The sequence below is a fragment of the Streptomyces sp. NPDC001393 genome (assembly GCF_053597455.1).
The window spans coordinates 1-114802 of the sequence record NZ_JBSFIH010000002.1; the positions used below are offsets into that span (position 1 = coordinate 1).

General features: G+C 71.2%; 101 protein-coding genes, 2 tRNA genes and 1 pseudogene. 42 read left to right on the top strand and 62 right to left on the bottom strand.

The window, feature by feature from the left end; translation table 11 throughout:
• Window positions 1–179: pseudogene (locus ACWC2T_RS03000) on the bottom strand (esterase); the annotation flags it as partial.
• Between the two features lie 226 nt (window positions 180–405).
• Here ACWC2T_RS03000 and ACWC2T_RS03005 point away from each other — a divergent pair.
• The 6 genes from ACWC2T_RS03005 to ACWC2T_RS03030 all read left to right on the top strand — a co-directional run bounded on the left by ACWC2T_RS03005 (window position 406) and on the right by ACWC2T_RS03030 (window position 5811).
• Window positions 406–2220 (top strand): phosphatidylglycerol lysyltransferase domain-containing protein, encoded by a 1815-nt coding sequence (locus ACWC2T_RS03005; protein ID WP_450668720.1) that lies wholly within the window; start codon window positions 406–408, stop codon window positions 2218–2220.
• 228 nt (window positions 2221–2448) lie between these two features.
• Window positions 2449–3495, top strand: a complete 1047-nt coding sequence (gene folP, locus ACWC2T_RS03010) for a dihydropteroate synthase (protein WP_450668721.1) — start codon at window positions 2449–2451, stop codon at window positions 3493–3495.
• Entirely contained in the window at window positions 3492–4025 is a 534-nt protein-coding gene (locus ACWC2T_RS03015; protein WP_388767251.1) for a nuclear transport factor 2 family protein, read from the top strand. Before folP ends, ACWC2T_RS03015 begins: the two co-directional genes overlap by 4 nt.
• Before the next feature lie 249 nt (window positions 4026–4274).
• A complete protein-coding gene (gene folB, locus ACWC2T_RS03020) occupies window positions 4275–4634 on the top strand; it encodes a dihydroneopterin aldolase (protein ID WP_450668722.1) in 360 nt (119 codons plus the stop codon).
• The gene (gene folK / locus ACWC2T_RS03025) at window positions 4631–5242 is read left to right on the top strand and encodes a 2-amino-4-hydroxy-6-hydroxymethyldihydropteridine diphosphokinase (RefSeq protein ID WP_450668723.1); all 612 of its coding nucleotides are present in this window, start codon (window positions 4631–4633) and stop codon (window positions 5240–5242) included. Before folB ends, folK begins: the two co-directional genes overlap by 4 nt.
• 80 nt (window positions 5243–5322) lie before the next feature.
• Complete coding sequence (locus tag ACWC2T_RS03030; RefSeq protein ID WP_450668724.1) at window positions 5323–5811, top strand: DUF3180 domain-containing protein; 489 nt, start codon at window positions 5323–5325, stop codon at window positions 5809–5811.
• A gap of 34 nt (window positions 5812–5845) precedes the next feature.
• Here the strand turns inward: ACWC2T_RS03030 and folE are convergent, their stop codons facing one another.
• The 6 genes from folE to dacB form a co-directional block, all read right to left on the bottom strand.
• Complete coding sequence (gene folE, locus ACWC2T_RS03035) at window positions 5846–6451, bottom strand: GTP cyclohydrolase I FolE (protein ID WP_450668725.1); 606 nt, start codon at window positions 6449–6451, stop codon at window positions 5846–5848.
• A 112-nt stretch (window positions 6452–6563) separates the two neighbouring features.
• Window positions 6564–8603, bottom strand: coding sequence for an ATP-dependent zinc metalloprotease FtsH (gene ftsH, locus ACWC2T_RS03040; protein ID WP_351210201.1), 2040 nt, complete (start codon window positions 8601–8603; stop codon window positions 6564–6566).
• Window positions 8604–8820: 217 nt separating this feature from the next.
• Window positions 8821–9381: a hypoxanthine phosphoribosyltransferase gene (hpt, locus tag ACWC2T_RS03045; RefSeq protein WP_031165039.1), complete on the bottom strand. Its 561-nt coding sequence runs from the start codon at window positions 9379–9381 to the stop codon at window positions 8821–8823.
• Window positions 9382–9429: 48 nt separating this feature from the next.
• Window positions 9430–10509, bottom strand: coding sequence for a tRNA lysidine(34) synthetase TilS (gene tilS, locus ACWC2T_RS03050; protein ID WP_450668726.1), 1080 nt, complete (start codon window positions 10507–10509; stop codon window positions 9430–9432).
• Between the two features lie 191 nt (window positions 10510–10700).
• Window positions 10701–11834 (bottom strand): zinc-dependent metalloprotease, encoded by a 1134-nt coding sequence (locus ACWC2T_RS03055; RefSeq protein WP_450668727.1) that lies wholly within the window; start codon window positions 11832–11834, stop codon window positions 10701–10703.
• Window positions 11835–11969: 135 nt separating this feature from the next.
• On the bottom strand, window positions 11970–13553 hold the full coding sequence (gene dacB, locus ACWC2T_RS03060; protein ID WP_450668728.1) for a D-alanyl-D-alanine carboxypeptidase/D-alanyl-D-alanine endopeptidase: 1584 nt from the start codon (window positions 13551–13553) through the stop codon (window positions 11970–11972).
• A gap of 79 nt (window positions 13554–13632) precedes the next feature.
• On the opposite strand from dacB, the gene ACWC2T_RS03065 reads away from it, so the two are divergent.
• Together ACWC2T_RS03065 and ACWC2T_RS03070 are read left to right on the top strand one after the other, a co-directional pair.
• Window positions 13633–14124, top strand: coding sequence for an inorganic diphosphatase (locus ACWC2T_RS03065; RefSeq protein WP_055708033.1), 492 nt, complete (start codon window positions 13633–13635; stop codon window positions 14122–14124).
• A 197-nt stretch (window positions 14125–14321) separates the two neighbouring features.
• A complete protein-coding gene (locus tag ACWC2T_RS03070) occupies window positions 14322–15977 on the top strand; it encodes a threonine/serine ThrE exporter family protein (RefSeq protein ID WP_450668729.1) in 1656 nt (551 codons plus the stop codon).
• 29 nt (window positions 15978–16006) lie between these two features.
• On the opposite strand, the gene ACWC2T_RS03075 is transcribed toward ACWC2T_RS03070, so the two are convergent.
• On the bottom strand, window positions 16007–16924 hold the full coding sequence (locus ACWC2T_RS03075) for a DedA family protein (protein WP_450669054.1): 918 nt from the start codon (window positions 16922–16924) through the stop codon (window positions 16007–16009).
• Window positions 16925–17093: 169 nt separating this feature from the next.
• Between ACWC2T_RS03075 and ACWC2T_RS03080 the strand changes: the two genes are divergently transcribed.
• On the top strand, window positions 17094–17459 hold the full coding sequence (locus ACWC2T_RS03080; RefSeq protein WP_351210213.1) for a YbjQ family protein: 366 nt from the start codon (window positions 17094–17096) through the stop codon (window positions 17457–17459).
• A 28-nt stretch (window positions 17460–17487) separates the two neighbouring features.
• Here ACWC2T_RS03080 and ACWC2T_RS03085 read toward each other — a convergent pair whose 3' ends face one another.
• On the bottom strand, window positions 17488–18267 hold the full coding sequence (locus tag ACWC2T_RS03085; protein ID WP_450668730.1) for a MerR family transcriptional regulator: 780 nt from the start codon (window positions 18265–18267) through the stop codon (window positions 17488–17490).
• 134 nt (window positions 18268–18401) lie between these two features.
• Here ACWC2T_RS03085 and ACWC2T_RS03090 point away from each other — a divergent pair, with 134 nt between their 5' ends.
• Together ACWC2T_RS03090 and ACWC2T_RS03095 are read left to right on the top strand one after the other, a co-directional pair.
• Window positions 18402–19691 (top strand): ion channel protein, encoded by a 1290-nt coding sequence (locus tag ACWC2T_RS03090; protein ID WP_450668731.1) that lies wholly within the window; start codon window positions 18402–18404, stop codon window positions 19689–19691.
• 42 nt (window positions 19692–19733) lie between these two features.
• Window positions 19734–21140 (top strand): glutamate decarboxylase, encoded by a 1407-nt coding sequence (locus tag ACWC2T_RS03095; RefSeq protein WP_450668732.1) that lies wholly within the window; start codon window positions 19734–19736, stop codon window positions 21138–21140.
• Between the two features lie 168 nt (window positions 21141–21308).
• Here the strand turns inward: ACWC2T_RS03095 and ACWC2T_RS03100 are convergent, their stop codons facing one another.
• The 4 genes from ACWC2T_RS03100 to ACWC2T_RS03115 all read right to left on the bottom strand — a co-directional run bounded on the left by ACWC2T_RS03100 (window position 21309) and on the right by ACWC2T_RS03115 (window position 25061).
• Entirely contained in the window at window positions 21309–21950 is a 642-nt protein-coding gene (locus ACWC2T_RS03100) for a PadR family transcriptional regulator (protein ID WP_450668733.1), read from the bottom strand.
• A gap of 39 nt (window positions 21951–21989) precedes the next feature.
• Window positions 21990–22538, bottom strand: coding sequence for a DinB family protein (locus tag ACWC2T_RS03105; RefSeq protein WP_450668734.1), 549 nt, complete (start codon window positions 22536–22538; stop codon window positions 21990–21992).
• A 146-nt stretch (window positions 22539–22684) separates the two neighbouring features.
• The gene (locus ACWC2T_RS03110) at window positions 22685–24145 is read right to left on the bottom strand and encodes an aldehyde dehydrogenase family protein (protein ID WP_450668735.1); all 1461 of its coding nucleotides are present in this window, start codon (window positions 24143–24145) and stop codon (window positions 22685–22687) included.
• 91 nt (window positions 24146–24236) lie between these two features.
• Window positions 24237–25061 carry a helix-turn-helix domain-containing protein gene (locus ACWC2T_RS03115; protein ID WP_450669055.1) on the bottom strand — a complete coding sequence of 275 codons (825 nt, stop codon included), beginning with the start codon at window positions 25059–25061 and terminating at the stop codon, window positions 24237–24239.
• Window positions 25062–25427: 366 nt separating this feature from the next.
• Here ACWC2T_RS03115 and ACWC2T_RS03120 point away from each other — a divergent pair, with 366 nt between their 5' ends.
• Window positions 25428–25901: an ATP-binding protein gene (locus ACWC2T_RS03120; RefSeq protein WP_450668736.1), complete on the top strand. Its 474-nt coding sequence runs from the start codon at window positions 25428–25430 to the stop codon at window positions 25899–25901.
• 89 nt (window positions 25902–25990) lie between these two features.
• Here ACWC2T_RS03120 and ACWC2T_RS03125 read toward each other — a convergent pair whose 3' ends face one another.
• The 4 genes from ACWC2T_RS03125 to ACWC2T_RS03140 all read right to left on the bottom strand — a co-directional run bounded on the left by ACWC2T_RS03125 (window position 25991) and on the right by ACWC2T_RS03140 (window position 27626).
• On the bottom strand, window positions 25991–26260 hold the full coding sequence (locus ACWC2T_RS03125; protein ID WP_450668737.1) for a DUF397 domain-containing protein: 270 nt from the start codon (window positions 26258–26260) through the stop codon (window positions 25991–25993).
• Between the two features lie 169 nt (window positions 26261–26429).
• A complete protein-coding gene (locus ACWC2T_RS03130; protein ID WP_450668738.1) occupies window positions 26430–26894 on the bottom strand; it encodes an SRPBCC family protein in 465 nt (154 codons plus the stop codon).
• The gene (locus ACWC2T_RS03135) at window positions 26891–27244 is read right to left on the bottom strand and encodes an ArsR/SmtB family transcription factor (protein WP_450668739.1); all 354 of its coding nucleotides are present in this window, start codon (window positions 27242–27244) and stop codon (window positions 26891–26893) included. The genes ACWC2T_RS03130 and ACWC2T_RS03135 overlap by 4 nt, the downstream gene beginning before the upstream one ends.
• Window positions 27245–27251: 7 nt before the next feature.
• Window positions 27252–27626 (bottom strand): VOC family protein, encoded by a 375-nt coding sequence (locus ACWC2T_RS03140; protein WP_450669056.1) that lies wholly within the window; start codon window positions 27624–27626, stop codon window positions 27252–27254.
• 283 nt (window positions 27627–27909) lie between these two features.
• On the opposite strand from ACWC2T_RS03140, the gene ACWC2T_RS03145 reads away from it, so the two are divergent.
• Entirely contained in the window at window positions 27910–28380 is a 471-nt protein-coding gene (locus ACWC2T_RS03145; RefSeq protein ID WP_450668740.1) for a hypothetical protein, read from the top strand.
• A gap of 148 nt (window positions 28381–28528) precedes the next feature.
• Window positions 28529–29044 carry a DUF4232 domain-containing protein gene (locus tag ACWC2T_RS03150; RefSeq protein ID WP_450669057.1) on the top strand — a complete coding sequence of 172 codons (516 nt, stop codon included), beginning with the start codon at window positions 28529–28531 and terminating at the stop codon, window positions 29042–29044.
• Window positions 29045–29778: 734 nt separating this feature from the next.
• Here ACWC2T_RS03150 and ACWC2T_RS03155 read toward each other — a convergent pair.
• Window positions 29779–30885: a DUF2786 domain-containing protein gene (locus ACWC2T_RS03155; RefSeq protein WP_450668741.1), complete on the bottom strand. Its 1107-nt coding sequence runs from the start codon at window positions 30883–30885 to the stop codon at window positions 29779–29781.
• Between the two features lie 258 nt (window positions 30886–31143).
• Here ACWC2T_RS03155 and ACWC2T_RS03160 point away from each other — a divergent pair, with 258 nt between their 5' ends.
• The 3 genes from ACWC2T_RS03160 to ACWC2T_RS03170 are packed head-to-tail and all read left to right on the top strand — an operon-like array spanning window position 31144 to window position 34265.
• Window positions 31144–31704 (top strand): LysE family translocator, encoded by a 561-nt coding sequence (locus ACWC2T_RS03160; RefSeq protein ID WP_450668742.1) that lies wholly within the window; start codon window positions 31144–31146, stop codon window positions 31702–31704.
• Between the two features lie 32 nt (window positions 31705–31736).
• Window positions 31737–32516, top strand: coding sequence for a Clp protease N-terminal domain-containing protein (locus tag ACWC2T_RS03165; RefSeq protein WP_450668743.1), 780 nt, complete (start codon window positions 31737–31739; stop codon window positions 32514–32516).
• Window positions 32517–32564: 48 nt separating this feature from the next.
• Window positions 32565–34265, top strand: a complete 1701-nt coding sequence (locus ACWC2T_RS03170; RefSeq protein WP_450668744.1) for a bifunctional 3'-5' exonuclease/DNA polymerase — start codon at window positions 32565–32567, stop codon at window positions 34263–34265.
• 476 nt (window positions 34266–34741) lie between these two features.
• On the opposite strand, the gene ACWC2T_RS03175 is transcribed toward ACWC2T_RS03170, so the two are convergent.
• The 13 genes from ACWC2T_RS03175 to bldG all read right to left on the bottom strand — a co-directional run bounded on the left by ACWC2T_RS03175 (window position 34742) and on the right by bldG (window position 56494).
• A complete protein-coding gene (locus tag ACWC2T_RS03175) occupies window positions 34742–37930 on the bottom strand; it encodes a BTAD domain-containing putative transcriptional regulator (protein ID WP_450668745.1) in 3189 nt (1062 codons plus the stop codon).
• Window positions 37931–38655: 725 nt separating this feature from the next.
• Window positions 38656–39549 (bottom strand): glycosyltransferase family 2 protein, encoded by an 894-nt coding sequence (locus ACWC2T_RS03180; RefSeq protein ID WP_450668746.1) that lies wholly within the window; start codon window positions 39547–39549, stop codon window positions 38656–38658.
• Between the two features lie 247 nt (window positions 39550–39796).
• A tRNA-Thr gene (locus tag ACWC2T_RS03185) sits at window positions 39797–39873 on the bottom strand.
• Window positions 39874–39991: 118 nt separating this feature from the next.
• The gene (locus ACWC2T_RS03190; RefSeq protein ID WP_450668747.1) at window positions 39992–41593 is read right to left on the bottom strand and encodes an alpha/beta hydrolase; all 1602 of its coding nucleotides are present in this window, start codon (window positions 41591–41593) and stop codon (window positions 39992–39994) included.
• A 142-nt stretch (window positions 41594–41735) separates the two neighbouring features.
• Entirely contained in the window at window positions 41736–42941 is a 1206-nt protein-coding gene (locus ACWC2T_RS03195) for a DNA polymerase III subunit delta' (protein WP_450668748.1), read from the bottom strand.
• 198 nt (window positions 42942–43139) lie between these two features.
• On the bottom strand, window positions 43140–46442 hold the full coding sequence (gene tmk, locus ACWC2T_RS03200) for a dTMP kinase (protein ID WP_450668749.1): 3303 nt from the start codon (window positions 46440–46442) through the stop codon (window positions 43140–43142).
• Window positions 46443–46626: 184 nt separating this feature from the next.
• Window positions 46627–49440: a type I DNA topoisomerase gene (gene topA, locus ACWC2T_RS03205; protein ID WP_450668750.1), complete on the bottom strand. Its 2814-nt coding sequence runs from the start codon at window positions 49438–49440 to the stop codon at window positions 46627–46629.
• 265 nt (window positions 49441–49705) lie between these two features.
• Entirely contained in the window at window positions 49706–49903 is a 198-nt protein-coding gene (locus tag ACWC2T_RS03210; protein ID WP_450668751.1) for a hypothetical protein, read from the bottom strand.
• Between the two features lie 393 nt (window positions 49904–50296).
• On the bottom strand, window positions 50297–51817 hold the full coding sequence (locus tag ACWC2T_RS03215; RefSeq protein WP_450668752.1) for a DUF7059 domain-containing protein: 1521 nt from the start codon (window positions 51815–51817) through the stop codon (window positions 50297–50299).
• 152 nt (window positions 51818–51969) lie between these two features.
• Window positions 51970–52599 carry a small secreted protein gene (locus ACWC2T_RS03220; RefSeq protein WP_450668753.1) on the bottom strand — a complete coding sequence of 210 codons (630 nt, stop codon included), beginning with the start codon at window positions 52597–52599 and terminating at the stop codon, window positions 51970–51972.
• A gap of 242 nt (window positions 52600–52841) precedes the next feature.
• Window positions 52842–55244, bottom strand: coding sequence for a sodium-translocating pyrophosphatase (locus ACWC2T_RS03225; protein WP_450668754.1), 2403 nt, complete (start codon window positions 55242–55244; stop codon window positions 52842–52844).
• Between the two features lie 272 nt (window positions 55245–55516).
• Window positions 55517–55948: an ATP-binding protein gene (locus ACWC2T_RS03230; protein WP_450668755.1), complete on the bottom strand. Its 432-nt coding sequence runs from the start codon at window positions 55946–55948 to the stop codon at window positions 55517–55519.
• A 204-nt stretch (window positions 55949–56152) separates the two neighbouring features.
• The gene (gene bldG, locus ACWC2T_RS03235; RefSeq protein WP_010986038.1) at window positions 56153–56494 is read right to left on the bottom strand and encodes an anti-sigma factor antagonist BldG; all 342 of its coding nucleotides are present in this window, start codon (window positions 56492–56494) and stop codon (window positions 56153–56155) included.
• Window positions 56495–56577: 83 nt separating this feature from the next.
• Here bldG and ACWC2T_RS03240 point away from each other — a divergent pair, with 83 nt between their 5' ends.
• Window positions 56578–59169: a DEAD/DEAH box helicase gene (locus ACWC2T_RS03240; protein WP_450668756.1), complete on the top strand. Its 2592-nt coding sequence runs from the start codon at window positions 56578–56580 to the stop codon at window positions 59167–59169.
• 58 nt (window positions 59170–59227) lie between these two features.
• Here the strand turns inward: ACWC2T_RS03240 and ACWC2T_RS03245 are convergent, their stop codons facing one another.
• The 7 genes from ACWC2T_RS03245 to ssd form a co-directional block, all read right to left on the bottom strand.
• Entirely contained in the window at window positions 59228–59767 is a 540-nt protein-coding gene (locus tag ACWC2T_RS03245) for an Rv3654c family TadE-like protein (RefSeq protein WP_450668757.1), read from the bottom strand.
• 50 nt (window positions 59768–59817) lie between these two features.
• A complete protein-coding gene (locus ACWC2T_RS03250) occupies window positions 59818–60192 on the bottom strand; it encodes a TadE family type IV pilus minor pilin (RefSeq protein WP_450668758.1) in 375 nt (124 codons plus the stop codon).
• 22 nt (window positions 60193–60214) lie between these two features.
• Window positions 60215–60421: a DUF4244 domain-containing protein gene (locus ACWC2T_RS03255; protein WP_450668759.1), complete on the bottom strand. Its 207-nt coding sequence runs from the start codon at window positions 60419–60421 to the stop codon at window positions 60215–60217.
• Between the two features lie 107 nt (window positions 60422–60528).
• Window positions 60529–61308, bottom strand: a complete 780-nt coding sequence (locus tag ACWC2T_RS03260) for a type II secretion system F family protein (protein WP_450668760.1) — start codon at window positions 61306–61308, stop codon at window positions 60529–60531.
• Complete coding sequence (locus ACWC2T_RS03265) at window positions 61305–62150, bottom strand: type II secretion system F family protein (RefSeq protein WP_450669058.1); 846 nt, start codon at window positions 62148–62150, stop codon at window positions 61305–61307. The genes ACWC2T_RS03260 and ACWC2T_RS03265 overlap by 4 nt, the downstream gene beginning before the upstream one ends.
• A gap of 14 nt (window positions 62151–62164) precedes the next feature.
• Window positions 62165–63373 carry a TadA family conjugal transfer-associated ATPase gene (locus ACWC2T_RS03270; RefSeq protein ID WP_450668761.1) on the bottom strand — a complete coding sequence of 403 codons (1209 nt, stop codon included), beginning with the start codon at window positions 63371–63373 and terminating at the stop codon, window positions 62165–62167.
• Entirely contained in the window at window positions 63370–64476 is a 1107-nt protein-coding gene (gene ssd / locus ACWC2T_RS03275; RefSeq protein WP_450668762.1) for a septum site-determining protein Ssd, read from the bottom strand. Before ssd ends, ACWC2T_RS03270 begins: the two co-directional genes overlap by 4 nt.
• A gap of 593 nt (window positions 64477–65069) precedes the next feature.
• Here ssd and ACWC2T_RS03280 point away from each other — a divergent pair.
• Entirely contained in the window at window positions 65070–65900 is an 831-nt protein-coding gene (locus tag ACWC2T_RS03280) for an HAD family hydrolase (protein ID WP_450668763.1), read from the top strand.
• A gap of 375 nt (window positions 65901–66275) precedes the next feature.
• Here ACWC2T_RS03280 and ACWC2T_RS03285 read toward each other — a convergent pair whose 3' ends face one another.
• Window positions 66276–67100 (bottom strand): oxidoreductase, encoded by an 825-nt coding sequence (locus tag ACWC2T_RS03285; RefSeq protein ID WP_450668764.1) that lies wholly within the window; start codon window positions 67098–67100, stop codon window positions 66276–66278.
• Window positions 67101–67201: 101 nt separating this feature from the next.
• Here ACWC2T_RS03285 and ACWC2T_RS03290 point away from each other — a divergent pair, with 101 nt between their 5' ends.
• Window positions 67202–68194, top strand: coding sequence for an ATP-binding protein (locus tag ACWC2T_RS03290; protein ID WP_450668765.1), 993 nt, complete (start codon window positions 67202–67204; stop codon window positions 68192–68194).
• Window positions 68195–68236: 42 nt separating this feature from the next.
• Here ACWC2T_RS03290 and ACWC2T_RS03295 read toward each other — a convergent pair whose 3' ends face one another.
• Complete coding sequence (locus ACWC2T_RS03295) at window positions 68237–69511, bottom strand: hypothetical protein (protein WP_450668766.1); 1275 nt, start codon at window positions 69509–69511, stop codon at window positions 68237–68239.
• 263 nt (window positions 69512–69774) lie between these two features.
• Between ACWC2T_RS03295 and ACWC2T_RS03300 the strand changes: the two genes are divergently transcribed.
• The 6 genes from ACWC2T_RS03300 to ACWC2T_RS03325 all read left to right on the top strand — a co-directional run bounded on the left by ACWC2T_RS03300 (window position 69775) and on the right by ACWC2T_RS03325 (window position 78090).
• Window positions 69775–72471, top strand: coding sequence for a SulP family inorganic anion transporter (locus ACWC2T_RS03300; protein ID WP_450668767.1), 2697 nt, complete (start codon window positions 69775–69777; stop codon window positions 72469–72471).
• 104 nt (window positions 72472–72575) lie between these two features.
• Window positions 72576–74531, top strand: a complete 1956-nt coding sequence (gene acs / locus ACWC2T_RS03305; RefSeq protein WP_450668768.1) for an acetate--CoA ligase — start codon at window positions 72576–72578, stop codon at window positions 74529–74531.
• A 188-nt stretch (window positions 74532–74719) separates the two neighbouring features.
• Window positions 74720–76162, top strand: a complete 1443-nt coding sequence (gene nhaA, locus ACWC2T_RS03310; RefSeq protein ID WP_450668769.1) for a Na+/H+ antiporter NhaA — start codon at window positions 74720–74722, stop codon at window positions 76160–76162.
• A 139-nt stretch (window positions 76163–76301) separates the two neighbouring features.
• On the top strand, window positions 76302–76790 hold the full coding sequence (locus tag ACWC2T_RS03315) for a phage holin family protein (protein ID WP_450668770.1): 489 nt from the start codon (window positions 76302–76304) through the stop codon (window positions 76788–76790).
• Window positions 76787–77707 carry an alpha/beta fold hydrolase gene (locus ACWC2T_RS03320; protein WP_450668771.1) on the top strand — a complete coding sequence of 307 codons (921 nt, stop codon included), beginning with the start codon at window positions 76787–76789 and terminating at the stop codon, window positions 77705–77707. Before ACWC2T_RS03315 ends, ACWC2T_RS03320 begins: the two co-directional genes overlap by 4 nt.
• 203 nt (window positions 77708–77910) lie before the next feature.
• The gene (locus ACWC2T_RS03325; protein WP_351210331.1) at window positions 77911–78090 is read left to right on the top strand and encodes a hypothetical protein; all 180 of its coding nucleotides are present in this window, start codon (window positions 77911–77913) and stop codon (window positions 78088–78090) included.
• Window positions 78091–78114: 24 nt separating this feature from the next.
• On the opposite strand, the gene ACWC2T_RS03330 is transcribed toward ACWC2T_RS03325, so the two are convergent.
• The 3 genes from ACWC2T_RS03330 to nth are packed head-to-tail and all read right to left on the bottom strand — an operon-like array spanning window position 78115 to window position 81228.
• Window positions 78115–79314, bottom strand: coding sequence for a MarP family serine protease (locus ACWC2T_RS03330; RefSeq protein WP_450668772.1), 1200 nt, complete (start codon window positions 79312–79314; stop codon window positions 78115–78117).
• Between the two features lie 12 nt (window positions 79315–79326).
• Window positions 79327–80022 (bottom strand): NUDIX hydrolase, encoded by a 696-nt coding sequence (locus ACWC2T_RS03335; protein ID WP_450668773.1) that lies wholly within the window; start codon window positions 80020–80022, stop codon window positions 79327–79329.
• 54 nt (window positions 80023–80076) lie between these two features.
• Entirely contained in the window at window positions 80077–81228 is a 1152-nt protein-coding gene (gene nth, locus ACWC2T_RS03340) for an endonuclease III (RefSeq protein WP_450668774.1), read from the bottom strand.
• A 276-nt stretch (window positions 81229–81504) separates the two neighbouring features.
• On the opposite strand from nth, the gene ACWC2T_RS03345 reads away from it, so the two are divergent.
• Window positions 81505–82179, top strand: a complete 675-nt coding sequence (locus tag ACWC2T_RS03345) for a Crp/Fnr family transcriptional regulator (RefSeq protein WP_014674022.1) — start codon at window positions 81505–81507, stop codon at window positions 82177–82179.
• 93 nt (window positions 82180–82272) lie between these two features.
• Window positions 82273–83094, top strand: coding sequence for a nucleotidyltransferase domain-containing protein (locus ACWC2T_RS03350; protein WP_450668775.1), 822 nt, complete (start codon window positions 82273–82275; stop codon window positions 83092–83094).
• A gap of 13 nt (window positions 83095–83107) precedes the next feature.
• Here ACWC2T_RS03350 and ACWC2T_RS03355 read toward each other — a convergent pair whose 3' ends face one another.
• The 4 genes from ACWC2T_RS03355 to ACWC2T_RS03370 all read right to left on the bottom strand — a co-directional run bounded on the left by ACWC2T_RS03355 (window position 83108) and on the right by ACWC2T_RS03370 (window position 85554).
• Entirely contained in the window at window positions 83108–83938 is an 831-nt protein-coding gene (locus ACWC2T_RS03355) for an MBL fold metallo-hydrolase (RefSeq protein WP_450668776.1), read from the bottom strand.
• Window positions 83935–84828 (bottom strand): NUDIX hydrolase, encoded by an 894-nt coding sequence (locus ACWC2T_RS03360; protein ID WP_450668777.1) that lies wholly within the window; start codon window positions 84826–84828, stop codon window positions 83935–83937. Before ACWC2T_RS03360 ends, ACWC2T_RS03355 begins: the two co-directional genes overlap by 4 nt.
• Before the next feature lie 100 nt (window positions 84829–84928).
• Entirely contained in the window at window positions 84929–85393 is a 465-nt protein-coding gene (locus ACWC2T_RS03365; RefSeq protein WP_450668778.1) for a RidA family protein, read from the bottom strand.
• Window positions 85390–85554: a DUF4177 domain-containing protein gene (locus tag ACWC2T_RS03370; RefSeq protein WP_136744038.1), complete on the bottom strand. Its 165-nt coding sequence runs from the start codon at window positions 85552–85554 to the stop codon at window positions 85390–85392. The genes ACWC2T_RS03365 and ACWC2T_RS03370 overlap by 4 nt, the downstream gene beginning before the upstream one ends.
• Before the next feature lie 142 nt (window positions 85555–85696).
• Between ACWC2T_RS03370 and ACWC2T_RS03375 the strand changes: the two genes are divergently transcribed.
• Both ACWC2T_RS03375 and ACWC2T_RS03380 read left to right on the top strand, forming a co-directional pair.
• On the top strand, window positions 85697–86674 hold the full coding sequence (locus tag ACWC2T_RS03375; protein ID WP_450668779.1) for an ArsA family ATPase: 978 nt from the start codon (window positions 85697–85699) through the stop codon (window positions 86672–86674).
• Window positions 86671–88005 (top strand): ArsA family ATPase, encoded by a 1335-nt coding sequence (locus tag ACWC2T_RS03380; protein ID WP_450668780.1) that lies wholly within the window; start codon window positions 86671–86673, stop codon window positions 88003–88005. The genes ACWC2T_RS03375 and ACWC2T_RS03380 overlap by 4 nt, the downstream gene beginning before the upstream one ends.
• A gap of 537 nt (window positions 88006–88542) precedes the next feature.
• On the opposite strand, the gene wblA is transcribed toward ACWC2T_RS03380, so the two are convergent.
• Entirely contained in the window at window positions 88543–88881 is a 339-nt protein-coding gene (gene wblA, locus ACWC2T_RS03385) for a transcriptional regulator WblA (RefSeq protein ID WP_063777071.1), read from the bottom strand.
• Between the two features lie 495 nt (window positions 88882–89376).
• Between wblA and ACWC2T_RS03390 the strand changes: the two genes are divergently transcribed.
• Window positions 89377–91698, top strand: a complete 2322-nt coding sequence (locus tag ACWC2T_RS03390) for a transglycosylase domain-containing protein (RefSeq protein ID WP_450668781.1) — start codon at window positions 89377–89379, stop codon at window positions 91696–91698.
• A 95-nt stretch (window positions 91699–91793) separates the two neighbouring features.
• Here the strand turns inward: ACWC2T_RS03390 and ACWC2T_RS03395 are convergent, their stop codons facing one another.
• Window positions 91794–92261: a GatB/YqeY domain-containing protein gene (locus ACWC2T_RS03395; RefSeq protein ID WP_450668782.1), complete on the bottom strand. Its 468-nt coding sequence runs from the start codon at window positions 92259–92261 to the stop codon at window positions 91794–91796.
• A gap of 115 nt (window positions 92262–92376) precedes the next feature.
• Between ACWC2T_RS03395 and ACWC2T_RS03400 the strand changes: the two genes are divergently transcribed.
• From ACWC2T_RS03400 to ACWC2T_RS03410, 3 genes are all read left to right on the top strand, one after another.
• Window positions 92377–93300, top strand: coding sequence for a metallophosphoesterase (locus tag ACWC2T_RS03400; protein WP_450668783.1), 924 nt, complete (start codon window positions 92377–92379; stop codon window positions 93298–93300).
• A 203-nt stretch (window positions 93301–93503) separates the two neighbouring features.
• Window positions 93504–94262, top strand: a complete 759-nt coding sequence (locus tag ACWC2T_RS03405; protein WP_450668784.1) for a Pr6Pr family membrane protein — start codon at window positions 93504–93506, stop codon at window positions 94260–94262.
• Between the two features lie 65 nt (window positions 94263–94327).
• Window positions 94328–94401 (top strand) — tRNA-Pro (locus ACWC2T_RS03410).
• A 166-nt stretch (window positions 94402–94567) separates the two neighbouring features.
• On the opposite strand, the gene ACWC2T_RS03415 is transcribed toward ACWC2T_RS03410, so the two are convergent.
• From ACWC2T_RS03415 to ACWC2T_RS03425, 3 genes are read right to left on the bottom strand one after another with little or no spacing between them, the layout of a single operon-like run.
• Complete coding sequence (locus tag ACWC2T_RS03415; protein WP_384201948.1) at window positions 94568–95005, bottom strand: hypothetical protein; 438 nt, start codon at window positions 95003–95005, stop codon at window positions 94568–94570.
• Window positions 94977–96113: a cyclic GMP-AMP synthase DncV-like nucleotidyltransferase gene (locus tag ACWC2T_RS03420; RefSeq protein ID WP_392857659.1), complete on the bottom strand. Its 1137-nt coding sequence runs from the start codon at window positions 96111–96113 to the stop codon at window positions 94977–94979. The genes ACWC2T_RS03415 and ACWC2T_RS03420 overlap by 29 nt, the downstream gene beginning before the upstream one ends.
• A 1-nt stretch (window position 96114) precedes the next feature.
• Complete coding sequence (locus tag ACWC2T_RS03425; RefSeq protein ID WP_450409545.1) at window positions 96115–97122, bottom strand: CBASS cGAMP-activated phospholipase; 1008 nt, start codon at window positions 97120–97122, stop codon at window positions 96115–96117.
• 158 nt (window positions 97123–97280) lie between these two features.
• Here ACWC2T_RS03425 and ACWC2T_RS03430 point away from each other — a divergent pair, with 158 nt between their 5' ends.
• A complete protein-coding gene (locus ACWC2T_RS03430) occupies window positions 97281–98306 on the top strand; it encodes a helix-turn-helix domain-containing protein (RefSeq protein WP_384201939.1) in 1026 nt (341 codons plus the stop codon).
• Window positions 98307–98391: 85 nt separating this feature from the next.
• On the opposite strand, the gene ACWC2T_RS03435 is transcribed toward ACWC2T_RS03430, so the two are convergent.
• From ACWC2T_RS03435 to ACWC2T_RS03445, 3 genes are read right to left on the bottom strand one after another with little or no spacing between them, the layout of a single operon-like run.
• Window positions 98392–99909, bottom strand: a complete 1518-nt coding sequence (locus tag ACWC2T_RS03435; protein WP_392241780.1) for a LacI family DNA-binding transcriptional regulator — start codon at window positions 99907–99909, stop codon at window positions 98392–98394.
• Window positions 99910–99959: 50 nt separating this feature from the next.
• On the bottom strand, window positions 99960–100340 hold the full coding sequence (locus ACWC2T_RS03440; RefSeq protein ID WP_221334639.1) for a helix-turn-helix domain-containing protein: 381 nt from the start codon (window positions 100338–100340) through the stop codon (window positions 99960–99962).
• Window positions 100341–100386: 46 nt separating this feature from the next.
• Complete coding sequence (locus tag ACWC2T_RS03445; RefSeq protein WP_450668785.1) at window positions 100387–100644, bottom strand: helix-turn-helix domain-containing protein; 258 nt, start codon at window positions 100642–100644, stop codon at window positions 100387–100389.
• A 509-nt stretch (window positions 100645–101153) separates the two neighbouring features.
• Between ACWC2T_RS03445 and ACWC2T_RS03450 the strand changes: the two genes are divergently transcribed.
• The 6 genes from ACWC2T_RS03450 to ACWC2T_RS03475 all read left to right on the top strand — a co-directional run bounded on the left by ACWC2T_RS03450 (window position 101154) and on the right by ACWC2T_RS03475 (window position 107237).
• A complete protein-coding gene (locus tag ACWC2T_RS03450) occupies window positions 101154–102086 on the top strand; it encodes a hypothetical protein (protein WP_450668786.1) in 933 nt (310 codons plus the stop codon).
• A gap of 60 nt (window positions 102087–102146) precedes the next feature.
• Window positions 102147–102785, top strand: a complete 639-nt coding sequence (locus ACWC2T_RS03455) for an ATP-binding protein (protein WP_450669059.1) — start codon at window positions 102147–102149, stop codon at window positions 102783–102785.
• 232 nt (window positions 102786–103017) lie between these two features.
• Window positions 103018–104304: a hypothetical protein gene (locus ACWC2T_RS03460; protein WP_450668787.1), complete on the top strand. Its 1287-nt coding sequence runs from the start codon at window positions 103018–103020 to the stop codon at window positions 104302–104304.
• Between the two features lie 357 nt (window positions 104305–104661).
• Window positions 104662–105015 (top strand): plasmid mobilization protein, encoded by a 354-nt coding sequence (locus ACWC2T_RS03465; protein WP_234357596.1) that lies wholly within the window; start codon window positions 104662–104664, stop codon window positions 105013–105015.
• The gene (locus tag ACWC2T_RS03470; protein ID WP_450668788.1) at window positions 105012–106748 is read left to right on the top strand and encodes a relaxase/mobilization nuclease domain-containing protein; all 1737 of its coding nucleotides are present in this window, start codon (window positions 105012–105014) and stop codon (window positions 106746–106748) included. The genes ACWC2T_RS03465 and ACWC2T_RS03470 overlap by 4 nt, the downstream gene beginning before the upstream one ends.
• A gap of 108 nt (window positions 106749–106856) precedes the next feature.
• Window positions 106857–107237 carry a hypothetical protein gene (locus ACWC2T_RS03475; protein ID WP_055704513.1) on the top strand — a complete coding sequence of 127 codons (381 nt, stop codon included), beginning with the start codon at window positions 106857–106859 and terminating at the stop codon, window positions 107235–107237.
• Between the two features lie 169 nt (window positions 107238–107406).
• Here the strand turns inward: ACWC2T_RS03475 and ACWC2T_RS03480 are convergent, their stop codons facing one another.
• Together ACWC2T_RS03480 and ACWC2T_RS03485 are read right to left on the bottom strand one after the other, a co-directional pair.
• Complete coding sequence (locus tag ACWC2T_RS03480; RefSeq protein ID WP_055704514.1) at window positions 107407–108228, bottom strand: DUF317 domain-containing protein; 822 nt, start codon at window positions 108226–108228, stop codon at window positions 107407–107409.
• A 165-nt stretch (window positions 108229–108393) separates the two neighbouring features.
• Complete coding sequence (locus tag ACWC2T_RS03485; protein ID WP_399011516.1) at window positions 108394–108747, bottom strand: DUF317 domain-containing protein; 354 nt, start codon at window positions 108745–108747, stop codon at window positions 108394–108396.
• Between the two features lie 192 nt (window positions 108748–108939).
• Here ACWC2T_RS03485 and ACWC2T_RS03490 point away from each other — a divergent pair, with 192 nt between their 5' ends.
• Window positions 108940–109644: a nucleotidyltransferase domain-containing protein gene (locus tag ACWC2T_RS03490; protein ID WP_399773361.1), complete on the top strand. Its 705-nt coding sequence runs from the start codon at window positions 108940–108942 to the stop codon at window positions 109642–109644.
• 48 nt (window positions 109645–109692) lie between these two features.
• On the opposite strand, the gene ACWC2T_RS03495 is transcribed toward ACWC2T_RS03490, so the two are convergent.
• From ACWC2T_RS03495 to ACWC2T_RS03515, 5 genes are all read right to left on the bottom strand, one after another.
• Window positions 109693–110646: an FAD-dependent oxidoreductase gene (locus ACWC2T_RS03495; RefSeq protein WP_450668789.1), complete on the bottom strand. Its 954-nt coding sequence runs from the start codon at window positions 110644–110646 to the stop codon at window positions 109693–109695.
• 108 nt (window positions 110647–110754) lie between these two features.
• The gene (locus ACWC2T_RS03500; protein WP_450668790.1) at window positions 110755–110970 is read right to left on the bottom strand and encodes a hypothetical protein; all 216 of its coding nucleotides are present in this window, start codon (window positions 110968–110970) and stop codon (window positions 110755–110757) included.
• A 216-nt stretch (window positions 110971–111186) separates the two neighbouring features.
• Window positions 111187–111882: a restriction endonuclease gene (locus ACWC2T_RS03505; protein ID WP_450668791.1), complete on the bottom strand. Its 696-nt coding sequence runs from the start codon at window positions 111880–111882 to the stop codon at window positions 111187–111189.
• A gap of 322 nt (window positions 111883–112204) precedes the next feature.
• A complete protein-coding gene (locus ACWC2T_RS03510; RefSeq protein ID WP_450668792.1) occupies window positions 112205–113731 on the bottom strand; it encodes an amino acid permease in 1527 nt (508 codons plus the stop codon).
• 42 nt (window positions 113732–113773) lie between these two features.
• Complete coding sequence (locus ACWC2T_RS03515; RefSeq protein ID WP_450668793.1) at window positions 113774–114640, bottom strand: hypothetical protein; 867 nt, start codon at window positions 114638–114640, stop codon at window positions 113774–113776.
• Window positions 114641–114802: the final 162 nt, after the last annotated feature.

Below are 114802 nucleotides of genomic sequence, written 5' to 3' on the forward strand. Positions count from 1 at the left end.
GCGGCGAGGCCCACCGAGGCGAAGAGTGCCAGCTGGGTGGTGAGCAGCAGGCCGACCCGCCCGCTGACGGCCCGCCAGCTCTGCCTGGCCAGCCGTGGCCACCACCACACCGTGCAGACGAACAGCAGCACGGCGAGGACGATCGCCAGCATCAGCACTTTGTTGCTCGTGAGTCCCATGGGCTGTTTCCTGCCTGCACTTTCCGCCCGGCGCCGCCCACGCTGCGTTGCGAAGGCTTGCCCGGGGCTTTCCTTGGCCTTTGACCCGACTTTCCGGTGGGGAGTGAACCTCTCCCCCCGAGACACCGTCCTAGAGGGCGCAATGTCGCCGGATGCCCGATCGGGCCCGGGTTCAAGGTCTCTCGCAGAACTACGGGATGCGATGTCTGTCAGGATAGATGGGGAAATGTCGGGCGAGGTTCCGAGCCGATCAGGCCGGGCGCGGCGCATACTGCGCGGCCCGCGCCCCGAGGCCGTCCCCGTTCTCGTCGGCAGGGCGGCCACCCTCGTGGGCGTCCTGGACATTGCGGCGGGCGTGTTCCCGCGCTTCCGTCACAGCCGTATGCACGCCATCGCGGAGGTGCTGCCGGGCTCGTTCGGACCCTTCGCGGCCGCCCTCTCGCTGAGCTCCGGCGTGCTGTTGCTGCTGCTCGCGCACGGGCTCAAACGGCGCAAGCGCCGGGCGTGGCGGGCCGCGGTCGCGCTGCTGCCGGCCGGCGCGGTGGCGCAGTTCGCGTACCGGCACTCGGTCGTCGGCGCGCTCATCGCGGTGGCCCTGCTCGTGCCGCTTCTGCTCCATCGTGACCAGTTCGCGGCCCTGCCGGACCCGCGCAGCAGGTGGCGGGCTCTTACCAACTTCGTACTCATGAGCGCCGGTTCCCTCGTCCTCGGACTCATCATCGTCAGCGTCCACCCGCACCGGACGATCGGCGATCCGAGCCTGGCCGACCGGCTGACGCACGTCGTCTACGGCCTGTTCGGCTTCGAGGGCCCGGTCGACTACCAGGGCAACACGTCCTGGACCGTCGCCTTCTCCCTCGGCGCCCTCGGCTGGATCACCGCCGCCACCACCATCTACCTGGCCTTCCGCCCCGAGCACCCGGCCGCCCGCCTCACCGAGGAGGACGAGTCCCGCCTGCGGGCCCTGCTGGAGAAGCATGGCGGACGCGACTCGCTCGGCCACTTCGCGCTGCGCCGCGACAAGGCGGTCGTCTTCTCGCCCAGCGGCAAGGCGGCGGTCACCTACCGCGTCGTCTCCGGCGTGATGCTCGCCAGCGGCGACCCGATCGGCGACGTCGAGGCCTGGCCGGGCGCCATCGAGCGCTTCATGGACGAGGCCACGGCGCACTCCTGGACACCCGCCGTCATGGGCTGCTCGGAGACGGGTGGCGAGGTGTGGACCCGTGAGACCGGCCTGGACGCCCTCGAGCTGGGCGACGAGGCGGTGGTGGACGTCGCGGATTTCTCGCTCGCCGGACGCGCGATGCGCAACGTACGCCAAATGGTCAAGCGCATCGAGCGAGCCGGCTACGAAACCCGAGTACGGCGCATCCGTGACCTCGGCGACGCCGAACTGGAGCGCATCCGCCGGGCGGCGGAGGACTGGCGCGGCACCGACACCGAGCGCGGCTTCTCCATGGCGCTCGGCCGCGTCGGCGACCCCGCCGACGGCGACTGCCTGATCGCCACCGCCCACAAGCAGGACGACGAGCCCGGCGAGTACGGCGACCTGAAGGCGGTTCTGCACTTCGTCCCCTGGGGCACGGACGGCGCCTCGCTGGACCTGATGCGCCGCGACCGCAGCGCGGACCCCGGCATGAACGAGCTGCTGATCGTCGCCGCCCTCCAGGCCGCCCCGAAGTTCGGCATCGCCCGCGTCTCGCTGAACTTCGCGATGTTCCGCTCCGCCCTCGCGCGCGGCGAGAAGATCGGTGCCGGCCCGGTGCTGCGCGCCTGGCGCGGGCTGCTGGTGTTCCTCTCGCGCTGGTTCCAGATCGAGTCGCTGTACAAGTTCAACGCCAAGTTCCAGCCGCGCTGGGAACCCCGCTTCGTGGTCTACCGCAACAGCGCCGACCTGCCCCGCATCGGCTTCGCCGCCATGCAGGCGGAGGGCTTCGTCAACCTCGCCCTGCCGCTCCCGCGCTTCCTGCGCCGGCGCAGGGCGGCCGCCGAGCGCCCCTGCGCGCACGCCATGGCGGAACGGGACGTCCGCGCGGCCTGAGCACCTGGCCTGAGCACCACGGGTCCGTGCGGCCCGAGCGCCGGACGTCCGTACGGCCCGCGCGCCACACGTCCGTACGGCCCGCGCGCCGCGGGACGGCGTGAGGGCCGCGGGACCGAGCGGTGCGGCCGAGGACGGGCCCGGGCGGGAGCCCCGCCCCCTCCAGCACGGGGCTCCCGCCCGGGCCGCCGCACCTGCCCGGCGTCCTCCGGGGCCTACGCTGAACGTATGAACAACCTCAGCGGGCGCGGCCGGGTCGCCGGCCTTCCGGTATGGGACCGGTGCGCGGTCATGGGTGTCGTCAACGTGACCCCCGATTCCTTCTCCGACGGCGGCCGCTGGTTCGACACGACCGCCGCCGTCAAGCACGGCCTGGACCTCGTCGCCGAGGGCGCGGACCTGGTCGACGTCGGCGGCGAGTCCACCCGCCCCGGCGCCACACGCGTGGACGAGGCCGAGGAACTGCGGCGGGTCATCCCGGTCGTCCGAGGCCTCGCCTCCGAAGGCGTCGTCGTCTCCGTCGACACCATGCGCGCCTCCGTCGCCGAACAGTCCCTCGCGGCCGGCGCCGCCCTCGTCAACGACGTCAGCGGCGGCCTCGCCGACCCCGCGATGATCCCGGTGGTCGCCGACGCGGGCGCCCCGTTCGTCGTCATGCACTGGCGCGGCTTCCTCCAGGGCGCCGGCGTCAGGGGCGTCTACGAGGACGTCGTGACCGAGGTCGTGGATGAACTGCACGCGCGCGTGGAGGCCGTTCTGGCCGGCGGCATCGCCCCCGACCGGATCGTCGTCGACCCCGGCCTCGGCTTCTCCAAGGAGGCCGAGCACGACCTCGTCCTCCTCGCCCACCTCGACCGCCTGCGCGCCCTCGGCCACCCGCTGCTCGTGGCCGCCTCCCGCAAGCGGTTCCTCGGCCGGGTCCTCGCGGGGCCGGAGGGCGCGCCCCCGCCGGCCCGGGAGCGCGACGCCGCCACGGCCGCCGTCTCCGCACTCGCGGCGCACTCCGGCGCGTGGGCGGTGCGCGTGCACGAGGTACGCGCCACCGCGGATGCGGTGCGGGTCGCACGGGCCGTGGAGGGGGCGCGTACGGCAGGCTCAGCGCCGGAGGCGGGAAGCGAACGTGGGGCGCGTGCGACGGTCGTGCCCGGCGCGGAGGGCGAGCACGCGGCGCGTGACGCGGACAACACGCCGAGCGCCGTGGGCGAGCCCGGGGCGTGCGGCAGTGGGCGCGCGGCCGGCGCCAGTGGCTGGCGAGGGGCGGAAGGAGCCCGGTGAGCGCCCCTCATACCGATGTCGAGCAGGTGGAGGCCGCCAACACCGCCTTCTACGAGGCGATGGAACGCGGTGACTTCGAGGAGCTGTCCTCCCTCTGGCTCACCCCCGCCGACCTGGGCGTGGACGAGGAGTACCACGACCCGGCGGACACCGGCGTGATCTCCTGCGTGCACCCCGGCTGGCCGGTGCTCACCGGCCGCGGCGAGGTCCTCAGGTCGTACGCCCTGATCATGGCCAACACCGACTACATCCAGTTCTTCCTCACCGACGTGCACGTCTCCGTCACCGGCGACACCGCACTCGTCACCTGCACCGAGAACATCCTCAGCGGCGGCCCCGCGCCCGAGGACGGCGCGGAACTGGGACCACTGGTCGGCCAGCTCGTCGTCGCCACGAACGTGTTCCGGCGCACACCGGCGGGCTGGAAGCTCTGGTCGCACCACGCCTCCCCCGTGCTGGCGGAGAGTGACGAGGAGGACGGCGAGCCCGGCGTCGACGGCGTGAATCCGGACGACGGACCCCTCGCGTGAGCGGGCGGACGCCTCCACCGGAGCAAGAAGTGGTTGGAATCACCTACCCCGGGGTAGGAGCCGCTACCACCCCATGACAGCGCCGGGTTTTCCCGGGGAAACGCGAGATGAACCCTCGTGGTACCGGCCCGGGGCCACGGCCCCGCAACCCGGCTTTGTCAGTGGCCGCAGGTAGATTCGTCAGTGGCCGGTGTGCCGCCCGCACGTGGTACGGACCGGTCCTTCCCGACGATTGCAGGAGTGATTCGCGTGGATCGTGTCGCGCTGCGCGGCCTCAAGGCCCGCGGGCACCACGGTGTGTTCCCCAAGGAGCGCGAGGAGGGCCAGACCTTCATCGTGGACCTCGTCCTGGGGCTGGACACCCGGCCGGCGGCGGCAGACGACGACCTGGCGAAGACCGTCCACTACGGCATCGTGGCCGAGGAGGTCGCGGCCGTGGTCGAGGGTGAGCCGGTGGATCTCATCGAGACCCTCGCCGAGCGGATCGCCCAGACCTGCCTGAAGCACGAAGGGGTCCAGGAGGTCGAGGTCTGCGTCCACAAGCCGGACGCACCGATCACCGTCCCCTTCGACGACGTGACCGTCACCATCACCCGGAGCCGAGTATGACCCGACCGTTCCTCCAGGGTCACAGCGACCCGACCGTCCAGCCGGTGCCCGCCTCCGTCGTCGAGAAGGTCGACGCCGCCGACACGACCCTGCAGAACCCCAAGTGGGCCGTCATCTCCATCGGCGCCAACCTCGGCAACCGCCTGGAGACCCTCCAGGGCGCCGTCGACGCGCTGGAGGACACCCCCGGCGTCCGCGTGAAGGCCGTCTCCCCGGTGTACGAGACCGAGCCCTGGGGCGTGGCACCCGGCAGCCAGCCGTCGTACTTCAACGCGGTCGTGCTCCTCAAGACGACCCTGCCCCCGGCCTCCCTCCTGGAGCGGGCCCACGCCATCGAGGAGGCGTACAAACGCGTCCGCGACGAGCACTGGGGCCCACGCACCCTGGACGTCGACATCGTCGCCTACGCCGACATCACCTCCGACGACCCCCAGCTCACCCTGCCCCACCCGCGCGCGCATGAGCGCGCCTTCGTGCTCGCGCCCTGGCACGACGTGGACCCGCAGGCCCAGCTGCCCGGCCGCGGCAGGGTGGCCGAACTGCTGTCGGCCGTCACCCGTACGGGCGTCGAACCCCGCGAGGACCTGGAACTCCGACTGCCCGAGTAGTCGTTAAGGTCAAGACGTCTCCACCGACAAGGCCGAGACGACCGCAGTCCGGACCGGTCCGGGGGAGCTGAAGGGACACCGTGAGAGAGCTGCGCATCAGGGTGCTGGCGGGCGTGTTCGTCGTGGCCGGGATCCTGTCCTGGGCGGGCGCCCGCCTCTGGAACTCGATCGGGACCCTCCCCAGCGTCCCCCTGGCCGCCCCCATCGTGCTCGCCCTGATCGCAGGAGTCCTGCTCGCCACGGCGCTCTCGCTGCGGGCCCGTCTCAAGGCCCAGCGCGAGCGCCGGCCCGGCGCGAAGGGCGTCGACCCCCTGATGGCCGCCCGCGCGGTGGTCTTCGGCCAGGCGAGCGCCCTGGTCGCCGCCCTCGTCGCCGGCATGTACGGCGGCACGGGCGTCTTTCTGCTGGAACTCCTCGACATCCCCGCCCGCCGCGACCAGGCCTTCTACGCCGGTTTCTCGGTCCTGGCCGGCATCGGTGTCATAGCGGCGGCCCTGTTCCTGGAGCGGGTGTGCAAGCTCCCGGAGGACGAGGACCAGAAGCCCCCGGGAGCAGAACCGGCGGCATGACCGCCGGTTTCAGTCACCGACGAGGCCGACGAGGTCACTTCGCCAGTATCAGACTCATCGCCTCGGCGCGGGTCGTGGCATCGCGGAGCTGACCGCGGACCGCCGACGTGGTGGTCTTGGCGCCGGGCTTGCGGATGCCCCGCACGGACATGCACATGTGCTCGGCCTCGATGACCACGATCGCGCCCCTCGCCTCGAGGATCCGCATGAGGGAATCCGCGATCTGGGTGGTGAGTCGTTCCTGCACCTGCGGGCGACGCGCGAAGACCTCGACCAGGCGCGCGAGCTTCGAAAGGCCGGTAATTTTGCCTGTTTCAGCCGGAATATAACCAACGTGAGCTACGCCATGAAATGGCAGCAAATGATGCTCGCAGAGCGACACGATCTCGATGTCCCTCACCAGGACCATCTCATCGTGCCCGAGATCGAACGTCGTCGTCAGAACGTCCTCGGGCTCCTGCCACAGCCCCGCCAGCAGTTCCCGGTACGCCCGCGCCACTCGAGCCGGCGTTTCCCTGAGCCCCTCCCGATCGGGGTCCTCACCGACCGCGATCAGGAGTTCGCGAACGGCGTTCTCGGCGCGCTTCTCGTCGAACTCGCCGATCAAGCCTTCACCGGCCAGCGTCACGGGGTCGGTCATCTGTTGCCTCGTTCCTCTACGTCCTGCCCGCGGGCATACGAAAATGCCGCGCCCCCCAGGCTAAAACCTGGGGGGCGCGGCATTCATTCCGGCCGGGTTGGCCGAAACCCGATCAGTTCTCCGGGCGGTCCTCCGGGGTCTGGTCCGTCACCGGGGTCGGCTCGGCGGCGGTGGACTTGGCCGTGCTGATCGCGGCCGTCGCGCCGTTCGCGCCGTTCGTCAGTGCGAGCTCCTTCGGGGAGAGCACCGGCGGGCGGGTGGACGGGGTGCGGCGGGAGGAGCCGGTCCAGGCGGGCCGCGGCGGGCGCTTGACGATCGGGGCGAAGATCTCGGCGATCTCCTCCTTGCCCAGGGTCTCCTTCTCCAGCAGGTGAAGGACGAGCTGATCGAGCACGTCGCGGTTCTCGACCAGGATCTCCCAGGCCTCGTTGTGCGCGGTCTCGATGAGCTTCTTGACCTCTTCGTCGACCAGCGCGGCGACCTCTTCCGAGTAGTCGCGCTGGTGAGCCATCTCACGTCCGAGGAAGGGCTCGCTGTTGTCGCCGCCGAACTTGATGGCGCCGAGCCGCTCGGTCATGCCGTACTGCGTGACCATCGCACGGGCCAGGTTGGTGGCCTTCTCGATGTCGTTCGCGGCGCCGGTGGTCGGGTCGTGGAAGACCAGTTCCTCGGCGGCGCGACCACCCAGCATGTAGGCAAGCTGGTCGAGCATCTCGTTGCGCGTGGTCGAGTACTTGTCCTCGTCGGGCAGGACCATCGTGTAGCCGAGGGCACGGCCGCGGGACAGGATCGTGATCTTGTGGACCGGGTCGGAGTTCGGCGAGGCCGCCGCGACCAGGGCGTGACCGCCCTCGTGGTACGCGGTGATCTTCTTCTCCTTGTCCGACATGATCCGGGTCCGCTTCTGCGGGCCCGCGACCACGCGGTCGATCGCCTCGTCCAGCGCCCTGTTGTCGATCAGCTTCTGGTCGCCGCGGGCGGTCAGCAGCGCCGCCTCGTTGAGGACGTTCGCCAGGTCGGCACCGGTCATGCCGGGAGTGCGGCGGGCGACGGCGGACAGGTCGACGTCGGGCGCGACCGGCTTGCCCTTCTGGTGGACCTTGAGGATCTCCAGACGGCCCTGCAGGTCCGGCGGGTCGACCGCGATCTGGCGGTCGAAGCGACCGGGGCGCAGCAGCGCCGGGTCGAGGATGTCCGGGCGGTTCGTGGCGGCGATGAGGATCACGCCGCCCTTGACGTCGAAGCCGTCCATCTCGACGAGCAGCTGGTTCAGGGTCTGCTCGCGCTCGTCGTGACCACCGCCGAGGCCGGCGCCGCGGTGACGGCCGACCGCGTCGATCTCGTCGACGAAGACGATCGCCGGAGCGTTCGCCTTGGCCTGCTCGAACAGGTCACGGACTCGGGAGGCGCCGACACCGACGAACATCTCGACGAAGTCGGAGCCGGAGATCGAGTAGAAGGGCACCCCTGCCTCGCCCGCGACGGCACGCGCGAGCAGGGTCTTACCGGTACCCGGACGGCCGTAGAGCAGCACGCCCTTGGGGATCTTGGCGCCGACGGCCTGGAACTTGGCCGGCTCCTGCAGGAACTCCTTGATCTCGTGGAGCTCCTCGACGGCCTCGTCGCAGCCGGCGACGTCGGCGAAGGTCGTCTTCGGGGTGTCCTTGGTGATGAGCTTGGCCTTGGACTTGCCGAAGTTCATCACCCGGGAGCCGCCGCCCTGCATCTGGTTCATCAGGAACAGGAACACGACCACGATGAGAACGAAGGGAAGCAGGGAGAGCAGGACGCCGACGAACGGGTTCTGCTTGGACGGCGAGACCGTGTAGCCGTCCGGGATCCGCTTCTGCTCGTACTTGGTCTGCAGCGAGCTGGCGATGGTCACGCCCTGGTCGCCGATGTAGCTCGCCTGGATCTTCGAGCTGCCGTCGACCTTCTGGCCGTCCTTGAGGGTGACCTTGATGGTCTGCTCGTCGCCGGTGGTGAGCTTGGCCGACTGGACCCTGTTGTCATTGATCGCCGCGACGACCTGGCCGGTGTCCACCGTCTTGTAGCCGCCGGACGAGCCGACGACCTGCATCAACACGACCACGGCAAGGACGGCCAGCACGATCCACATGACCGGCCCACGGAAGTATCGCTTCACGTCCATCCATACGGAGCGGTGCCGCCCCGTCCCTCCTGCCATAGTGAGTTTGATAAGACAGTTCTTCTGACGGTACCCCAGCGCGGTGGTCCGAAGCCGCACGAAGCCTGCTTCGAGGGGCTGGGAAACCCGTCTTTGCATGCTTCAACGGCGCGGAACCCGCCGGGGTTCCCGATCGTCCTACAAGGCTTGGGCCGAGTGGCTCACACCACCTCGGTCCGGCTCAGCCGCCGTAGACGTGGGGCGCGAGCGTACCGACGAACGGCAGGTTCCGGTACTTCTCGGCGTAGTCGAGGCCGTAGCCGACGACGAACTCGTTCGGGATGTCGAAGCCGACCCACTCGACGTCGATGGCGACCTTCGCGGCGTCCGGCTTGCGCAGCAGCGTGCACACCTTCAGGGACGCGGGCTCGCGGGAGCCGAGGTTGTTGATCAGCCAGGACAGGGTCAGGCCGGAGTCGATGATGTCCTCGACGATCAGGACGTGCTTGCCCTTGATGTCGGTGTCGAGGTCCTTGAGGATCCGCACGACACCGGAGGACTGGGTGCCCGCGCCGTAGGAGGACACGGCCATCCAGTCCATGGTGACGGGGGTGGACAGCGCCCGGGCGAGGTCCGCCATGACCATCACGGCACCCTTGAGGACGCCCACGATGAGCAGGTCCTTGCCCGCGTACTCCGCGTCGATCTTCGCGGCCAGCTCGGCCAGCTTCGCGTCGATCTCTTCCTTGGTGATGAGCACCTGCTGGAGGTCGGCACCCATGTCTTTCGCGTCCACCCGCATCACTTTCGGTCGTCCCACCGGCCGCTCACCCCTCGTGGGGGTGAGGATTCAGCCTTGCCGAATCACCAGTCTGCCACCCTGCCGCTGGGCGACGACTTTGCCCGGGAGATTGATGGCTCCCTGACCGCGCCAGCCGGTGATCAGGCGGTCGACTTCCTCGATGTGACGGGCGAACAGCGAACCGGCCGGGGCGCCGGCCTCGATGGCGGCGCGGCGCAGGATGCGGCGGCGGACGGCGGGCGGGAGGACGCAGAGCTTGGTGCACTCCAGCTGACCTGCGGCATCGCGCACAGAGGCCTCGGCCTGGCTGGCCCAGGCGTCGAGGGCGTCGGCGTCGTCGCGGGAGAGCTGGGCGGTGCGGGCGAGCGCCTCCACGACTCCTTTGCCGAGGGCCTTCTCCAGGGCGGGCAAGCCCTCGTGCCGCAGCCGGGAGCGGGTGTAGGCGGGGTCGGCGTTGTGAGGATCGTCCCAGACGGGGAGGGACTGGACCATGCAGGCCTTGCGGGCGGTCTGCCGGTCGAGTGCCAGGAAGGGGCGGCGGTAACGGCCGCCGGCCCCCGAGACCGCGGCCATGCCGGACAGGGAGCGGATGCCGGAGCCGCGGGCGAGGCCGAGCAGGACGGTTTCGGCCTGGTCGTCGCGGGTGTGGCCGAGCAGGACCGCGGTGGCGCCGTGGCGTTCGGCGAGGGCGTCGAGGGCGGCGTAGCGGGCGTCGCGGGCGGCGGCTTCGGGTCCGCCGTCGCGGCCGACACTCACGGCGACGGACTCGACCGGGTCGAGGCCGAGTTCGCGCAGGCGCAGGACGACCTCGTCGGCGCGGAGGTCGGAGCCGGGCTGGAGGCCGTGGTCGACGGTGACGCCTCCGGCGCGGATGCCGAGCTTGGGCGCTTCGAAGGCGAGGGCGGAGGCGAGGGCCATGGAGTCGGCGCCGCCGGAGCACGCGACGAGCACGAGCGGGGAGGGGAGCCGCTCGGCCGTCCGGTCCGGGTGCGCGCCGAAGGCCTGCCGGCCGGGCTCGCCCGAGGCCTGTCGGCCGGGGCCGCTGGAGGCGCGGTGGTCGTTGAGGATGTCGTTCAGGACGCGGCGGACCGCCAGGCGTATCGCCGCGACCGCAGGATGGGGACCCATGTCCGGTTCCCTTCATGAAGTTTTCGGGGGGTGAGCCCGAGCCGGTCACTCAGAGTGTGTAGATGGTGACAGAAGCGGGCGGTTCCCCGAGCATTGCACGCCTACGCATGACCCACGGTCCCTCGGACGGGTGATTGGAGGGGCGTTCGCCTGCCGTCGGCCGGATTCGATTCACGACGTGTCCATGCCGTTCACGACTCGGCCTTGCGGTGCACCCGCGCGACCCAGTCCGCCGGTTTGGCGATCTCCGCCTTGGTGGGCAGGGTGTTGGGCGAGGTCCACACGCGGTTGAAGCCGTCGGTGCCGACCTGCTCGACGACGGCCCGTACGAACCGTTCGCCGTCCCGGTACTGCCTCAGTTTGGCATCCAGACCCAGCAGCTTGCGCAGTGCGAGGTCGAGGCGGGAGGCGCCCTTGGCGCGGCGCTGCTGGAACTTCTCGCGGATCTCCGCCACGGTCGGTACGACGCTGGGGCCGACGCCGTCCATGACGTAGTCGGCGTGGCCCTCCAGCAGGGACATCACGGCGGTGAGGCGGGCCAGGATCTCGCGCTGGGCGGGGGTCTGCACCAGCTCCACGAAGGAGCGGCCGCCGTCCTCCTCCTCACCCTCGGGGCGGCCTCCGGCGAGGGACTGGGCGGCTTCCCTGATGCGCTCCAGGAAGGTCATCGGGTCGACGTCGGTCTCGGCCAAGAACGACTGGATTTCGCCCTCCAGATGGTCGCGCAGCCAGGGCACGGCCGTGAACTGGGTGCGGTGGGTCTCCTCGTGCAGGCACACCCACAGGCGGAAGTCGTGCGGCTCGACGTCGAGTTCGCGCTCGACGTGGACGATGTTCGGCGCGACGAGCAGGAGCCGACCGCCGCCGTTCTCCCCGGCGGGCAGGTCACGGGTGGCCGGGGCGAAGGTCTCGTACTGGCCGAGGACACGGGAGGACAAAAACGACAGCAGCATGCCGAGTTCCACGCCTGTGACCTTGCCGCCGACGGTGCCGAGGACCGCGCTGCCCGGGCTGCCGGCGCGCCGTTCCTGCATCTTCTCCAGGAGCGGCCGGAGGATCTCCCGGAAACCGGCGACGTTGGCCCGTACCCAGCCGGGGCGGTCGACCACCAGGACGGGGGTGCCGTGGAGGTCGTCGGTGCCCATACGAGTGAAGCCCCGGACGTGTTCCTCCGAGGCTTTCGCGTGCCGGCGCAGCTCCGCGACGACGGCGCGTGCCTCGTCGCGGCTGACGTCGGGGCCCGGCCGTACGAGCCGTGTCGCGGTCGCCACCGCGAGGTTCCAGTCGACCATCCCGGGAGATGTGGTGCCACCGAAGCCAGTCATGTCGTCAACCGTACGGGACCGCTCCCGCTCGGGGCAGGCCATGAGGATCGGGAGGGGCCGGGGCGTCGGGTGGGCACCCGGTGCCGTCGGCCGTGCCCGCCGCCTGCGCCCTGTGGGGCGCAGGCGCGCGGCGGTTCAGCTGCAGCCGCACCCCGCCAGCGCCGTGGCCGTCTTGTCCAGAGCCGACTCGGCCTGAAGAGGGTCCGTCGTGCCGGAGGCCATGAAGGCGAAGGCCAGGAGACGGCCGTCGGCGTCGACGACCGTGCCGGCGAGGGTGTTCACACCGGTCAGGGTTCCGGTCTTGGCGCGTACGACGCCTGCCGCGCTGTCGGTGTAGCGGTCGGCCAGGGTGCCGGTGAAGCCGGCCACGGGCAGGCCGGTGAGGACGGGGCGCAGGCCGGGGCGGCCGGGGTCGCCGGCCGTGACCAGGAGGGCGGTGAGGAGGTCCGGGGTGAGCCGGTCGTCGCGGTCGAGGCCGCTGCCGTCGTGGAAGGAGGCTCCGGACATCGGCAGGCCCAGCTTGGTCAGCCGGGCGGAGATCGCCTGGGCACCGCCGTCGAAGCTGCCGGGTTCGCCGCTGGTGAGGGCCGTCTGGCGGGCCAGGGCCTCGGCGATGTCGTTGTCGCTGTTGGTCAGCATGCGCTCGACCACGTCGGACAACGGAGGCGAGGAGACCGTGGCGAGGGTCTGCGCGCGCGTGCTGGCCTTGGAGGGGCCGGGCGGTGTGCTGGTGATGCCCGCGTCCTTCAGGAAGCCCGCGAACTTGGTCGCCGCGTCCTTCGCGGGGTCGCTCACGCGGGGCGCCGGACCGCTGCTGGAGCCGTCGGTGCGGCCCTCGTCGGCGATCAGGGCGCTGACCGGCGCGAGGTTGTCGTTGACGCCGATGGGGTGCAGGGCGGGGCCGGAGTACAGGGTCGTGTCGTAGGAGAGCGTGACCTTGCGGATGCCGCGCTTGTGGAGCGCCTGCGCGGTGTTCGCCGCCAGGTCCCGCAGGCCTGCCCAGCCGTCGGTGTTCCTGCGGGCGGTGAGGGTGGGGTCGCCGCCGCCGACCAGGACGAGTTCGCCGGTGTCGGGTTCGAGGGCGGCGCGGGTGGTGAAGCGGTGGTCGGGGCCCAGGGCGGACAGCGCGGCGACGGCGGTGGCGATCTTGGTGGTGGAGGCGGGGGTGAGGGCCTTGCCGGCGTCGGTGCCGTACAGGCGCTTGCCGCTGGCCACGTCGACGACGGCGGCCGCGTGGGTGCCACCCAGCGCGGAGACGCCCAGGAGGGGCGCCAGGACGTCGGAGAGGGGCTTGCCGCGCGGTGGGGCCTCCTTGGTGCCGACGGCGCCCGTCCGGCCGTCCAGGCCCACCAGGACCGGTCCGGCGCTCGGCGCGGGCCGGGGCTCGCCCGCGGTCGCGGACCGGCCGTGATCTGCGCCACCTGTCCGCTCCAGGGCGGCGGCCCGGTCCCGCTCGGCCGTACGCTGGCCGTCGGCGTCCCAGGGACCGGCGGCGGTCACCACACCGGCGGCCAGCGCCAGTCCGGCGGTGGCGGCGCCCGCGGTGTACTGCCAGGTCTTCACGGCCCGTGGCCGCGGCAGGTGCAGGGCCCGCGTCAACCGCGCGATCCGCGGCCTCGCGGCCGCCCCGGCCCGCGCCAGACGCGGTCGTACGGCGTTCGCGATCCGCTCCACCCGCGGTCTCGCGGCCCGCCAAGGCCTCAGCTCTGGCACGACCACCAGCCCCTTTCGCGATCACACACCTGCGTGAGGGACACTTAATCACCAGAACTATGTGCTGATCATGGAGGAGCCACCGGTGGAGTTCGACGTCACGATCGAGATCCCGAAGGGTTCGCGCAACAAGTACGAGGTGGACCACGAGACCGGTCGGATCCGCCTGGACCGTCGCCTCTTCACCTCGACCGCCTACCCGACCGACTACGGCTTCGTCGAGAACACCCTCGGCGAGGACGGCGACCCGCTGGACGCGCTGGTCATCCTGGACGAGCCGACCTTCCCGGGCTGCCTGATCAAGTGCCGTGCGATCGGCATGTTCCGCATGACGGACGAGGCGGGCGGCGACGACAAGCTGCTGTGCGTTCCGGCCACCGACCCGCGCGTGGAGCACCTGCGCGACATCCACCACGTGTCGGAGTTCGACCGCCTGGAGATCCAGCACTTCTTCGAGGTGTACAAGGACCTGGAGCCCGGCAAGTCGGTCGAGGGCGCCAACTGGGTGGGCCGCACCGACGCCGAGGCGGAGATCGAGCGGTCGTACAAGCGCTTCGAGGAGCAGGGCGGCCACTGAGCGCCTCTCTTTGCGCCTAAACCGGCGCCGCTCTCGCGGACCTGGTTGCTCACCGTCGTGGTTGCGCAATTGATGGTTGCGGTGCGTGCGCCGAAAGTGATCGGCCGCGCGGTCTCATATAGGAGACCGGGCGGCCGTTCGCGTGTTTGTGCGCATACTGAGGCCAGCGAAAGGTGACGTTCAGGGAGCGGTGCGAGGTGACGGAGGCGGAGGACCGCAAGCCCCGGTCGGACGAGGCGCGGTACGACCCGGAGATCACGTCCGAGTTCGCCATTCCCGCGGGCATCGAGGTCCCCGAGGGCGGTGGTGAGCCGGAGACCACCTCGGAGTTCGCCCTGCCGGAGGGTCTCCAGACGCCTCAGCCGCCGAGTGCCGAGCCGGAGGGGTCGGCGTTCAGCCCGCCGCGCACCTACAGTGCCAAGGACGCCCCGACGGCCTTCACCCCGGCCGCCGGCGTTCCGCTGGTCAGCCTGGTCAAGGACGCGCCCTGGCAGGACCGGATGCGCACGATGCTGCGCATGCCGGTCGCCGAGCGGCCCGCGCCGGAGCCGGTGCAGCGGGTGGAGGAGGAGGGCCCGGCCGTCCCGCGCGTGCTCGACCTGACCCTGCGTATCGGGGAGCTGCTGCTGGCCGGCGGTGAGGGCGCCGAGGACGTGGAGGCCGCGATGTTCGCGGTGTGCCGCTCCTACGGACTGGACCGCTGCGAGCCGAACGTCACCTTCACGCTGCTGTCGATCTCGCACCAGCCGTCGCTGGTGGAGGACCCGGTGACGGCCTCGCGGACGGTACGGCGGCGGGGCACCGACTACACCCGGCTCGCGGCGGTGTTCCGGCTGGTGGACGACCTGACCGACCCGGAGACCCATGTCTCCCTGGAGGAGGCCTACCGCCGGCTGGCGGAGATCCGCCGCAACCGGCACCCCTACCCCGGCTGGGCGCTGACCCTGGCCAGCGGGCTGCTGGCGGGTGCGGCCTCCACCCTGGTCGGCGGCGACCTGATCGTGTTCGTCGCGGCCGCGCTGGGCGCGATGCTCGGCGACCGGCTGGCCTGGCTGTGCGCGGGGCGCGGACTGCCGGAGTTCTACCAGTTCACGGTCGCCGCGATGCCGCCCGCGGCGATCGGGGTGGCGTTCGCGCTGGCGCACGTCGATGTGAAGGCCTCCGCCGTCGTCACCGGTGGACTGTTCGCGCTGCTGCCCGGGCGGGCACTGGTGGCGGGCGTGCAGGACGGCCTGACCGGCTTCTACATCACCGCGTCGGCCCGTCTGCTGGAGGTCCTGTACTTCTTCGTGGGCATCGTCACCGGCGTGCTGGTCGTCCTGTACTTCGGGGTGAAGGTGGGCGGCAAGCTCAACCCGGACGCGGCGCTCGTCATCAACGAGCGGCCGCTGATCCAGATCGCGGCCTCCATGGTGCTGTCGCTGACCTTCGCGGTGCTGCTCCAGCAGGAGCGGTCGACCGTGCTGTGGGTGACCCTCAACGGGGGCGTGGCCTGGACGGTGTACGGCGCGATGCACAACGTCGGCGCCATCTCGCCGGTGGCGTCCACCGCCGTGGCCGCGGGGCTGGTCGGTCTGTTCGGGCAGCTGCTGTCGCGGTACCGGTTCGCGTCGGCGCTGCCCTACACGACGGCGGCGATCGGGCCGCTGCTGCCCGGCTCCGCCACGTATTTCGGGCTGCTGAACATGGCCCAGAACCAGGTGGACAAGGGGCTGGTGTCGCTGGCCAACGCGGCGTCGCTGGCCATGGCCATCGCGATCGGGGTCAACCTGGGGTCGGAGGTCTTCCGGCTGTTCCTGAGGGTCGGGTCTGCGGGGAAGCGCCGAGCCGCCAAGCGAACGCGAGGTTTCTAGCGCCGCCCGGCTCGGGAGTTCCCCGCCCCCTACGGGGCGCGGTAACCGCCCTGTTCGTAGTCGTACGGGTACGGGTTCTGGTCGTACTGGTGGTGGCCGTACTGCTGCTGCGGGAACGGCTGCTGCGGGAACGGCTGCTGCGGGAACGGCTGCTGGTGGTGCTGGTGGTCGTAGTACTGCTGCTGGTCGTACCCCTGGTTCCAGTACTGCTGGTCCTGCTCCTCGTACGGCTGGTCCGGCTCGATGCGGCGCAGTTGGGTGGTCGCGGTGTCCATGACCGGGGTCTGCTGGTGCCGGGGCTGAGGTGCCGGGGCGGACCGTGCTGCCTTCTTCTCCTTGCTCCGTGCCCGGAGGAACTCGATCGCGATCGGGATCACGGAGACGAGGACGATCAGGATGAGGATCGCCTCGATGTTGTTCTTGACGAAGCCGATGTTGCCGAGCCAGGAGCCGAGCAGGGTGACGCCCGCACCCCACAGGGCGCCGCCTATGACGTTGAAGGTCAGGAACGAGCGGTACTTCATGCCGCTGACACCGGCGATGATCGGCGTGAACGTGCGCACCACGGGCACGAAGCGGGCCAGGACCAGGGACTTCGGGCCGTACTTCTCGAAGAACTCGTGCGCCTTGGTGACGTTCTCCTGCTTGAACAGGCGGGAGTCCGGGCGGTTGAACAGGGAAGGGCCGACCTTCTTGCCGAACATGTAGCCCGCCTGGTCGCCGAGGATCGCGGCGAGGCAGATCAGGCCGATCGCACCCCACAGCGGGAAGTGCATCTGGTGGGAGGTGATCAGCAGGCCGCAGGTGAACAGCAGCGAGTCACCCGGCAGGAAGAAGCCGATGAGCAGGCCGGACTCGGCGAAGACCACGAGGAGCAGGCCCCAGATCCCGAACGAGTTGAGGAGGTGGTTCGGATCCAGCCAGCTCGGGCCGAGGGCGAGTGTCATCACGGGTCCGGGCTCCTGAGGGGTGAAGGCGACTACGGCGGCTGGTCTTCGACGAAGGGCCGCACAAAGCTATCAACGTGATGTGACCGCCCCAGGTTCCACCGGTGTCTCCAGGATGCACTGTGGGATGAGGATGCACTGTGGGATGACTGGGAGAAAGCTGTGACTCATGGGACTCGATGACTACGGCGGCGGCCAGGGGCCCCAGCCGGACGTGCTGGTCGTGACGACGAACGACGTGCCCGGACACCGGGTGCAGCAGGTGATCGGCGAGGTCTTCGGGCTCACCGTGCGGTCACGGCACCTCGGCAGCCAGATCGGCGCCGGCCTGAAGTCGATGATCGGCGGCGAGCTGAAGGGGCTGACCAAGACCCTCGTGCAGACCCGCAACCAGGCCATGGAGCGCCTGGTGGAGCAGGCACGCGCGCGTGGCGCGAACGGGGTGCTGGCGTTCCGGTTCGACGTGACGGAGGCCGCCGACGTGGGCACCGAGGTGTGCGCCTACGGCACGGCGGTGGTCCTGGCCCGGGAGTGACCCCCGTGCGCACCCGGGCCAGGACCGGTCAGGAGGTGTGGCGGTCGGCGTTGGCGAGGATCGCGTCGCGCAGGTGCTCGGCGAGCTGGGGGTGCATGGCGTCGTAGAACGCCTTGAAGCGCTCGTCGGAGACGTACATCTGCGCGAAGCACCGGTGCAGCTCGTACGGGACCTCGAAGTAGTACCTGCTGATGTGCTGCCGGTGTTCCTCGGCCAGGTCCATGGCCGCCTCGCCGGTCGGCCGCTCGCCGGCGGCGACCAGGGCGGCGTACCGCTGGCCCCAGTCGTCGACCTCGGCCTGGATGCGCTTCCAGTCCTCCTTGGTGTAGGTGGCGGCGCGGCGCTGGGACTCGGCCCAGGCCTCGGTGTTGCCCCAGCGCTGCTCCGCCTCCTCGGCGTACTGCTCGGGGTCCTTGTCCCCGAACACCTCGAACCGCTCTTCCGGGGTGAGGTTGATACCCATCGTGCGTGCCTCCATGGCGTGCTCCACGGCCGCGGCCATCTTCTGGAGCTTGTCGATCCGGGCGGTCAGCAGTTCGTGCTGGCGGCGCAGGTGCGCGCGCGGGTCCGCGTCCGGGTCGTCGAGCAGGACCGCGACCTCCTCGAGCGGGAAGCCGAGCTCCCGGTAGAACAGGATCTGCTGGAGCCGGTCGAGGTCGGCGTCGGTGTAGCGCCGGTGCCCGGCGTGGGTGCGCTCGCCGGGCACGAGCAGGCCGATCTCGTCGTAGTGGTGCAGGGTGCGCACCGTGACCCCGGCGAACCCGGCGACCTCTCCCACGGAGTAGACCCGTTCCACGGAGTAGCTCACTTTCCGCTCCTTCGGTCGGTACGTCCTCCACGCTGAGGCCTCACGTCACGTGAGGTGCAAGCCGGTTTCCCTTCGGGATGTTCGGGCGTGATGTTCGGGATGTTGCGGGCATTTTGTCCGCTTATGGTGAGCCCGTGGCCCAGGAAACCGACGCGCCGCAGGCGCTCCCCACCGCACCTACGGCTCCGGCACGGGCCCTGCTGCCGTTCATCCTGCCCGCCGTGTCCGTCGGCGTGCTCGCGAGCCTGGTCTACCTCGGGATCAGCACTGCGGCGGAGCAGCTCCTGCACGTGCTGTGGGGGCCGCTGCCGGACGCGCTCGGGGTGGGCCGCTACTCGGTGGCGTGGATGTTCGTGATGCTGACCGCCACGGGCCTCGGGGTCGGGCTGGTGGTGTGGAAGGTGCCCGGGCACGCCGGGCCCGACCCGGCCACCCTCGGCCTGACCGCCCCGGTGATGCCGCCGGTCGTGCTGCCGGGGCTGGTGCTGGCGACCGGGCTGATGCTGGCCGGCGGCCCGAGCCTCGGCCCGGAGAACCCGGTCATCGCGGTGAACGTGGGCCTCGCGGTCTGGCTCGGCGTGCGCCTGATGCCCCGGGCGCCGGGCACGCTGTGGCCGGTGCTGGCGGAGTCGGCGACGATCGGCGCGCTGTTCGGCACGCCGGTCGCGGCGGCGCTGGTCATCTCCGAGGCGCTGGCCGGGCGCCCGATGCGCGGCCGGCTGTGGGACAACCTGTTCGCGCCGCTGACCGCCGGCGCGTGTGGGGCCATCACCACCACCCTGGTGGCGCATCCGACCTTCGACCTGGGGCTGCCGCCCATGGGTCACCCGCATCCGAGGGACGTCCTGGCCGCCCTCGTGATCGCCCCGGCGGCCGCGCTGCTCGGCATGGGCGCCGTGTACGCCTTCCCGCTCGTCCACGCGGCCTTCCGGCGGCTGCGGCACCCGATGCTGACGCTTCCGGCCGGCGGGGTCGTACTGGGCGCTCTGGGAGCCCTCGGCGGCCATCTGACGCTCTTCAAGGGACTGTCGGAGGTCGGCGAGCTGGCCCGGCACCCGGACGGCTGGTCGGCGGGGCAGTTCGCCGGGATGGCGGTGGTGAAGCTGGCCGCGCTGCTCGTCGCCGCGTCCTGCGGCTTCCGTGGCGGGCGTATCTTCCCGTCCGTCTTCGTCGGCTCGGCCCTGGGGCTGTCCGCGCACGCGCTCGTTCCGGCCGTGCCTGCGGCGCTGGGCGTGGCCACGGGCGTCCTGGGCATGCTCCTGGCCATCACCCGGCAGGGCTGGGTGAGCCTGTTCACCGCCGCCGTGCTGGTCGCCTCGCCCGCCATCATCGCCGTGCTGTGCATCGCGTCGCTGCCGGCCTGGCTGCTGGTGACGGGGCGCCCTCAGATGCAGTTGAACAGGGACGGCACCCCGATCCACTGAAAACCTTTCCCCGGCAACCCTGGCAACCCTGGAGGCACGTTCATGGCCCTGCACAAAGGTCCCGAGAAACACGAAGAGCGGACGATTGCCGTCAACCCGTTCTACGGGGAGGCCAATCCGGTCGGCGGCATGACCGAGGCCCCGCCCACGCACCGGCTCCCGGACGCGCCGCTCGCCCCGTCCACGGCGTACCAGCTGGTGCACGACGAGCTGATGCTGGACGGCAACTCCCGGCTGAACCTCGCCACGTTCGTCACCACCTGGATGGAGCCGCAGGCCGGGGTGCTGATGGCGGAGTGCCGGGACAAGAACATGATCGACAAGGACGAGTACCCGCGCACGGCCGAGCTGGAGCGGCGCTGTGTGGCGATGCTCGCCGACCTGTGGAACGCGCCGGATCCGGCGGCGGCGGTGGGCTGTTCGACGACCGGGTCGAGCGAGGCGTGCATGCTCGCCGGGATGGCCCTCAAGCGGCGGTGGGCCACGCGCAACGCCGACCGTTACCCGGGCGCCCGCCCCAACCTGGTCATGGGCATCAACGTCCAGGTCTGCTGGGAGAAGTTCTGCAACTTCTGGGAGGTGGAGGCCCGGCTGGTGCCCATGGAGGGCGACCGCTTCCACCTGGATCCGCAGGCGGCGGCCGAGCTGTGCGACGAGAACACCATCGGGGTCGTCGGCATCCTCGGCTCGACCTTCGACGGCTCCTACGAGCCGATCGCCGACCTGTGCGCCGCCCTGGACGCCCTCCAGGAGCGCACCGGGCTGGACGTCCCGGTACACGTGGACGGCGCGTCCGGCGGCATGGTGGCGCCCTTCCTGGACCCGGACCTCGTGTGGGACTTCCGGCTGCCGCGCGTGGCCTCCATCAACACCTCGGGGCACAAGTACGGGCTGGTGTATCCGGGCGTCGGCTGGGCGCTGTGGCGGGACAAGGAAGCGCTGCCCGAGGAGCTGGTCTTCCGGGTCAACTACCTGGGCGGCGACATGCCGACCTTCGCGCTCAACTTCTCCCGGCCCGGCGCCCAGGTGGTCGCGCAGTACTACAGCTTCCTGCGCCTCGGCCGCGCGGGATACCGCGCGGTGCAGCAGTCGACGCGGGACGTGGCGACCTCGCTCGCCCGACGGATCGCGGAGCTGGGCGACTTCCGGCTGCTGACGCACGGGGACGAGCTGCCCGTGTTCGCGTTCACCACGACCCCCGACGTGACGTCGTACGACGTCTTCGACGTCTCCCGGCGGCTGCGCGAGAGCGGCTGGCTGGTGCCCGCGTACACCTTCCCGGCGAACCGGGAGGACCTCTCCGTGCTGCGGGTCGTGTGCCGCAACGGCTTCTCCCACGACCTGGCCGACCTGTTCCTGGCCGACCTGACCCGCCTGCTGCCCGAACTGCGCCGGCAGCCGCATCCGCTGACCCGGGACAAGGAGGCGGCGACCGGCTTCCACCACTGACACTGAGCCGGCGGGTCCCTCCTCGGTCCTGTCGTCACATTCCCGACATTCCCGTCGTCCGTCCGGAGGGCGTGCACGGTGCCGCGCGTGACCTGCAGGTCGAGTCCGTCCAAGGCGTGTGTGGTGCCGTAGGTCTTGCGTGCGTCCTCGACGGTGATCACGCGATGATCAGCGGTCGTCCTCCGGGTGCCGCTCCCCCGTCGCGTACGGGTTCTCCTCGTCCTCGGCGAGCACGCCGACGAACGGGTCCCCCTCGCCCGCGAACGTGTCGGCCCCGCTCTCCAGGCGCCCCACGAGGCCATGGGTCCACTCGGCCTCGGAGTCGGCCGTGTGGACCCACATGTTCATGATCTCGCCCATGTGCCCGAGCTGCCCGGCCCCCTCCTCCGGCACATAGTGCTCGGTGACCGAGGAGCGCCACGCCTCGATGCGGCGCGTGCGCTCCTTCAGCAGCGCCACCGCCTCGGCCCTCGGCAGGTCGACCATGAAACCGATGGCCGCCGTCTTCACGTCGACGCGCTGGTCGTAGGTGACCAGCGCGTCGCGCAGCAGGGCGAAGTACTCCTCGGTGCCCTTCGCGGTCAGCTCGTACTCGGTGCGCGGCGGGCCGCCTGCCGTCGACGGCGCGATCTCGTGCGCGTGCAGCAGCCCCTGCTTGGCCATCTGCTTCAGGGCGTGGTAGATCGAGCCCGGCTTGGCGTTGGACCACTCGTGCGCGCCCCAGTACTCCAGGTCGCCCCGCACCTGGTAGCCGTGGGCCCGCCCGTGCCGGCGGACCGCGCCCAGCACGAGGAGACGGATCGCTGACATGCGGTCCAGGCTATTGCCGTACGGCCGCCCGCCCCTCGGTCACCCCCAGGAGCCGCCCTGCTCCTGGGCCACCAGCTCGAAGGCCGTCTTCCCGTCCAGGGACTCGCGGATGATGTCGGCGTGGCCGGCGTGCCGGGCCGTCTCGCGGATCAGGTGCAGACACAGCCAGCGCAGCGAGACCCGGCCCTGCGGCGGGAACCAGGGGTCCGGCGGCAGCGGGAAGGTGTCGTCCAGACTCGGCGCGGAGCGGATGAACTTCTCCGTCTCGGCGGCGACCTGCTCCCAGTACGCCAGCTGCGAGGCGACCGTCTCCTCGCCGACCAGTTGGAAGCTCTCGTGCCAGTTGGACTCGTCGCGCCTGACCGCCGGCGGCTCCTGCCTGGCCCGGGCGATCCAGATCTGCTCGACCTCGGCGACGTGCTTGAGCAGGCCGCCGAGCGACAGCTCGCTGGCGCTGGGGCGGGAGCGGGCCTGCTCCTCGGTCAGTCCGAGCAGGGCCCGGCGGATCCCGCCGCGCTGCTCCTCGATGAAGGCGAGCAGCGCCCCGCGCTCGTCGCCCTGTGCCTCCGCTGGTACGTGCTTGACCATGGCCGGCCGCCTTTCCGTCCGCCTTCGCCGGGGCCTGTGCCCCCTGACACCGACGACGCTACGGGCCATTGAGGTCAGATTCTGTCCGCAATGGCCCGCGACTTTTGGGCCGACGACTTTCTGGCCCGCGACTTTCTGGGCAGCGGTCAGAACGGGAACCCGCTGCGGCCGTGCTGGACCGAGATCCACTTGACGGTGGTGAAGGCCTCCAGCGTCGTCTCGCCGTTCAGGCGGCCGATGCCGGAGTGCTTCTCGCCGCCGAACGGCACGATCGGCTCGTCGTGGACGGTGCCGTCGTTCACATGGAACATGCCGGTGTCGATCTGCTTGGCGAAGGCGACGCCCCGCTCGATGTCACTCGTGTGCACGGCGCCGCTGAGGCCGTACGGCGTGTCGTTGACGAGGCGCAGCGCCTCCTCCTCCCCCTCGAAGGGGATGAGGAACACGACCGGGCCGAACACCTCCTGCCGGAGCAACGCGGAGTCGGCGGGTACGCCGGTGAGCACGCTGGGCGCCACCAGGTTGCCCTCCGTGGCACCCCGGACGAGGGCCGTGGCGCCCTCGGCGACAGCCTGCTCGACGGTGCCGGAGACGGCGTTCGCCTGCTGGGAGTTGATCACCGGGCCGATGACGGTCTGCGGGTCGCGCGGGTCGCCCACCTTCAGCGACTTCACCTTGGCGACGAACTTCTCGGTGAACTCCTCGGCGACGGACGCGTCCACGAGGACGCGGTTGGCGGCCATGCAGACCTGGCCCTGGTGGACGAACCGGCTGAAGACCGCCGCGTCCACGGCGTAGTCGATGTCGGCGTCGTCCAGGACCACCAGCGCGCTGTTGCCGCCCAGTTCGAGCACCGAGCGCTTGAAGTTCGCGGCGCAGACGGTGGCCACGTGCCGGCCGACCTTGTCGGAACCGGTGAAGGAGATGACCTTCGGGACCGGGTGCTCGAGGAACGCGTCGCCGATCTCGGCGATGTCGGTGACGACGACGTTGAGCAGGCCGCCGGGCAGCCCGGCCTCCTCGAAGAGCTTCGCGATCAGGGTACCGCCGGCGATCGGGGTGTTCTGGTGCGGCTTGAGGACGACGGCGTTGCCGAGCGCGAGGGCCGGGGCGACCGACTTGATCGACAGCAGGAAGGGGAAGTTGAAGGGGCTGATCACGCCCACCACGCCGACCGGCACCCGGTAGACCCGGTTCTCCTTGCCGTCGACCGGGGAGGGCAGGATCCTGCCCTCGGGGCGCAGCGCCAGGTGGATCGACTCGCGCAGGAACTCCTTGGCGAGGTGCAGCTCGAAACCGGCCTTCACGCGCGTGCCGCCCAGTTCCGCGATGATCAGGTCGGCTATCTCCTGCTCACGGTCCTCTATGAGACGCAGCGCCCGCTCGAACACCGCGCGGCGGGCGTAGGGGTTGGTCTCGGCCCACTTCTTCTGGGCACGGGCGGCCGCCCTGTAGGCCTGGTCCACCTCGTCGACCGTGGCCACGGTGATCGAGGCCAGCTTCTCGTCGTCGTAGGGGTTGAAGTCGATGACGTCCCAGGAGCCGGTGCCCGGTCGCCATTCTCCGTCGATGTACTGCTGGGCCAGGTCGCTGAAGTAGGACGACATGTGATCCCTCAATCACTAGCGGAGACAGATCCTGGTCGCGGTCTGATCGCACGTCATCGTACTTGTGTTTAAAGCGAGTTGGAGGGAGTCCTCAGGACAGCTGCAGGAGCCCCCGGAGGAGGTCCCGGCTCTCGTCGGGACCCGGGCTGTCCTGCTGGAGCTCCTTCAGGGCCTGCTCGTACTGGGCGACGTCCTCGCGCTTGTCCAGGTAGAGGGCGCTGGTCAGCTGTTCCATGTAGACGACGTCGGACAGGTCGGCGTCGGGGAAGCTGAGGATGGTGAAGGCGCCGCTCTCGCCGGAGTGTCCGCCGAAGCCGAACGGCATGATCTGCAGCCGTACGTTGGGCCGCTCGGAGACGTCGATGAGGTGCTGGAGCTGGCCGCGCATCACCTCGCGATCGCCGTAGGGGCGGCGCAGGGCGGCCTCGTCGAGGACGAAGTGGAACTCGGGGGCGCTGTGCGCGAACAGGTGCTTCTGCCGCTCCAGGCGCAGGGCGACCCGGCGTTCGACGTCGGCCGCGCTCGCGCCCTTCATGCCGCGCCGGACCACCGCGCGGGCGTAGTCCTCCGTCTGCAGCAGGCCGTGCACGAACTGCACCTCGTAGACGCGGATCAGGGACGCGGCGCCCTCCAGGCCCACATAGGTGGGGAACCAGCTGGGCAGGACGTCGGTGTAACTGTGCCACCAACCGGCCACGTTGGCCTCCCGGGCGAGGGACAGCAGCGACTCGCGCTCCGTGTCGTCCGTGATGCCGTACAGCGTCAGCAGGTCCTCTACATCCCTGGTCTTGAAGCTCACCCGGCCCAGCTCCATCCGGCTGATCTTCGACTCGGAGGCGCGGATGGAGTACCCCGCCGCCTCGCGCGTGATCCCCCGCGCCTCACGCAGTCGCCTCAGTTGCGAGCCGAGCAGCATCCGCCGCACCACCGATCCGGGCTCTCCCGCGCTCACGTTCGCCAGCCTCCCCAACCGTCTTCAGGGCCCGCAGTCTGCCACCAAAACACTCCGAGCAGTACTCGTCCGGTTACGGAAACGGAAAGAGGTGAGCCGTTTCTGCCTGCGCGTTGTCGGGAAGAGGTCAGGACCTCTGGCGGCAACCGCGGAGAAGATGGCGGAAAAAATGGCCAAGAAGCGGTACGGGCGGTGCCATTTCGGTCGCGTGCACGTGCATCTGCCCTTGCATCTGCTCCGCGCATCCGAAACCATGGTGCCGCGCCACCGCTGCATCGCAACGACCGCGAATTCCCGGGAGTGCCTCGCATGGGAACGAATGGATCGACCATGCTCAAGCCGTTACGGCAGGGCCTTCCGCCGCTGGATCCCGCGGCCGTGTCCGATGCCGCCTCCTGTGCCCTGCCCGCCCGCTACGAAGCGGTGCGCGAGGCCCGGCGCTTCACCCGCGGCACCCTCGACCAGTGGGACGTCGGCGACCGCTTCGACGACATATGTCTCGTCGTCTCCGAACTCGTCACCAACGCCCTGCGTCACGCGCTGCCCTCCGACACGGTGTGCCTTGAGCACCAACCCTCGGTACGCCTGCACCTGATGCGCTGGACCGAGCGGCTGGTGTGCGCGGTGCGCGACCCGAGCCACGAGACGCCGGCGCCGCGCGACTCGGACGACTTCTCCGCCGAGTCCGGCCGCGGGCTGTTCCTGGTCGACTCCTTCGCCGACAGCTGGGGCTGGCACCCGCTCGCGGGCACCCTCGACGGCAAGGTGGTCTGGGCCATGTTCCGGCTCCAGTCGGCCGACTGACGCGGTACGGCACCTACGGACGCCCGAGTTCTACGCGCGTACACCCCGACATCGTTGCCACGCACGGGCGCAGGGGCGGGCCACAGGCGTCAGCTCACTATCAGGTGGTCGAACTCGCCGTCCTTGATGCCGAGAAGCATGGCCTCGATCTCCGCACGCGTGTAGACGAGCGCCGGGCCGTCCGGGAAACGCGAGTTGCGTACGGCGACGTCGCCGCCGGGCAGTCGCGCGAACTCTACGCAGGAACCCTGCGAGTTGCTGTGCCTGCTCTTCTGCCAGGCCACTCCGACCAGCTGCGCGGCAGCCATGCCGTTGTACACGTCGTACCCCCCGTACACGCCGTCAACGTCGCGGTCCACAGGTCGCTCCCCAGTGGTGCACTGGCTGGTGTGGCCATAGATGCTGTGGTCAACTGACCCGGATCATAACCTTGTTCACGTGCAGATGCATGAGCAAATGCACGTGCACGTGCGGTGCTCCCACGGTTACAGCTTTGACGTCCGCTTTACCGTCCGGGAGACCCCTGCGTCAGCGAAGCTGCTCCAGCGTCTGCCCCAGAGCGGGCAGGACATGCCCCCGCCACCCCCCGTCCATGATCTTCCGCGCCATCAGCTGAGCCGGGTCGTCCGGATCGAAACCTTCGTGCACCAGGAAAAGACGCGTACCGCGCCCTTCCTGTTCCAGGGTCCAGGTGATGGTCCAGTCCGCGGGGTTGGCCGGATCGGCGTCGGCCCAGCGGACGGACAGCATCCGCTCGATGTCGTAGGCCAGCACCCGCACCTCCACGACCCCGGAGAAACGGGCGTTCGGACGCGGGACGGAGGTCATCCGGTACCGGTGGCCGACCTCCAGCCGGAAGTCCTCGGCACCGGGCATCTGCCACTGGGTGAGCAGCGCGGGGTCGGTCAGGGCGCGCCAGACCTTGGCGGGCGGGTGCGGGAAGAACTGGTCGACGCGGATGGTGGTCAGGTCGTCATCGGGTTGTGGGTTCATGGCTGGTCATCGTCGGGCAGACGGTCGAGCAGGTCGCCGAGGCCCTTCAGCCGGTCGCGCCAGAACCGCTCGTACGGGTGGAGCCAGTCCTGCACCTCGGCGAGGGGGGCGGCCTCGAGGCGGTAGATGCGCTGCCGTCCGGAGCGCTGTTCGGAGACGAGGCCGGCCTCCCGGAGCACCTTGAGGTGTTCCGAGAGGCTCGGGCGGCGCATGTCGAAGTGGTCGGCGAGGGCCTGGACGGGCTGCGGTCCGCGCTCGCGCAGCAGCCGCAGCACCTCGCGACGGGTGGCGTTGGCGAGCGCGGCGAAGACGCGGTCCTCGGCGGCAGCCGTCCCGGCCCCAGTAGTCATGGCGGGTTCAGAAGCCTTCCTTCTCCGTCAGCAGCATCAGACCGTTGCCGTCGGGGTCCGTGAAGGAGGCCATGCGCCCCCACGGGTACTCCTCCGGGCCCTGCACCTCGGTGCCCGCCTCGGCGAGCCGCGCGCAGTCGGCGTCGACATCGGTCGTCACCAACATGATCCCCCGTGCGGAGCCGGGCTCGAAACCGCCCATGTCCGGCCCGGAGAGCGTGAAGACGGTCTGCGCGCCCTTCGGCGCGACCTGGAGCCAGCGCCCGGGCGGCATCTGCAGATCGGCGGTGACCTGGAAGCCGAGCACGTCCCGGTAGAAGCGCAGGGCGCGGTCCTGGTCGGCGACGGGGAGGGTGACGAAGGAGGCGTGGGTGATGTTCATGGGCGCGCTCATGGGGTTCATGGGCACGAGAATAGGTAGGGGATTCCCTACTGGTCAAGCGTAGGGATTTTCCTACGCGTGGGGTGGGCAGCTTCCCGACCTGGAGGCGGTGGGTGGCTTCTCAACGGATTCCTGCCCGGCATCCGATAGTCCTCCTGGTCGCTGCTGGTAGCTTGCTGCGGGCCGTCCGGCCGAGGACGGCCGGCCGCTACAGCTTGGGAGCTTTCCGGTGACTACTGCGACTGGTGCGACTGCTGCGACTGCCAGGGTGCGGACCGCGACCGTGGCAGCAGGCCTGGTCGGCGCGCTCGCCGCGCTGACCGCGTGCAGCGGGGGCGGGGGTGGCGGGGGCGCGAAGACCACCGCCCCGACGACGCCGAGCGCGACCGCGTCGGCCTCCGCCTCGCGCTCGGCCTCGGGAGCGGTGGCCGGGGCCTCCGGCAAGCTCCAGGGCAGCTGGATCACCACGAGCGGCGGCAAGATCGTGGCCCTGGTGATCACCGGCAAGAAGGCCGGGCTCTTCGTGACGGGCCGGAAGGCCTGGTGCCAGGGCACCGCGCGCGAGGAGTCCGGGATGCAGATGATCCACCTGTCCTGCCCAGACGGCAACAAGGACCGGGCCACCGGCATGGTGGACTCGGTGAACACCAAGGGCATGACGGTGAGTTGGTCGGGCAAGACCGGCAAGGAGACGTACACCAAGGCGGAGGGCGGCACGCTGCCTTCGGCGCTGCCGACCAAGGTGAAGAAGTGAGTTGAAGCCGCGGCACGGGTGGATCCGGTGTGGATCCGGTGCGGAGTGACGCCACCTGAAGTGGTGATTCCGCCGGGGGTGGGCGCACCGGCCCGGCGCGCAGGCGCCATGATGCAGGGGCACCGTCACGACCTCGATGGGACTGCTCATGCGCGCCATTCCGCTCACCGTCACGGCCCTCGCCGCCGCCCTGCTGCTCACCGCCTGCGACGACGGCGGGAGCAAGAGCGGCAGCAAGAACGGCTCGGCCTGCGAGATCGGCGGGGTCTCCGTGCAGATCGGGTCCGCGAGCGTGGCCCCGAAGGCCGGTGACACGGGTGAGATTCCGGTCAGCATCACCAACCAGAGCAAGCCCTGCACCCTGGACCACTTCGCGGACGTCGTCCTGAGCGCCGGCAACACCGAGGCCAAGGTGCCGGCGCTCAAGGGCGCCAAGGCCCAGAAGCTGAAGCTCGCCAAGGGCGACTCGGCGTCCTTCACCATCGCCTACGTGCGCGGCAAGGCGGGCGACAAGGCCGCGCTGGACGCCAAGACCGTGAAGATCACCCTGCCGGGCACCACCGCGTCCCGAAGCTTCCCCTGGTCGTACGGCACCGTCGCCACCCAGACCGGCGGCACCGGCCCGAACGCCTCCGTGACCGCCTTCCAGCAGGTCGGCGACTGACCACCCCGGCAGCCCGCGCACGCTGACACCGACTTCGGGCGGGCGGCTCCAGCCTGGGCGGGGTCACTTCAGCTGGGGGCTGACGTCGGATTGGGACGGGATCGCTCCGGCCCGGCTGAGCTGACGCCGGATTCGGGCGGGGCCACACCGGCCCGGAGTGCGCTGAGTACAGCCGGGCGCGGGCCGACTCCAGCTCCGTACGGGTCGCCGCCGGATTCGGGCGGGCTGGTTCGGGCCGGGCGGGGTCCCTCCGGGCTGAGGGCTGACGCCGGATTGAGACGGGATCGCTCCGGCCCGGCTGAGCTGACGCCGGATTCGGGCGGGGCCACACCGGCCCGGAGTGCGCTGAGTACAGCCGGGCGCGGACCGACTCCAGCTCCGTGCGCGTCGCCGCGGGATTCGGGCGGGGCCACTCCCGCCTGGACTGGGCTGAGTACAGCCAGGCGCGGACCGACTCCAGCTCCGTACGGGTCACCGCCGGATTAGGGCGGGCCGACTTCGGGCCTGGAGTGGACTGAGTTCAACCGGGCGCGGGCCGACTCCAACTCCGTGCGCGTCGCCGCCGGACTCGGGCGGGTCGGCTCGGGCCGGGCGCGCTGAGAGCGGCTTCGGGTGCTCTGCCTTCTGCCCGGGCTGGGCTCGCTCCAGGTTCCGGGCGCTGGCCGCGGCACCTATGCGCCGGCCACCCGGGCTCACTTCAGGTCCCCGCGGACCGACAGCTGCTCGAGGTGGGTTCAGCGCAGTCCGCGGCGGGCTCTGACCTGTGCCTGGTCCGCCGCGCGGGCGCCCTCCGTCCAGCCTGCCGCGTCGGTCACCCCACGCAGCCGGGTGGTGGTGGTCTCGGGGAACATGCGCTCCAGCCGGTCGGTGACGGCCATCTCCCTGGTGGCGAGGACCGGCAGCAGGTCCTGGCTGACCTGGGCCTCGACGGCGGCCGTGAGCCGGTCGCCGACCCGGTGGGCGTAGGCGGCCAGGAAGGACTGCCGGAAGGTCTTGGTCCGCTTCCGTCCGCCGGCTCTCTGAGCGGCCTCCGCCCTGGTCATCGCGTGCGTCGCCTGCACCAGCAGCGAGGTGTAGAGCAACTCGACCGCCTCCAGGTCCGCCTCGAAACCGACGACCGTGGAGAAGCCGAACGGTTCGTGCCACACCGCGCGGCAGTTGTTCGCGCCGGCCACGGCGTCGAGCAGGACCGCCTTGACCTGTTCGTACGGCGGCTCGACCCCGATCCGGCAGGCCCCGGGCGCGTCCGGCGCGGGCGCCCCGGCGGCGAGCAGCGCCTCATCGACACTGTGCCGCGCCATCAGCTCCTGCGCCTTGGCGCTGAGCGCCTCCGCCTCCTCCGGATACCCGGTCGCCTCGGCCTTGGCGAGCAGCGCGCGAATCCGGGCGAGCATGCGGGAGGCGGCCGGGCCGGGGGTGTGCCGGGGCTCCTCCAGTGGCTCCAGGGCGGGCAGGCGCAGCAGCAGGCGGTACAGCTCCAGCACGGCCGTGGCCTGCGAGAAGCGGTCCGCCTCGCGGGCGGGATCCGCCGGCAGCTCCGCCAGCTGGGCGGCCCAGCGGCGCCCGCGGGGGCGGTCCTGACCAGCCTGGGCGCGGATCAGCGCGGCGGCTCGGCGCACATGCACATCCTCCAGCTCGCGCCGCACCAGCCGTACGACATCGGCGGGCTGCCAGCCGCGCCGCCAGGCCGTCTCCATGAACTCCTCGCCCCGCCGGGCGAGTTCGGCATCCGCGGCGGGGTCGGCGGCGAGCAGGGAGGCGCCGGTGTCGAGGCCGGTGTCGGTGTCGTCGTAGAGGGCGACCCTGAAGGCCCTCTCGACCGTGCTGGCAGTGCTGGTCACACCGTCGATCGTGCCACGCCCCACCGACAGCGGACCGAACTTTGTCCACAGGCTGTGGATGAAGGAGCGGGGTGGGGGCGGGGGCGGGGAGTACACCCCGGGGCACGGGCACGGGTTCGGGGCGGGATCGAGGTCGGGGTCGGGATCGGCCGAGGTCGCCGGATGAGCCGGGGGAGGTGCGGAGCTGCGGAGCTGCGGTGGTCGAGACCAACGTAGTGGCCATCGGTTCGCCCTCAACACCGCCACCCAGTGGACTGCTTGGCCCTGACGGGTGTGGCGGCCGCCCTCGGAGTCGCCTGCGCCATGCTCGTGCACACGGTCGCCGCGGCGCTCGGCCTGTCGGCGCTGTTCCTGCCCCTGCCGACGCTCTACGAGGCGCTGCACTGGGCGGGCGCGGCCTATCTGCTGTTCCTCGCAGTCAGGGCGTTCCGGGGCGACGGCGGACCGGTCGAGACCGAGTTGGCGCCGGGCAACGGGCGCCGACGGGCGTTCTGGCGGGGCGCCGTCACCAACCTCCTCAACCCGAAGGTGATCCTCTTCAACGTCTCCTTCCTGCCGCAGTTCGTGGACCCCGCCCTGGGGCACGTGCGTGAGCAGTTCCTCGTGCCGGGATTCACGATCACGGCGATGGGCGTGGTGGTGGACGGCCCGGTCGGCCTGCTCACCGGGAAGCTCGCCGCACTGCTGCGGCGCAGTCGGCGCCTCGCGCGGGGCCTGGACTACTTCAGCGGGACGGTGTTCGCCGGGCTCGCGGTGCGTCTGGCGGTCGTACCGAGTGACCGGCACGCCACACCGAAGAGACTGTCAACTATCGGTTGACAGTCACTGAGAGTGCAACCTACGGTTGACACATGGCGACCAACCCGAACATCACGGCATCCGTACGCCTCGACGACCTCATCGTGGCCATCAAGAAGGCCCACAACGAGCCCCTCGAACAACTCCAGGACGCGGTGATCGCCGCCGATCACCTCGGTGATGTGGCGGACCATCTGATCGGCCACTTCGTCGATCAGGCCCGGCGCTCGGGTGCGTCCTGGACGGAGATCGGCCGGAGCATGGGCGTCACCCGGCAGGCGGCGCAGAAGCGGTTCGTACCGAAGGAGTCCGCCGACCTCGACGCCGGCGACTTCAGCCGCTACACCCCGCGCGCGCGGAACGTGGTCATCGCCGCGCACAACGAGGCGGTGGCCGCCCGCACCCCGGAGGGCCGACCCGAGCACCTGGTCCTCGGACTGCTGGCCGAGCCCGAGGGCATCGGGGCGAAGGCGATCACCGAGCAGGGCGTCCTCCTGGACACCGTACGGCAGGCCGCGACCGCCGCGCTGCCGCCCGCCGCGGACGAGGTCCCGGACCTCATCCCTTACGGCCCCGACGCCAAGAAGGCCCTGGAACTCACCTTCCGCGAGGCCCTCCGGCTCGGCCACAACTACATCGGCACCGAGCACATCCTGCTCGCACTCCTGGAGCAGGAGAACGGCCGGGGTGTCCTCAGCGACCTCGGCATCACCAAGGCCGCGACCGAGGCGTACATCGCCAAGGTGCTGTCGCTGCTGACGGAGCAGACGAAGGCGGCGGCCGCGGAGGCAGCCGGCGCGAAAGCGGCCGACCCCCGCCCGAGCGAGGACTGAAACCGCAGGTCAGAGCGATTGTCAGAGCCGGCTGCCACACTCGCAGTCATGACCGACCGGTGGGCGCTCGCACCGGCCGAGGACTCCGGCGTGGACGTCGCCCCCCTCGGCCCGGACGGCCTGCCCGCCGGGCCGGTGCGGCGGGAGAGCGATCTCGCCCAGGCGGTGCGGAGCCGCCCGGAGGTGACGCGCTGGGTGTGGCGGTCCACCCCCGAGGTCTACCCGCGTCTGCTCGCCACGGGGGTGCGAGTGGAGCGGTGCTACGACATCGAGGACGCCGAGACACTCCTGCTGGGCCACGAGGGCCGGTACGGCGAGCCACGCTCGGCCGCCGCCGCCCTGGCCCGCCTCCGGGGCGGCCCCGTACCGCCCGACCCGCCCCAGCGCTCGGCCGCACCGGGCGCCCAGTCCCCGCTGTTCGAGGCCACCGGCACCCGCCTGCCCCTGACCGACCTCCTCGCGGTCTACGCCGAGCAGCTGCGGCGGCACGAGCGGACCGCCCACCCCGACCGGATGCGGCTCCTGACGGCCGCCGAGTCGGCCGGCATGCTGGTGGCCGCCGAGATGAACCACGCGGGCCTGCCGTGGAGCGCCGAGGTCCACCGCCGCCTGCTGCACGACCTGCTGGGCGAGCGGTACGCGGGCGGCGGCGAGCCGCGCCGCCTCGCCGAGCTGGCCGACGAGATCTCCGCCGCCTTCGGCCGCCGGGTCCGCCCCGATCTTCCCGCCGACGTGATCAAGGCCTTCGCCCAGGCCGGGATCAAGGTGAAGTCCACCCGCCGCTGGGAGATCCGGTCCGTCGACCACCCGGCCGTCGAGCCCCTGCTGGAGTACAAGAAGCTGTACCGCATCTGGGTGGCCCACGGCTGGTCCTGGCTGCAGGACTGGGTGCGCGACGGCCGCTTCCGCCCCGAGTTCCTCGCCGGCGGCACGGTGACCGGACGCTGGGTGACCAACGGCGGGGGTGCACTGCAGATCCCCAAGGTGATCCGCCGGGCCGTGGTCGCCGACCCCGGCTGGCGGCTGGTCGTGGCCGACGCCGACCAGATGGAGCCGCGCGTGCTCGCCGCGATCTCCCGCGACCCCGGGCTGATGGAGGTGGCCGGCCGCGCGAGCGACCTCTACCAGTCCGTGTCCGACCGCGCCTTCTCCGGCGACCGTGACCAGGCCAAGGTCGCTGTGCTCGGCGCGATCTACGGCCAGACCTCGGGCGACGGCCTGAAGAACCTGGCCGCGCTGCGCCGCCGCTTCCCGAAGGCCGTCGCCTACGTCGACGAGGCGGCCCGCGCGGGCGAGGAGGGCCGGCTGGTGCGCACCTGGCTGGGCCGCACCTGCCCGCCGGCCGCCGGAGCAGGCGAGGACACGGCGGGAGAGGCGGGCATCCCGATCGCCGACGACGACACCGAGACGCAGGCCGACGGCCAAACCGCCTGGGTCCCCGGCTACGCCTCCACCAACTCCCGGGCGCGGGGCCGCTTCGCGCGGAACTTCGTCGTCCAGGGCAGCGCCGCCGACTGGGCCCTGCTGATGCTCGCCGGGCTCCGCCGGGCCTGCGCGGACCTCAAGGCGGAACTGGTCTTCTTCCAGCACGACGAGGTGATCGTGCACTGCCCAGCCGAGGAGGCCGACACGGTCGTCCACGCCATCCACGCCTCCGCCGACCTCGCCGGCCGGCTGACCTTCGGCGAGACCCCGGTGCGGTTCCCGTTCACGGCAGCGGTGGTGGAGTGCTATGCCGACGCCAAGTGAGCGCTGCCCCAGCGCATTTCCGCCGCTCCACGCAAGCCGTTCGCACGCCCCGCGGTCACTCTTCGAGAACCGCACACAAGCACCCCGACCACACTGCACGCGCTACTCGCCAACCCGTTGGCCACTCCACGAGGCCGGCCCGCAGACCCGTCGCTCACTCCACGCATCCCGCCCCAAAAACCTCGCTCACCCCACGCGCCGCAACAGCTCGGCGCTCGTCCCACGCAGCCGCCCGCACATCCGTCGGCCACACCGCGCGAGCCACTCGCAAAGCCGACGCTCATCCCCCGCGACCCGCCCGCGCATCCACCGGCCGCGCCACGCGCCCCACCCCAAAACCCGCGCTCATCCCCCGCGCCCGCCCGCAAAGCCGGCGCTCGTCACACACATCCCGCTCGCACATCTGTCGGCCACGCCGCGAGGTCTGACCGCAAGCGCTTCGGGTATTCGGCGCGAGGTGTCCCGAAGCGTCTGGGTCACTGCGCGAGAAGTTCCCGCAGCTCTGTCACGACCGCCTGCTCGTCGGTGCCGTCCAGTGCCGCGAGTGCCGCGCGCCAGGCGTCGTACGCCTCCGTCCGCCGCCCCCGCGCGCTCAGCAGCAGCCCGTGCTGGTGCCGGGCCAGGGCCCCCATGTAGCGGTCGGCGCGGGCGTCGGCCCGGCGCAGCAACTCGGCGCACTCACGGCCCGCCCGTTCGGTGTCGCCCAGCTGCCGCAGCGCGCGGACCAGGCCGAGCCGGGTCTGGGACTCGCCGTGCCAGTCGCCGTGGCCGCCGAGGATGCGCAGGCTCTCCTCGAAGTGCCCGGCAGCGGCGGCCGGTTCGCCGAGGGTGAGATGGGCGTAGCCGATGTTGCAGTGCGCCGAGTGCTGCACGATGACCGCGCCGATCGCGTCCCCGATCGCCAGCGAGCGCCGGTGCTGCTCGATCGCGGCACGCGGGTCGGTGTGCTCGTAGAGGTTGCCGAGATGGCTGCGGGTGACGGCCTCGCCGTAGGGGTCGTTCAACTGGCGCGAGTACGCGAGGCTCTGCCGCAGCGCCTCCCCGGACTCCGCGAACCGCCCGAGCCCCTCCAGCAGCAGGCCGCGGTTGTTCAGACAGCGCCGGATCCTGGAGACGACACCGAGCCGCCGCCAGATCTCCAGGGCCTCGTCGGTGAGCGCGAGGGCGTCCTTCTGGCGGCCGGTCAGGAAGTGCAGGCCCGCCAGGTCACCGAGGGCGTACGCCTCGGCCGGCGCGTCCCCGAGCAGCCGCGCCGCCCCGAGCGCGGCCCGCCCCAGCACCTCCATCTCGGCGACCCGGCCACCACGCTGGACGTAGGGGAAGAGCAGCCGCGCGAGCGTCGAGAGGTGCGCGGCCCGGCACGGGTCGGACGTGTCCGCGTTGCGTGACACCAGGGCGACGACGTTCTCCAGCTCCACCTCTCCCCAGCCGAAGGCCTGCTCGGCGGACTCGAAGGACGCCAGCGCGGCCACGTCGGCCCCGTGCTCCGGCGGCTGCGCGGAGGTCGGCCGACGCCGGTCCTCCTGATCGATCCCGGGCTCCACGACCGCCTCCAGCAGCCGTTCGGCCACGGCGGCGTACCAGCGCAGGGCGATCAGATCGGGGGCGGGCGCGGCGGCGGGGTCGGTCCGGTGGCCTGCCTCCCCCTGCACGCCCGGGCTCTGCTCGCCGTCCGGAAGGGCGCTCGGCGCGTGCGTGCCGGTGCCCTTCCCCGTGTCCGCCAGTTCGCGGGCGAAGTCGCGGACCAGGTCGTGCGGGGCGTAACGGCCGTAGGCGGTCTCCTCCAGGAGGGCGACGTCGACCAGACGGTCCAGGGCCGCCTCGGCACGCCGCGCGTCGGTGCCGGTGAGGCGGGCGATCAGCGGGGCGCCGTAGGTCGGCAGGTCCAGTGCGCCGATGCGGCGCAGCGCGAGCGCCGCGTCCCGGTCCGCCTCGCGCCCGGCTGCGGCGAGCGCGTCATGGGCGACGGCCAGGGAACGCCGGACGCTCAGGTCGTCGTACTCGAGATGACGCAATCTGCCACCGGTCTGGGCGAGTTGACTCGCCAGCACATCCGGGGTGAGGGCGCGGCGGGCGGCGAGCCGGGCGGCCACGACGCGCAGCGCCAGCGGGAGCCGGCCGGTCAGCTCGACCAGCGGGTGACCGGCGTCCAGCCGCTCCCGTCCGCTCACCGCGCGCAGCAGTGCCGCGCTGTCCTCGCCGGTCAGCGGGGCGAGCGGGAAGCGCCGGGCGCCGTCGAGGGCGGTCAGGGGCGAGCGGCTGGTGACGATCACCGCGCAACCGGGTCCGGCCGGCAGCAGGGGCCGTACCTGGGCCGCGTTCGCCGCGTCGTCGAGTACCAGCAGGATGCGGGCCGGGGCGAGCAGCGAACGGAGCAACGCGGCTGCCGCGTCCGGGTGTTCGGGGATGCTGCGGGGCTCGGCGCCCAGGTCCCGCAGCAGCGCGGCGAGCGCCTGGGCGGAGCCGAGCGGGGTCATGCCGGGGGTGGCGCCGTGCAGGTTGACGTACAGCTGCCCATCGGGGAAACGTTCCCGCAGCTCATGTGCGACAGCCAGGGCGAGGGCGCTCTTGCCGACGCCCGCCATACCGCTGAGCACGGCGATGGCCGGAGCCGGTACGGGCGGCTCGGTGAGCGCGCGCCGCAGTTCACGCCGGACATCGACGCGACCGGTGAAGTGTGCCGGGGGCGGCGGGAGTTGTGCCGGTCGTGGGGCCTGACGTGCATCGGCTGGGACACCGCCCGCGCGCGAAGCCGGAGTTTCGGCCTCCCCCTCGGCAGCACCGTCCACATGGCCAGTGGACCCGGACGGTTGCCGACGGCCACCCTCGGCACCCCGCCGACCGCCGTCGCGCTCCCCCTCGCCCCCCTGCCGTTCCTCGCCGCTCCCCCGCAGCACCTCGACATGGGCCTCGCGCACGGCCGGGCCGGGTTCGATGCCGAGTTCCTCGACCAGGCGGGCGCGCAGATCACGGTGGACGGCCAGCGCCTCGGCCTGACGGCCGGTGCGGTGCAGGGCCAGCATGAGCTGACGGTGATACGCCTCGCGCAGCGGATACTCGGCGACCAGCGCCGCGAGCTCCGGGACGATTCCGGCCAATCGTGCCCCGCCCAGGGCGAGTTCGGCGTCGTAGCGCCACTCCAGCAGGAGCAGCCGGGCCTCCTCCAGGCGCTGCACCAGGGCGTAACCGCCGAGGTCGGCGGGGAGCCCGCTGAGCGGGGTGCCGCGCCAGAGCGCGAGCGCGGCCGTACAGGCCCGTACGACGCCCGGCCAGTCCCGCCGGGCATGCGCGGCCCGTGCCTCGGCGACCCGGGTGTCGAAGACGTGCACGTCCAACTCGCCGTGGTCGACGCGCAGTACGTATCCCGGCGGTACGGCCCTGAGCCGGTCGGGGCCGTCCAAAAGCCGGCGCAGCCGGGTGACGTGGTTGTGCAGGGACGCCTGCGCCGAGACGGGCGGAGCCCCGCCCCACAGGGCGTCCTTCAGCGCCTCCACCGAGACGACCCGGCCCGGCTCCAGCAGCAGCGCGGCCAGCAGTGCACGCACCTTGGGGCTGCCGATGGCGCGGACGCCGCCGTCGAGGGATTCGTCCGAGATCCTGAACGCCTGTCGGTCGTACAGGACGGGTGGTCCCAGCAGTCCGAACCGCAGCCCGCACCGCCGCATCACGCCGCTCCACGTCTTCCTGCACGGTCGGGTAGACCGCGCTCCGCGACGAGCCTGTGCCCGCCGTTGTCTGGCGGAATTCCGCCCCGTCCTGGACGGTTTCCCGCCACCGTCCGCCGGCCGCACGGGCCCCGGATCGGCCCGACCGAGGGCCCGTTCGGGATTCCGTCGGCGAATTCCGGCCAACGGGTCCGCCATCGGCCGACGAACCGTTGGCCACATGTTAGCGATCCGTTGGTGAATCCTGATGTGATCATTCCATCGGATCTGGCCCGACGGCGCGCGCGTATGTCGCGTAACTCGGGGGAGTGTCGCCGTAGGCCGGGTCCGGGGACGCAAGGGGCCCCGGTCGGCGGAGGTGAACGCCCGGGGCCCCGTCCCGTTCCGTTCTCAACGCCCCGTTTCGCGCCGGTCGGGCGATCGGCGATTGGCTCCGTGTGCGCCGGTCGGACGATCGGCGATCCGACCTGTGCGCGCCGGTCGGGCGACCGGCGGAGCATCCGCGCCCCGGATCGGCACCGGCACCGGCACCGGCATCACGGACGGAAGCCCGGCGGCCGAGACCTCCCGCCCCAAGTCACCGGCGAAAACCGAGCCCGGCCAACCCACAGACACCCTGCAGACGCCCGCCGCCTCGGCCCACCGGAAGATGCCCCACGCCCCCGCACCCCGGCAGGCACCCCGGCCTCCCGTCCCCGTCGCCGCCCCCGCAGCCGCCCCGCGTCTCAGATCACCGGTGGGCGTCCCAGTCGGGTGAGCCTCCACGCCGTCCGCCAGCGCATGGGCCGGCGCTCGCCGGCAGGCTTCCGCAGGCCTTCCACGAACCCGCCGAACCACGCCTTCAGCCCCGCCGGGGAGCGCGTGCGGGCGAGGGTGAGCAGCGTCCACACCCCGAGGTGCACGGGGATGAGCGGCAACGGCAGCCGGCGCCGGACGAGCCAGACACGGTTGCGGGCGTTGACGCGGTAGTAGATGGCGTGCCGGGCCGGCGAGGTCTTGGGGTGCTGGAGCAGCAGCTCGGGGGCGTAGAGGATCTTCCAGCCGGCGTCGGCGGCGCGCCAGGCGAGGTCGGTCTCCTCGTGCGCGAAGAAGAACTCGGCCGGCCAGTCCCCGATCTCGGCCAGCATCGCCATGCGCAGGGCGTGCCCGCCGCCGAGGAAGCCGGTGACATAGCCCCCGCGCATCGGATCCGACCTGCCCACGCGCGGCACATGCCGTTGCTGGGTCTCGCCGTGCTCGTCGGCGATGCGGAAACCGACGATGCCGAGGCGCGGGTCGGCGGCGTACAGGTCCCGTACGCGCCGCAGCACATCGGCGTCGACCAGCAGGCCGTCGTCGTCCAGTTCCACGACGACGTCGACGTCGTCGTACTCCCGCAGGCGGGCGAGGGCGACGTTCCGGCCGCCCGGGCAGCCGAGGTTCTCCTCCACGTCGATGGTGGTGACCTCGCCGGGCAGGGAGAGCCGGTGGGCGAACTCGGGCAGCCGGCAGCCGTTGCCGACGATCACGATGCGGGTGGGGGCGAGGTCCTGCTTGGCCACGGACTCCAGCAGGGCGTCGACCTCGGCGGGCCGGTTGCCCATGGTCACCACGGCTACGGCGATCCTCGGCTCCACCACGTCCCTCACCCCATCCGGCCGACGGCGGCACCGCACCCTGACCGCGCGGCGCCCATCGTTCACCAAGATGTTGCCTCAGATCCGCGGGTTCACCGGACCCTGATTCACTTTGCGGGCCCTTTGCCGGACTTGGTCCGGGCAGGCGTTGCCGTCGTCGCCGGCTGAAGCCTCGACCGGCACACCGGTCTCGTCGTCCGTCGAACACAAGAAAACCCCAGGCCAGCGAATACCTGACCCGGGGTCCCAGTGGAGCCGCCTTCGGGATTCGAACCCGAGACCTACGCATTACGAGTGCGTTGCTCTGGCCATCTGAGCTAAGGCGGCGCGCCGTCCGCACTATGGTGCGATCGGCAACGTCGGTAAGTCTACACAGTTTCTGAGGGTGCTCCGACCACGCCCCGGGAGGGAGGAGGCCGGGGCGGGCGGCAGGGGCGTGGCAGGGCTATGAGCAGCGTTTTCCTGTGGTGGGTGGGGTGCCGCTGAGCAGGTAGGTGTTGATCGCCGTGTCGATGCAGGTGCTGCCACGGCCGTAGGCGGTGTGGCCGTCGCCGACGTACGTCAGGAGGCGGCCCGAGGCGAGCTGGTGGGCCAGGGCCTGGGCCCAGTGGTAGGGGGTCGCGGGGTCGCGGGTGGTGCCGACCACCACGATCGGCGCCGCGCCCTTCGCCTCGATACGGTGCGGCACACCGGTGGCCTTCACCGGCCAGTACGCACAGTTCAGCGAGGCCCAGGCCAGGCCCTCGCCGAAGACCGGGGACGCCTTCTCGAAGTCGGGCAGCGCCTTCTCGACCTGCTCGGGGCCGGTGAAGGCCGATGGCAGGTCCAGGCAGTTCACGGCCGCGTTGGCCATCATCAGGTTGCTGTAGTGACCGCCGGAGTCTCGTTCGTAGTAGGTGTCGGAGAGTGCGAGCAGACCCGCGCCGTCGTTCTCCTTCATCGCCGAGGTCAGCGCCTCGCGCAGTTGCTCCCAGGTGCCCTGGTCGTACATCGCCGCGATCACCCCGGTCGTGGCTAGCGCCTCGCCCAGCTTGCGGCCGGCCGCGTCGCCCGTCGGGATGGGGCGGGCGTCCAGCTTCCGGAAGAACGCCTTGAGGTGGTCGCCGACCTGGGCCGGCGTCGTGCCCCTGCTGCCGAGCGAGCAGTCGGAGTGCCGCACGCAGTCCTTCGCGAACGCCTGGAACGCCGTCTCGAAGCCGGCCGTCTGGTCCAGGTTCATCTGCCGCGCGTCCAGAGCCGGGTCCATCGCGCCGTCCAGGACCATCCGGCCGACCCGGTCGGGGAACAGGCCCGCGTACGTCGCCCCGAGGAACGTGCCGTACGACGCCCCCACGTAGTTCAGTTTCGGATCACCCAGCGCCGCCCGCAGGATGTCCATGTCGCGCGCCGCCTCGACGGTGGAGACGTGCCGCAGCAGCCGCGCCGAGTGCGCTCCGCAGCTCTCCGCGAACCCCTTGTCCGCCGTGACCAGCGCGTTCTCCTCCCGCTGGTCGTCGGGCGTCAGGTCCGTCTGTGTGTACGCGTCCATCTGGCGGCCGTCGAGGCACTCCACGGGCTCGCTGCGGCCCACACCCCGCGGGTCCACCGCGACCATGTCGTAGCGGGCGCGGACGTCGGCCGGGTAGCCGATGCCCGCGTAACTCTGGAGGTAGCCCACCGCCGAGCCGCCGGGGCCGCCCGGGTTGACCAGCAGCGAGCCGAGCGGCCTTCCCTTGCCGGTGGCGAGCTTGCGGGCGACGGCCAGCCGGACGTCGCCCGCGCCGGGCTCGGCGTAGTCCAGCGGGGCCTTCATCGTCGCGCACTGGAAACCGGGGACACCGCAGCTGCGCCAGCGCAGCTTCTGGGAGTAGTACGACGACAACACCGACGGCGTCGCACGCGGCAGCGCGGCCAGCACCGTGTCCGCACCGCCCGCCGACGTGGTCGAGCTCCCGGAGGAACAAGCGGACACGAGGAGGGCGGCGGCCGTGAACAGGGCGGCCGTGAGGCGAGCCGTCGTCCGGGGGCGGACGCCCCGGGTCCGGCGGAGGGATGGCCTGGTGTGCATCTGGCGAGCGTAACGCTGTGCGATGCTCCCGATGCGGTGCGTGCGGATTGTGGCCTCGTACGAGGGACAACGCCGGCGGTTTCTCACCCGTGACATCGTCGGTCGGCCTCCCGGCTTCGCTGCTCAGCCCGCGCGCAACCCTTCAGCCCGCCCGCAGCGCCATCGTCATCGCCTCCACCGCCAGCAGCGGGGCCACATTGCGGTCGAGGGCCTCGCGGCACGCCGCGATCGCCTCGATGCGGCGGAGTGTGGATTCCGGGGTGCTGCCGCGCGCCAGCCGCTGCAGGGCGTCCTCGGCGTCGCCGTTGGCGATCGCCACGCGGGAGCCGAGCTGGAGGGCGAGGACATCGCGGTAGAAGGCCGTGAGGTCGCCGAGGGCGATGTCGAGGCTGTCGCGCTGCGTGCGGGTTCTGCGGCGCTTCTGCATGTCCTCGAGGTCCTTCATCACGCCCGCCGTGCCCCGCGGCAGCCGGCCGCCCTGGGCCGCGCCCAGCGCCGCCTTCAGCTCCTCGGCCTCCTTGCCGTCCATCTCCTCGGCGAGCTGCTTGGCGTCCTCGGCGGCCGCGTCGACCAGCTCCTGGGCGGCCTTGAGGCAGGCGCCGACCTCGTCGAGGCGCAGCGGCAGTTTGAGGACGGCCGCGCGGCGGTCGCGGGCCGCCGGGTCGGTGGCCAGGCGCCGGGCGCGGTCGACGTGCCCCTGCGTGGCGCGGGCGGCGGCCGCCGCGACCTCGGGTTCGATGCCGTCGCGCCGTACGAGCATGTCGGCGACCGCGTCCACGGACGGCGTGCGCAGGTTCAGGTGGCGGCAGCGGGAGCGGATCGTCGGCAGGACGTCCTCGATGGAGGGGGCGCACAGCAGCCAGACCGTGCGGGGGGCGGGCTCCTCCACGGCCTTGAGGACGGCGTTGGCCGACTTCTCGTTCAGCCGCTCGGCGTCCTCGACCAGGATGATCTGCCAGCGGCCGTTCGCCGGGGCGGTGAACGACTTGCGGACCGTGTCCCGCATGTCCTTCACCAGGATCTCCGAGCCCACGGCGGCCACCGTGGTGACGTCCGCGTGGGTGCCGAGCAGCGCGGTGTGGCAGCCGTCGCAGAAGCCGCAGCCGGGGGCTCCGCCGAGGGCGCGGTCGGGGCTGACGCACTGCAGGGCCGCGGCGAAGGCCCTGGCCGCCTGGTTCCGGCCTGCTCCGGGGGGGCCCGTGAACAGCCATGCGTGCGTCATCTTCGACGCCTCGGGCAGCGGCTCGTCGGCCGCGGCGGCCGTGACGAGGGCGTCGGCGTCCCGCGCGGCCGCGTCGAGCACCGCGCTCACCTTCTCCTGCCCGACGAGGTCGTCCCACACGGTCATGGGTCACGCCGCCTTTCGTCACACTCCGCGTTCCTGCCCTCCATTGTGCGGGCGGGCACTGACAACGCGGTCCGGCGGACGCTGCGGTGAGCGTGGTGAAACGTTGCGGTGCGGGTGGTGAGAGCGAGGGCGGCGCCGATCGATGGCCCGATCGGCGCCGCCCTGTGCCCGCCTGTGCCCTGTGCCCGCAGGCTGTCGTCAGCCGCGCCGGCCCCGGCCCCTGCGGCCGGGCTCCTCGTCGTGGTCGCCGTACTCCCGCTCGTCGTGCGATCCCAGCAGCTCGTCCGCCAGCGACGGCAGGTCGTCCAGCGGGGTCTCCTCGGCCCAGTCGGGACGCGGCCGACGACGAGGGGTGCCGTCGGCGTCGATCTGCGGCATCTCGCGCGTACGGTCCTCGGAGCCGTCGGGGCCCGCGGCGGGCCGCTCGTCCCGGAAGAAGCCGGGCGGCACCCGGTTCGCCGGGTCGTCACCCCGTACGGGCGGCAGTACGGCCGTCTCGTCGGCCGCCCCCGGAACCGGCGGCAGCACCGCCGTCTCGTCCGACGCATCCGGAACCGGCGGCAATACCGCCGTCTCGTCCGACGCGCCGTTGACCGGCGGCTGCGGCAGCTCGGCGGTCACCTCGGCGTCGGAGCCGGGCTCGGTGGCCGCGGTCGTCTGCGGCTCCTCGCCGGCCCGGCCACGGTCGTGCTGTTCGTCGCGCACTGGACGCAGCACCGTCGTCTCGTCGGTGCCCGGCTCTCCCCGCCCCGGCGGGGCCACCGGGGTCGGGACCGTCTCCTCGGGGCCGCGCGCGTCCGGCGCCACCACCGGGGTGGGAACCGTCGCCGCGTCCGGGGCCGGGCCCGGCGCGGCCGGCAGGGGCGTGCCGGACCGGCGGGCCGCCGTGTCGGCCGCCGCCGCTGCCTCGGCCGCCTGCCGACGGGCCTCCTCGGCGCGCAGCAGCGCCTCCTCGGCCTTGCGCTGCTTCTCCAGGCGGCGCGCTTCTTCTTCCGCGCGCAGTCGGGCCTCCTCCTCGGCCTGCCTGCGACGCCGCTCCTCCTCGGCCCTGCGGCGGGCCTCCTCCTCGGCGCGGGCCTTCTCCTCGGCGAGCAGCCGCTGCCGCTCCTCCTCCGCGCGCCGGGCCGCTTCCGCCGCCCGCTGCCGGGCCTCCTCCGCCTGCCGTTCGGCCTCGCGGCGCTGCGCCTCCTCCAGCTCGCGGCGCTTGCGCTCCTCCTCCTCGGCGCGCAGCCGGGCCAGCTCCTCCTGGCGCTCGCGCTCCAGGCGCTCCTCCTCTGCCTTGCGCGCGGCCTCTTCCTCGGCCTTGCGGCGGGCCTCCTCCTCGGCCTTCTTCCGGGCCTCCTCCTGGGCCTTGATCTCGGCCTCGGACAGCGGCAGCACGGTGTCGAGCCGGTGCCGGATCACCGTGGTGACGGCCTCGGGCTCCTGACCGGCGTCCACCACCAGGTAGCGGCCGGGGTCGGCGGCGGCCAGCGTGAGGAAACCGGCCCGCACGCGCGCGTGGAACTCCGCGGGCTCCGACTCCAGCCGGTCCGGCGCCTCGGTGAACCGCTCGCGGGCGGTCTCCGGGGAGACGTCCAGCAGGACGGTCAGGTGCGGGACGAGCCCGTTGGTCGCCCAGCGGTTGATGCGGGCGATCTCGGTCGGGGACAGATCGCGGCCGGCGCCCTGGTAGGCGACCGACGAGTCGATGTAGCGGTCGGAGATCACGACCGCGCCGCGCTCCAGGGCGGGCCGTACGACGGTGTCGACGTGCTCGGCGCGGTCGGCGGCGTACAGCAGCGCCTCCGCGCGGTGCGACAGACCCGCCGAGGACACGTCGAGCAGGATCGAGCGCAGCCGCTTGCCGACGGGGGTGGCGCCCGGCTCGCGGGTGAGCACAACCTCGTGGCCCTTGGCGCGGATCCACTCCGCGAGGGCCTCGGCCTGGGTCGACTTGCCGGCGCCGTCGCCACCCTCCAGGGCGATGAAGAAGCCGTTCGTCGCCGGTGCCTCGACCGGGTCGTCGCCGCCGAGCAGCGCGTCCTTGAGGTCCTGGCGCAGCGGGATGCCGGAACGGTCGTCGACCTTGGCGAGCACCAGGGCGGCCACCGGCAGCAGCAGCGCGCCGACCAGCATCAGCGTGAAGGAGGCGCCGCCGTGTGCGAAGACGAACTTGCCGTTCTCCAGCCGGTGCCGGCCGATGAGCCCGGCGACCACGGGCGCGGTCAGGGCGCCGAGCGCTATGAAGACCCGGACGACCGCGTGCAGGTGCTCGGTGACGCGCGCCCGGCGGTAGTCCTCGGTCTCCTGGTCGAGCAGGGCGTGCCCGGTGTTCGCGGCCACGCCGGCGGTGACACCGGCGAGGGTGACGATCAGCAGCACCGTGGTGACGTCCGGGACGAGCCCGGCGGCCAGCAGGGCGATACCGGTGAAGGCGATCGCGAGGGCGAGCAGCCGGCGGCGCGAGAGCGAGGGCAGCAGCGAGGGCGCCGTACGGATGCCGACGGCGACACCGCCGGTCAGGCCCAGCACCAGCAGGCCGTACAGAACCGGGCCGCCGCCCAGGTCGGTGGCGTGCAGCACGCACACCGAGACGGCCGCCGCGATGGACCCGGCCACCGCGGCACAGGCCGGGACGAGCAGCGGGATCGCGCCCGTACGGCCCTTGTCGACGCCGGTGCCGGTACGCGGGCGGCGCAGGCCCTCCAGCGGGGACCGCGGGCGCGGAGTGCGGGTGTCGGGCAGCTCCAGGAAGGTCAGCACGGATAGGGAGGCGGCGAACAGGCCGGCCGCCACATACGACGCGAGGGCCGCATGGTGCTGGTCGAACCAGGCCACGCCGGTACCCAGCAGGTTGTTCAGCAGACCGGCGACGACCAGCGCGGCGGCAGCCAGCGGGACGGCGAGGAAGCTCGTGCGCAGCGAGAGGCGGCGCAGGGCGTCCATGTGGTCCGGCAGCGGCCGCACGGTGGCGCCCTCCGGGGGCGGGCCGGGCAGCAGGGCCGGGGCCGCACTCTCCCGGCACACCGTCCACAGGCGCTCGGCGACGCCGGTGACGAAGGCGGTGACCAGCAGGACGGCCAGCGCGTTGTCCGGGGTCCAGTCGATCCACAGGGGCGCGACGATCAGCAGCGCGGTGCGCACGCCGTCGGCGCCGACCATGGTCCAGCGGCGGTCGAGGGGGCCTTCCTGGGCGGTGAGCGTGGTCAGCGGGCCGAGGAGGACCGCGCCGAACAGCAGGGCGGCGAGGACGCGCGTCGCGAAGACCGTCGCCACTGCGAACGCGACCCCTCGGTATCCACCGCCGAACGCGCCCTGGGCGATCGCCGCCTGGAGGGCGAGGACAACCAGGACGAGGAGTGCGAGGGTGTCGCCGACACCGCTCACCAGCTGTGCGCTCCACAGGCGCCGCAACTCGGGTCGGCGCAGCAGGGAACGGACGGCGCGCTCGCGGGAGTCCGCGACCAGGGCGTCGTCCGGGGCTGTGGTGGGGGCCGTTGGCTGCTCGGCTCGCGTCATGCGTTCAGCCTATCCGCAGCCACCGACACCACACCCCGCCTCTCCTGGCATGGGCACGCCCCGACATCAAAGTGATGCCGGGGCGTACCGAAGTGATACAGAGGCGAAGCCTTCGCGAAGTCGAACAGCAGTGCGGAGGCTGATCAGTCCTCGGCGCTCGGTCTCCGCACTCAGTCCTCGGCGGTCAGTCCTCCACGCCCGAAGCCGTCGCCTTGGAAGCCGTGGCCTTCTTGGTGGTCGTCTTCTTCGCCGTGGTCTTCTTCGCGGCCGCGGTCGTCTTCTTCGCCACCGTCTTCTTGGCGGCGGTCTTCTTCGCCGGGGCCTTCTTCGCGGTCTTCTTGGCGGGCGCCTTCGCGCGCTTCTCGGCGAGCAGTTCGAAGCCGCGCTCCGGGGTGATCGCCTCGACGCTGTCGCCGGAGCGCAGGGTCGCGTTGGTCTCGCCGTCGGTGACGTACGGCCCGAAGCGGCCGTCCTTGACCACGACCGGCTTGCCGGAGACCGGGTCCTCGCCCAGCTCCTTCAGCGGCGGCTTGGCGGCGGCCCGGCCACGCTGCTTCGGCTGGGCATAGATCGCCTGCGCCTCTTCCAGCGTGATCGTGAAGAGCTGGTCCTCGGACTGCAGGGAGCGCGAGTCCGTGCCCTTCTTCAGGTACGGGCCGTAGCGGCCGTTCTGCGCGGTGATCTCCTGGCCGTCGGCGTCCGTGCCGACGATCCGCGGCAGCGACATCAGCTTCAGGGCGTCGTCGAGCGTCACCGTGTCGAGCGACATCGACTTGAACAGCGAGGCCGTGCGCGGCTTGACCGCGTTCTTGCCGGTCTTCGGGGTGCCTTCAGGGAGGACCTCAGTGACGTACGGGCCGTAGCGGCCGGCCTTGGCGACGATCTGGTGGCCGGTCGCCGGGTCGGTGCCCAGCTCGACATCGCCGCTGGGCTTGGCCAGCAGCTCCTCGGCCAGCTCGACACTCAGCTCGTCCGGCGCCAGGTCGTCCGGGATGTCGGCGCGCTGGTGCTGCTCGGTGTCCTTCTCGCCGCGCTCGATGTACGGGCCGTAGCGGCCGACGCGGAGCACGATGTCGTTGCCCACCGGGAACGACGACACCTCGCGCGCGTCGATCGCGCCCAGGTCGGTCACCAGCTCCTTGAGGCCGCCGAGGTGGTCCCCGTCGCCGTTGCCCGCCTCGGCCGCGCCACCGTGGCCGGTGCCCTCACCGAAGTAGAAACGCTTCAGCCACGGCACGGCCTTGGCCTCACCGGCCGCGATGCGGTCGAGGTCGTCCTCCATCTTGGCGGTGAAGTCGTAGTCGACGAGCCGGCCGAAGTGCTTCTCCAGCAGGTTGACGACGGCGAAGGAGAGGAAGGACGGGACGAGGGCCGTGCCCTTCTTGAAGACATAGCCGCGGTCGAGGATCGTGCCGATGATCGACGCGTACGTCGACGGGCGGCCGATCTCGCGCTCTTCCAGCTCCTTGACCAGGGAGGCCTCGGTGTAGCGGGCCGGGGGCTTGGTGGCGTGGCCGTCGACCGTGATCTCCTCGGCGGACAGCGCGTCGCCCTCGGCGACCTGCGGCAGCCGGCGCTCACGGTCGTCCAGCTCGGCGTTCGGGTCGTCGGCACCCTCGACGTAGGCCTTCAGGAAGCCGTGGAAGGTGATCGTCTTGCCGGAGGCGCTGAACTCCACGTCCCGGCCGTCGGCGGCGGCACCGCCGATCTTCACGGTCACGCTGTTCCCGGTCGCGTCCTTCATCTGGGAGGCGACGGTCCGCTTCCAGATCAGCTCGTAGAGCTTGAACTGGTCGCCGGTCAGGCCGGTCTCGGCAGGAGTGCGGAAACGATCACCCGAGGGGCGGATCGCCTCGTGGGCCTCCTGCGCGTTCTTGACCTTGGCGGCGTACGTACGCGGCTGCGGCGGCAGGTAGTCGGCGCCGTACAGCTGCGTGACCTGGGCGCGGGCTGCCGTGATCGCCGTGTCGCTCAGCGTCGTGGAGTCCGTACGCATGTACGTGATGTAGCCGTTCTCGTACAGCTTCTGGGCGATCTGCATGGTCGCCTTGGCGCCGAAGCCGAGCTTACGGCTGGCCTCCTGCTGCAGCGTCGTCGTACGGAACGGGGCGTACGGCGAGCGGCGGTACGGCTTGGACTCGACGGAGCGCACGGAGAAGCGGGTGTTCTCCAGGGCGGCGGCGAGGGCGCGGGCGGTCGCCTCGTCGAGGTGGAGGGTGTTCTCGCTCTTGAGCTGTCCCAGGGAGTCGAAGTCGCGGCCCTGCGCGATCCGCCTGCCGTCGACGGTCTGCAGGCGGGCGACCAGCGACGACGGGTCCGACGGATCCCCCGCACGGCCGGTCGCGAAGGTGCCCGTCAGGTCCCAGTACTCGGCAGAACGAAACGCGATGCGGTCGCGTTCCCGCTCCACCACGAGCCGCGTGGCGACGGACTGGACACGGCCGGCCGACAGGCGCGGCATGACCTTCTTCCACAGGACCGGCGAGACCTCGTAGCCGTAGAGGCGGTCGAGGATGCGGCGGGTCTCCTGGGCGTCGACCAGCTTCTGGTTGAGCTGGCGCGGGTTGGCGACGGCCTCGCGGATCGCGTCCTTGGTGATCTCGTGGAAGACCATCCGCTTGACCGGGATCTTCGGCTTGAGGACCTCCTGGAGGTGCCAGGCGATCGCCTCGCCCTCCCGGTCCTCATCGGTGGCGAGGAAGAGCTCGTCGGAATCCTTCAGCAGGTCCTTGAGCTTCTTGACCTGCGCCTTCTTGTCAGCGTTGATCACATAGATCGGCTGGAAGTCATGGTCTACGTCCACACCGAGGCGGCGGACCTCACCGGTGTACTTCTCGGGCACCTCCGCGGCGCCGTTGGGGAGGTCGCGGATGTGCCCGACGCTCGCTTCGACGACGTAGCCGGGGCCGAGATAGCCCTTGATCGTCTTCGCCTTGGCAGGCGACTCGACGATGACGAGTCGGCGGCCGCCCTGTGCGGTCTCGCTGGTCGGGGACAACTTCGCTCTTCTCTCCGGTCGACGCTGGGGCCTCCCCAGGGCTTCCTCCCGGGGTCGCGGCGTGCTGGCACGTGTGACGCTGCGGAGTGTGACGGTACATCCCGCCCCCGTGTCAAACGGGAAAAGCCCACAACGGCCACTCGAACGGTAACCCGACTACCGCCATTCCTGCCGCCCGGACTACCGGGTACCCACCTGAGGCATGTCCGGAGCGTGACGCTCCCCTTGCACTGACGGCATGCTCCCCGCCGGGCCCCCGCCGATGTCAGAGGCGGGTCAGGCAGTAAACGCCGAGGGCCAGCGCGACCGTCCCGGCCACGCTCGCGAGGGCCGCCGATGCGACCTGGTTCACACCGTGGGCCACCGGCTCGCGACACCTGAGGCGGGTGCCGGTCCAGGCCAGAAGGGCGCCCCCGAACAGCGCGAACACCACTCCCGCGAAGATCGCCGGCCCGCTCTCCATCCCCCGCCCACCCCTTCCGTGCCGTCCGGCTCTGCCCGCGCCGGGAGACTGGCACCCGCGGGAGACGGGCGGGGGGCGGGAGGGCGACATCGAGGTGAACGAGGGGCCGACGTGACATCGAACACAAAATCGAATAACGCCAGGATGATCACGGCAGCCATATTTTTCCGGCCGTTTTCCCGGCATCGGCGCGTCACTGCGGCCGCCACCGCTCCATGCCTGCCCGTGCCTGCCCGCGCCCCCGGCATACGACGATGATCCGGACGCGGCCACCCAGGCATCGGGGCACGGCTACGACCGCACCGGTACCCGGCCTACCGCACCCGACCCAAGCCGCCGTAGCCCCGCCCTGCCGCCCCGCCCGGCCCGCTCAGCCCGCTCAGCGCGGCCCGCTCAGCGCGCCGGTTCGAGGAAGCCCTGTTCCACCAGCACACGGATCTGCGCGGGCGTCCGGTCCCGGAGCACCACCGGGTCCTCGTCCATGAGCTGGGCGATGGCGTCGAGGATGCGGCCCGCGCTCAGCGTGCCGTCGCAGACGCCCGCGAACCCGGCGCCGACCGTGTCCACCTTCGTGGCCCGGCGCATCCCGCGGTGCTGGCGCAGCACCACATGCTCCGGGTCCTCGGCGCCGGGCAGCCCGACCTGTTCCTGGACCACCTCGGCGGCGAGCTTGAAGTGACTGTGGAGCAGCGCCGCGTCGTCGTGCTCGCGGAGATAGTCGAGACGCTCGAAGTGCGCCCGGATCGTGTCTCCCAGGGGCTGCTCGACCGGGTGCGGCCACTCCTCCACCGTGACGACGGGCTCGGCGGAACCCGTCCGGCGCAGGGTGATCCAGCCGAAACCGACCGCCTTGACCTTGCGCGCCTCGAACTCGTCGAGCCAGGCGTCGTAGCGAGCCTGGTACTCCGCCGGATCCCCGCGGTGGTCACCGGCGTCCCTCAGCCACAGCTCGGCGTACTGCGTGATGTCCTGTACCTCGCGCTGCACGATCCAGGCATCGCACCCGCGCGGCACCCACGACCTGAGTCTGTCCTGCCAGTCCTCCCCCGCTACGTGCTGCCAGTTGGCGAGGAACTGCGCGAACCCGCCCTCGTTCAGCCGTTCCCCCGCCTGCTGAACGAGCGAGCGGCACAGATCGTCCCCGCCCATGCCGCCGTCCCGGTACGTGAGGCGAGCGCCGGGCGAGATGACGAAGGGCGGGTTGGAGACGATGAGGTCGAAGGTCTCGTCGGCCCGGACCGGCTCGAACAGCGAACCCTCGCGCAGGTCGGCGGCGGGCGCGCCGGAGAGCGCGAGAGTGAGCGCGGTGATGTGCAGGGCGCGCGGGTTGAGGTCGGTCGCCGTCACGCGCGTGGCGTGCTGGACGGCGTGCAGCGCCTGGATGCCGGAGCCCGTGCCGAGGTCCAGGGCGGACGCGACCGGCGTACGGACGGTGATGCCGGCGAGGGTGGTGGAGGCGCCGCCGACACCGAGTACGACGCCCTCGTCGCGCTGTCCGATACCACCCGCACCGCCGACCGCGCAGCCCAGGTCGGAGACGATGAACCAGTCCTCGCCGCCGGGGCCGCCGTAGGGCCGTACGTCCACGGTGGCGGCCACCTCGTCGCCGCCCACGCGCGTGAGCCACCCGGCCTCCAGCGCCTCCTCGGCCGGCAGAACGGCCGCCACGCGCGCGTGCGGCACCGGCTGCTGGAGCAGGAACAGCCGGACGAGTGTCTCCAGCGGCGTGTCGCCACGGGTCGCCCGCAGGGCGGGCACGGTCTCGCTGCGGGCCAGCGCCGCGTACGCGGGGGCGCCGAGCAGCTCCAGCAGTCCGTCGGCGGTGAAGGATGCGGCCAGCAGCGCGTCACGCAGACGCGCGGCGATGTCGGGCCGGTCGGAAGCGGGCAGGGAAGCGAGTCCGGAGTCAGTCACGCCCCCATTGTGGCCCGCGGCACGTGCCACACGCGGCCTCAGCACGCCTCACCGATGCCGCTCGGCACACGTCACCGACGTGGGTTGCCGGCGGTGCGTCGCGGCCCCGAGGGCCGTACGTGAGCCGTCGGCCGACAGTCGGGAGCGTCCCGTCAGCCCGCCGACGGCGACGACGAGGAGGAGGAGGCCGTGGCCGCGACCTTCTTGCAGCTGGCCTGCTGGGCGATGGCGTTCTTGACGTCACCCTGCTGCAGCTTCTCCAGCGCGTCGGTACCGCTCTTGTGCTGCTTCTCCAGGTCCGTCATCTGCACCGCGATGTCGTGCAGGCCCGAGGCGAACTTGGCCTGGTCCTTGGTGTTCAGCGCGTCGACCTGCTTCTTCAGGCCGGCGTAGGAGGCGGAGAGACCGTCGAAACTCTTCACGACGTCCTGGAGCCGCTGGGCGCCGTCCTGGACACCGGGAGGCGCGCCCGCGTTGCTGACGGCGGCCGCGATCGCCTTGTAGCCGTCGGCCATGTCCTGGAAGGCCTGTGAGTCCGTCTTCTGGAGGGTCTCGGGCTTGGCGGTGTCGGCGGCCGTCGTGCTGATGGCCGCGTTCGCCGCCTTGATCTTCGCGTCCTGCGCGGGCACCGCGTCGCACACCGACTTGGCCCAGGCGACCAGCTTGGGGTCGGGTCCCTTGTCGCCGCCGCTGCTGCTGCATCCAGACAGCGCCACCACCAGTACCGCACCGCCGGACAGTGCGGCCGCGAGCTTCTTGTTCACCGGATTGGTCCCTTCCATGGCTCTCGGCCCACGGACCCTACACGGCGGACCCACACCCTCCACTCCCCGAACGCCCCCTAAGGCACCCTTTGCAACCCTTTGCACCATGAGAGAGAAGGCTCACCACGTGGGCGAGCCCACAGACGCGTCCATAGACGCGCCCACAGAGCGCCCCCAGACGGAAGCGGGCGGGCGGCACGCCAACACGCGCCGCCCGCCCACCCGTTGAGCAGGGCCTCTCGAACAGACCGAAAGTGCCGCTACGAAACCACCGCCGTGTTGGCCGAGTTGGCGACCCGCTCGGTGCTCTCCTCGTCGCCGACGGCGATACCGCGCCGCTTGGAGACGTACACGGCGACGACGATCACCACAAGCGCGAGGATCGCGACGCCGATCCGCACGCCCAGGTTCTTGTCGCTGCCGTAGGAGAACTTGATCACCGCGGGCGCGATGAGCAGCGAGACCAGGTTCATGACCTTCAGCAGCGGGTTGATCGCCGGTCCGGCGGTGTCCTTGAAGGGGTCGCCGACGGTGTCGCCGATCACCGTGGCCGCATGGGCCTCGCTGCCCTTGCCGCCGTGGTGGCCGTCCTCCACCAGCTTCTTGGCGTTGTCCCAGGCGCCGCCGGAGTTGGCGAGGAACACCGCCATAAGCGTGCCCGCACCGATCGCACCGGCCAGGTAGGAGCCGAGCGAGCCGACGCCGAGCGTGAACCCGACGAAGATCGGCGCCATGACGGCGAGCAGACCCGGCGTGGCCAGCTCCCGCAGGGCGTCCTTGGTGCAGATGTCGACGACCTTGCCATACTCGGGTTTCTCGGTGAAGTCCATGATCCCGGGCTTCTCGCGGAACTGCCGCCGCACCTCGAACACCACCGAACCCGCCGAACGCGACACGGCGTTGATGGCCAGTCCGGAGAAGAGGAAGACGACCGCCGCGCCCGCGATGAGGCCGACGAGGTTGCTGGGCTGGGAGATGTCCAGGGACAGGCTCAACGGCGCGCCCGGCCCGGTGAGTTTCGCCCCGACCTCCTGCACGTTGGTGGTGATCGCGTCGCGGTACGACCCGAACAGCGCCGACGCGGCGAGGACGGCGGTGGCGATGGCGATGCCCTTGGTGATGGCCTTGGTGGTGTTGCCGACCGCGTCCAGGTTGGTGAGCACCTGTGCGCCCGCGCCCTCGACGTCGCCGGACATCTCGGCGATGCCCTGCGCGTTGTCGGAGACCGGCCCGAAGGTGTCCATGGCGACGATCACGCCGACCGTGGTCAACAGGCCGGTGCCGGCCAGCGCGACCGCGAACAGCGCGAGCATGATCGACGTACCGCCGAGCAGGAACGCGCCGTACACGCCGAGCCCGATGAGCAGCGCGGTGTAGACGGCGGACTCCAGGCCGACCGAGATGCCGGACAGGACGACGGTGGCCGGTCCGGTGAGGGAGGTCTTGCCGATGTCCCTGACCGGGCGGCGGTTGGTCTCGGTGAAGTAGCCGGTCAGCTGCTGGATGACGGCGGCCAGCAGGATGCCGATCGCCACCGCGACCAGGGCGAGGATCCGCGGGTCGCCGTCCTTGCCCCTGATCGCCGCGTCCGTCACGCCGTGCAGAGCGGAGTACTTCGAGGGCAGGTAGACGAAGACCGCGACGCCGACCAGCACGAGGGAGATCACCGCGGAGATGAAGAAACCGCGGTTGATCGCCGTCATGCCGCTGCGGTCGGCGCGCCGCGGGGCGACCGCGAAGATGCCGATCATCGCGGTGATGACGCCGATCGCGGGCACGAGCAGCGGGAAGGCGAGTCCCGAGTTGCCGAAGGCGACCTTGCCGAGGATCAGGGCGGCCACCAGGGTCACGGCGTACGACTCGAAGAGGTCGGCCGCCATGCCCGCGCAGTCGCCGACGTTGTCGCCCACGTTGTCGGCGATGGTCGCGGCATTGCGCGGATCGTCCTCCGGAATGCCCTGCTCGACCTTGCCGACCAGGTCGGCGCCGACGTCGGCGGCCTTGGTGAAGATGCCGCCGCCCACACGCATGAACATGGCGATCAGGGCGGCGCCGAGGCCGAAGCCCTCCAGCACCTTCGGAGCGTCGGCCGCGTACACCAGCACCACGCAGGAGGCGCCCAGCAGGCCGAGCCCCACCGTGAACATGCCGACGACGCCGCCCGTGCGAAATGCGATCTTCATCGCGGTGTGCGAGACGGTGGTGAGATCCTTTTGCGGTTCGCCCGGTCCGGGGGTGGCTTCCCGGGCCGCCGCGGCGACCCGCACATTGCTGCGCACGGCAAGCCACATGCCGATATAGCCGGTGGCCGCCGAGAACGCCGCTCCGATCAGGAAGAACACCGATCGTCCGGCACGCTGATTCCAGTCGTCCGCGGGCAGCAGCATGAGCAGGAAGAAGACGACGACGGCGAATACGCCGAGCGTGCGCAACTGCCGGGCGAGATACGCCTTCGCGCCTTCCTGGACCGCCTCGGCGATCCGCTTCATGCTGTCGGTGCCCTCGCCCGCGGCCAGCACCTGGCGCACCAGGATCCCCGCGACCACCAGTGCGGCGAGGGCGACTGCCGCGATGACGGCCACGATGATCCGGTTGTCGCCGGTCAGGACTGCGGCTGCAAGGGATGTGGGATGACCCGATTGAGGGGTAGAAAGCCCCGCCATTCGTCCTCCTTGACGCTTGGGCTGAGCTCAAGATGTGGGGATTCTAGGTACCTCAGTGTGATCTAAACAGGGCGCGGTAAACGGAATTCGCCTCCACCGACCCATCAGCAAATGATCGAGATCCCACCCGACCACCCGAATGGAGTAACGCCCCCAGGGCATTTTTAATGATCGTGAATTTCTTCACGAATTCGGGTGAGCGCACGTTTGTGCTGGAAAAACACCAAGGGCCCTGCTCGGCAGGGCCCTCGTGACGTGGGGTGGGGCGACGCTCAGACCAGCGCCGTGGCCGGCGGTGTGGTCGGCCAGGTCATGCGGATCAGGCCGCCGTCGTGCCCTGTGGTGACCTGGACGTCGTCGACGAGGCCGCTGATGACCGCGAGGCCCATCTCGTCCTCCTCGACCTCCGCCTCGCCGTCCTGCGCGGCGCCGGGCGTGTCGCCCGGGACGGCGTGCGGCGCCTCGTCGCCGACCTCGATGGAGAACTGTTTCTCCTCTTCGATCAGCGCCACCTTCACGGGCGCGCTGATGCCGCTGCTCTGGTGCAGTCCGACGGCACGGGAGCAGGCCTCGCCGACGGCGAGCCGGACCTCGTCGAGGACGGCCTCGTCCACTCCGGCCCTGCGTGCCACCGCGGCCGCCACCAGTCGGGCGGTCCGGACGTGCTCGGGCAGCGCGCTGAAGCGGAGTTCGACGGTGGCCATGCATCCCCCTCGCGACTAACGGGCGTGCGGTCGGGGGCGGGGCCGCCGAGCGCCCGCACCCCCTGCTGTGCTTCTGTGCCCCGGGCCACTTCCGGGCCTGGGGAAAGAACCGGTCGACCCACCGGCCCGGAACACGGCAGGCCGGACCCGACCGGCCGGCGTCCGGGCTCAGAGGAGAGCCCGGCGCCGGTGACCGGTCCGGAGTCAGTCGGTGGCCGCCACCGCTTCCTCGACCGAGGTGTGGATCGGGAACACCTTGGTGAGGCCGGTGATACGGAAGATCTTGAGAATGCGCTCCTGGTTGCACACCAGGCGCAGCGAGCCCTCGTGGGCACGCACCCGCTTCAGGCCGCCGACCAGCACGCCGAGCCCGGTGGAGTCGAGGAAATCCACGCCCTCCATGTCGACGACGAGGTGGAAATTCCCGTCGTTCACCAGCTCGACCAGCTGCTCGCGCAGCTTGGGCGCGGTGTATACATCGATTTCGCCACCGACCTCGACGACCGTACGATCGCCGACGGTACGGGTCGACAGGGACAGGTCCACGGATCCTCCAGCACCTTGCTATCGAGCGGTCGCCCCAAAAGGACACCTCGGCTTGCGGCCCCCGGGACGCATCGCCAGCCGCGATGGCATTCAATCACTTACCGGCAGGCGTGCACGACGCCTTGGCTCCATTGTCCGTCACGCCAGTGACACACTCGGTGCCGATGGCCAAGAATCACCGATCCGATCGATCCCCGGCGAACCCGGCATCCCGCCCGTCTCCGGGCGCGGTCCTGGACCGGCTCGCCTCCGGGCCGAGCCGGTCTGCGCGCATCACTCATACGGAGCACTTGCCCCCGCGCGCGGGCCGCCATGCCGTCTGGCCTGACCGAATCCGCTCCGAGGTGATCGCGGCCGTCCAGGCGTGCGGCATCGAACACCCCTGGGCACACCAGGCGCTGGCCGCCGAGCACGCCCTGGACGGCGATTCGGTGGTCGTCGCCACCGGCACCGCCTCCGGCAAGTCCCTCGCGTATCTGGTGCCCGTACTGTCCACCCTTATGGACGGCGCCGAGGCTCCGAACGGCCGAGGGGCCACCGCCCTCTACCTCGCGCCCACCAAGGCGCTCGCGGCGGATCAGTGCCGGTCGGTGAAGGAACTTTCACAACCGCTCGGCACCTCGGTGCGCCCTGCCGTGTACGACGGCGACACCCCGTTCGAGGAACGGGAGTGGATCCGCCAGTACGCCAACTACGTCCTCACCAACCCCGACATGCTGCACCGCGGGATACTCCCCTCCCACCCCCGCTGGTCCTCCTTCCTGAAGTCCCTCAAGTACGTCGTCATCGACGAGTGCCACACCTACCGTGGCGTCTTCGGCTCGCACGTCGCCCAGGTACTGCGCCGGTTGCGCCGCCTGTGCGCCCGCTACGGCGCCTCGCCCGTCTTCCTGCTGGCCTCGGCGACCGCCGCCGAGCCGGCCGTCGCCGCCCGCCGGCTGACCGGCCTGCCGGTGACCGAGGTCGCCGACGACGCCTCCCCGCGCGGGGAGCTGGTCTTCGCCCTGTGGGAGCCCCCGCTCACCGAGCTGCACGGCGAGCGGGGTGCCCCCGTACGGCGGACGGCCACCGCCGAGACCGCTGACCTGCTGACCGACCTGACCGTGCAGGGCGTGCGCTCGGTCGCCTTCGTACGGTCCCGGCGCGGCGCCGAGCTGATCTCGGTGATCGCCCAGGAGAAGCTGGCCGAGGTCGACCGCGGCCTGGTCCGGCGTGTCGCGGCCTACCGCGGCGGCTACCTCCCCGAGGAGCGCCGCGCCCTGGAACGCGCCCTGCACTCCGGCGAACTCCTCGGCCTCGCCGCCACGACGGCCCTGGAGCTGGGCGTGGACGTCTCCGGCCTGGACGCGGTGGTGATCGCCGGATATCCGGGCACGCGCGCCTCCCTGTGGCAGCAGGCGGGCCGCGCGGGCCGATCCGGCCAGGGCGCCCTCGCGGTCCTCGTCGCCCGCGACGACCCGCTGGACACCTTCCTGGTCCACCACCCCGAGGCCCTGTTCAACCAACCGGTCGAATCCACCGTCCTGGACCCCGACAACCCCTACGTCCTCGCCCCGCACCTGTGCGCCGCCGCCGCGGAACTCCCGCTGACCGAGGAGGACCTGGACCTCTTCGGCCCCGCCTGCCCGGACGTGCTGCCGCAGCTGGAGGCCGCGAAGCTGCTCCGCCGGCGGACGAAGGCCTGGCACTGGACGCGCCGCGAGCGGGCCGCCGACCTGACCGACATCCGCGGCGCGGGCGGGCGTCCGGTGCAGGTCGTCGAGTCCGGCACCGGGCGCCTGCTCGGCACGGTCGACGCGGGTGCCGCGCACTCCACGGTCCACGAGGGCGCGGTCCACCTCCATCAGGGCCGTACCTACCTGGTCCGTCACCTGGACCTGGAGGACTCGGTCGCCCTGGTCGAGCAGGCCGACCCGCCGTACTCCACGGTCGCCCGCGACACCACCTCCATCGCCATCCTGGAGACCGACACCGAGATCCCCTGGGGCGCCGGCCGCCTCTGCTACGGCTCGGTCGAGGTCACCAACCAGGTCGTCTCCTACCTCCGCAGACGCCTCATCACCGGTGAAGTGCTCGGTGAGACCAAGCTCGACCTCCCTCCTCGTACGCTGCGCACCCGCGCGGTGTGGTGGACGGTCACCGACGACCAGCTCGACGAGGCCCGGATCACCCCGGAGATCCTCGGCGGCTCCCTGCACGCCGCCGAACACGCCTCCATCGGCCTGCTCCCGCTCTTCGCGACCTGCGACCGCTGGGACATCGGGGGCGTCTCGGTCCCGCTGCACCCGGACACCCTGCTGCCGACGGTCTTCGTGTACGACGGCCACCCCGGCGGCGCGGGCTTCGCCGAGCGTGCCTTCCACACCGCCCGCACCTGGCTCGCCGCCACCCGCGAGGCCATCGCCTCCTGCGAGTGCGACGCCGGCTGCCCGTCCTGCATCCAGTCCCCCAAGTGCGGCAACGGCAACGACCCGCTCCACAAGAGGGGCGCGGTACGGCTCCTCACAGTGCTGCTGCGCGGGGCGCCGGAGGTAAAGCCGGAGGAGAAGCCAGGGCAGGAGCCGGGGGACGAGCCGCTGGAGGAGCCGACCCCGGTGGAATGGCCGGCCGAGGACCCGGCCCCGGTGCAACGGCCGACCGAAGACCCGGCCCCGGACCAGGCACCGCGCGCTTGATCGTGCGCGGCACGGCGCTTCCGGCACGGGGGCTTGCGGCATGGGGTCGGCGCAGGGGCTACGGCGCTGAGGCTCCGGGGATGGTCCCCCCGGCACGGGGGCATCCCGAACTGGTCCGCGCGGCACAGGGGCGGCCTCCCACGCGTCCTCCCGGCGCGGGGGCATCCGGCGCCGACGCCCCCGGCACGGATGCGCCCGGCACGGATCCATTCGCGACCGGTCCCGCCGGCCCCGCTCTGGCCCTGGCCTCCGCCGCGAACAGCCCCCTTCCCGAGGCTGCCGTCACGTCCGAGGTCTCGCCGACGATCACGCACCGCACCAGCCGTACGCCCTGCGCCGCCGCCACCCGCTCGGCCCGCGCGCAGGCCGCCGCGCCGCCCTCTTCCCAGTGGGCCGCCGCCGCGAGCGCCGCCAGGTCCGCGCCGCCGGCCGCCCGGTGCCGGACGACGACGGCCTGCCCCAGTGCGAGCACGGTGCCGAACACCGCGCACAGCACGGCCATCGCCCCCAGGCTCCACACGGTGGCGGATCCCCGGTCGGACCGCCGCCGACGCCACACGGCACCAGACCCCGGATCCGAGCGCCACCGACGCCGCACAGCACCAGACCCCCGGACCGAGCGCCACCAGCGCCTCGCCCCGCCTCGCCTCACGGCTCCGCCTCCCCGGTCGCAGCGGTCTCCCCGGTCGCCGCGGTCTCCCCGGCCGGTGTGGTCTCCTCGGAAGGCGCGACGGCCTGTTCCCGCACCTCGAACGGCAGTCCGCTCAGCACCGGCGGTCTGGCCACCACCGTCACCCGGACCTGGTCGCCCTCGCGCCCGACCGTCACCCGGGCGCCGCGCGGCGCGGCCTCCCGGGTCACCGTCACCACAGCGTCGACCGGGTCCTCACGGGCGGCGGCCCGGGCGCCGATGCGGGCGGCGTCCACGCACCGGATCTGTGCGGCCACCACCAGCAGCCCCCAGACCAGCGCCATCGTGAACGCCACCAGCACGCACAGCACCACGGCCGCCTCCGCGGTCACGAATCCACGGTCCGCCCCTCGCTCACATCCGCGCACTGAGGGCCTTCTTCACGATGTCCTGCAGCTCCGCCCGGACCTGGCCGCTGGTGACGACCTCGTAGAGCAGCAGGGCGAACCCGACGGCCGCGATGATCCCCATCGCGTACTCGGACGTCACCATTCCGGCGTCCCTGGCGCTCATCCTCCGCAGCCGTACCAACGCCGCCGCTTCCTTGATCTTCCTGTGCATTCCAACCCCCGTGGGATTCATGGTTTTTGTGTTTCTCCGCGACTGCTCAGCTCGTCGATCGCCTGGGCCCGTTCGCTCTCGTTCGCTCTCGTTCGGCCTCGTACGCCTCACCTGCCTCCCATCACGCCGCCCGCGAGTCCGATCACCACGGGCAGCACACCGACCGCGATGAAGGCGGGCAGAAAGCACAGGCCCACGGGTGCGGAGATCAGTACGGCCGCGCGCCGCGCCCGGGCTGTCGCGGCACGGGCCCACTGCGCGCGTGCGTCGGCGGCGAGGCGGGCGGCCGGGCCGGCGGCCGGAAGCCCGGACTCGTCGGCCCGCTCCAGCAGCCGCGCCAGCGGTGCGGCGCCGGGCAGCCCGGCCAACCGCCGCCAGGCGTCCGTTGGTTCACCGCCGAGGCGCACCTCGGCCGCACCCCGCGCCAGCGCCTGTCCGACCGGCCCGTCGAGCGCCTCCCCGACCGCCTGTGCGGCGATCACCGGTCCGGCGCCGGCCGCGACGCAGGCGGCCAGCAGGTCGGCGGCCAGCGGGAGTTGGCGTGTGGCGGCGGCCGCGTCGACCGGTTCCGCCCGGCTCGCGGCCAACTCCCGGCCCCGCCACCACCGCAGCACGGCCCCGGCCCCCAGCCCCAGCACGACCCCGGTCGCCCCACCGACCAGGATCCAGGCGCCGCACACCGCGCCGGCCAACGGCAGCCACCGCCGTACCGCGCCCGCCGACGCGAACCGCCGCCTGGACACCGGAACTTCCGGACCGAGCAGCTCGGCCACCCGTCGCCGTGCCCGACGTCGCCTCCGGGCCAGGTCCAACCGCCGAACAGCCCAGCCGAGGACCAGCACAACGCCTCCGGCCGTCCCCAGACTGTGGACAACTTCCCCGCTCACACCGCCCCCGCTCCCCGCACGATCCGCACGGCCCACCACATCCCGGCCGCTTCGAAGGCGGATCCGATCGCCAGGCAGCCGAGCCCTGCGCCCGTGTGGAGCAGAACGTGGAGCGGGGCCGCGCCCATGGCCGCGCCGAGGAGCAGGCCGAGGGCGGGGAGCACGGCGAGCAGCACGGTGGTCGCCCGGGCGCCCGCCAACTGGGCGCGCAGGTCGGCGCGCTGGTCCCGCTCGGCGCGCAGGGCCGCGTCCAGCCGGTCCAGGCCCGCCGCGAGCCCGGCCCCCTGGTCCACGGCCACCCGCCAGCACGCGGCCAGCCCGAGCAGGCCCTCGGCGCCCGGCTGCCGGGCCGCCACGGTCAGCGCCCCCGGCACGTCGCCACCGAACCGCGCCGCCGCGACCACGGCGGCCTGAGCCTCGCCGAGCCCGCCGGAGTCCCGCGCCGCCCGCAGCAGCGCCTCGCCCGGCTGTCGTCCCGCGCGCACCTCCCCGGCGAGAGCCCCGCACAGGGCGATCACCGCGTCCGCCCGCCGCTCCCGGGCCCGCCGGGCCTGCCCGGCCTGCCGCACGCGTCGCAGCACCGGCACCCCGGCCGCCCCCGCGACGACCGGGATCACCGAGGTCCCCAGCAGTCCGAGGAGCAGGCCGGCCCCGAGTGCCCACCACTCGGCCCCCAACCGGCCACGGAGCCGACGAAGTTCGGCGAGTGCCTGGTCCCAGGAGTGCGGCCCCGTCGCCACCACTCCACCGCCCGCCAGCAGCAGCCGCGCCCGCCGCATCCCGTAGTGCCGCTCGCTCAGCAGCCAGACCAGCGCGCCGAGACAGATCAGCGCCGCGCCCATGGACGTCTCACCGATCACTTCCCGCAACCCCTTTCCCTCGGTTCCCAGTCCGCTCCGGTGTCCAGGAGCCGCTCCAGCCGCTCCCAGCCGCGCTCCCGTACGAAGGCCCTCTCGCCCCGGCGCAGGGCCGGTACCGTCCGGACCAGCCCCGTGGCGTCCCGTTCCAACACGTGCACCTCGGCGATCCGGCGCCGCCCGGACCGGTCCCGTACGAGGTGCAGGACCACGGAGAGCGCGGCGGCGAGCTGGCTGTGCAGCGCGGCCCGGTCCAGTCCGGCGGCGGTGGCCAGCGCCTCCAGGCGGGCCGGGACGTCTGCGGCGGCGTTGGCGTGGATCGTGCACGAGCCGCCCTCATGGCCCGTGTTGAGGGCGGCGAGCAGATGCACGACCTCGGGTCCGCGCACCTCTCCGACGACCAGCCGGTCGGGCCGCATCCGCAGCGCCTGCCGGACGAGGTCCTCGAGGGTGACCAGGCCCGCGCCTTCCTGGTTGGCAGGCCGGGTTTCCAGCCGGACGACGTGCGGGTGGTCCGGGCGCAGTTCGGCCGAGTCCTCGGCGAGCACGATCCGCTCACCCGCCCCGACCAGCCCCAGCAGGGCGCTCAGCAGGGTCGTCTTGCCGCTTCCGGTGCCGCCGCTGACGAGGAAGGACAGCCGGGCAGCGAGCAGAGCCCGCAGGATCCGGTCGCCGCCGGGCGGCACCGTGCCGGCCTCGACCAGTTCCTCCAGCGTGAACGCCCGGGGCCGTACGACCCTGAGGGCCAGGCAGGTGCAGCCGACGGCGACCGGGGGCAGCACGGCGTGCAGCCGGGTGCCGTCGGGAAGCCGGGCGTCCGCCCACGGCCGGGCGTCGTCCAGCCGGCGTCCGGCCACGGCGGCCAGCCGCTGCGCGAGGCGTCGTACGGCCGCCGCGTCGGGGAAGGTCACGGGGGTCAGCTCCAGGCCGCCGCCGCGGTCCACCCACACCCGGTCGGGGGCGGACACCAGGACGTCGGTGACGTCCGGGTCGGCGAGGAGCGGCTCCAGGGGCCCGGTGCCGACGAGTTCGGACCTGAGCTGCCGGGCGGCGCCGAGGACTTCGGCATCGCCGAGCACCCGGCCCTGTTCGCGCAGGGCCTGGGCCACGCGCGCGGGGGTGGGTTCGGCGCCGCTCTCGGCCAGCCGGCGCCGGACGCCGTCGAGCAGCGCGGCGCCGTCCGCGCGGTCGAGTCCGGGGAGGGTCATCGGGTGCCTCCGGCCTCGACCAGCGCGCGCTCCCAGAACGTCACGCAGAAACGGGCGAGCGGGCCGCGACCGGTGGCGCCGGGCGGTTTCGCGCCACCCGGCGAGCGCAGCAGCGGCGGGTCGACCGGCACCTCGCCGGCCAGCGGCAGGCCGAGCAACCGGGCCACCTCCTGGTCGTCCAGGCCGGGTGCGTACGGCCCGCGTACCGCCACGCGCAGGTCGCGCACGACCATGCCGACGGCGGAGGCGACCCGCCCGGCGGCGGCAACCGCGCGCAGTTCGGCGGGGACGACGAGCAGCGCCAGGTCGAGCTGGGCGAGGACTTCGGCGACCCCGTCGTCGAGACGGCGGGGCAGGTCCACCACGACCGTGCCGCCGCGTCGGCGGGCCGCGGCGAGCACCGCGCGCACCGCCTGCGGCGGGACGGCGACGCAGTCCCCGCGGTCCCAGCTGAGCACCCGCAGGGAGTGCAGTTCGGGCAGCGACTCCTCCAGGGCGCCGCCGCCGACCCGGCCACGCGAGGCGGCGAAGGCGGGCCAGCGCAGTCCGTCGGCGCTCTCGCCGCCGAGGAGTACGTCGAGTCCGCCGCCGAGCGGATCGGCGTCCACGAGGAGGGTACGCAGTCCCTCGCGCGCGGAGGTGACGGCGAGCGCGCACGCGAGCGTGGAGGCGCCGGCCCCGCCCCGGCCGCCGATCACCCCGACGGTGAGGGCCGGGCGGCCGACTCCCTCGGCGACGTCGGCGATGCGGTCGACCAGCCACTGCTCGCCGTCGGGGAGCATAAGGACGTGGTCGGCGCCGATCTCGACTGCGCGTTGCCACACCCCCGGGTCGTCCTGGTCACGGCCGACCAGCACCACTCCGCGCCGGCGCGTGGCGCCGCCGACCCGGCGGGCGGCGTCGTCGCCGACCAGCACCAGCGGGGCCGCCTCCCAGCCGTCGCCGTGTTCGGGGACGCCGTGGTGGACCTCGGGTGTGGCGCCGGCGGCCGCGCACAGGCGCAGCAGGTCGTCCAGGAGTTCGGCGTCCTCGGTGACGATGAGCGGCCTGCCCGGCCGGTCCGGGGAGCCGGGCGGCGGGTCGTGGGTGACGGCTGCGGTCACGGGTGTACCCCCTTCGCTGCGTGGGCCGCGCAGCCCCTGCGGCCACGCGATTCCCAAAGGTGTGAAGAACCGTCAAGCGGCCCCCCATATGAACGGCCGACAGAAACCGGCCATAGGCGCTGCGGCAATCGGAACCGGCCATGAACTCGCCGCGGCCGAGCGCGCTGGAATCACGGTGCAGCGATCCGCGAAATCATGTGGATCTTGGTCGAAAACTGTGGACAACTTCCGGACTGTGAATATCACCGTCACCCATACCAGTGACCCCCGTACCGACCCCTGTGCGACTTCCACAGAGCAGCGCGATGATTACCGTGAGTAACGGATCGTGGGCACGCCGAAGCGGCGGCCGCGGCGGCGGCGCGCCTGCCTCGCGGTCGCGTGCAAAAAGGGAAGGAGGGAGAAAACCCGTCCGGACATGCGACGACCCCCGCCGGGGGGGAGAGCGGGGGTCGTCCCCACGGCCGACTCGGGGGGGGGAGGAGTCGGACCGGGTTAGCACGGTCGCGAACGATCCGTGACTTCCATGGTGTACCCGAGAGCCCTCTCAGGCAAACCCACGCGCCCCACCTTACGCCGAATGGTGGGCGCCTATGCTCTGGGGCGTGGAAAACCACTCCTTGCCCCGCGCAGCAGCCTTCTTTGATCTGGACAAGACGGTCATTGCGAAGTCGAGCACGCTCACCTTCAGCAAGTCCTTCTACCAAGGCGGGCTGATCAACCGCAGGGCCGCGCTGCGCACCGCATATGCCCAGTTCGTCTTCCTCGTCGGCGGCCTGGATCACGACCAGATGGAGCGCATGCGCGAGTACCTGTCCACTCTGTGCCGCGGCTGGAACGTGCAGCAGGTGCGGGAGATCGTGGCCGAGACGCTGCACGATCTGATCGATCCGATCATCTACGACGAGGCCGCCTCCCTCATCGAGGAGCATCACAGGGCCGGCCGGGACGTGGTGATCGTGTCGACCTCGGGCGCCGAGGTGGTCGAGCCCGTCGGTGAACTGCTCGGCGCGGACCGGGTGGTGGCCACGCGCATGGTGGTCGGCGAGGACGGCTGCTTCACCGGGGAGGTGGAGTACTACGCCTACGGCCCGACCAAGGCGGAGGCGATCCGGGAGCTGGCCGCGTCCGAGGGCTACGACCTTGAGCGTTGCTTCGCCTACAGCGACTCGGCGACGGATCTTCCCATGCTCCAGGCGGTCGGGCACCCGCACGCGGTGAACCCGGACCGCGCCCTGCGCCGCGAGGCCCTCGCGCGCGGATGGCCCGTCCTGGAGTTCCGCCGGCCGGTGCCGCTGAAGAAGAGACTGCCCACGTTCCCCGTCCCGCCCCGTCCCGCACTGGTCGCGGCGGCGGCCGTGGGAGCGGCGGCCGCGACCGCCGGCCTCGTCTGGTACGCCAGCCGGCGCCGCAGCACCGCCTGAGGCCCCCATCGACGCCGGAACACCGTGCGATCGGCGCCCGTTTCGACCTCGTTTGAACCTAAAAGTAAAGAACCGGAGGCAGGGGTTTCGCTTCCTCCGGCCTCGCGGTACAAAGACCTTAGGCCCGCGAGACCAAAGGACATCCGAGAGGATCCCCTACCACTACGCAGTTGGCCCCACGGACCACGCATGGACAACGGGCACCCACGCGACGTCGACCCGTCGATTACGGGCCAGCCGCACCAGGTGACGGGCAAAGTCCCCGACCTGATGGGCAGATATCGAGGACGCTTGGTAACCCGGTGGACATGCCAGCGGCGGTACGAAGACTCGTACCGCCGCATTCATGTCCGGGGCAGCCCCCGGGACGCCTTCTCAAGCCGCGCCGCGCTGCAGCGCCTCGCACACCGCCGTCGACTCCCGCGCGCCCAGTTCGATCGCCCTGCCGCAGTGCGCGATCCAGGCCGCCACGCCCTCGGGGGTGCCGGAGACGTATCCCTCCAGCGCCGCCAGATAGGAGGCCCGGCCCAGCTCGGCGTGACCGACCTCGGCCGGACAGATCGACTTCGGGTCCAGGCCGCTGCCGATCAGCACGATCCGCTCGGCCGCGCGCGCGACGAGACCGTTGTAGGACACGAAGGGCCGTAGCGCGAGCAGCTCGCCGTGCACGACGGCGGCCGTGACCAGCGCGGATGCGGACGTCCCGGCGATGATCAGGTCCGCGAGCCCCTCCAGCCGGCCGGAGACCTCCGCCGCGTCCGGCAGCGGCAGCTCGATCAACGGCTCGTCCACCGTCTCGCCGGCCTGGCGTGGCCTGCCGACCTCGTCGCCGTTGCTCGCCGCGGCCACCAGGTGCAGCCGGGCCAGCACCCTGAGGGGCGACTGCCGCCAGATGGACAGCAGCTGCCCTGCCTCGGCCGACAACCTCAGGGCCGCGCCCATGACACGCGCCTCGGCGTCGCCGCCGAAGTCGGTGCGCCGCCGCACCTCCTCCAGGGCCCAGTCGGCCCCGGACAGTGCCGCGGAGCCGCGGGCGCCGCGCAGGGCCGCCTCGGAGGTGATCTCGGTGCTGCGGCGCCGCATGATCCGGTGTCCGTAGACCCGGTCCACGGCCTTGCGCACGGATTCCACGGAGTCGGCGACGCCGGGCAGCGAGCCCAGGGCCGCGAGCGGGTCGGCGTTCGCGCCTGTCGTACTCATGAGTACGACCCTACGCACCCCCTGGGCCGACCCCTCGAAGGAGTGGTCTTCTTCACTCCGGCGTGACACACACAGCTATCAACCGACTACCGTTGGTGAACATGAAAATTGCTTTCGTCGGGAAGGGCGGGAGTGGCAAGACCACCCTCTCCTCCCTCTTCGTCCGCCATCTCGTGGCCGCCGGTGCCCCGGTGGTCGCCATCGACGCGGACATCAACCAGCACCTCGGGCCCGCGCTCGGACTCGACGAGGCGGAGGCCGCCGCGCTCCCCGCCATGGGGGAACAGCTACCGCTGATCAAGGACTACCTGCGCGGCAGCAACCCGCGCATCGCCTCCGCCGCCACGATGATCAAAACGACCCCGCCCGGCGAGGGCTCACGGCTGGTCCGGGTGCGGGAGCCGAATCCGGTCTACGACGCCTGTGCGCGGCCGGTGGAACTCGATGGCGGCGCTGTCCGTTTGATGGTCACCGGCCCCTTCACGGACGCCGACCTGGGGGTCGCCTGCTACCACTCCAAGACGGGAGCGGTGGAGCTGTTCCTGAACCACCTCGTCGACGGCCCCGACGAGTACGTGGTGGTCGACATGACCGCGGGTTCGGACTCCTTCGCCTCCGGCATGTTCACCCGCTTCGACATGACGTTCCTCGTCGCCGAGCCGACCCGGAAGGGGGTCTCCGTCTATCGCCAGTACAAGGAGTACGCCCGCGACTTCGGCGTCGCCCTGAAGGTCGTCGGCAACAAGATCCAGGAGCAGGACGACATCGACTTCCTGCGCTCGGAGGTCGGCGACGACCTGCTGGTGACCGTCGGGCGCTCGGACTGGGTGCGTGCCATGGAGAAGGGCCGACCGCCCCGGTTCGATCTGCTGGAAGAGGCCAGCGCCCGCGCCCTGCACACCCTGCGGGCCGCCGCGGACGCCACCTACGAGCTGCGGGACTGGGAGCGCTACACCCGCCAGATGGTGCACTTCCACCTGAAGAACGCGGAGGCGTGGGGCAACGAGCGCACCGGGGCCGACCTGGCGGCGCAGGTCGACCCGGCCTTCATGCTCGGCGAAAGCCTCGGCGCGGAGACCCCAACCGCCGTGTGACACCTACGGCTTCGGGCGGCACCGACGGCCTGCGCGTGACGCCTACTGCTTGACCGCCGGGGCCCCGGGCACGCCCTTGGGCGCCGGGGCCGGGCGGCCGGAGAGGAAGGACGCCCAGCCCTGCCGGGGTGCCTCGCCCACCTGAAGGGTGCGCAGCTTCTCCAGGGTCTTCGGGTCCTGGGCGTCCAGCCAGTCGACCAGCTGATGGAAGGAGACACAGCGCACGTCGGGCTTGTTGCACACCTCCCTCACCGTGTCCTCGACCGCGCGCATGTAGGTGCCGCCGTTCCAGGACTCGAAGTGGTTGCCGATGATCAGCGGGGCGCGGTTGCCGTCGTAGGCCCGGTAGAAGCCCTTGATCAGGCCGTCGCGCATCTGGTCGCCCCAGTAGTCGAACTTGTCCGGGTCGCCCTGGGTCTTGGTGCCGGACTGGTTGACCATGAAGTTGTAGTCCATGGTCAGCTGCTCATAGGTGTGGCCGGGGAAGGGCACCAACTGCATCGACAGGTCCCACAGGCCCTGCTTCTTCTTGGGCCAGACCTGGTTGTCGACCCCGCTGGAGTCATAGCGGAAGCCCAACTCGCGGGCCGCCTTCATGAAGTTCTTCTGGCCCTCCAGGCAGGGAGTGCGGGCGCCGATCAGCTCCTTGTCGTAGTCAAAGGGCAGCGGGGCCGACTTCTTCATGCCGCTGTTGGTCTTCCAGGTCTTCACGAACTGCTTGGCCTGGGCGATCTCGCTCTTCCACTCGTCCACGGACCAGGTGCCGACGCCGCCGTCGGGCCCGCAGAAGTGGCCGTTGAAGTGCGTGCCGATCTCATTGCCTTCCAGCCAGGCCAGCCGTGCCTGTTTGACGGTGTCGGCGATGCCCTTCTCGTCGTTGAAACCGATGTCGGAGCTGCCCGGCTCGTGCTGGGGCGGCTTGTACAGCTCGCGCTTGTCCTTCGGCAGCATGTACACGCCGCTGAGAAAGTAGGTCATGGTCGCGTGGTTCTCCTTGGCGACCTTGCGGAAGTGCGAGAACAGCTTCTGGCTGTCCTCGCCCGCCCCGTCCCAGGAGAACACCACGAACTGCGGGGGCTTCTGACCGGGCTTCAGCCGCTCGGGCCTGGGCAGATGCGGCTGCGAGCCGGTGTACGCGGTGGATCCGTCACCGATCAGCCGGAACACGCTGCCCGGCGCCGGAGCCCCCTTCTGCGGGCCGGGCGCAGCCTGCTTCGAACCGTGAGAATTGTGGGAGCCGGTCGCGCAACCGGCGAGCGACGAGGCACAGGCCGCGGCGACCATGGCGCCGACGGCGATCCTCTGGGTGGCGGCCATGTTCCGCCCACCTTCTTCCTTCTCTCTGGCAAACGCTGACGAGGTCCGTTTTCTGGTGGTGCGCCGGGCTTGAACCGACAGCGCCGCCAAGGTCGCACGGAACCGAGAAGGAATTAGTACGACAAGCCGATCAAATGATTAGTTCACCCATACGGGGGATCGACTGAACCATTTGCCACGAAACGTTATGCATGACCTTTACGCGGCATTACGGTTCCTTTGCCAAGCGTTGCTCCATCCCGCCGCCCCGAGGAGACGGGACCATGTCAGCCTGCGCACCCCCGCACACCCAGCACCCGCACCCGCCGCACGGCTCGGCGCCGGGCCGCCGGGCCCGCTCCCCCGTGGCGGGCGCCGACCTGTCCGCGTCCGTCGCGGTCTTCCTGATCGCCCTGCCCCTGTCCCTCGGCATCGCCCTGGCCACCGGTGCTCCGCTCCAGGCCGGCCTCGTCGCCGCCGCCGTGGGCGGACTCGTCGCCGGCCGGCTCGGCGGCTGCCCGCTCCAGGTCAGCGGCCCGGCCGCCGGACTCACCGTGGTCACCGCCGACCTGATCCACCACTACGGCTGGCGGGCGACCTGCGGCATCACCGTCCTCGCCGGACTCGCCCAACTCGGCCTCGGCTGCCTGCGGGTGGCGCGCGGCGCGCTCGCGGTCAGCCCGGCCGTGGTGCACGGCATGCTCGCCGGGATCGGCATCACCATCGCCGTCGCCCAACTGCACATCGTCCTCGGCGGCAGCCCCGAGAGCTCCGTCCTCGCCAACCTGCGTGCACTGCCCGCCCAGTTGGCCCATCTGCGTCCGGCCGCCGTCTCGATGAGCGCGCTGACACTCGCCCTGCTGCTGGCCTGGCCCCGCCTGCCCGGTCGCACCGGCCGCGCGCTCCGGCGGATGCCGGCCGCTCTCGTCGCCGTCGTCGCGGCCACCGCCACGGCGGCCCTCACCGGCCTGGCTCTGCCCCGGGTCGACCTGCCGTCCTGGCGCAGCCATGCCATGGCCGGACTGCCCGAGGGTCCGACGCTCGGCCTCGCCGCCGCCGTGCTCACCATCACCCTGGTGTGCAGCGTGCAGTCGCTGCTCGGCGCGGTGGCCGTGGACAGGCTGGTTGCGGTACGGTCCGGTCCGTCCCCCCGCGTCGGCCGCTCCGACCTGGACCGGGAGCTGCTGGGCCAGGGCGCCGCCAACGTGGTCTCCGGGGCGCTCGGCGGACTGCCCGTCGCCGGGGTGGCCGTGCGCAGTTCGGCGAATGTGAACTCGGGTGCCGTGAGCCGGAACTCCACGATGCTGCACGGCGTTCTCGTAGTAGTCGCCGCGCTGCTGATGGTCCCGGCCCTGGAGGAGATCCCGCTCGCCTCCCTCGCCGTCCTGGTCATGGCCGTCGGTATCCAGATGGTGTCCCTGCACCACATCCGCACGGTGACGCGCCACCGCGAAGTGCCGGTCTACGCCGCGGCCACACTAGGTGTGGTGTTCCTCGGCGTCCTGCAGGGCGTGCTCCTGGGGGTCGCCGTGGCGGTCGCCGTCGCCCTGCACCGCCTCGCCCGCACCCGCATCACCCACGAGGAGAAGGAGGGAGTCCATCACGTAAGAATCCGAGGCCAGTTGACGTTCCTCGCGGTGCCCCGGCTCAGCCGGTCCCTGCATCTCGTACCCCAAGGCGCCCACGCTGTCGTGGAGTTGGACGGATCCTTCATCGACCACGCGGCGTACGAGTCACTGCAGGACTGGCGCAGCTCGCACACCGCGCGCGGCGGCACGGCCGAACTGTCGGGCCGACGCGCCGGAATCCGGACCGCGGAGCAGGCGACGCCCACCGCGTCACCTCCGCCCGCCGGATCACCCATACCCACCGGGCCAGACCTGCCCACCAGGCCGGACCTGCCCACCGAGTCGACCCTGCCCACCGAGTCGGCCTTGCTCACCGAGTCGGCCTTGCTCACCGAGCCGCCTCCACCCACCGAATCACCCCTACCCACCGGGCCAGACCTGCCCACTGGGCCGAGTCTGCCCACCGGCGCAGACCCACCCACCGGGCCGAGTCTGCGCACCGAGTCCATCCTGGCCACCGGTCCGACCCCGACGGCTGGGCAACACCCCTCCACCGGGCCGGCCCCGCCCACCCGGCCGACCCTGTCCACCGGGTGCCGGTGCCGGCCCTGGACGCCCTGGCGCGATCACCGGGCCTGCTTCCCGGAGGTCGTCGGCGCGCCGGCGGGACGGGACGCGGGGCACGAACTGGTCCGCGGGATCGGGTCGTTCCAGCGCCACACCGCGCCGCTGGTGCGCGAGGAGCTGGCGCGGCTCGCCCGGGAGGGCCAGCGGCCCACGCAGCTCTTCCTGACCTGTGCCGACTCGCGGCTCGTCACGTCGATGATCACCGCCAGTGGCCCCGGCGACCTGTTCGTCGTCCGCAACATCGGCAACCTGGTGCCGATGCCGGGCGAGGAGCGCGGCGACGAGTCGGTGGCGGCGGCCGTCGAGTACGCCGTGGAGGTGCTCGGCGTGCGCTCCATCACCGTGTGCGGGCACTCGGGATGCGGGGCGATGCAGGCGCTGCTGACCGCGACCGACGCGGACGGGGACACCCCGCTGTGCCGGTGGCTGCGGCACGGCCTGCCGAGTCTGGCGCGGCTGGCCGGGGACCACCATAACTGGCCCCGGCTCGCCGGGCGGCCCCCGGCGGACGCGGTGGAGCAGCTGTGCCTGATCAACGTGGGCCAGCAGCTGGAGCACCTGCGGGCGCACGACCCGGTGGCCCGGGCGCTGGCCAGGGGCGAGCTGGAGCTGTACGGGATGTACTTCCACGTGGGCGAGGCGCAGGCGTACTTGCTGGCGGGGAACGAGAGGGAGGGAGACGGCGTCTTCGAGCACGTCCGGGGTAGTGGCACGGACGGGGTACCTGAACGGGAGGCACACAGTCCGGCGGAGAAGCACACGGCACGGCCCCGGAGAAGGACTTGAGAACAGGTCTAAACCAATTTTCCCAACCACCCTTGTCATCGGACCCCCGCGTCTGATGAGCTGTGGCCTGGGACACAACGGACACCCTGCGAGAGGGAGATGTCGTGAGCAACGAGAGCCTGGCCAACCTGCTCAAGGAAGAACGCAGGTTCGCGCCCCCCGCCGACCTGGCCGAGCACGCCAACGTCACGGCGGAGGCGTATGCACAGGCCAAGGCTGACAGGCTCGGCTTCTGGGCCGAGCAGGCCCGCCGGCTGACCTGGGCCAAGGAACCGACCGAGACGCTGGACTGGTCGAACCCGCCGTTCGCCAAGTGGTTCAAGGACGGCGAGCTGAACGTCGCCTACAACTGCGTGGACCGGCATGTGGAGGCAGGGCACGGGGACCGGGTCGCCATCCACTTCGAGGGCGAGCCGGGCGACAGCCGCTCGATCACCTACGCCGAGCTGAAGGACGAGGTCTCCAAGGCGGCCAACGCGCTGCTGGAGCTGGGTGTCGGCAAGGGCGACCGGGTCGCCATCTACATGCCGATGATCCCCGAGACGGCGATCGCGATGCTGGCCTCGGCCCGGATCGGCGCCGCGCACTCGGTGGTCTTCGGCGGCTTCTCGGCGGACGCGCTCGCGACGCGCATCCAGGACGCGGACGCCAAGGTGGTCATCACCGCCGACGGCGGGTACCGGCGCGGCAAGCCGTCCGCGCTCAAGCCCGCCGTGGACGAGGCGATCTCCAAGGTCGACAACGTCGAGCATGTGCTGGTGGTGCGCCGTACCGGCCAGGACGTGGCGTGGACCGAGGGCCGCGACGCGTGGTGGCACGAGCTCGTCGAGCGGCAGTCCGCCGAGCACACCCCCCAGGCGTTCGAGGCGGAGCACCCGCTGTTCATCCTCTACACCTCCGGCACGACGGGGAAGCCGAAGGGCATCCTGCACACCTCCGGCGGCTACCTCACCCAGACGGCGTACACCCACTGGGCCGTCTTCGACCTCAAGCCGGAGACGGACGTGTACTGGTGCACGGCCGACGTCGGCTGGGTCACCGGGCACTCGTACATCGTCTACGGCCCGCTGGCCAACGGCGCGACGCAGGTCATGTACGAGGGCACGCCGGACACCCCGCACCAGGGCCGGTTCTGGGAGATCGTGCAGAAGTACAAGGTCACGATCCTCTACACCGCGCCGACCGCGATCCGGACGTTCATGAAGTGGGGCGACGACATCCCCGCCAAGTTCGACCTGTCCTCCCTGCGCGTCCTCGGCTCGGTGGGCGAGCCCATCAACCCCGAGGCGTGGATCTGGTACCGCAAGAACATCGGCGCGGACAGGACGCCCGTCGTGGACACCTGGTGGCAGACGGAGACCGGCGCGATGATGATCTCGCCGCTGCCCGGTGTCACCACGGCCAAGCCCGGCTCCGCGCAGACCCCGCTGCCCGGCATCTCGGCGACCGTCGTCGACGACGAGGCGAACGAGGTGCCCGACGGCGGCGGTGGCTACCTGGTCCTCACCGAGCCCTGGCCGTCGATGCTGCGCACCATCTGGGGCGACGACCAGCGGTTCCTCGACACCTACTGGTCCCGCTTCGAGGGCAAGTACTTCGCCGGTGACGGCGCGAAGAAGGACGACGACGGCGACATCTGGCTGCTGGGCCGGGTGGACGACGTGATGCTCGTGTCCGGGCACAACATCTCCACCACCGAGGTGGAGTCGGCGCTCGTCTCCCACCCGTCGGTCGCCGAGGCGGCCGTCGTCGGTGCCACCGACGAGACCACCGGCCAGGCGATCGTCGCGTTCGTCATCCTGCGCGGTACGGCCGCGGAGACCGAGACACTCGTCGGCGAGCTGCGCGACCACGTGGGCGCCACGCTCGGCCCGATCGCCAAGCCCAAGCGGATCCTGCCGGTGGCCGAGCTGCCCAAGACCCGCTCCGGCAAGATCATGCGCCGTCTGCTGCGGGACGTGGCCGAGAACCGCCAGCTCGGTGACGTCACCACGCTGACGGACAGCACGGTCATGGACCTCATCCAGGCGAAGCTGCCCGCCGCCCCCAGCGAGGACTAGGCGGAACGGCAGCAAGGGGCGCCCGGTGTCAGCACCGGGCACCCTCTCTTCGTTCGCCTCACTAACATCCAGCGTCAAAATCCGGTAAAGTGGCAGCCTCAGGGTGTGCCGGGAAGCCTGGTCGGCGACGCCGTCGGCGACCCCGCACGACGGCGTGATCATCGCCGTACGACCCGGAGGTCCCCGCCGTGGCCGCGCCCCGCCCCCAGAAAGCCCCCCGTAAGGCGCTCGGACGCCTCTCCCTGCCCGAGCGGACCTTCGTCGCGGACGCGCTGCGGACCGAGACGGTCGGCGGCGTGCTGCTGCTCCTCGCCGCCGTGGCGGCGCTGGTCTGGGCGAACATCCCCGCCCTCCACCACAGCTACGAGTCCGTCAGCCACTTCCACCTCGGCCCCGGCACGCTCGGCCTGAACCTGTCCGTGGCCCACTGGGCCGCCGACGGCCTCCTCGCGGTGTTCTTCTTCGTCGCCGGCATCGAGCTCAAGCGCGAGCTGGTCGCCGGGGACCTGCGCGACCCCAGGGCGGCCGTACTGCCCGTGGTGGCCGCGCTGTGCGGCATGGCCGTACCCGCGCTCGTCTACGCCCTCACCAGCCTCACGGGACACGGCTCGCCACAGGGCTGGGCGGTGCCCACCGCCACCGACATCGCCTTCGCGCTCGCCGTCCTCGCGGTCATCGGCACCTCCCTGCCCAGCTCCCTGCGTGCCTTCCTGCTCACCCTCGCGGTGGTCGACGACCTCTTCGCGATCCTGATCATCGCGATCTTCTTCACCGACCGGCTGAACTTCGCCGCGCTCGGCGGGGCCGCCGCCGGACTGGCGGTGTTCTGGCTGCTGCTACGCAAGGGCGTACGCGGCTGGTACGTGTACGTGCCGCTGGCCCTGGTGATCTGGGCGCTGATGTACAACAGCGGCGTGCACGCCACCATCGCCGGTGTGGCGATGGGCCTGATGCTGCGCTGCACCACCCGTGAGGGCGAGCAGCACTCCCCCGGCGAGCACATCGAGCACCTGGTGCGGCCCCTGTCCGCCGGGCTGGCCGTGCCGATGTTCGCGCTGTTCAGCGCCGGGGTGAAGGTCTCCGGCGGGGCGCTCGGGGACGTGTTCACCAGGCCCGAGACGCTCGGCGTGGTGCTCGGACTGGTCGTCGGCAAGACGATCGGCATCTTCGGCGGCACCTGGCTCACCGTCCGCTTCACCCGCGCCTCCCTCAGCGAGGATCTCGCCTGGGCCGACGTCTTCGCGGTGGCCTCCCTCGCCGGCATCGGCTTCACCGTCTCCCTGCTCATCGGCGAACTCGCCTTCGCCGGCGACGCCGTCCTCACCGACGAGGTCAAGGCGGCCGTCCTCACCGGATCGCTCCTCGCGGCACTGTGCGCGACGGTGCTGCTGAAGATGCGCAACGCCAAGTACCGCAGGCTGTGCGAGGAAGAGGAGCGCGACGAGGACCTCGACGGCATCCCGGACGTCTACGAACAGGACGACCCGGCCTACCACCTGCGCATGGCCGAGATCCACGAGCGCAAGGCCGCCGAACACCGCCGGATCGCCGCCGAGAAGGCCTCCGCCGCGCGCCACGGGCTTCAGGAAGTGCCGGGCGGGGCAGGCGAGGAGGACGGGCGTCCGGCATGATCTGACGAGACGGTACAAAACAAGACGGCCACACGAGCGGGCCCGCCGGCCGCGTACGACGGCAGTACGACGGATGTACGACAGCGGTACGACGGCACGGCACGCCCGCGGCACGACAGACCTCGTAAGGGAGAACGCGATGAGCGCACCCGACGGCAGCCCGGTCGGCGCCGAACGCAGCATCGGCCAGCTGTTCGCCTCGGCGACGACCGAATTGTCGGCGCTGGTGCACGACGAGATCGCGCTGGCCAAGGCCCAGCTGAAGCAGGACGTCAAGCGCGGCGCGGTCAGCGGCGGCGCGTTCACGGCGGCCCTGGTGCTGCTCGTCTTCTCGCTCCCGATGCTCAACTTCGCCCTCGCCTACGGCATCCGGACCTGGAGCGGCTGGAACCTGGCGATCTGCTTCGTGCTCTCCTTCGCGGCGAACGTGCTCCTCGCCGGTCTCCTCGCGCTGATCGGCGTGGTCTTCGCGAAGAAGGCCAAGAAGAGCCAGGGCCCGCAGAAGGTGGCCGCCTCGGTGAAGGAGACGGCGGGCGTGCTGCAGAACGCCAAGCCGCATCCGCGCGCGGAACTGCCCGAGGACCGGGCCCCCGCGGCCATCGAGACTGTGGCACGCTCGTCGTCATGACGGACCCCGCCCCCTCGGTCGTACGGATCGAAGGTCCCTGGACCCACAAGGACGTCGCCGCGAACGGCGCGCGCTTCCACATCGCCGAGCTCGGCGACGGCCCCCTGGTGCTGCTGCTGCACGGCTTTCCGCAGTTCTGGTGGACCTGGCGGCACCAGCTGGTCGCGCTCGCGGACGCGGGCTACCGGGCGGTGGCGATGGACCTGCGGGGCGTCGGCGGCAGCGACCGTACGCCCCGCGGGTACGACCCGGCCAACCTCGCGCTCGACGTCACCGGCGTGATCCGCTCGCTCGGCGAGCCGGACGCGGCGCTGGTCGGCCACGATCTGGGCGGCTATCTGGCGTGGACGGCGGCGGCGATGCGGCCCAAGCTCGTCCGGCGGCTCGCCGTGGTGTCGATGCCGCACCCGCGGCGCTGGCGCGCGGCGATGCTGCGGGACGCCCGGCAGACGGCCGCCAGCTCCTACATCTGGGGCTTCCAGCGACCGTGGATTCCGGAGCGTCAACTCACCGCGGACGGTGGGGCGCTGGTGGGCCGGCTGATCCGGGAGTGGTCCGGGCCGCGGTCACCGGAGGACGAGGCGGTCAAGACCTACCAGCGGGCCATGTGCATCCCGTCGACGGCGCACTGCGCGATCGAGCCGTACCGCTGGCTGGTGCGCTCGCTGGCCCGCCCGGACGGCATCCAGTTCAACCGCAGGATGAAGCGGCCGGTGCGGGTGCCCACGCTGCATCTGCACGGCTCCCTGGACCCGGTGACCCGCACGCGCAGCGCGGCCGGTTCGGGCGAGTACGTCGAAGCGCCGTACCGCTGGCGCCTGTTCGACGGCCTCGGCCACTTCCCACACGAGGAGGATCCGGCCGGCTTCTCCACCGAGCTCGTCAACTGGCTCAAGGACCCCGAGCCGGACCGGTGAGGCGTCACCCGCACCGGTCTCGCACTCCGATGACATTCACTCGTATCGGTGATGGACGCCGGTGACCGTGCGGTGACGGTTCGATGCGTGGAGTATCCGGTTCCTGAACAGTTGTCCCCCGAACGGCCACATGCCTGCCGCATAGGCCAATTGGGCGGCGCTCAGGCGGTTATCGACCTTCGGGCAGGGGCACACGTCGGGGTATGGGCTGGACGCACGACTACAGTGACGCACCCCGCAACCGCCGCGCGACCGCCGGTGTGAGCACGCCTCAGCGAGGCACCCCACAACTCGCGGAAGGGGACCTCCGCGTGGGGATCCCGCGCATCCTGCGCCGACGGGCCCGCTGGGTCTCGGTGCGCCTGCGTCACCCGCGCGGCTGACGGCGCCCCCGGGGGACCGGGGGCTCACAGCGCGCAGCTGTCCGTACCCACCTGCTCGTTCGCCGTACGCCCCTGCTGGATGTCGGGCTGGATCTCGTCCGCCGTGAGGGCGTACCCGGTCTCGGAGTCGTCGAGGGACTTGGCGAAGACCACGCCGTACACCCGGCCGTCGGGGGTGAGCAGCGGGCCGCCCGAGTTGCCCTGGCGGACGGTCGTGTACAGCGAGTAGACGTCACGGCGGACGGTGCCGCGGTGGTAGATGTCCGGGCCGTTGGCCGTGATGCGCCCGCGCACACGCGCGGCGCGCACGTCGTACGAGCCGTTCTCGGGGAAGCCCGCGACGATCGCGCCGTCACCGCCGGCCGCGTCCTGCGCGGAGAACCTGAGGGCGTTCGCCTTCAGGTCGGGTACGTCGAGCACGGCGATGTCGCGCTTCCAGTCGTACAGGACCACCTTGGCGTCGTACCTGCGGCCCACGCCGCCTATCTGCACGGTGGGCGCGTCGACACCGCCGACGACATGCGCATTGGTCATGACGCGGCCGCCCGCGAAGACGAAACCGGTGCCCTCCAGGACCTTGCCGCAGCTGGAGGCGGTGCCGGTGACCTTGACGATGGAGCGCTGGGCGCGCACGGCGACCGGGCTGTTCGCGAGGGCCGGGTCGGGCGGCCGGACGTCCTTGATCGGCTCGTTGGCGAACGGGCTGAAGACCTGCGGGAAGCCGTTCTGCGCGAGGACGGAGGAGAAGTCCGCGAACCACGTGTCGGCCTGCGCGGGCAGCGCCCGGGAGACGCCGAGGAGCACCTTGGAGCCGCGGACCTCCTTGCCGAGCGTCGGCAGGGTGGTGCCGGCCAGGGCGGATCCGATCAGCCAGGCCACCAGCAGCATGGCGACGACGTTGACCAGGGCGCCGCCGGTGGCGTCCAGCGCGCGGGCCGGGGACCAGGTGATGTACCGGCGCAGCTTGTTGCCGAGGTGGGTGGTCAGGGCCTGGCCGACGGAGGCGCACACGATGACGACGACCACGGCGACCACGGCGGCGGTGGTGCCGACGTTCGCGTTGCCGGTCACGGCGTCCCAGATCACGGGCAGCGTGTACACGGCGACGAGGCCGCCGCCCAGGAACCCGATCACCGACAGGATGCCGACGACGAAGCCCTGGCGGTAGCCGACGACCGCGAACCAGACGGCCGCGACCAGCAACAGGATGTCCAGCACGTTCACGGGATCACCCTGTCATGACCGCCAGTCGAGTGGGACCTGCTTCTCTCTGTCCCAGGGGCGCTCCCAGCCCGCGAAATGCAGCAGGCGGTCGATCACCCCGGCCGTGAAACCCCACACCAGGGCCGATTCGACCAGGAATGCCGGGCCTCGGTGGCCGCTGGGGTGGACGGTGGTGGCGCGGTTGGCGGGGTCCGTGAGATCCGCCACGGGGACCGTGAAGACCCGCGCCGTCTCGTTCGGGTCGACGACGCCGACCGGGCTGGGCTCGCGCCACCAGCCGAGCACGGGTGTGACGACGAAACGGCTGACCGGGATGTACAGCGCGGGCAGCACGCCGAAGAGCTGGACGCCGGACGGGTCCAGGCCGGTCTCCTCCTCGGCCTCGCGCAGCGCGGCCCTGAGCGGTCCGTCGGTGTGCGGATCGCCGTCCTCCGGGTCGAGCGCGCCGCCGGGGAAGGACGGCTGCCCGGCGTGCGAGCGCAGCGAGCCGGCGCGCTCGATCAGCAGCAGCTCCGGGCCGTGCTCACCCTCGCCGAACAGGATCAGCACGGCCGACTTGCGGCCCGAGCCGTTCTCCGGCGGCAGGAAGCGGCTCAGCTGGAGCGGCTCGACCGTCTCGACGGCCCGCACCACCGGCGCCAGCCACTCCGGCAGCCCCTCCTTGCTCAGCGTCACCGCCTCGCCCCGCGTCTCACTGGTCCTCGCCATCGCCACCCCCGTCGCTCTGCCCGTCCAACGCCCGAGAACCCCGAGATCGTTCCGTCACGCGGCCCCCAGTGGCGGGGCCGGCCTGCCGCCCGCGTCGAGGTAGGCCTGCGGGGGCTTGAGCCGTTGGCCGGGGAAGCCGCCCTTCTCGTACTTCAGGAGCTTCTTCGCCTTCTCCGGGTCGGTCTCGCCCTCGCCGTAGGCCGGGCAGAGCGGGGCGATCGGGCAGGCGCCGCAGGCGGGCTTCCGGGCGTGGCAGATACGGCGGCCGTGCCAGATCACGTGGTGCGACAGGTCGGTCCAGTCACTCTTCGGGAAGAGCGCGCCGACGGCGGCCTCGATCTTGTCCGGGTCGGTCTCGTCGGTCCACTGCCAGCGCCGCACCAGCCGCTGGAAGTGGGTGTCCACGGTGATCCCGGGCCGCCCGAAGGCGTTGCCGAGCACGACGAAGGCGGTCTTGCGGCCGACGCCGGGGAGCTTGACCAGGTCCTCCAGCTTCCCCGGCACCTCACCGCCGAAGTCCTCCACGAGCGCCTTGGAGAGCCCTATGACCGACTTGGTCTTGGCCCGGAAGAACCCGCAGGGACGCAGGATCTCCTCGACCTCCTCCGGGTTGGCGGCGGCCAGGTCCTCGGGCGTCGGGTACTTCGCGAAGAGCGCCGGGGTGGTCTGGTTGACGCGCAGGTCGGTGGTCTGGGCCGACAGCACGGTGGCGACCAGCAGCTGGAAGGGGTTGTCGAAGTCCAGCTCGGGGTGGGCGTACGGATACACCTCCGCGAGCTCGCGGTCGATGCGGCGGGCACGGCGGACCAGGGCGGTCCGGGACTCGTCCCTCGGCGGCTTCACGGCGACCTTCTTGACGGGCGCCGCCTTCTTCACGGCCACGGCCTTCCCCGTCGCCACGACCTTCTCGACGGGGGCGACCTTCTTGGCCGAGCCCGCCTTCTTGGCAGCTGCTGCCTTCTTGACTGGACCCGCCTTCTTGGCCGGGGCAGCCTTCTCGGCCGGGGCAGCTTTCTGGCCCGGCGTTGCCTTGGCCGGCGCTGCCTTCTTGGCGGCACCCGTCTTCTCGGCCGGGGCAGCCTTCTCGGCCGAGCCCGCCCTCCGGCCCGGCGCTGCCTTCTCGGTCGGCGCGGCTTTCTTGGTCGGCGCGGCCTTTTTTGCTGTTTTTCCGGTTTTCTTACTGCCGCCGGAGCTCTGTTCGCCCACAGCGGAATCACGACGTACAACCACCCGCCAAGCCCCCTAGGCCCGTGCTCTCACCGGCGATTTGGACACCCGGCCAGCCTAAGGCCCGGCACCGACATCCGCCCCGGACCCCGGCGATCGGCCCCCGATTGGACCCCTGACGCTTACCTCGGGACACCTGTGCGGCATCCTTGTGACAGATCACACTGTTTGGACCGTCCGGCAAAATGGGGAACACGGTCCCCTGGCACTCGGGGGAGCAAGATCCCCTGAGCAGGTCGACAAGGAGAGAACTCAGTGGACGACGTTCTGCGGCGCAACCCGCTCTTCGCGGCTCTCGACGACGAGCAGGCCGCGGAGCTTCGCGCCTCCATGAGTGAGGTGACCCTCGCACGCGGCGACTCCCTGTTCCACGAGGGCGACCCGGGCGACCGGCTGTACGTCGTCACCGAGGGCAAGGTCAAGCTGCACCGCACCTCCCCCGACGGCCGCGAGAACATGCTCGCCGTCGTCGGCCCCGGCGAGCTGATCGGTGAGCTGTCGCTCTTCGACCCGGGCCCGCGTACGGCGACCGCGACCGCGCTGACCGAGGTCAAGCTGCTCGGCCTCGGCCACGGCGACCTCCAGCCCTGGCTCAACGCCCGCCCCGAGGTGGCCGGCGCCCTGCTGCGCGCCGTCGCCCGCCGCCTGCGCAAGACCAACGACGCGATGTCCGACCTGGTCTTCTCCGACGTCCCCGGCCGCGTGGCCCGCGCCCTGCTGGACCTGTCGCGCCGCTTCGGCGTGCAGTCCGAGGAGGGCATCCACGTCGTCCACGACCTCACGCAGGAGGAGCTGGCCCAGCTGGTCGGCGCCTCGCGCGAGACCGTGAACAAGGCGCTGGCGGACTTCGCCCAGCGCGGCTGGCTCCGCCTGGAGGCGCGGGCCGTGATCCTGCTGGACGTGGAGAGGCTGGCGAAGAGGTCGCGCTGACGCGGGGCTGACGCCGGTCCCGTCCGTACGGCCTCGGGCTCCGCGCCGAGAAAATGTGCCGCGCGTTCGCCTCGCGGGCGGCACAGTGGCCCCATGGCTGAAACGATCCGTCGGCCCGGGCTCGACGACCAGGGCTTCATTGCGCGCGAAGGCGCCCTCGCGCGCGTGCCCGGCGTTTTCCGTCCCGTCGTGGCCGCAGCGCGCGCCGCGCTGCCGGAGGTCTTCGGGGCGCGGCTGCACAGCGCCTACCTCTACGGATCGATCCCGCGCGGCACCGCACGCGTGGGCCGCAGCGACCTGGACCTGCTCGCTGTGCTGCGGGAGGAGCCGACCGAGGCGGACCGGGAGGCCGCACGGACACTGGACGAGGCCCTAGACAAGGAGTTCCCGCAGATCGACGGCGTCGGCACGCTGCTGTCCAGCCGGGACCGGGCCCTCAGCGACCTGGAGCGGTACGACCTGGGCTGGTTCGTCGCCTGTCTATGCACCCCGCTGCTCGGTGAGGACCTCGCCGAGCAGCTGCCGCGCTACCGCCCCGACTCCCTGCTCGCCCGCGAGACCAACGGCGACCTGGCGCTGTGGCTGCCTCGCTGGCGGCAGCGGATCGCGGACGCCGGGGACACCGAGGAGGCCCGCCGGCGCCTTGTGCGCTTCATGTCCAGGCACCTCGTCCGCACCGGCTTCACGCTCGTCATGCCCCGCTGGAACGGCTGGACCAGCGACCTGCGGGAGATGGCAGAGGCGTTCGCCGCCTACTACCCGCAGCGGGGCGCACAGCTGCGTACGACGGCGGAGTACGGCTACGAACCCGTCGGCGACCCGGAGGTACTGCACACGTACGTCGACGACCTCGGACCCTGGCTCGCCGACGAGTACGCGCGCGTGCACGGCGTCAAGGCGCCCAGGCCGGACTAGCCGGGAGCCGGGGCTAGATCAGCCCGTGCTCGCTCAGGTAGTCCAGCTGGGCCCGTACCGACAGCTCCGCCGCCGGCCACAGGGAGCGGTCCACGTCGGCGTACACGTGGGCGACGACCTGCGCCGGGGTGCGGTAGCCGTCCTCGACGGCCGTCTCCACCTGGGCGAGCCGGTGGGCGCGGTGGGCGAGGTAGAACTCGACGGCTCCCTGGGCGTCCTCCAGGACGGGCCCGTGGCCCGGCAGGACGGTGTGCACGCCGTCGTCCACCGTCAGGGACCGCAGGCGGCGCAGGGAGTCCAGATAGTCGCCCAGCCGGCCGTCGGGGTGCGCCACGACGGTCGTACCGCGCCCGAGGATGGTGTCACCGGTCAGCACGGCCCGGTCGGCCGGGAGATGGAAGCACAGCGAGTCCGCGGTGTGTCCGGGCGTCGGTACGACCCTCAGCTCCAGGCCGCCGACGGTGATCACGTCCCCGGCGGCCAGGCCCTCGTCGCCCAGGCGCAGCGCCGGATCGAGGGCACGCACGCGCGTGCCGGTCAGTTCCGCGAACCGGGCGGCGCCCTCGGCGTGGTCGGGGTGGCCGTGGGTGAGCAGGGTCAGCGCTATGCGTCTGCCGGCCTTCTCGGCGGTGTCGACGACGGTGCGCAGATGGCCGTCGTCCAGGGGCCCCGGGTCGATCACCACGGCGAGGTCGGAGTCGGGCTCGGCGACGATCCACGTGTTGGTGCCGTCCAGGGTCATCGCGGAGGCGTTGGGCGCGAGGACGTTGACGGCCCGTTCGGTGGCGGGGCCGGAGAGCACCTGGCCGCGGGGCTGGCCCGGCAGCGCGCTTGCGTCGGTCATGCGGGGCCTCCACCCGTCGTCTCGGCCGTCGTCGGAGCCGTCGGGATGTGCTTCGTGAACTCCTCGTGCCCCGGCCAGGACAGGACGATCTCGCCGTCCTGGAGGCGGGCGCGGGCCAGCACCGGCGTCATGTCGCGCCCGGGGGCCGCGGTGAGGGTCTCGGCGGCGGTGGCGTACGGCAGCAGCTGGCGCAGGGTGGCGATGGTGGGCGGCATCATCAGCAGCTCGCCCTTGTCGTAGCGGGCGGCGGCCTGAGCGGGCCGGATCCACACCGTGCGGTCGGCCTCCGTGGAGGCGTTCCGGGTGCGCTGGCCCTCGGGCAGGGCGGCCACGAAGAACCAGGTGTCGTAGCGGCGTGCCTCGAACTCGGGGGTGATCCAGCGGGTCCAGGCACCGAGCAGGTCCGAGCGCAGGACCAGCCCGCGCCGGTGAAGGAACTCGGCGAAGGACAGCTCGCGCGCGACCAGCGCGGCCCTGTCCGCCTCCCAGTCCTCCCCGGTGGTGTCGCCGACGACCGACTCCGCGTCGGGCCCGGCGAGCAGGACACCAGCCTCCTCGTACGTCTCCCGTACCGCCGCGCAGACGATCGCCTGGGCGCCCGGCTCGTCGACGCCGAGCCGCTGCGCCCACCACGCGCGCGTGGGGCCCGCCCAGCGCACCAGACGGTCGTCGTCGCGCGGGTCGACACCGCCTCCGGGATACGCGTACGCGCCTCCGGCGAAGGCCATGGAGGCGCGTCTGCGCAGCATGTGGACCGCGGGGCCGTCCGGCGTGTCCTTCAGGAGCAGCACCGTGGCCGCGCGCCTGGGGGACACCGGGGTGAGGGTGCCGGCCGCGAGCGCGCGGATGCGGTCCGGCCACTCCGGGGGGTACCACTGACCGTTCGCCATGGGCGGAGGCTATCCCGTGTAGGGCGAATGTTCGAGAGGTACCCGAGGTCAGAGGGGTCGCGCTGGGCTGCCGGGGTGGGTCACGGGGCGAGCCGTGGGGTCACGGGGCGAGCTCGACCTGGATCTCGACCTCGACCGGCGCGTCCAGCGGGAGCACCGCCACGCCGACCGCGCTGCGGGCATGCACGCCCTTGTCGCCGAGGACCTCGCCGAGCAGTTCGCTGGCGCCGTTGACGACACCGGGCTGCCCGGTGAAGTCGGACGCGGAGGCGACGAAGCCGACGACCTTCACCACGCGCGCGATGCGGTCCAGGTCGCCGACCACGGACTTCACGGCGGCCAGCGCGTTCAGCGCGCAGGTGCGGGCCAGGTCCTTGGCCTCCTCCGCCGTGACCTCGGCGCCGACCTTGCCGGTGACCGGCAGCTTGCCCTCGACCATCGGCAGCTGGCCGGCGGTGTAGACGTACACACCGGACTGCACGGCCGGCTGGTACGCGGCCAGCGGCGGTACGACCTCCGGCAGGGTCAGCCCCAGTTCGGCCAGCCTGGCCTCGACCGCGCTCATGCCTGCTTCTCCCGCTTCAGGTAGGCCACGAGCTGCTCGGGGTTGTTGGGCCCGGGCACGACCTGGACGAGCTCCCAGCCGTCCTCGCCCCAGGTGTCCAGGATCTGCTTCGTGGCATGGACGAGCAGCGGCACGGTGGCGTATTCCCACTTCTTGGTCATGGGGCCGACTGTAGCCGCTGTGGCCGGTGGGGCAGGCGGCCGACCGCCGCCGACGTTGTCCACAGGCGGGGCGGCCGACTGTGAGCTGCGTTATCCACAGCCTCCCGCGTGAGTGTCGGGCGGACTGGTTAGTCTCGAAGGCGTGAGCAGGCTCCAGGTCGTCAGCGGCAAGGGCGGGACCGGAAAGACGACGGTCGCCGCCGCACTGGCGCTGGCCCTCGCGACCGAGGGGAAGCGGACGCTTCTCGTCGAGGTCGAGGGCCGGCAGGGCATCGCCCAGCTCTTCGAGACGGAGGCGTTGCCGTACGAGGAGCGGAAGATCGCGGTCGCTCCCGGCGGCGGCGAGGTGTACGCCCTCGCCATAGACGCCGAACTGGCCCTTCTGGACTACCTCCAGATGTTCTACAAGCTGGGCGGCGCGGGCCGGGCCCTGAAGAAGCTCGGCGCGATCGACTTCGCCACCACCGTCGCACCGGGCATCAGGGACGTGCTGCTCACCGGCAAGGCGTGCGAGGCCGTGCGCCGCAAGGACCGCTCCGGCAGGTTCGCGTACGACTACGTCGTCATGGACGCCCCGCCGACCGGCCGCATCACCCGCTTCCTGAACGTGAACGACGAGGTGGCGGGCCTGGCGAAGATCGGCCCGATACACAATCAGGCGCAGGCGGTGATGCGCGTGCTGAAGTCGCCGGAGACGGCCGTGCACCTGGTGACGCTGCTGGAGGAGATGCCGGTCCAGGAGACCGCCGACGGCATCGCCGAACTCCGCGCGGCACGGCTGCCGGTGGGCCGGGTCATCGTGAACATGGTCCGGCCGGAGGTGTTGGACGCGACCGACCTGGAACTCGTACGGGCCGTGGAGCGTTCCTCCCTCGCACGGGCGCTCTCGGCCGCGGGTCTGGGCGGGGCCCGGCGCGGCGGGAACGCGGAGAAGCTGGTGGACCCGCTGCTGCGGCAGGCCGCCGAGTACGCCGAGCGGTACGCGCTGGAGCAGGAGCAGCGCGCGGTCCTCGGCGAGCTGGGCCTGCCGCTGAGCGAACTGCCGCTGCTCGCCGAGGGCATGGACCTGGCGGGCCTGTACGAACTCGCCACCGAGCTGCGGAAGCAGGGGTTGACATGAGTCCGGACCCGGCCGAGGCGACGCGCGAGAAGGCCCACGGTCTCTCCCCCGCGCGCGTGCTGGACATCGACCCGCTGCTCGACGACCCGAAGACCCGGATCGTGGTGTGCTGCGGCTCGGGCGGGGTCGGCAAGACGACGACCGCGGCGGCCCTCGGCCTGAGGGCGGCCGAGCGGGGCCGCAAGGTGGTCGTGCTCACCATCGACCCGGCCCGGCGGCTGGCCCAGTCGATGGGCATCGACTCCCTCGACAACGTCCCGCGCCGGGTCAAGGGCACCGACGGCGACGGCGAACTGCACGCCATGATGCTCGACATGAAGCGCACCTTCGACGAGGTCGTGGAGGCGCACGCGGACCCCGAGCGGGCGGCCACGATCCTGGCGAACCCCTTCTACCAGTCGCTCTCGGCGGGCTTCGCGGGCACGCAGGAGTACATGGCGATGGAGAAGCTGGGCCAGCTGCGCGCGAAGGACGAGTGGGACCTGATCGTCGTCGACACCCCGCCCTCCCGCTCCGCGCTGGACTTCCTGGACGCGCCGAAGCGGCTCGGCTCCTTCCTGGACGGCCGCCTGATCCGCCTCCTCACCGCTCCCGCCAAGCTCGGCGGACGCGCGGGCATGGCCTTCCTCAACGTCGGCATGTCGATGATGACCGGCACGCTCGGCAAGCTGCTGGGCGGTCAGCTGCTGAAGGACGTGCAGACCTTCGTGGCCGCGATGGACACCACCTTCGGCGGGTTCCGCACGCGCGCGGACGCCACGTACAAGCTGCTCCAGGCGCCCGGTACGGCGTTTCTGGTGGTCGCGGCTCCGGAGCGGGACGCGTTGCGCGAGGCGGCGTACTTCGTGGAGCGGCTGGCCGCGGAGAGGATGCCGCTGGTGGGCCTGGTGCTGAACCGGGTGCACGGCAGCGGCGCCGGGCGGCTGTCGGCCGAGCGGGCGCTCGCCGCCGCCGAAAATCTTGAGGACCCTCGCATTGTGGATCAGGGGGGCGGGAAGGCTGGACTTCGTAACTCTCCCGACCCATACGGCAGTTCGCGATCTCCCGCATCCGATGCCGCAACCGACGCCCCGGCTTCCGAGGAAGGCTCCCCCGCCGATACGGAGCGCTCCGTCGACCGGCTCACCGCGGGTCTGCTGCGACTGCACGCCGATCGCATGCAGCTGCTCTCGCGCGAGCAGCGCACGCGTGACCGTTTCACCGCCCGTCACCCCGAGGTGGCGGTCGTCGAAGTACCCGCGCTGCCCGGCGATGTCCACGACCTCGCCGGCCTGCGCGACATCGGCACCCGGCTGTCCGCGGGCGCGGCGGACGGGACGGAACTGCCGTAGCCGGCACGGCCAGGAACCTACGGCTGCGGGGCGGGGCCGGGCCGCAGGGCTTGCGCACGGTGCCGGGCGGCGGGTCGTGCGCGGCGCGGGCGGGCGATCGTGCGTAAGTGCGGGCGGGCGGTCATAGGTGCGGCGGCCGGCCGTCGTACGCGCGCGGGCGGTCGCAGGCGTGCCGACAGCCGCCGTACGCGGGCGGGCGCACGAGCGACGGGGGCGCGGTCGCACCAGCGCGGGGTGGGCCGCCGTACGCGCGCAGGCTATCGGCGTACGCGCGGGGCCGACGTCGTACGCGGGCGGCTGGTCACACGCGTGCCGACAGCCGCCGTACGCGGGCGGGCGGTCGCACGAGCCAGGCGCGGGTCGGTCGGCGTACGCGTGGGGTGGCAGTTCTGCATGCGTGGCGCGCAAGCGCGGCAAAGCCGGCAAGACCCGCAAAGCGCTGGGCGTCTCGGCTGGCTCGAACGGGTGGCGCAAGGCCGGTCGTGGCTTCCCCAGGCGTAGGCCGGACCGGCGCTTTCCGCGCCCCCCGCGGCTCCCTCAGCTCACCGCCGCGTAGTTCTCGTACACCTCGTCGTTGTCGAGGGGCACGATGCCCGTCCCGCGCTCGTACTCCGAGCGGGCGGTCTCCAGCAGTCTGCGCCAGGAGGTCACGGTGGGCCGGCGGCGCAGCAGTGCGCGGCGCTCCCGCTCCGTCATGCCTCCCCACACGCCGAACTCGACGCGGTTGTCCAGCGCGTCGGCCAGGCATTCGGTGCGTACCGGGCATCCGGTGCACACCGCCTTGGCCCTGTTCTGCGCTGCTCCCTGAACGAACAGTTCATCCGGATCGGTAGTGCGGCAGGCAGCCTGCGCACTCCAGTCGGTTACCCAGCCCATACCGGCGCCGTCCTCTCCCGAATCGAGGCTCCCCCACGGCGGCAGCGGCATATTCACCGCTGCCAGTTGAGGACGTTACGGAAGGTGGGCACAGCGCAACACCCCCTTCGGGCCCAATCTTGAATGGCCCGAACGGACTATGGGTAAGCGGCAGATCACCCGCGGGAGTGAGCTGACGACATGTGCGACCATCCCGGCAAACCGGGACAGCTGTGGTGCGCCACAACGGGCGCCGGATGACACACGAGGCGGATTCGGACACGTCCCCCTCAGGAGACGGCCACGCCCCCGCCGGAAAAAACGGGGTACACCCGGAACGATTCGGGGTCGCCGGACGTATTGATTACGTGACCGCACTGCTGTGACAGTTGAGAGCAGCTTAGGCCAAGGCCTGCGCGCGTGTCCGGCGAATGGGAAGGTACGGCGTCCCGCTTTGCCGTGCCGTGATGCGGTCGCTCTTTCGGAACGCTCATCAGTACGGATTAGGCTGCCCCCATGCCAAAGAAGCGCTCGGGCGGTGGTCTGTCGCCCACGCAGCAGGCCGCCAAGTTCCTCGGTGTCAGTGTGCTCGCCGGAGCCCTGATGGCGGGCATCGCGCTGCCCGCGGCCGGCGCGCTGGGCCTCGCGGCCAAGGGCTCGGTCCAGAGCTTCGACGAGATCCCGGCCAACCTCAAGAGCCCCCAGCTCAGTCAGCGCACGACCATCCTGGACAGCCAGGGCCAGCAGATCGCGTCCGTCTACTCCCGCGACCGCACGGTGGTGGACCTCAAGGACATCTCGCCGTACATGCAGAAGGCGATCGTCGCGATCGAGGACTCCCGCTTCTACCAGCACGGCGCGATCGACCTCAAGGGCGTCCTGCGCGCCCTGAACAAGAACGCGCAGGAAGGCGGGGTCGCCCAGGGCGCCTCCACGCTCACCCAGCAGCTGGTGAAGAACTACTTCATCGAGGAGGCCGGCGACGACCCGACGAAGGTCGCCGAGGCCACCCAGCAGACCCTCGGTCGCAAGATCAAGGAGCTGAAGTACGCGATCCAGATCGAGGAGAAGCTGGGCAAGAAGAAGATCCTCGAGAACTACCTGAACATCACCTTCTTCGGCGAGCAGGCCTACGGCGTCGAGGCCGCCTCCCAGCGCTACTTCTCCAAGCACGCCAAGGACCTGAACCTCCAGGAGTCGGCGCTGCTGGCCGGCATCGTGCAGTCCCCGAGCCGGTACGACCCGGTGAACGACGAGGCGGAGGCCACCAAGCGGCGCAACACCGTGCTGCAGCGCATGGCGGAGGTCGGCGACATCTCCCAGAAGGAGGCCGACCAGGCCAAGCAGCAGCCGCTCGAACTGCACCCGAGCCAGCCCAAGAACGGCTGCATCACCGCCGTCAAGGGCGCCGGCTTCTTCTGCGACTACGTCCGTGACGTCGTCCTGAACAACCCGGTCTTCGGCAAGTCCAAGGAGGCCCGGGCCAAGCTGTGGAACCAGGGCGGCCTGACGATCCGTACGACCCTCGACCCACAGGCGCAGGACTCGGTGCAGGCGTCCATCAAGCAGCACGTCTACCAGTCCGACGCGGTGGCGACGGCCGCGACCATCGTCGAGCCGGGCACCGGCAGGATTCTCGCCATGGGCCAGTCCCGCCCCTACGGCTTCGGCCAGAACGAGACGCAGATCAACCTCTCGGTCAACTCGGACATGGGCGGCGGCGCCGGCTACCAGCCCGGTTCGACGTTCAAGCCGATCGTCGCGGCGGCCGCGATCGAGGGCGGCAAGTCCCCGACGCAGCAGTACCCGTCGCCGTACGAGATGCCGTACCCGAGCCAGGTGCAGGCGTGTGACGGCAAGGTCTGGCGCAACGACCCGAACAACCCCGCCAAGCTGACGAACGAGAACCCGTCGGAGCACGGCCCGTACGGCATGAAGGAGGCGACCGCCAAGTCGGTCAACACCTACTACGTGCAGCTGATCGGCGACATCGGCATCTGCCCCGTCACCGAGATGGCGAAGAAGATGGGCGTACACCGTGCGGACGGCCGGGCGATCCAACAGGCCCCCTCCATCGCCCTCGGCACCCAGGAGGTGTCACCGCTGACGATGGCGAACGCATACGCCACCTTCGCCTCGCGCGGTGTCTACTGCACCCCGATCGCCATAGAGTCGATCACCCAGAAGGTCGGCAGCGCGGAAAAGTCCCTCCAGGTGCCGAAGTCGACCTGCTCGCGCGCGATGTCGGAGAAGACCGCCGACACCATCAGCACGATCCTCAAGGGCGTGGTCGAGGACGGCACGGGTCAGCAGGCCGGCCTCCAGGACCGCCCGAGCGCGGGCAAGACGGGTACGACGGACGAGCGCTACGCGGCCTGGTTCGTCGGCTACACCCCGAACATGGCGGGCGCGGTCTGGGTCGGCGACCCGGCCCACAAGCGCCAGATGAAGAACATCAGCATCGGCGGCGTCTGGAACGACAAGGTCTACGGCGGCCAGGTCCCCGGCCCCATCTGGCGCGACATGATGACCGGCGCGCTCAGCGGCAAGCCCGTGACGGACTTCCACCTGATCGACATCCCCGACGACAACAAAAAGGGCGATGGTCAGGGAAAAGGACACGGGGGGAACGACGGGGGCAAGAACGGAGCCAGCACGGGCGGGATCGGCGGACTGATCGGCGGACTGACGGCCGGCGGCACGGCTGACGGCGGCACCACGGGCGCCACGACCGGCGGCCCCTTCCCGACCCCGACCATCTCCCTCCCGGGCAACTTCATCCAGGGGCAGACGAACGGCGGAAGCAAGGGGAACGGCAACGGGGGCTGGCGGGGGTAACCCGCTGATGTGAGTACGGCGGCGGGGCCGCACCCTTGGCGCAGGGTGCGGCCCCGCCGCCGTAAGCCGGACGTGTCTGTGCGTAGTACCCGGGGTCAGCCCTGCAGCAGCTTCTTCACCACGGCGGCCACGCGGCCGCCCTCGGCCTGGCCGGCCACCTTCGGGTTCACGATCTTCATGACGGCACCCAAGGCCCGCGGTCCCTCGGCGCCGGCCGCCCTGGCCTCTTCCACGGCCTGGGCGACGATCGCGGTCAGCTCGTCGTCGGACAGCTGCTTGGGCAGGTACTCGGCGAGCACCACGCCCTCCGCCTTCTCCCGCTCGGCCTGCTCGGCGCGACCGCCCTGCGCGAACGCCTCCGCGGCCTCCCGGCGCTTCTTCGCCTCGCGGGTGATCACCTTGAGGACCTCGTCGTCGGAGAGCTCCCGCTTCTCCTTGCCCGCGACCTCCTCCTTGGTGATCGCGGCGAGCGTCAGCCGGAGCGTCGAGGAGCGGAGCTCGTCGCGCTCCTTGATCGCGGCGTTGAGGTCGTCCTGCAGCTTCGACTTGAGCGTGGTGGTCATGCGATCGATTGTCTCAGGTGTGCGGCCGTGAACGCCCGCTGATTTAACTGCTTCAACAGACGGCTGGAGAGACGGCTGGTCCCGACGGCGTCCGCGTGTCTGACACGATGGACGCATGCGCGCGCGATATGGAGTACCCCTGGGAATCATGGCGGCAGGCGCCGCCGGTCTGGCGTACGCGGCGGGCTTCGAGGCCCGCTCCTTCCGCCTCCGACGGGTGACGGTCCCGGTCCTCCCGCCCGGTATGCGTCCGCTGCGCGTGCTCCAGGTCTCCGACATCCACATGGTGAGCGGCCAGCGCAAGAAGCAGCGGTGGCTGCGGTCGCTGGCGGGCCTGCGCCCGGACTTCGTGATCAACACGGGCGACAACCTGTCGGACCCCGAGGGCGTGCCCGAGGTCCTGGACGCCCTGGGCCCCCTGATGGAGTTCCCGGGCGCGTACGTCTTCGGCTCCAACGACTACTACGGCCCCAGACTCCGCAATCCCGCCCGCTACTTGCTGGAGAAGGCGAGCGGCCGGCACGGCCTGAACGGCAACGCGCCGGCGGTCGGCGTCATCCACAACCCGTGGGAGGACCTGCGCGACGGCTTCGACGAGGCGGGCTGGCTGAACCTGACGAACACCCGGGGTGTGCTGAAGGTCGAGGGCGCGTCGGTCGAGCTGACGGGCCTCGACGATCCCCACATCAAGCGCGACCGCTACGCCCGGGTGGCCGGCGGCCCCTCGGAGACGTGCGACTTCTCCATGGGCGTGGTCCACGCGCCGTACCTGCGGGTCCTGGACGCGTACGCGGCCGACGGCTACCCCCTGGTCCTGGCCGGCCACACGCACGGCGGCCAGCTGTGCATCCCCTTCTACGGCGCGCTGGTCACCAACTGCGACCTGGACACGGACCGGGTGAAGGGCCTGTCCACCCACACGGCGGACGGCCACACCTCCTACCTCCACGTCTCGGCGGGCTGCGGCACCAACCGCTACACCCCGGTCCGCTTCGCCTGCCCACCGGAGGCGACGCTGCTGACGCTGGTGGAGCGGTAAGGCGGGGAAGAGGTTCTGGGCCGGGGCTGCGGCAGGTGGCAGGAGCGGGGGTCGGCCGCAAGGGCCGGGGCAGGAGCCGAACCCGGAGCCGAACCCGGAGCCGGAGCGGGAGCCGAAGCGGGAGCCGGAGCGGCAGCGGGGGTCGTAACCCACCCGGACTACGCCACATGGCCCCGCCCCTCCCCCACTCCTAGCGTGAGGGCATGACCGCCCCGATACCCAGGGAGATCCCGGACCTGCCCGCGGTGCCGAGACCGCCCCTGCTGCTGCCCTCCCCGGTCCCGGCGACGGCCGTGGTGGCGCCGGCCCGCCGCCCCATGGTCGCGCTCTTCCGCCTGCTGACCGCCCTGGCGGCGGCCGGAGGCGTCGCCCTGGAGCTGCTGATCGGCGCCCCGTCCCGCACCCTGAGCTACTTCAGCGTCCAGGCCGGCCTCCTGCTGGCCATCGTCATGCTCCTGTCAGCATCGCGCGCCCTGCGGGCCCGCCGCCCCCTCCCCTCCTCCGTGACAGGCGCCACACTCCTCTACGCCCTGATCTCGGCGCTCGTGTATCACCTGCTGCTGGGCCACACGACGCCCCCGTTCTCCATGACCGGCGCGACGACGGCCCCGGTGCGCTGGCACGGCCAGTGGGCGATCCTCCAGATCCTGCACACGCTGACGCCGATGGCGGCCGTGCTGGACTGGCTGCTGCTGACACCCGCGGCCCGCCTGCGCCTGCGCCAGGCGGCCACCTGGCTCCTCTACCCCCTGGCCTACCTGGCCTTCTACCTGATCCGAGCGGCCGCCCTGTCCCCCACCAACCCCGCCCACTACCTCTATCCCTTCCTGGACGCGGCCACCCACGGCTACCGCAGCACCCTGGCCAACGCCCTCCTCCTGGGCCTCGCCATGTACGCCCTGGCCGTCCTCCTCGTGACCCTGGACCACCTCCGCCCGACCCCGGTCCGCCGCCGCGTCTGAATCGGATTTCGTCTACAGCCACCAGTGGGCTAAAGTAAACGTCGTCGCCGCGAGAGCAGCGACATCGGGGTGTAGCGCAGCTTGGCAGCGCGCTTCGTTCGGGACGAAGAGGTCGTGGGTTCAAATCCCGCCACCCCGACAGAGAAACACCAGGTCAGGGGCCTGATCCGCTTAGCGGGTCGGGCCCCTGAGTGGTTCCGGGGGCCATTTTGGGAGCCATTTGGGAGCCGACTTCGGAATGCGGCTCCCCTGGCGGCCACTCTTCGAGATCAGGAGCTGGTCGGCTCACGCCGCCCGACGGTCGGCTACTCCCCATCGTCGGGCTCAGCGGGCGGCGGCACGGCATAGTCGTGGCCGCTGCCAGTCCAGCGCCCCACGACCCGCCACACCTCGTAGTGCAGGAGCCACTCCGAGGCCCACGGCAGGATCGTGTGTGAAAGGAGCATGTCCTCCTTCCACTCCCCAGGCAGATGCAGGCACAGGTCGCCGTCGGCATAGACATGGGGCAAGGCGGTGGCACGCGGATGCAGAGCCAGGGGCGGGTCGATGACCATCACGCGCGGTCGGTGTCGGTGCCGGTAGGTGATCCGTACCGTGTAGCGCCTGCTGGCGGGGGTGGGTTGGAGGAAGACCGTACAGACGAGCTCACCGCTCCGCACCGTTCCCTTAGCCTCGGGAAGGACGGCCTTGATCGCGGCCAGTTGCCGACCGAGGTTAATTGCGCGGTGAGGAATGCTGGCCATAGAAGGTGTTCTTCGGCTTGCGGGGGCCGGCCGTGGTCGGGGAGAGCAGTCCGGTGGGGCCCATTCGGTTGTTGGTGGATGCACTCACGCGGGCGGCATAGCGCTCGTAGGACCGGCGGACGGGGTCAGGGTCGAAGGACTTTGCGAGTCGCTCAAAGACTGCGTCCAGGCCCTTGGTCTCCATGCCGGCGAGTTCGCTCACGGTCGTGGCGATCTCGTCGTACCAGGAGTGAAAAGCCTTCCGGCGCTCGGGGTACTCGTTCCACTTGTCGGTGAAGTTCTCTGCCTTGTGCGCCGGGTTGGGCACCCACCACTGGCCGTCGCGCCTCTCGATGAAGGTCAGCATGTTGTCAAGCACGCTGCGCACGGCAGTGAACAGATCATCCTCGCCGCTGTACGCGTGTCCGGCGAGCGTGGTGATGAGGATCGACGGCGGCCGGTTGTCGATGTCCTCCGCGAACATGATCATGCAGTGCCACTTGAGGATCTGCACGACGCGTTGCAGCGGACTGCGAACTGGCCAGGTGGGAACGTCCGCAACGTTGGCGTGTCGCTTCTCCAGAATTTGGCGGGACAGTTCCGATCGACGCCGGAACCAGTCCGCGTATCCGATGGGGTTACTGCGCTGCCACTGCCAGAGATCCTTGTCCGTCAGGCGGATGCCGGTGGGCGGGCGGTCCTCGTCCGGGATGGCGGGCAGGACATCGAGGTGGAACCCCGGATATCCCAGGGTCCAGCAGCGGCGGCGAGACTCGATGGATTCCGGGCCGTCGGTGTGGCCTCGGTCCTGCTTCCACTTACGGTAGGCAGTCAGCTGATCGCCGACCCGCTGCTTGAGCCGCTCTTGCGTAGTGCTCTCCGGGCGCAAGGGCAGGCGGCAGACCAAGTCGATGTCGTACTCGCCACCGGGTGTGCCTGGGCGAACCACGGTGCCCAGGCGGAAGGAACCCTGGGGATAAATCTGCCACCCCGGGCTCCCGTTCTCGGCGAGCCAGGTGCCGACCTCCTCGTAGCGTTCAACAGCGTTGTCATGCAGTTCGGGGGAGATGTCGAGCACCTCCACCGCGCCATCGAGCAGCATCGACAGCATCTCATCGAGCGAGTCCACGTCATTCCTCACGTGCGGGGTAGAAGGGCGCGAACACCGGAGCGCGGTGATCGCAGAACATGCGATGGACGGTGGGCGAAGCGTCGCGGCTGACATGGCCGGCGAGCCCGTAGAGGGTCTGGGTGTCGACCTTGTCCAGCGCGACGGCGCCGGTCGGTACCGTCGGATTGAGGCGGAGCACGTTGGCATTCCCGACGAAGTGCTTCACCTGTTTGGCGGCGCTCTCGCTCTGTGCCCGCATAAGCACCTCCACGGCGTCGCGAGCCCAAGGGAGCATGCCGCCGCGGTCCAAACGGCGATGGCGGCTGCGGACGTCGATCGTGGTCCCCAGGCTGAACACCCGGATCGCCTTGAGCGGAACCGAGAGCGGCCCCACCGCCTCGGTGAGCGCGACCATGGTCGGGTTGTTCGCCCACACGCCGCCGTCGATGAGGCGCGCTCCGTCCAACGGCATCCCGGGCAGGTAGGTCGGCGCGGCAGAGGTGGCGAGTGCGACGTTCACAGCCTTCTCGCGCCAGTCCCGCTTCAGGGTGGGCAGATGCGGGGTCCGGAAAAGGTAAACGTCATCGGCGGCTACGTTGTACGAGGTGATCACGAGTCGTTTGGTGCTCTCCCCGAAGGTTCGGTCACCGAACACCTCGGTGAGCGCTGCCTTCAAAGGCTCGGAGCCGTACTTCGCCCGCACCAGGTGCCGGATACCGCGCATCCGGCTGCGATCCCGGAAGATCCGCGGGCCGTGCTCCGTGTAGAAGGTGAGGATCTCCCGGGGCGACAGCCCGAGGCCGAGACCCAGCGCGATGATGCCACCCGTAGAGGTGCCCGCGATCAGGTCGAAGTGATCGACGATCCGGGTGCCGAGATCTTCCTCCAAGCGGGTCAGGACCGCTGCGGAGAACATGCCGCGAAATCCGCCGCCGTCCAAGGCCAAGATCTGGAAACGCTCTGTCAGTTCAACCGCCCCCGGCACCACGGCTCCCAGAAGATCCGGCCCGCCGAGCCGGATCTTCACTTTCGAGAGTACTTAATATCACAGCATGACTTTCCGCGCGGCCTTCTACACTCAGATCGTAGTGCTTATGCCGGTGGCGCCCCCCTGAGGCGTGCGTGGCTTCCGCGATCCGCCAAGATGTGGGGGCCGAGATCAAGCAAGGACAGACAAGGGGAGAGATGAGCACGCAGGCGTTCGAGCGCACTCGACTTCGAACAGCCCGCGAGCTGGCCGGGCTGACCCAGGCACAGCTGGCCAGAGAGGCTGGCCTCACACCTGCCGCGATCAGTCAGTTCGAGAGCGGGGCGGCGCGCCCGAGCCCAGAGTCTGTCGGCACTCTGGCCGAGATCCTCGCGGTACCCCCCGCGTTTTTCCACGAGGCCATGACCGAGAGCCACGAGGGCTTCTTCCGGTCGCTGCGCCGAACATCGGTGGTTGACCGCCGCCGCGCCCGAGCGATCGCTCATGTCGCACACGACTTGGCCGTCCGGGCCTCAGCCGCGCAGCGGTTCTGCGCAAGCGACGTACCCGTGATCCCCGTGAGCGGGCTGGACGTCCCGGCAGCCGAGATCGAGCAGACCGCCGCCCGCGTCAGGTCCCTATGGGAGCTTCCCTCGGGCCCGGTCGGGAATGTCGTTGAGCTACTGGAAGCACACGGGGTCGCCGTGATCCGTCTTCCCCTCGACAGCGCAGACGTCGATGCCTTCTCTCTACCCTTCGCCGACCACCCTGTCGTCGTTCTGGGCACCGACAAGGACGACCGTGCCCGATCCCGGTTCGATGCCGCACACGAACTCGCCCATCTCGTACTGCATGGTGAGCAGATCTGGGGCGTCAAAGAGGTCGAGACGCAGGCCCACCAGTTCGCAGCAGCCTTCCTCATGCCCGCCGAGGACATCTACGACCAGCTGCCGACCACGGTTGAGTGGCCAACCCTGTTCGAACTGAAGCGGCGTTGGCAGGTGTCTTTGGCTGCCCTGCTGATGCGTGCACGGACACTAGGCCGCATGAGCGAGAGCACGTACTTGACGGCAATCAAGGCTGCATCCGCCAGAGGGTGGCGACGTGTCGAACCCGTTCCCCTAGGCCGGCCGGAACAGCCAGCAGGGCTTTTGCGGTACCTCGCCTCCCCTGAAAGCGGCGCTGCACGTGCCGTTCTGCCGCCGCAGATCGTGGAGAGTATCGAGGTCGCGTCAGCGGCATAGCGCTCCGTGAGCCACGAGCCGACGAACGGTATGGCTCCCCGCATTCGCAGCATGCCCCGCAGGCATGCTGCGGGGCAACGTAGAGCTACCGAAGGGCGATCGCGCGAGCGCGTAGGAGATCGCTGAGCACGCGCACTGGCGACGTCGGGCACAGCGCCAGTCGGGCGTCGAGCGCCGACTCCCATTGCTCGGTCAGCCCCAGCATGAGGCGCCTGCGCATGCCTGGGGTGACGTGGGCGTAGCGCGCCGAAACCGAGCCGTCGATGTGGCCCATGCGTTCGTCCATGAGCACCTTCTCGGTTCCCAGGTCCTCCATCATCGTCCGGTGGGTGTGGCGAAGGCCGTGGGGCGTGAGCCCCTTGGCTATCGGGAGCCAGCAGGCGTCGGCCCGTTCGCTGGCACCCCGCCCCCGTGCTGGGACACCGGGCCACGGCTCGCCGAGCAAGGGCACCGGCCGTGGCTCCTGTGGTGCCTTCTTCGGGTACCAGCCGGAGACCGCCGGCGTGAACAGCCAGGTCGCGAAACCGTTCCTGCGCCAGTGGGCGGCATGCTCCGGCACGACGCCGCCCCGCACGAACCGGAGGTCCGCGATGGCCTGCTCGACCTTCTCTCGCGTGGCCTCGGTGACGCGTTCGGGGTGGTTGAGGACGTTGGACACCGTGCCGGTCGAGACGCCGGCACGACGGGCGACGTCGACGAGCTTCGCGCCCTGGTGGCCCCCGGTACGGGCCGCGCCCTGTCCTCGGAAGACGTAGGTCTTGCCGTGGCAGGGGCACGGCTTGGGCTTCGTGCGGGCGATGTGGTTGGCGACCAGCGCGGACAGCCAGTCCATCGAGTCGATGGTGCGGTAGCTGTCGTCCTTCGGCGGGCAGCGCACCAGCTCCCCCGTGTCGAGCTCGTACAGCTGCCACTCGACACGGACAGCTCCAGGGCGGACGAACGCGGTCTCCAGGCCGACGATCTCGCCCCACCGCATGCCGGTGTACCCCTTGAGGACCACGGCGACGAACTCGTCGTCGCGGCCGGAGAGCAGGGCGGCGCGCTCGGCGGTCAGCAGGATGCCGAGCGCGTCGGTGACCACCTTCTCCGGACCACGGTCTCGGGAGCGGCCGGCGCGTTTGCCCCGTCCGCGCCGCCGGGCAGCCGGGTTGGACGTGATCAGGCCCTCGTCGATCGCGTCCTCGAAGATCAGGTGGAGCGTCGAGCGCCAGGTCTTGACGCTGGAGGCGGCATAGAGGGCCTTCTCCTTCTTCTCCCACAGGTCGACATCCGTGCGCAGGATGCCGGCGAGCGCCTTGTCCTCGAACTCAGGGAGGAGGTGCTCCTCGATGTGGCGCTTGTAGTTCTGCATGGTCGAGGCGGCCAGGTCCTGGGCCTCGTACCAGCGGTTCGCGTACTCGCCGAAGGTCTCCTGGCCGAGAGCCGGGTCACGCCAGTCGCCGCGACGGTACTTGTTCTCGGCCTCGGCCGCTGCCCGTTGGGCCTCGCCCTTGGTGGCGAACCTGATCGCCTTGCCGTTCTCGTCGACGACCGTGTTGTGCTTGCCGGGCGCGACCTTGTACCGGCCGCGCCAGTAGTTTCCGCGCTTCTCCGCGAAACCCAAGTTCCGCTGTCCCCCTCTTCCTTTCCTCGGCTACGGCAGATTCGATCGGGTCACGCGACAGTGCCGTACTGCTGCTGTCGACGCGGCGGGCGGGCCCGCAGGCGGGTAGTCGGAGCAACGACAGGGCGGCGAGGTTGCGCGGAGCCGGTCTGCGTACCGGGCTCGGAGAACGGCTCGGTCGCCCGTGCGGCTGTCGGCGCGGGCTGGGCCGGCAGCTGCTCGTAAAGGCGGATGATCTCGGCGAGATGCTCGGCGGTGAAGCGGTAGGCACGGCCGACCCGGGTGTGCGGTATCAGGCGCCGTCGCGCGCGGTCCTTGACCCACCAGGCCGAGCATCCGAGGGTGTCGGCGATCTCCTCGGGGCGGTAGAGGCGGGGCGGAGGGGCGTCGGACGGCCTGTGAGGGACGAGCGCGGGCGTGGATCGGTGCAAGGGGGCGGCTCCTGGTCGCGAAGTCGGGGAGGGCTGCGTGAGCGGCTCAGGCGGCGCCCGGCCCATGGAGGAGGGCGGTGGGTGACACCTGCAGGGCTGCGGCGATGGCGACGAGGTCGTCGATATCGCATCGCCGCTTGGCGAGTTCGATGCGGGACAGCATCGTGTTGGACATAGGGCGGCCCAAAGCGGTACAGCGCGCTGCGAGTTGGCGCTGCCCAAGGCCGCGTTCGATGCGGAGGTTTTCGATGGTGCGGGCCACCGTCAATCCTGCGGGTCCTATTTCCAGAGATCGTGCTGCCATAGCTCCATTTGTAGCGTGCATTCGGCGGTTTGGATAACCGCCGATCGTCGGCTATGTTGCGTCGCGCTCAATCGGTGAGCGAGGCGGTCGGGGTGCTGCGCAAGGCCGGATCCCCGAACGGGACCCGACACCAGAGACCCTCTCTGACGTGGGGTGTTGTGTTGTAGCTTCGTCACTCGCAGGGCGTCAACGGCTTGCCGATGTGATCCTTCTGGCTCGGGATGCGGCGCAACTATTTGGTCAACCGCCGATCGTGCCCTACCGTTTTCGCACCGCCCTCGCCGACTCGATTCCAGCGGCATTTCTGCCGTGTGAGATTGCGCCGGATAGGGCTGGACTTGCGCGACCTGGGTGTGGCTATGTTGACGACACCCCGGAAAGCGCGAGCGGCCATCAACGCTCCCGCGTCAACGGCCAGACATTCCACGCCCCTTCACGCCCGACCGCCCCCGACCGACGGTGAACCGTGGGCACCCAGCCCACCGGCCACCGAGTGAGGACCGCCCCTCTTGGCACGAATCCGCACCATCAAGCCGGAAGCATTCGTCTCCGAGTCCCTGGCCGCCGTCTCCCTGACCGCCGAGCGCACCTTCTTCGGCCTGCTCACCCAGGCTGACGACCAGGGCCGGCACCGCGACCACGCCGCGATCATCGCCGGGCAGCTGTGGGTACTGCGCCCGGAACACACGCCTGGCGCTGTCGAGCAGGACCTCGCCCAGCTCGCCGACGCCGGGCTGATATGCCGGTACAAGGGCCCGGGCGACAAGCGCTACCTGCACATCGTCACCTGGCGGCAGCATCAGAAGATCAATCGCCCCAGCGCGAGCCGTCTTCCTCCGTGCCCGCACCACGACACGCAGGCTCGCACCGCGCCAGGCGTCGATGCGCCGACTGCGGGGGCTGGCATCACGGAGCCCGCACCGCAGCCTCACGGAGCCCTCCGTGAGGGCTCCGGGCGAATACGCGAGCCTGCGGTGATTCCGGTCACCTATGACGAAATAGCAGGTCAGGGCGATTTCGGTGAGTCCTCCGTGAGGCAGCGAGGAGGGCTCAGTGAGGGAGCGGTGACGCCTCAGCGTCCGGATCTAGGACCTAGGATCATGGATCTAGGAGATACCCCTTCGGGGGGCGCGAGCGCCCCCGCACCCCACGCCGTCTCGGCCAGCGACCTCATCGCCGAGTACGCCGCCGCGTGCACACACCGTCCGCCAAAGGACGTCCTTGGCCATCTCGCTCGCGAGGTGCGCAAGCTGCTCGGCGAGGGCATCGCCCCCGCCCACATCCGGGCCGGCCTGGAACGGCACCGCGCCAAGGGCCTTCACCCCAGCACTCTGCCGAGCCTCGTGCACGAGGCCATGAACGCGGCCCCCACCGCACCGGTTGCCCACAGGGCGTGGACAAACCCCGCCGATGTCGAAGCCGCCTACGGAGGTGACCTCTGACCGCCACCCCTCACCCGCGAGCCCCACCGGGTCGGCCCACTCGCCGACCGGCTCAACGGCATCCTTGCCAGTCGCGGCATCGACCTCGCCACCGCCGCCGTCGAGGAAGGGCACGCCGAGCCCGTCACCGCGCTGGAACTCGCCGACGCCAGGATCCCCGCCCGCTACCGCCGAGCCCTGGCCGACCACCCGAAGGTCACCGCCTGGGCCGACGAGATCGCCCGCGCCGGACGCCCCGGCCCCGGCGGGCCGGGCATCGCCGAAGGCCCGTCGCTGCTGATCGCCGGCCCCACGGGCACCGGCAAGACGTACCAGGCGTACGGCGCCATCCGCACCCTGCTCGCCCAAGGGGTCCGTCTGCGCTGGGAAGCGACCACCACCGCCGACTTCCACGCGCGCCTGCGCCCCCGCGCCGGCCACGACGCCGAACGGGAGCTGCAGACCCTGGCGCGCTGCCCGCTGCTGTTCCTGGACGACCTCGGCGCGGCCAAGACCAGCGAATGGACCGAGGAGCTGACCTACCGGCTCATCAACCACCGGTACGAGCACATGCTCCCAACACTCATCACCACCAACCTTCCGATGGAGCAGCTGCGCGTCACCCTCGGTGACCGCGTCGCCTCCCGCCTCGCCGAGATGACGGAGCGCGTCATCCTCGACGGCCCCGACCGACGACGCCGCACAGCGCCCGCCGCCTGACTGGCCGCCTCAGCGCCCTCACCTGGCCGGCCCCGCCGCATCACCTGCGCTCACACCAGCCCTGCCCGCGCCAGCCACTCGCGTAGGCGGTTGCTCAGCGCTCCGTCGATTCGCCCTTCGCCCTCAATCCTCGACGCCTTGGAGCCCCCTCCTGCCTCCTCTCAGCCCCGTCCCCCTCGCCATACGGATCAGCGGCACGCCGCTTCTCCCTGACTGGGCCACCTCCCCGGTGATGACCGTGGCGCTCCTCGTCCCGCCCGTGCTACTCGGCCTGCTCGCCGGATGGCTGTTCCGCCAGCAGCGCCGCCGGCGGCATCACACCAACCGCTGGCGTGGGACCGCCGCGGTGCCGGTCGCGGCCGTGGCCGCGCTCGGCTGTACCGCATACAGCGCGGACACCAGCTGGCGGTTCGCCGCCGACTACCTCGACATGGGCGGCACCGCCGAGCGCGTCGCGATGTTCGCCGCCGCCGAGCTGGCCCTGTTCGCCACCGCACTGATGGCCCGGCAGAACCTCAACGGCCCGAAGCAGGCCCCCGGCCTGCCCGGCACCCTCACCTGGGTCATCACCACCGTCCAGGTTCTGCCCGCCTACGCCGAGTCCGGGCCGGTCGGCGGCACCGTGCGGGCCTTCGTCGGCCCGGTCATGGCCGCGATGCTCTGGCACCTGGCCATGGGCATCGAGCTACGCCATCGCGCCCCCGACGCCGCCTCACGCGGCCTGGCCGCCGTCCTCGTCCGCCAGGCACGCGAACGCCTCCTGGCTCGCCTCGACATCGCCGACCAGGACGCCGATGCCGCCCGCCTCATCCGCGACCGCGCACTGAGCGAAGCCGTCGCCCTCATCCTGCGCGCCGAGTCGATGACTGACCAGCAGCGCGGCAAGCGGCGGCAACGACGTCTGGCAGAACGCCTGCACGAAGCCCTCGAACGGGCCGGCGTCGACGGCGACCCGCTCCAGGACGAACTGCTCCTGCGCAAGCTCGCCACCCGCAAGCAGGCCCTCAGCCTCGCCACCATCACGCTGCCACCGCGCTGGGAGGTCCCGGCCTCCAACCCCGCCCGGGCATCCGGGCACAGCAGCCCGCGCTCCAGCCGCCCGACACAACTGCCGCGGGCAGAGGACGCTGCCCGACCGCACCCCTCAGATCCGGGTGACGACGAGGTCCCTCCGGCTGCCCGCCCGCAGCCTGCCCGCCCGGCGCCCGGGCTGCCCGCACGGGGAGAAACTGAAGAAAGCCGGGCGCTCACGGGCAACAGCTCGGGCAGCCCTTCGGGCAGGCACGAGCAGAAACCGGCTGCCCGGAAGAAGCGCGACGCCGGCAAAGCCCGTGCCTCCGACGAGGTCATCCTCAAGCACGCTCGCCGCATCTACGAGGAGACCGGCAGCGTTGGCCGCGACCGGGTCGAGGACGCCCTGCGCGCCGCCGGCTACACCGTCTCCAGCGACGGCGTCGGACGAGTCGTCCGCGAGTTCAAGGCCCAGCTCAAAGCTGCCGCCGGCGATCCACCCCGCTGATCCCCGCAGCACCAACACTCCCAACCACACCCCGACCAGAAAGGCCCCATGCACACCCCGCATCACCACGAGCCCAGCACCTGCGAGGAATCCCTGCCGATCACCTCTGCCCCATCGGCAGCAAGTTGGTGCAGGAGCATTGCTCCTGTCGGGAGCAATGCTCCTGCCTCTCCCCCGTCGGCAGCGGCGGGAGCGGATCAGCACCGGGAGGCGCCGATCCGTCAGGATGCGACCGAGGGCGGATCGCATCCTGAGAGGGAAGAACCGCGTCCCTGCCACAGCACCGACTGCGCTCACGCTGCCCCGTCGACGCCCCGTGTGCAGCAACGTGAACGTCTGCGTGATGAGAAGAAGCGTGTGCACCAGCCCAGCTGCCGCATGAATGACGACGAGTACCAACTCCTCCTCCGGGCAGCCGCCGTGTGCCACATGAGCGTGGCCGGGTTCCTTGCCCGCTCGGCTCTCAACGCTGCCCGCGACCTCGACCGCACCGCCGCGGACATCGCGGGCGAGAAAGAGATGCTGCAGGAGCTGTTCGCGCTGCGGCGGCACCTCGGGCAGATCGGCAACAACCTCAACCAGGTTGCCAAAGCGCTGAACTCCGGAGCCGACGCCCCGCAGGCCGAGGCGGTCCTCGCCGCCGTCCAACGCGCCGCCAAGCGGGTCGACGCCTTCACCCAGCAGCACCTGGACAACAGGACGGCTGCGTGATCCCGCGTGTCCACGCCAGGGGCGCACGCACCATCGGCCTGCTCCACTACCTATACGGGCCCGGCACGCATGAGGAGCACGTCGACCCGCACCTGGTGGCCGCCTGGGACGGTCTTGCCCCCGATCCCGGCCGAGACCCCGGCGCCACGTACGGCGATCTCCAGCGGCTGCTCGACCAACCGGTTATGGCCCTGCCCGAGAGCCGACGGCCCGCCGAGCACGTGTGGCACCTGTCGGTACGCGCCGCCCCCGAAGACCCGATCCTGTCGGACGAGCAGTGGGGCGAGATAGCCCGCAGGATGGTCGCCGCAACCGGTATCGCCCCCGACGGCGACGACGCCGCCTGCCGCTGGGCGGCCGTCCGGCACGCCGACGACCACATCCACATCATCGCCACCATCGTCCGCGAGGACGGCCGCCAGGCCCGCCTCCGCCAGGACGGCAAACGCTCCCAAGCAGAAGCCCGCAAGATCGAGATCGACTACGGGCTGCGCCGCCTCCACGTCGGCGACGGCACCGCCGCCCAGCGGCCTACCAGCGCCGAACGCCACAAGGCAGAGCGGGAAGGCCGGGAGCGTACCGCGCGGGAGGAGCTGCGGGAGACCGTGCGCCGCGCCGTTGCTGGCACGGCTTCCACGGAGGAGTTCTTCGACCGCCTGGCCGCCGCCGGCCTGCTCATCCGCAAACGCGTCGCGCCCTCCGGTGATCTGCTCGGCTACAAGGTCGCGCTGCCCGACGACCGCAACAAGGACGGAGATCCGGTCTTCTACTCCGGCTCGAAACTTGCACCCGACCTGTCCCTGCCCCGCATCCGCGAACGCTGGACGCTTCCCGCAGAGCCCGCTTCGGCAGACGGCTCCGAGCCGGAGCAGCCCGCCCTGCCGGACGTGACCGGCCCCGCGTTCGCGCGGCGCCGGGCCACCTCGGCTACCTGGCAGGCCCTGCTGATCATCGACCACGGCGACGACGGCACGGCAGCGGCCCAGATCGCCGCAGCGGGGGAAATCCTCGACGCACTCGCCAAGACATCCGCCGCCCAAACCCGCGCTGAGCTGCGCGAGGCGGCGTTCGTGTTCGAGCGGGCGAGCCGCTCCCACGTGAAGGCTGTACGTGGACACGACCGCGTCCTGCGCCAGGCCGCTCGCGACCTCGTCCGCAGCGGGCCCGCCCTGGGCCGAGGGGAAGACGGCGCCACCACCGCCATGCTCATCGACATGGCCTTCTTCCTCGCCATCGCCGCGGCGAACTGGCATGCAAAGAGGGAGCACGCGCAGCAGGCCGCCGCAGCCCAGCAGGCCGCCGAACACCTTCGGGCAGCCTACGAAACCGCCGCAGCCCAGCCCATGGCCACCCTCCGACAGCGAGGCCAGCGCCTGACTCCCCCTGTTCGGCAGCGGCAAGCCGAGCTTCTCCAGCAAGTCCTGCCGGATCTGGCCGAACGCATCCGTGCCGAGGCCGGCTGGGCTGCCTTGGCCGCCACCCTCGACGACGTCCGGAAGGCCGGCCATGACCCGGCGGTTTTGCTGAGCGACGCCGCCCGACGACGCGAACTCGATACCGCCGACTCCATCAGCGACGTCCTCGTATGGCGCCTACGCCGCAGCGCCCACCTGCTGGCCCTACCCGCAAGGCCCGACGGAACGGCCGCCCCAGGCACTCGGCGCACTGCACCCCCGGCGCCCGCCACGCGACCGGCCAACAGCGCCGTAACCGACCCCAGCCGTCGGCGCTGACCAGCGGAAAACGGGCGGAACATAGCCGACGATCGGCGGTTGGGCAAACCGCCGATTCTCCGGATCATTGATGCCCCCACCCACCCCACTCCTGTGAGGAGCACCCGTATGCCCACAAGCCAAGCCCGACCCGAGATCGTCGTCCTGCTCTGCGACGCGGACATCAAGCGCAAGCGTGAAACCAAAACGTGGAACCACCTCGACGGGCGCCCGTTCAGCAAGGAGGAACGGGCCCTCGTCCTCAGTGCCACCCGCGTCGAGTTCGAAGAGATACAGGAGCAGTTCAAGCGATACCGGGAGTACCGACGCACCATGGACGAAGCTCCGGATGCTCTGGAGCGCTTCCTGGCCCCGTTCATGGAGCGGCTCGCCGAGAAGAAGCTTGGCAACGCCGTCGAGCTCATGAACGAGGAGGAGCGAGCCGAACTCGATCACCTCCTCGGGCTCATCGTCGAACCAGTCCGTCCCTTCGCCCCGTACGCCTTCTGAGCCTGGGCCCCCGCGCCGGCGCTTACCCAACGCGCTGGTGAGTGGCTCCCGCGGCCGAGCCGGCATCTGGCACAGAGGCGTGTGCGTTCCAGGCGATAACCGGTAGCAAGCAGCACGAAGCCGGGCTTCTCCCCGAGGGGAGGCCCGGCTTCCATGCGTTGGATGGCCCTCAGCTGGCTGGAGCGCGCAGGAGCCGGTCGCGTGTGCTCTCCGGCAGCACCCGGCGCAGGACCGGTGCGCTGGAGCTGAGGGAGTCAGCGAAGGCGGCGACGAGGTCGTGCGGCACGCTGCTGCTGAACGACGCGGCCCACAGGTAGCCGCCGCCGAGCACCGGCTCGGCCCACGCCTGCCACCCGGCCAGAGCCGCCTCATCCGCCTCAGCCACCAGCGCGAGCGGGTCGCCATCCTGGATGAGGGGCGGCACCTCACCAAGGCGGATGTGGGAGGCGAACATCGGATCCACCGCGCCCAACCCGGGCTGGTCGACGTCACGCAGCCAACCGTGCGCCGTTACCGCGTCGAGGACCAGCTCGGGGCCACCACACGGCACGGCGGGCTGATCGCGGGCGTCGAGCGCGGCAAGGAAGCCGGCGAGGATCTCCCCCGGGACATCGGGGGTGAAGTAGGCCGACCAGTGGGCGAGCGGACTGCTCGGGTCCGTACGAGCGGACACTTGCCAGGCGATCGGCAGGTTCCCCAGGTGGAACGGCTCGTCCGGCAGGACCCACTGCGCCCACCGCAGGGAGTCGGGGCCGATGTGCAGGACAGTGCTGCGCAGGACCTGACGGTCCTCCGGCGCCTCGTCAGGCTCCTGGCGCCCGCGGACGAGCGTCAAGCTAGTCCAACCCAGGTTGGCGAGCGTGTCGGCGACGGCGTCGTAGAGGCGTCCGTCGTCACCGGCCAAGTGCCGGGGACCGACCCAGTACGCGGACGGGGCGCAGGCCGGAGCGGGTGGATCGATCGGGAAATCGGGATGCAGGAGCGCCTCCAAGGGGCTGGGGGCTGGGGCTTGATGCCGCCAGCGGTGCGTGCAACTGGATGGACGAGCCGGACTGGCCTTCCGGCGACCTCGGGTGGCAGATGCCGGGCTACCCCGTCTCGCCCTCACCAGGCAGACGACAGGTTCCCCCAGGGCGCCGACTCGAGCCTCTGGCTGTCACACCCGCCGGGAGGTCTCCAGCACGCAAGCGACTGCCGCAGCGACGACGTCCGCTGGCGTCTCGGTGTCGAAGGACATCTGGTAGCCGCGCACCTTGGCCGTACCGGTGACGGCGATCTTCCACCCCTCGCCGTCGGTACCAGGGCGGCCGGACGGAAACCATCCGAGATAGAAGGATCCATCCTTCGAGTTGACGTGTACGTCCGCGCGGTCGTCGACGACCAGGTGGAAGTCGTCGGCGGAGAACTGATCCATCACGAGCGTGGCCTGGCCCGGTCCGAGCAGCCACTCACGCAGCCGCAGGGCCTCGACGCTGGTGGAGAATCCGGGGCCCTGGGGTGCCGCAGTCACGAGCAATCACCTCTTTGACCTGGTGTTTTTGCGAGAAGGTCGTCCAGATTCACATGCCCTTGCGGCGCTGACCAGTCATTCGTGGATCTTTGCTGTCTGCCCCCGGCGAACTGAGACGCAGAGCGCGAGACCTCGCTGTCCAGCCACGGAAAACGGCGTGCGCCCGGTGGGGGCAGTGCGGATAGTTGCCGCATGGATGCGATAGAGGCCGCACGCGCCGTCGTAGATGAACAGCACCCCGAAGCGCGCGCCGCGTTCCTGGGCGGCAGCGTCGTGACAGGCCGCCGCACGGCCATGTCGGACCTCGACATCGTGGTCCTGCTCCACGGAGCCCCAGCCCCCTACCGGGCGAGCCTCCGGTACGCCGGCTGGCCGGTGGAGATGTTCGTGCACACCGAGGCGACGTGGCACGCCTACGTCGAACGGGAGTTGCGCAAGCGCCGGTCACCGCTGCTGTGGATGTGTGCCGACGGGCTGCTGCTCTTCGACACCGATGGACTCGGAGCCCGGCTCGCCGCACAGTCCCGGAAGCTGACCGCCGCAGGACCGCCCCCGGTGTCGGCGGAAGAGATCGATGATCGCCGCTACGCGATCACCGACCTTCTGGACGACCTCGCGGGAAGCGACGACCAGAGTGAGCGTCTGTTCATCGCGACCGAGCTGGTCCGACGCAGCGGTGAGCTGGCACTGGCCGTTGGCGGTTCGTGGGGTGGCGGTGGGAAGTGGCTGGCACGCCGTCTGGAGACGACCGCGCCAGGGCTCAGCGCACGCCTCCACCACGGCCTACAGGAGGTCCTGGACGGGACAGTAGAGACCCTCGTGGCCGTCGTGGACGAGGTGCTCGGGCAGGCCGGTGGCCGGTTGTGGGCTGGCTACAAGCGTGTCGGGGCGCCGTGAGCGATCACGCGCTGCGGACGTCGCAACCTCCGTTCTTCCACGTGCAGATCACTTGACGGAGAGCAACACCCGAACCTCCTCGGCGCACCCCCACGACAGCGTGACGCCGGCGCCTCCGTGCCCGTAGTTGTGCACGACCACGGTGCCGTCCTCCCCCACCTCTTCCTCCACGCGGACCGTGGCGCGGGTCGGTCGAGCGCCGACCCGGTGCTCCAGTACACGGGCCTCGGCGAGGCGGGGCTCGACCTCGGCACAGCGGGCGAGGATGCCAGCCGCCGCCTTGTCGGCGGGAGCCAGAGCGCCTTCGCCGTCGATCGCTGTGCCGCCCAGGACGACAGTGTCGCCGTGGGGGTAGAAGCACAGGAGGTCCGGGGAAAGACCGGTGTCCTCGGAGAAGAACTCGGTCAGCCCGGGGTTCGTGACGACGACGTGCTGACCGCGGATGGGCCGGAGGTCAGGGTCCGGAACCAGGTCGTGCGCCCCGAGGCCCGCGCAGTTGACGACCGCCAAAGCCGGACCGGCGTCCGAGAGCGAAGTCAGCCGTCGCTGCTCGACCACACCGCCGGCATCGCGGAGCCGGCGCAGGAGGTAGTCGAGGTAGGTGGGCATGTCGATCAGCGGCACGGTGAACCGGTAGCCCGCCGTGAACCCGGCCGGTAGTTCGGCCCGCTCGCATGGCCGGAAACCCGGCAAAGTGGTGGCCCAGTCCGGCGCGGCTTCGGCCGTGCGGGATGCCTCGATGCCACTGGTGAGCCGGACGCCCGTCGCCGGGTCCTGGGCCAGCTCCCGGAAGATCTCCAAGGACCGTTGTCCCCACTGGTCGACCTTGTCCTTCGGTTCGACCAGGTAAGGCCCCCACATCGCCCCGGCCGCCAGCGACGTGACCCCTGGCACCTGCTCGGCGATCACGTGCACCGAAGTCCCGGCCTCGGCGAGAACGACGGCCGTGGTGAGTCCAGCCACCCCAGCCCCGACAACGACAACGCGCTCCCCTGCGGTCATGAACACGACCTTAACGGCCGGGTCACATCGATGAGGGACGCCTGTGGGGCCAGCAAGAGGCTGCCTACGTCAGGCTGGCCTCATCTGTGTCGCTGAACCGCTGAGGGATCAGGGGCTACCGGTCTGCGACAGGCTGCGGGCGAGCTGGCCCACGGCGTTGAGGATGCCTTGCCCGAAGCTGGTGGGTGCGATCAGTACGCCGAACACCAGCACGATGACCACGGTCAGCTTCTCATCGAACCGGCTTCGGGCATGCGTGGGTCGGCGCAGCCGCACAATGATGACGACAGCAAGTTGAACCGCCACGTTGATGCTCAGAACCACCTGGCCACCCCTCCCGCGCACAACACTCTGACGTCCCGCCTTCCTGCGTAGGCGGAACTCGACAGCACCACGTTTCGATCACCAGTGATTGGCGACGGAGTGCCTAGGCAATGGCTGGATCGGGGCAGCGAACAGCAGCGTCACCTGCCCCATTCACAGCCCGGGGCGGAGGAGCCACGGCCCTCGGCTCCGTCGCATGCCGCCCTGCCCTGCGCGTCAAGACAGGGCGGTGGGGCGGCGCGGCGGGGGAATGCGGTCCAGCAGGTCCCACAGCGGTCGGGAGCCGGCCGCCCATTCGCGCAGCAGACGGCGGTCGACGAGGTGTATCCGGTGTTCCGCGCCCCAGGGGATGGCCTTGGAGGAGAAGCGGCCGTTGGTGAGCACGACCGCGACGTCCGCTCCGTGGATCTGCCGTGCGGTGCCGTTGACCTGCTGCAGGACACCGACGCCGACGGCGGAGCCGCGGTCTCCGTCCCGGCGGTGCTTGCACTGGATGGCCCAGACGCGCCCCATGGGATCGACGGCGCGTACGTCGCAGGCGTTGTCGCCGGCACCGCCGAGCTGCTCCGCCTGGCAGCCGTCCCGTCGCATCAGGTCCCGTATGGCGAACTCGAACGCGCGGTGGTCCAGGGCGTCCAGCTCCGCGATCCGCATCCGCAGGGCGCGCGCACGCACGCGCTCCCACTCGGCCCGCTGCCGCGCCTGCTGCAGCCAGAGGCCACCGGCCACCGCGGCGACCACGGCCGCGATGAGAATGATCCACCAGTGCACCAGCAGCCAGTGCACAACGGTGATCACCAACCCGATCCCCAGGACGACAACCCCCAGCAGGGCCAGCTGGTCGTCCTGCTTCTTGGAACGGCGGGCCGGTCGGCGCCGCGCAGAACGTCGCGCCGGGCGCCGGCCGCTCATCGGGCCGACCCCGGCTCAACCGACAGGCTGTGTGCTGCAAGCCGGGCGACGTCCCTTATCGGGACAGCGGCCCGCTCGCACGCCTCCATCCGTACTGCCATGAAGTAACTCCCCCCTATTCACAGGCTGTTGACGATCCCCGCGCAGGTTATGAGAGCACGCACCACTGACAGCGGGTCGAGGTACGATCACCTGGAGTGAGGGCTTTTCAGTCAGCATGGGCTGCTGCCCGCTGCGGCTGAGCACCGACGACCAGCGGGTTTCGGCGCCCGGCCGACACGCTTCGGCCGATTCGGGGCAAGCGCCGAATCCGCCGCTTCTCTCAGCGGACGCCGGCCCTCCCGCCGGCATCCGCCCGACCCGGCGTGGAGTTGCGCGGGTGCGCAGGGTTGAGGAACCACTTGCGCGCGGAGGCTAGCCACCAGATGCCGCAGAAGGCGATGACGACGCCGACCGCGACAGGCGCGTAGTTGAAGGTGTGCGCGGTGACGGGCGAGGTCTGCGGCAGCATGAACAGCACGGTGATCACCAGGACCCAGGCGACGGCGATCGTGCCGACGAGGGGGGACCAGGAGCCGAGGTGCCAGGGGCCGCGCTCGAACCGCTCGCCCTGGCGGAGCCGGAGGTAGGTCGGGATGACGTAGGCGATGTACAGGCCGATGGTCGCGATCGACGTGACGGCCGCGTACGCGGTGGTGTTCCACAGGTAGGGCAGGCCGAGGACGAAGGCGCCGCCGGTGGCCAGCCATACGGCGTTGGTGGGCGTGCGTGTGGCGGGGTTCAGCTGGTGCCACACCTTGGAGAAGGGCAGGGCGCCGTCGCGGGAGAAGGCGTAGATCATGCGGGAGTTGGCGGTGACGGACGCCATGCCGCAGAAGAGCTGGGCGACGATGACAACCAGCAGCAACCACTTGCCGGCCGCAGTGCCGAGGGCATCCATGAGGATCTGCGCCGGGGGCACCCCCGTCCCGGAGGCGAGTGCGCCGGCGTAGGACTGGATGGCGTAGGTGAAGCCGAACAGGAGGATGAAGCCGGCGGCGAGGGAGACGAGGATCGAGCGGACGATGCCCTTGGGGCCGGCGGTGGAGGCGTCGATGGTCTCCTCGGTCATGTGAGCGGAGGCGTCGTAGCCGGTGAAGGTGTACTGCGCCATCAGCAGTCCGATCAGCACCACGTAGGTGCTGGAGGAGAAGCCGGTGTTGTTGACGAACGCACCGAAGACGAAGCCGGTCGACCGGTGGTGGTCGGGCACGAGCACGAGGGCGCCGCAGATGACGACGACGCCGAGGATGTGCCACCAGATGGAGACCTCGTTGAGGAAGGCGACGATGCGGACCCCGAAGGTGTTCAGCACGCCGTGCAGGACGAGGATGATCCCGAACAGCGTGATGGTGTGACCGGGCGTGGCCGCGAAGCCGAACTGAAGGTCGAGTAGGGCGTTGAGGAAGGTCGCGGCGCCGAAGTCGACGCCCGAGGTCACCGCTATCTGGCCCAGGGCGTTGAACCAGCCGGTGAACCACGCCCACGCCGCGGCCGTTCTTGCGGGGGCCATGCGGTGCGCCCAGAAGTACAGGCCGGCGCTGGTCGGGTAGGAGGAGCAGACCTCGGCCATCGACAGGCCGACGAACAAGGTCATCAGGCCGACGAACAGCCAGCCCCACATGATCACGGCCGGGCCGCCGGTGTTCATGCCGTAGCCGTACAGGGTCATGCAGCCGGACAAGATCGAGATGATCGTGAAGCTGACCCCGAAGTTGGCCCGGCCGGACATCGAGCGGGAGAGCGTCTGCTGGTAACCGAGCTCTTTCAGGCGTTCCTCGTCGGAGACACGGGAGACGTCAAGAGGCATGGGGGTGCCGTCCTTCGTACATCGGAGGGGATGGTGTGGTGCTCAGGGGTGCCGGCGTCGCGGCGGGCTGTAGGCCCAGGCTCGATGCCGCAGGAACAGGTCTTCGGCCCGGCCGCAGTAGGACCACGGGACGCGGGTGGCATAGGGGCCGATCGCGTCGAAGACCTCCGCGGCCTCGCTGTGCCGGTTGGCGAATGACAGAGCGTGCGCCAGGTAGTTGGCGTCGTCGGCGAAGCAGGCGTGCGGACGAGGTGCGCGGTAGCGCCACCAGCGTTCCAACACGGGGTCGATCTGGGGGCAGTCGATCCAGGGGTGGATGGTCAGCCCGTACGCCGTCCGATCGCGCTCCTGACGGGACCGGTGGGCCTCGGCGATCACGACCAGGGGCAGGACCGCGATCGGCAGCCCCTGCGGGGCGATGGACGCCTGCTCCTCGGCCCACCACATCGCCTCCCCAGGCCGACCGTGGTACCGCTGGAACAGATAGGTGACGACTTCGTGGTGTGCCTCGCGGTTCCACGGGTCACGGTGCTTGATCTCCGCCCACACATGCCGCAGGGTCGCCCGGTCCGGTGCGTGCGTCCGCAGCAACGCGAGCATCACCACCAGGGGCGCGACGTCGTGCGGCCACACCTCCAGCGCGGTGCGGCAGGTGGCCCACGCTTCGTGCATCAGTGACTGGCCGCCGTTCCGTCCGGCGATCATCGCGCGAAGGGCTTGTACGTTCGCGAGGAGGGCCAGTGCGTGCGGCGAGCGCGGTTCCGCCTTCGCCCAGGTGTCGGCGAACCGCAGCCGCGCACCCGCCTCGGCGAGAACCTGGAGGCGGAAGATCCGCCGGTCCCAGTCCGCGCCGGTCGAGGCCAGCATCTGCTGCGGGCCCTCCCAGCGGCCCATGGAGGCGTCTTCCAAGGCCCGCCGCAGTGTTTCGTCACCCGGTGCCGGGTGTGTGTCGAGGGGCTCTCTGGTTCTCATCCTTTCTTGTGCCCGCCCATCCTCCGCTGGCCGTAGCGGTCGTACCCGCGGACCGTACGCTTGGAGGCGATTGGTCCAGAGCTATCGATGCCGAGAGCG

What these genes read in the sequence shown, in the direction of transcription:
- ACWC2T_RS03005 (WP_450668720.1), top strand. Translation starts at nt 406, where the DNA reads ATGTCGGGCGAGGTTCCGAGCCGATCAGGCCGGGCGCGGCGCATACTG.
- folP (WP_450668721.1), top strand. Translation starts at nt 2,449, where the DNA reads ATGAACAACCTCAGCGGGCGCGGCCGGGTCGCCGGCCTTCCGGTATGG.
- folK (WP_450668723.1), top strand. Translation starts at nt 4,631, where the DNA reads ATGACCCGACCGTTCCTCCAGGGTCACAGCGACCCGACCGTCCAGCCG.
- folE (WP_450668725.1), bottom strand. Translation starts at nt 6,451, where the DNA reads ATGACCGACCCCGTGACGCTGGCCGGTGAAGGCTTGATCGGCGAGTTC.
- ftsH (WP_351210201.1), bottom strand. Translation starts at nt 8,603, where the DNA reads ATGGACGTGAAGCGATACTTCCGTGGGCCGGTCATGTGGATCGTGCTG.
- hpt (WP_031165039.1), bottom strand. Translation starts at nt 9,381, where the DNA reads ATGCGGGTGGACGCGAAAGACATGGGTGCCGACCTCCAGCAGGTGCTC.
- tilS (WP_450668726.1), bottom strand. Translation starts at nt 10,509, where the DNA reads ATGGGTCCCCATCCTGCGGTCGCGGCGATACGCCTGGCGGTCCGCCGC.
- ACWC2T_RS03055 (WP_450668727.1), bottom strand. Translation starts at nt 11,834, where the DNA reads ATGACTGGCTTCGGTGGCACCACATCTCCCGGGATGGTCGACTGGAAC.
- ACWC2T_RS03075 (WP_450669054.1), bottom strand. Translation starts at nt 16,924, where the DNA reads ATGACACTCGCCCTCGGCCCGAGCTGGCTGGATCCGAACCACCTCCTC.
- ACWC2T_RS03080 (WP_351210213.1), top strand. Translation starts at nt 17,094, where the DNA reads ATGGGACTCGATGACTACGGCGGCGGCCAGGGGCCCCAGCCGGACGTG.
- ACWC2T_RS03095 (WP_450668732.1), top strand. Translation starts at nt 19,734, where the DNA reads ATGGCCCTGCACAAAGGTCCCGAGAAACACGAAGAGCGGACGATTGCC.
- ACWC2T_RS03100 (WP_450668733.1), bottom strand. Translation starts at nt 21,950, where the DNA reads ATGTCAGCGATCCGTCTCCTCGTGCTGGGCGCGGTCCGCCGGCACGGG.
- ACWC2T_RS03105 (WP_450668734.1), bottom strand. Translation starts at nt 22,538, where the DNA reads ATGGTCAAGCACGTACCAGCGGAGGCACAGGGCGACGAGCGCGGGGCG.
- ACWC2T_RS03110 (WP_450668735.1), bottom strand. Translation starts at nt 24,145, where the DNA reads ATGTCGTCCTACTTCAGCGACCTGGCCCAGCAGTACATCGACGGAGAA.
- ACWC2T_RS03115 (WP_450669055.1), bottom strand. Translation starts at nt 25,061, where the DNA reads ATGCTGCTCGGCTCGCAACTGAGGCGACTGCGTGAGGCGCGGGGGATC.
- ACWC2T_RS03120 (WP_450668736.1), top strand. Translation starts at nt 25,428, where the DNA reads ATGCTCAAGCCGTTACGGCAGGGCCTTCCGCCGCTGGATCCCGCGGCC.
- ACWC2T_RS03130 (WP_450668738.1), bottom strand. Translation starts at nt 26,894, where the DNA reads ATGAACCCACAACCCGATGACGACCTGACCACCATCCGCGTCGACCAG.
- ACWC2T_RS03135 (WP_450668739.1), bottom strand. Translation starts at nt 27,244, where the DNA reads ATGACTACTGGGGCCGGGACGGCTGCCGCCGAGGACCGCGTCTTCGCC.
- ACWC2T_RS03140 (WP_450669056.1), bottom strand. Translation starts at nt 27,626, where the DNA reads ATGAACATCACCCACGCCTCCTTCGTCACCCTCCCCGTCGCCGACCAG.
- ACWC2T_RS03150 (WP_450669057.1), top strand. Translation starts at nt 28,529, where the DNA reads ATGCGCGCCATTCCGCTCACCGTCACGGCCCTCGCCGCCGCCCTGCTG.
- ACWC2T_RS03165 (WP_450668743.1), top strand. Translation starts at nt 31,737, where the DNA reads ATGGCGACCAACCCGAACATCACGGCATCCGTACGCCTCGACGACCTC.
- ACWC2T_RS03170 (WP_450668744.1), top strand. Translation starts at nt 32,565, where the DNA reads ATGACCGACCGGTGGGCGCTCGCACCGGCCGAGGACTCCGGCGTGGAC.
- ACWC2T_RS03175 (WP_450668745.1), bottom strand. Translation starts at nt 37,930, where the DNA reads ATGCGGCGGTGCGGGCTGCGGTTCGGACTGCTGGGACCACCCGTCCTG.
- ACWC2T_RS03190 (WP_450668747.1), bottom strand. Translation starts at nt 41,593, where the DNA reads ATGCACACCAGGCCATCCCTCCGCCGGACCCGGGGCGTCCGCCCCCGG.
- ACWC2T_RS03195 (WP_450668748.1), bottom strand. Translation starts at nt 42,941, where the DNA reads ATGACCGTGTGGGACGACCTCGTCGGGCAGGAGAAGGTGAGCGCGGTG.
- tmk (WP_450668749.1), bottom strand. Translation starts at nt 46,442, where the DNA reads ATGACGCGAGCCGAGCAGCCAACGGCCCCCACCACAGCCCCGGACGAC.
- ACWC2T_RS03210 (WP_450668751.1), bottom strand. Translation starts at nt 49,903, where the DNA reads ATGGAGAGCGGGCCGGCGATCTTCGCGGGAGTGGTGTTCGCGCTGTTC.
- ACWC2T_RS03220 (WP_450668753.1), bottom strand. Translation starts at nt 52,599, where the DNA reads ATGGAAGGGACCAATCCGGTGAACAAGAAGCTCGCGGCCGCACTGTCC.
- ACWC2T_RS03225 (WP_450668754.1), bottom strand. Translation starts at nt 55,244, where the DNA reads ATGGCGGGGCTTTCTACCCCTCAATCGGGTCATCCCACATCCCTTGCA.
- ACWC2T_RS03230 (WP_450668755.1), bottom strand. Translation starts at nt 55,948, where the DNA reads ATGGCCACCGTCGAACTCCGCTTCAGCGCGCTGCCCGAGCACGTCCGG.
- ACWC2T_RS03240 (WP_450668756.1), top strand. Translation starts at nt 56,578, where the DNA reads ATGGCATTCAATCACTTACCGGCAGGCGTGCACGACGCCTTGGCTCCA.
- ACWC2T_RS03255 (WP_450668759.1), bottom strand. Translation starts at nt 60,421, where the DNA reads ATGCACAGGAAGATCAAGGAAGCGGCGGCGTTGGTACGGCTGCGGAGG.
- ACWC2T_RS03265 (WP_450669058.1), bottom strand. Translation starts at nt 62,150, where the DNA reads ATGGGCGCGGCGCTGATCTGTCTCGGCGCGCTGGTCTGGCTGCTGAGC.
- ACWC2T_RS03270 (WP_450668761.1), bottom strand. Translation starts at nt 63,373, where the DNA reads ATGACCCTCCCCGGACTCGACCGCGCGGACGGCGCCGCGCTGCTCGAC.
- ACWC2T_RS03280 (WP_450668763.1), top strand. Translation starts at nt 65,070, where the DNA reads ATGCTCTGGGGCGTGGAAAACCACTCCTTGCCCCGCGCAGCAGCCTTC.
- ACWC2T_RS03285 (WP_450668764.1), bottom strand. Translation starts at nt 67,100, where the DNA reads ATGAGTACGACAGGCGCGAACGCCGACCCGCTCGCGGCCCTGGGCTCG.
- ACWC2T_RS03290 (WP_450668765.1), top strand. Translation starts at nt 67,202, where the DNA reads ATGAAAATTGCTTTCGTCGGGAAGGGCGGGAGTGGCAAGACCACCCTC.
- ACWC2T_RS03295 (WP_450668766.1), bottom strand. Translation starts at nt 69,511, where the DNA reads ATGGCCGCCACCCAGAGGATCGCCGTCGGCGCCATGGTCGCCGCGGCC.
- ACWC2T_RS03300 (WP_450668767.1), top strand. Translation starts at nt 69,775, where the DNA reads ATGTCAGCCTGCGCACCCCCGCACACCCAGCACCCGCACCCGCCGCAC.
- ACWC2T_RS03315 (WP_450668770.1), top strand. Translation starts at nt 76,302, where the DNA reads ATGAGCGCACCCGACGGCAGCCCGGTCGGCGCCGAACGCAGCATCGGC.
- ACWC2T_RS03320 (WP_450668771.1), top strand. Translation starts at nt 76,787, where the DNA reads ATGACGGACCCCGCCCCCTCGGTCGTACGGATCGAAGGTCCCTGGACC.
- ACWC2T_RS03325 (WP_351210331.1), top strand. Translation starts at nt 77,911, where the DNA reads ATGGGCTGGACGCACGACTACAGTGACGCACCCCGCAACCGCCGCGCG.
- ACWC2T_RS03335 (WP_450668773.1), bottom strand. Translation starts at nt 80,022, where the DNA reads ATGGCGAGGACCAGTGAGACGCGGGGCGAGGCGGTGACGCTGAGCAAG.
- ACWC2T_RS03350 (WP_450668775.1), top strand. Translation starts at nt 82,273, where the DNA reads ATGGCTGAAACGATCCGTCGGCCCGGGCTCGACGACCAGGGCTTCATT.
- ACWC2T_RS03355 (WP_450668776.1), bottom strand. Translation starts at nt 83,938, where the DNA reads ATGACCGACGCAAGCGCGCTGCCGGGCCAGCCCCGCGGCCAGGTGCTC.
- ACWC2T_RS03360 (WP_450668777.1), bottom strand. Translation starts at nt 84,828, where the DNA reads ATGGCGAACGGTCAGTGGTACCCCCCGGAGTGGCCGGACCGCATCCGC.
- ACWC2T_RS03365 (WP_450668778.1), bottom strand. Translation starts at nt 85,393, where the DNA reads ATGAGCGCGGTCGAGGCCAGGCTGGCCGAACTGGGGCTGACCCTGCCG.
- ACWC2T_RS03370 (WP_136744038.1), bottom strand. Translation starts at nt 85,554, where the DNA reads ATGACCAAGAAGTGGGAATACGCCACCGTGCCGCTGCTCGTCCATGCC.
- ACWC2T_RS03380 (WP_450668780.1), top strand. Translation starts at nt 86,671, where the DNA reads ATGAGTCCGGACCCGGCCGAGGCGACGCGCGAGAAGGCCCACGGTCTC.
- wblA (WP_063777071.1), bottom strand. Translation starts at nt 88,881, where the DNA reads ATGGGCTGGGTAACCGACTGGAGTGCGCAGGCTGCCTGCCGCACTACC.
- ACWC2T_RS03390 (WP_450668781.1), top strand. Translation starts at nt 89,377, where the DNA reads ATGCCAAAGAAGCGCTCGGGCGGTGGTCTGTCGCCCACGCAGCAGGCC.
- ACWC2T_RS03395 (WP_450668782.1), bottom strand. Translation starts at nt 92,261, where the DNA reads ATGACCACCACGCTCAAGTCGAAGCTGCAGGACGACCTCAACGCCGCG.
- ACWC2T_RS03400 (WP_450668783.1), top strand. Translation starts at nt 92,377, where the DNA reads ATGCGCGCGCGATATGGAGTACCCCTGGGAATCATGGCGGCAGGCGCC.
- ACWC2T_RS03405 (WP_450668784.1), top strand. Translation starts at nt 93,504, where the DNA reads ATGACCGCCCCGATACCCAGGGAGATCCCGGACCTGCCCGCGGTGCCG.
- ACWC2T_RS03415 (WP_384201948.1), bottom strand. Translation starts at nt 95,005, where the DNA reads ATGGCCAGCATTCCTCACCGCGCAATTAACCTCGGTCGGCAACTGGCC.
- ACWC2T_RS03430 (WP_384201939.1), top strand. Translation starts at nt 97,281, where the DNA reads ATGAGCACGCAGGCGTTCGAGCGCACTCGACTTCGAACAGCCCGCGAG.
- ACWC2T_RS03445 (WP_450668785.1), bottom strand. Translation starts at nt 100,644, where the DNA reads ATGGCAGCACGATCTCTGGAAATAGGACCCGCAGGATTGACGGTGGCC.
- ACWC2T_RS03460 (WP_450668787.1), top strand. Translation starts at nt 103,018, where the DNA reads ATGACCGTGGCGCTCCTCGTCCCGCCCGTGCTACTCGGCCTGCTCGCC.
- ACWC2T_RS03475 (WP_055704513.1), top strand. Translation starts at nt 106,857, where the DNA reads ATGCCCACAAGCCAAGCCCGACCCGAGATCGTCGTCCTGCTCTGCGAC.
- ACWC2T_RS03490 (WP_399773361.1), top strand. Translation starts at nt 108,940, where the DNA reads ATGGATGCGATAGAGGCCGCACGCGCCGTCGTAGATGAACAGCACCCC.
- ACWC2T_RS03495 (WP_450668789.1), bottom strand. Translation starts at nt 110,646, where the DNA reads ATGACCGCAGGGGAGCGCGTTGTCGTTGTCGGGGCTGGGGTGGCTGGA.
- ACWC2T_RS03505 (WP_450668791.1), bottom strand. Translation starts at nt 111,882, where the DNA reads ATGAGCGGCCGGCGCCCGGCGCGACGTTCTGCGCGGCGCCGACCGGCC.
- ACWC2T_RS03510 (WP_450668792.1), bottom strand. Translation starts at nt 113,731, where the DNA reads ATGCCTCTTGACGTCTCCCGTGTCTCCGACGAGGAACGCCTGAAAGAG.